The organism is Rhizobium sp. L9, from assembly GCF_002531885.1.
GTDB lineage: Bacteria > Pseudomonadota > Alphaproteobacteria > Rhizobiales > Rhizobiaceae > Rhizobium.
Genome location: NZ_NWSZ01000018.1, coordinates 110,610 through 191,978, shown reverse-complemented (window position 1 = coordinate 191,978; position 81,369 = coordinate 110,610). Strand labels below are relative to the sequence as shown.

Sequence of the window (81,369 nt, the reverse complement as noted above, 5' to 3'; positions counted from 1 at the left end):
GCGGTCAGCGACACGCTGAGCGTCAGCTCGCTCGACGGCACCGCCAGCCACAACATCGTCGTCGCCATCACCGGCGCGGATGATGGAGCCAGGCAGGCACCCACCGACATTAAGCTGACGCCTGTCGTTCCGGCGGACAGTGTCAACTTCAATAATTTTGAGTTCAGTGGTTTGCTGTCGGCGACTGATCCCGACGTGGGTGGATTCAGCTTCAACATTGCTTCGCAGTCGAATCCGGGCTTGTTCTCCATAACCGGCAATACGCTTCATTCGACTGCGCTATCGACGAACGGTACATTTTCAGTGACGGTAACGGCAATGCAGACCGGTGATCCTATAGGGCCGACCTTCGAAAAGACGGAGACGTTCACTGTAATTACCGGTGGCAATGGCAATTCAGTGGACAATCCGACCGGTGGAACCGGCGACGATGTGCTCTACGGTGGCGGCGGTAACGATATGATGTTCGGGCTGGGAGGTGACGACACTCTTTTCGGTCAAGACGGCAACGACACGCTAAACGGTGGTGCTGGCAACAACATCCTTACCGGTGGCGTGGGAAATGACACCTTCTTTTTCCAAAAGTTTGCCACTACAACGAACCATATGACTGATTTCAATGCTGGGACGAATAGCACAACCGTGGACAGGTTCCAGTTGGACGTTGGAGGCGGCACATTCGAGTTCGCCGTCGGCAACAACAATACAACTGTGGACAATGTGAAGGTGGGGAACAACGCCACGATCAATGTTGCCGGAACGGAGCTTGCTGTCAAAACAGACGTGAGCGTCACTAACGCAACCGTCCAGAGCACTATCGATGGTTACGGCAACATAACCACAGGGGCATTGTTCGTGTTCCACAATACGGATCTCGGCCATGCGGCGGTCTACTACGATCAGAACCCAGGTTCAGCCGGCGGCGCGGTGCTGGTGGCTGAATTCGACAACATCACGACCCTCGGCGGGCTTGCGAATTTTAACTCGGGCGACTTCTTGTTTGGCTGAGGCGGTTTGTGATTGCGCAACGAGGTAGTTTTCCGACAGCAGCCGGACTGAACCTCATTCCCGCGCACAGGCCTGCGGGGGGTCTGAAATTCTGTGCGCCCAGCGTACTCGGCGCACAGAATTCGTCGGGTGGCAGATAGCGTCATTTCACGCGTCGCGGGAGCCTGCCGGCCTCAATTGGTCCCATCGTTTGGTCTTGCCTTTGCGCTGTCATTGGTGGTGTCCGACGCGGTTTTTCCGTCCGGTTGCTGGCCGAAATAGGTGCCGCCGAGATGGCCGCCGGCGCTGGTGTTTCTGACCTGCTGTTCGGCGCGTTTCTGAAGTTCTCGAACGTTGGTCTTGCTCATGTTCGGCTCCTTTCTCGAGGTTCTCGACCTTTCACCAACCGATGGGGACCGGGACTGTTCCAAATTTTCTGCCGGAACCCTTCCTCGCTTTCGCGGTTTTTCCTATTCAACCAAGGAGAAACGACGATGGGCATGACCACCCCCAAGGACGGCGCCCCCGGCACCACCGATCAATCGCCTCGGTGGGAAGGACCGAAGGGAAACACCCCGCGCGGTTATCTCAAACCCAAGGACGATCCGGACAGGAATCGCGACGCCAATGGTGAGAACAACCGCGATCCTGAAATGAACGACATTTCCGACGCTATGAAGCAGAAAGGCGAATGACATGGGCAATCCGAAAAAGGACGCCGCCGGTCAGTTTGCCAAATCCCGGGCCGACCGGAAGGCCAGCGGCGTTGCCAGCGCCAAGCCGACCGTGATCACCGGCTCGGAGGACGCCACGGTGAACAAGAACCCGCCGGGCAAGAAGAAGCCCGAGAAGGACTGGGACATCAATTACGATCCCGCCGATATGAACGAGGGACGGATGCGCTGAGCCGGTAGCGCACCCGCCTCATCCGACGCGGCCCCTTGCGGGGCAACTCAGGATGAGGCTCGTGAGCGATGGCCCGACATTCAGGCTTGCGCTGCCCCGGTAAAATAGGCCGGGTGGTCGATATCGGCGAGCAAGCCAGGTTCCATGGGCTGCCAGCCGAGGAGAATGCGGGTGTGTGCACTCGAGGTGGGCACGTCGAAGCCGGCGAACATTCCAAACCAGCCAAAATGCTCAGCCGCCTCTTGCCGCGACAGCGAGACGGCAGGCACGCCGAGGCGGCGGCCGATGAGCTCCGCAATCTCCCGGAAGGGCACACCCTCTTCGGCGACCGCGAGGAAGGGGCCACCGCTGGCGCCATGCTCCAGCGCCAGGCGGTAGACCCGGGCGGCATCGCGCCTGTGCACGGCTGGCCAGCGATTCTCCCCGTCGCCGATATAGGCGGAAATACCTTTCCGCCGGGCGATATCGATGAGGATTGGGATGAAGCCGTGATCGCCATGGCCGTGCACTGATGGCGGGAGCCGGACGGTGGAGGCGCGCACGCCGCGGGCGACAAGTGATACCGCAGTGATTTCGGAGGCGCGGGGATAGGTTTCGGTCGTTGGCATCGGCGGGTCCTTCTCCGTGCCGATGCGGCCAGGCGCATGGCCAAGGCCCGCTGTGACCAGTAGCGGACGGTTGGAGCCCCGGAGGGCTTCGCCGAGCGCCTCGATGGCGCGCCGGTCGGCGGCGCAATTCTCCGCGAATTTCGAGAAGTCATGGTTGAAGGCCGTGTGGATGACGCCGTCGGCCTCGGCCGCGCCGCGCTTCAAACCCTCCAGGTCGTCAAGCGTGCCGCGCTGGACCTCGGCTCCTGATGCCGCCAGTTCGGCCGCTCCCTTGTCCGAGCGGGCCAGGCCGAGAACCTGATGGCCGGCGCCGATCAACTCCTTGACGACGGCCGAGCCCACCCACCCTGTGGCTCCGGTAACGAATACGCGCATGTCGATATCTCCTGATTGGACGCAGACAGATATCGAGCAGGCTGATATCATGGTAAAGTAGTGATCTTATCATGGTATAAAGGCTAACAGGATGAGCGAATTCGTCGCCTCCGATAATCGGCTGGGCAGCTACCTCAAGGACCGCCGCGGCAAGCTCGATCCCGCCGCCCTTGGCTTTGCCGGCGAGCGGCGCCGTACGCCGGGGCTTCGCCGCGAGGAGGTGGCGAGCCGCGCCAATATCAGCCCCACCTGGTACACATGGCTGGAGCAGGGCCGCGGCGGTGCGCCTTCGGCCGACGTGCTCGACCGAATCGCCCGTGCCCTGATGCTGACGGATATCGAGCGCGAGCACCTCTTTCTGATTGGGCTCGGCCGCCCGCCCGAAGTGCGCTACCGCAGCGACCAGGGCATCACGCCGCGGTTGCAGGGCGTGCTCGACGCGCTTGATCCGTGCCCGGCGCTGATCCGCACCGCGATTTGGGACGTGGTCGGCTGGAACCGGGCGGCGACCGTGCTACTGACCGACTACGGCGCGCTGCCGCCGGAAGAGCGCAACGTGCTGCGCTTCATCTTCCTCGACCCGCGCGTGCGCGCTGCTCAATATGACTGGGAAAGTGTCGCCCGCTTCGTCGTGGCCGCCTTCCGGGTGGATGCGGCACGCGCCGGTGCTGCCGCCGAGGTGGAGCCGCTGGTCGACGAACTCTGCCGCAAGAGCCCGGAATTCCTGGCCATGTGGCGCGACAACGATGTGCGCACCCATGGCGAGGGCGCCAAACACATCAAACACCCGGTCCTCGGCCTGCTCTCCTTCGAATATTCCGCCTTCCAGGTGGACGGTCGGCCGGACCTCAGCATGGTGGTGTATAATCCGGCGACGGACGAGGATGCGGCGAAGATCAGAGAATTAGTCAGGTGAGACAGTGACGCTGCTGCCGTGATTGATAGGGACTGCTACTGGAAGTCTTCAGAGCTCGAAAGGAGAGCCGTGGTCAGTGATAATGCGGCGAATAGAAACAGGTACTTCAATTTTCTATCTTGAGTTCCGCGGTGTCTCTCTTGAGCATTGGCGCGGTATCTTCCGACCACGCTCATGATGAGGCGCATAGCCTTATGGGCCATGCCTCGAAGCATGAGCGCCGCATACTTTCCTGCGTTTTGAGTGCGATGCTCATCCGGCCGATCTCTGACAAACCGGCCGGTTGACTGCCGCCGCTTACTGCAGCGTGCGCGTCTGAATCGGCTCAGCGGGCGCGTGAGAAGGGGACGCGGAGAGAGAGCTGCCTTCCAGGCCGGTCGCCACCACCGAGACGCGGAATTTGCCGTCGAGGCTGCGGTCGAAAATCGCGCCGACGACGATGTCGGCGTCGTCCTGCACTTCGTCACGAATGCGGCTTGCCGCCTCGTCCACTTCGAACAAGGTCATATCCGAGCCGCCGGAGATCGAGATCAGCACACCCTTGGCGCCCTTCATCGAAATATCATCCAGAAGCGGGTTGGCGATTGCCGCTTCCGCCGCCTTCATCGCCCGGCTTTCGCCGGCGGCTTCGCCGGTGCCCATCATCGCGCGGCCCATGCCCTGCATGACCGACTTCACGTCGGCGAAATCGAGGTTAATCAGACCTTCCTTGACGATGAGGTCGGTGATGCAGCCGACACCGGCAAAGAGCACGCGGTCGGCCGTCATAAAGGCATCGGCGAAGGTGGTTTTCGCATCGGCGATGCGGAAAAGGTTTTGATTGGGAATGACAATAACGGTATCGGCCGCCTGACGAAGGGCCTCGATGCCAGCTTCCGCCGTCCGCATGCGGCGATTACCCTCGAAGGTAAACGGCTTGGTGACGACGCCAACGGTCAGGATGCCGGCCGCGCGTGCGGCGCGCGCGATGACCGGGGCTGCGCCCGTGCCCGTTCCTCCGCCCATGCCGGCGGTGACGAAACACATGTGCGATCCTGCCAGGTGATCCATGATCTCGTCGAGCGATTCTTCTGCCGCCGCATGTCCGATTTCCGGCAGGGAACCGGCGCCGAGGCCCTCCGTCACATTCGCGCCGAGCTGGATGCGGCGCGATGCCTTTGAGGTGGCAAGAACCTGGGCATCGGTGTTTGCGGCGACGAATTCGACGCCTGCCAGCTTCTCCGCGATCATATTGTTGATCGCATTGCCGCCGCCGCCGCCGACGCCAACCACGGTGATTTGCGGCCGCAGCCCGGTAATGCCGCTCTTGGCGTCCGTCATCGTCTTCTCCTTCGATATCTCGTTTCCGCACGCCCTCATCGCGGACAGCGAATCGGCGTTGAGCATAGTCGCCCAACAAGGCAGAGGCGAGGCGAAAGAAGCGGTGCGCCTTGAGCGACGCGAAGTTCTCGTCAGCTCTGCGTCGGCAATCCGAAGCGGCGGGCAAGTGCGTGTCCTCTCGCAGTGGGACGCAGGCGAGACATCCTAGCTGTGCTGCTGATTTCGATCACAAGCGCCGGCGGGGCGTGAACTAAAGCCGCGCCGCGGTGTTTACAGGCATGCCTCTTCTCTGAAAGGAACATCCCCATGCAAAGACTCTTGCTCTCCGGTCTTGCCCTTGCAGCATCGGCCGCCACCGCCTTCGCCCAACAGCCGCCCGCTCCACCACCCGCCGGCGAGCCACCCGCAGCGAATGAGCCCGCATCGCCACCCCCGCCTGCGCCTGATGATGAGAGGGTGATGCGTCACGGGGCGGATGAGCAGTCCCGAGATCGCCCCGACTACCGCTGGCATGGTTCGAGAGGCGACATGGGCTTCCGTGATTATCGCGGTCATCGCCTGCCGCCGCCCTCCAAGGCGGCCCGTTTCCAGATCGAGGATGGAAATACCCGGATCGACCTGAAATGCGCTGAGGACGAACCGACGAAGGTTTGCGCCGATCTGTTGCTCCAGGTGATGGATCGCCTGCAGGGCCAGGATTGACTTCAACGGACGTCACATTCGATGTCGATCGGCGGCAAGGGGCGCCGACGCTGTCGTTTTGACCAGCCGGGCGAGCGCGAGAACAGGCGCCTCTATTCTTGCGCTCGGCAATATACTTGTGAGATTGTACGGCTATACGTGCGATACTGCGTGATCAGGGCGGCGCGGAGGCTTCGATGATGCCGGTGAGGGTCAATGAGCGGCTATCGGTGGCGGGGCAGCCCGATCCAGCCGCTTTTGCCGATTTCGCCAAGGAGGGCTTCGCCGCCGTCATCAACGCCAGGCCCGACGGCGAGGAGCCGGGCCAGCCAGGCAATGCGGCAGAAAAGATTTCCGCTGCCGCCGCCGGGCTTTCCTACAGTTTCGTGCCGGTGAAAGGCAACGAGATTACCGAGGCCGATATACGCGCCTTTCAGGCGGCGATGGTTGAGGCGAAGGGACCGGTCGTCGCCCATTGCAAGAGCGGCACGCGAGCATTGACGCTCTACGCGTTGGGCGAGGTGCTCGACGGGCGGATGAAGCCGGCGGATGTCCAGACCTTCGGCGAAGGCCTTGGCTTCGATCTTGCCGCCGCACGCCGCTGGCTCGAAAAGGCGGCAAGCCCACGGCCCCAGGTGAAGGCCTTCTTCGAACCCCGGACCTGCAGCGTGCAATATGTCGTCTCCGATCCGGCCACAAAACGCTGTGCCATCATCGATCCGGTGCTCGACTTCGACGAGATGTCGGGCGCGACGGGAACGGTGAACGCCGATGCCATCCTTGCTTACATCGAGAGCGAACGGATGACGGTCGAGTGGATCCTCGACACGCATCCGCATGCCGATCACTTCTCCGCGGCCCATTATCTCAACGAAAAGACTGGCGCGCCGACAGCGATCGGCGTCCATGTCACCGATGTGCAGAGGCTTTGGAAGGAGATCTATAACTGGCCGGCGCTCGCGACCGACGGCTCGCAATGGGACCGGCTCTTTGCCGATGGCGACACGTTTGAAATCGGCGGTCTTACGGCCCGAGTGATGTTTTCGCCCGGCCATACGCTGGCATCGGTGACCTATGTGGTCGGCGACGCCGCCTTCGTGCACGACACGATGTTCACGCCGGATTCGGGTACGGCGCGCACCGATTTTCCCGGCGGCAGCGCGACCGCCCTCTGGCACTCGATCCAGGCGATCCTATCGCTGCCCGAGGAGACCCGCCTCTTTTCCGGCCACGATTATCAGCCCGGGGGTCGTCACCCGCGCTGGGAAAGCACGGTCGCAGCCCAAAAGCGCGCCAATCCGCATATTGCAGGCATGGACGAGGCCGGCTTCGTGGCGCTGCGTGAGGCGCGCGACCGTACGCTGCCCAAACCGAAGCTGATGCTGCATGCGCTGCAGGTCAACATCCGCGGCGGTCGGCTGCCGGAACCAGAGGAGAACGGCCGCCGGTATCTGAAGATCCCGCTGGATGCTTTATGACGGCGACGGCGAGGCGGCGACGGCCGCCATGAGCTCGCTGGCCTTTTTCCCGGATTGCCCTATGATTTCCTACCGCCCCGTGCTTTGCGCATCTGATAGGACGCGCGGCGCCGGAGGGCGTGTGCGCCCGCTCGAACGGAGTTTCGAAATGCTCGAACGAAATCAGCTTCCTTTGCGCCCGGCAGCTCCCGGTTTCGCGGTCGCCTGGGTCACGGTCATTGCCGGCGCCAGCGTCGCTCTCAGCCTGCTTTTTGCCTGCGTCACGCCTTTCGTTGCGCTGGCGGCAGTCTCGGCGGTCGTTCTTCCCCGGAAGATGGCGATAATGGCGGTGCTGTTCGCCTGGCTTGCCAACCAGACGGTCGGATATCTCATGCTCGGCTATCCCCAGACCTTCGACAGCTTTGCCTGGGGGCTGACGATCGGTGTCGCCGCATTTGCATCGCTCGTGGCATCGCTCAGCGTGCTTCGCCTCAAGGCCGGCCTTGCCGCCACCATGGCCGCCGCCTTTATCGCCGGGTTCGTCGCGTATGAGGCAGTGCTCTTTGCAGCGACGGTAGCGCTTCCGTCCGGCGATGGCGCGTTTTCGGCAGCGGTCGTCGCCGAGGTTCTTTTGATCAATTCTCTGGCCGTAATCGGGCTGATCTGCCTGCATATCGGCGCAGCCGGGCGCGCGCTCGTTGCAGCACAGCCGGGACCGGCGCTGCCTTAGGCCATTGCCTCCACACATATCGGTCAAAGCTGCCCTGTCGCCTTCGACACTATGCAGAATGCGCGAAGCCGGGTTGAGATAGCGGCCGGCAACGGCTATCTCGTTCAGACCCGCAAGCGGATCCTCCGCCAAACCACAAGGCGCATAACTTCGATGAGCCCCGATTTCCTCGTTACCCATTCCGGTGGTTTCCATGCCGACGAGCTGCTGTCGAGCGTCATCCTGACGCGGCTTTTCCCGCAGGCGCGTCTGATCCGCAGCCGGGCGCCGGAATGGATCACGCCAGCCCCGGACCGGATCATCTATGATGTCGGCGGAGCCTATGATCCTGCCGCCGGCATATTCGATCATCATCAGCGCGGCGCGCCGTTGCGGGAAGATGGCCAGCCCTACAGTTCGTTCGGCCTGATCTGGAAGCACTACGGCCGCGAATATCTCGTAGCCTCCGGTCTTCCCGATCATCATGTCGAAGCCCTGCACTCCAATTTCGACATCGGTTTCGTGCTGCCGATCGACCTGACCGACAATGGCGCGCTCAGCCCTTCGGGCCCTTTGGCCAGCCTGACGCTGCCGGCGCTGCTCGAGACCCTGAAACCGGTGTTCGATGAGGAGGAACCCGAGGCTGACGATCGTGCCTTCCACGCGGCGCTGGCCATTGCCCGCAGTTTCATCGATGCCGGGATCGCCCAGAGGGCCGCAAAACTGCGAGCCGAGGCGATCGTGTATCGGGCGATCGAGGTTGCTGGGCAGGGGCGTATTCTGGAATTGCCGAGAGGGATGCCCTTCCGTCCCGCCATCGTCAAGGCCGGCGCCGATCACCTGCTGTTCGTCGTCCACCCGCGCGAAAAGGATTGGTGCGTGACCGGCATTCGCCGTGGCGACGACGGGTTCGAGCTCCGGGCCGATCTGCCGGCAACCTGGGCCGGCCTTACCAATGGCGAGCTGGAGGCGGCCTGCGGCATCGAGGGCGCTAGCTTCTGCCATAACGGCCGCTTTATCGCTGCCGCCAGAACCCGGGAGGCGGCGCTTGCCATGGCCGAATTGGCCGTGCAAGAGGCGCTTTCGATCGGAGTATAAGTCGGGTGGCGTGGCGCCATTCTCCAGCAGATCACCGCGTGCTGACCGGGTTTCCGACCGGTATTTGCGTCGGGCCACAAGGTATCGGATTGCGCCCAAGTGCCAGCAATCGTGGAAGCGATTGACTTGCATCCGCGAAGGACTAACTTTAACCCCTAGCAACCACCACCCCCGCGCGAATGATGGCCGAGGGTGAGAGTGGCTGGCGACCTTGAGGAGGATGAGGTTTGCCGTGGATTACCGTGCTGTTCTGCTGATTACTGCATCCGTCATTGCCCTTTTCCCTCTCAACGCTGGAGCGCAGGAGGGGGATGCGACGGCTGGCGCCACCGTTTTCAAGAAATGTGCCACCTGTCATGTCGTCGAGTCCGATACGAACAAGGTGGGTCCGTCACTGAACAAGCTGTTCGGCCGAAAGGCCGGGACGCATCCTGATTTTACTTATTCTGCGGCGATGAAGGCGGCCGGCGAGGGTGGTCTCGTTTGGGACGAGGCGACGTTGCGTGACTATCTGCATAATCCGAAAGCCAAAGTGAAGGGCACCAAGATGGCCTTCGCAGGAGTGAAGGATGACCAGGAAATCACCAATCTCATTGCCTATCTCAAACAATATTCTCAATGACGGGCAATACTCCAAATGACGATTTGCCGGCGGCGGCGCATGCCTAAATCGCCGTAATTGCCGACATTTTCTATTTGTGCGATAATAAACTCGACGTTTTTGTGGAGTGCGGTTTCACGGTCGGTCGGCCCAGGAGGGGCGGAAATGGCTGTTGTGCTGATTCTCGTCTTGGTTGTCGTTGGCTCCGTGCTGTTCCACGTGCTGAGCCCGTGGTGGTGGACGCCGATCGCGTCCAACTGGAGCTATATCGACAACACGCTCGTCATCACCTTCTGGATCACCGGCATCGTCTTCGTGGCGGTGGTTTCGTTCATGGCCTATTGCGTCTTCCGCTTCCGCCACAGACCGGGCAATCGGGCGCATTATGAGCCTGAAAATCGCAGACTGGAATTGCTTCTGGCCTCGGGAACGGCAGTTGGCGTCGCGGCAATGCTCGCGCCTGGCCTGATCGTCTGGAACCAGTTCATCACAGTGCCCGCCGATGCCGCATCGGTCGAAGTCGTCAGCCAGCAGTGGCTGTGGAGCTTCCGCCTGCCGGGCGCGGACGGAAAGCTCGGCCGCGCCGAGACGCGTGACGTCACTTCCGACAATCCGCTGGGCCTCGACAAGAACGATGCAAACGGCCTCGACGACATCATCGTCGAAGGCGGCGAGCTTCATCTGCCGATCGGAAAGCCCGTGCACATATTGCTGCGCTCCGTCGATGTGCTCCATGATTTCTACGTGCCGGAATTCCGCGCCAAGATGGACATGATCCCCGGCATGGTCACCTATTTCTGGCTGACACCGACACGCACGGGCACGTTCGAGATCCTCTGTGCCGAACTTTGCGGCGTCGGTCATCCGCAGATGCGCGGCACCGTCATTGTCGACAGCGACGCGGACTATCAGACCTGGCTCGGGCAGCAGCAGACATTCACCCAGCTGACGGCGTCATCGGGAGAGCCGCCGCCGGCAAACTGAACTGGCGGGAAGACGGCCGGAGGCCGCAGGCCGCTCTAACCAACCGGCTGACATAGGAGGAGATATCATGGTCGAGATTCCGTCCGGCAGCGCAGGTGACATCCCGACCGCCGAAGTCGAGGATGTCGAGCTTTATCATCCGCACAGCTGGTGGACGAAATATGTGTTCAGCCAGGATGCCAAGATCATTGCCGTCCAATATTCGCTGACCGCCATCTCGATCGGCCTGGTGGCGCTGGTGCTCTCCTGGCTGATGCGCATTCAGCTCGCCTTTCCCGGCACTTTCGCCTTCATCGATGCCGATCACTATTACCAGTTCATCACCATGCACGGTATGATCATGGTGATCTATCTGCTCACTGCGCTCTTCCTCGGCGGCTTCGGCAACTACCTCATCCCGCTGATGGTCGGTGCGCGCGACATGGTGTTCCCTTATGCGAACATGCTGAGCTACTGGATCTATCTGCTGGCGGTGCTGATCCTGGCGGCGGGGTTTTTCGCCCCCGGCGGCCCGACGGGGGCAGGCTGGACGCTCTATCCGCCGCAATCCGTTTTGTCGGGCACACCCGGCGGCAAGGACTGGGGCATCCTGCTCATGCTCATCTCGCTGATCGTCTTCATCATCGGCTTCACCATGGGCGGCCTGAATTATGTGGTGACGGTGCTGCAGGGACGCGCGCGCGGCATGACGCTGATGCGGATGCCGCTCACCGTCTGGGGCATCTTCACAGCGACCGTTATGGCGCTCTTGGCCTTTCCGGCCCTGTTCGTCGCCTGCGTCATGATGATGTTCGACCGCCTGCTCGGCACCAGCTTCTTCATGCCCGCCATCGTCGAGATGGGCGAGCAGCTCAAGCATGGCGGCGGCAGCCCGATCCTGTTCCAGCACCTGTTCTGGTTCTTCGGGCATCCGGAGGTCTATATCGTCGCGCTGCCGGCTTTCGGCATTGTTTCGGATCTCATCAGTACGCATGCGCGCAAGAACATCTTCGGCTACCGGATGATGGTCTGGGCGATCGTCATCATCGGGGGCTTGAGCTTCGTCGTCTGGGCGCACCACATGTATGTCAGCGGCATGCACCCGGCCTTCGGCTTCTTCTTCGCCACCACGACGCTGATCATCGCCATCCCGACGGCGATCAAGGTCTACAACTGGGTGCTGACGCTCTGGCGCGGCGATATCCATCTGACGCTGCCGATGCTCTTTGCGCTCGCCTTCATCGTCACTTTCGTCAATGGTGGTCTGACCGGCCTCTTCCTCGGTAATGTCGTCGTCGACGTGCCGCTATCTGATACGATGTTCGTCGTTGCGCATTTTCATATGGTCATGGGGGTCGCGCCGATCCTCGTCATCTTCGGGGCGATCTATCACTGGTATCCTAAGGTGACGGGACGCATGCTGGATGAGACGCTCGGCCGTATCCACTTCTGGGTCACCTTCCTCGGCACCTATGCGATCTTCTTTCCAATGCATTATCTCGGCCTGCTTGGTGTGCCGCGCCGTTATTTCGAGATGGGAGAGACGGCCTTCGTGCCACCGTCTGCTCATACGCTGAACATCTTCATCACCGTCATGGCGCTCGTTGTCGGGGCCGGGCAGATCGTCTTTCTGTTCAACCTGGTCTGGAGCCTTTTCCGGGGCAGGGAGGCTGGCGGCAATCCTTGGCGGGCGACGACGCTCGAATGGCAGACGCCTGAGACGCCGCCCGCGCACGGCAACTGGGGCAGCGATCTGCCCGTCGTCTACCGCTGGGCCTATGATTACAGCGTGCCGGGGGCGGCCGAAGATTTCATTCCGCAGAATGTGCCGGCAAGCGGCGGCTCAACGCGGGAGGTCCCGGCATGAACGTCGTGCTGATCTTCCTCGCTGCCATAGCCGCCATCATGATCTGGTGGCTGGCCGGACAGCGGCTGACCTCGAAGCCATGGCTCGAAACCGGCTCGCTGCAGCAGCCGGATCATCATGGTGCAGACCGGCCGCCTGTGCCTGCGGTGAAAATAGGCCTCTTCGTGTTTCTAGCAGTCGTCGGCGCGGTCTTCAGCCTTGCCGTCAGCGCCTATTTCATGCGCGCGGCCTCAGCGGACTGGTGGGGGATGCCGGTTCCGCGGCTGCTCTGGGTGAACACCGCGGCCCTTGCCTTGAGCAGCGCGGCACTGCAATGGGCCAAACATCAAGCACAGCATGGTCGCATGGAAAGTCTACGGCCGGCGCTTGCGACAGGATTTGCGCTTGCCGTCTTCTTTCTCGCCGGGCAGATCCAGGCATGGCGGGAACTGACGGCGGCCGGATACATACTGGCCGACAATCCCGCCAACAGCTTCTTCTATATGCTCACCGGCCTGCACGGGCTGCATATTCTGGGCGGGCTTGCCGTCCTCGCGCATACGACGGTCAAGGCGTTCGCAGCCGATGTCGCGCCGGAGAGACTGCGGCTCAGCGTCGACCTATCGGCCATCTATTCGCATTTCATGCTCGCCGTCTGGCTTTTGCTCTTCGCGCTCTTTGCCGGCTGGGCGAATGATTTCGTCGATCTCTGCCGCACGTTGATAAGCTAGGGGATTTGCAGATGGCACATTCCGTCCAGACACACGGTGAGGCAGACCTCAGGCCCGCGGGCCTTCGCGGAGTCGCGGCCGATTTCAGCTCGGATCAGCGCGCCTTCAAGACCGCCTCCTGGGGCAAGGCGATGATGTGGATTTTTCTGCTCAGCGACACCTTCGTCTTCGGCTGTTTTCTGATCGCCTATATGACCGCCCGCATGTCGACGCCCGTCGCCTGGCCCAATCCAAGCGAGGTCTTCGCGCTCCACATCGGCGGCCAGGACGTGCCGCTGATCCTGATCGCGATCATGACCTTCGTGCTGATCTCCAGCAGTGGCACCATGGCGATGGCGGTCAATTTCGGCTATCGCCGCGACCGCCGCGTGACTGCGATACTCATGCTGCTGACGGCAGTTCTTGGCGCAACCTTCGTCAGCATGCAGGCTTTCGAATGGACGAAACTGATCACCGAAGGCGTGCGCCCCTGGGAGAACCCCTGGGGGGCAGCCCAGTTCGGATCGTCCTTCTTCATGATCACCGGCTTCCACGGCACCCATGTGACGATCGGCGTCATCTTCCTCCTCATCATCGCCCGCAAGGTCTGGCGGGGCGATTTCGACGTGGAACGGCGCGGCTTCTTCACCAGCCGGAAAGGTCGCTACGAGGCCGTCGAGATCATGGGCCTCTACTGGCACTTCGTCGACCTGGTCTGGGTCTTCATCTTCGCGTTTTTTTATCTATGGTGAGGTCGTCATGAGCGAGACAACGGCGCATGCCCAAACAAAAACGGCGCATGCACAAGCACAGACGGGACAGCAACATCCGATCCGGCTCTATCTCTTCGTCTGGGGCCTACTCTTCGTGCTCAGCGCCTTTTCCTACCTGGTCGATTATTTCGGCATTCAGGGCTATCTCAGATGGACGCTGATCCTTCTGTTCATGATGCTGAAGGCCGGGCTGATCGTCGCGGTCTTCATGCATATGGCCTGGGAGCGCCTGGCGCTCGTCTACGCCATCCTGTTGCCGCCGGTGCTGGTGCTGGTCTTCGTGGCACTGATGGTATCGGAATCGCAATACACGATCTTTACGCGGCTCGCCTTTTTCGGCGCGGCCCCTTAAATATTGTCGTCGGGGGCTGAGTGCGACGTCCGAGATGACTGCCGCAGGCCCGGTCTGAACTCCTCTGAACTTTCTTATCGAACGGGCCAACACCTCGACGGGAGACGCCTTATGGCTGAGATCTTGCTGTTCCACCACGCACAAGGGTTGACCCCTGGAGTGCATACCTTCGCAGACGAGATCAGGGCGGCGGGCCACATCGTCCACACGCCTGATCTATTCGATGGACGCACGTTCCATAGCATCGAGGAGGGGCTCGCCTATATCGGCGAGATCGGATTCGACACCATCAGAGAACACGGCGTCCGGCTCGCCGACGAACTGCCTCCCGAACTAGTCTATGTCGGCTTCTCGTTTGGCGTGCTCCCAGCGCAGAAGCTGGCGCAAACACGGCCTGGAGCCCGCGGGGCACTGCTTTTTTATTCCTGCCTGCCGATCAGCGGCGAGTGGGCCTTCGGACCCTGGCCGGAGAGCGTTCCGGTCCAGATCCACGGCATGGACAACGATCCGATCTTCGTCGGCGAGGGTGACATCGATGCCGCCCGCGAAATCGTGGCGAAGGTCACGGACGCGGAGCTTTTCCTCTATCCCGGCGACCAGCACTACTTCGCCGACAGCTCGCTTCCGACATATGACGCGGATGCTACCGCGCTGCTCACTGCACGTGTGCTTGCGTTTCTGGGGCGCGTCTGATCCGACGTTGATGGCCCGCTCGAACCCCGCGACCGCAAATCTAAAATTCCCATATAAAATATGTCCTAAAACATGATGGAGGTCGCGCCGGGCGCCGGACTCGGCAATGATGGCGCCGTTCGTCATTCCGATCTTGGAGTCCCATGATCTTCATTCCGCTTCCCTTCGTCGTTGCTCTCCTGCTGCTCATCCTCTTCGTCGCTGTTCTCAGGCGCGATGAGGAGGTGGCGCCGAACCTGCCTTTTCTGGCGCTGATCCTGGTCTCGGCGCTGCAATCCGCGCTTTCCGGCCTGCGTTGGGGCTATGGTGTGCAGGGCGTGGGGCTGGTTGTGCCCGTGATTGCAGCAGTGGTGCCGCCGCTTGCCTATGGCGGGGTTTCCAGGCTGGTGAGGACGAGCCGGCGGTCGCTTGCTGGGCGGATCGGGCTGCATGCCGTGCCCGCTATCTTCATCCTGCTGCTGGTGACCTTCTGGCGGGATGCGATCGACGTGGCGCTAGTGCTCATCTTCGTCGGTTACGCCGTGGCGATCCTGCTTTTGATGCGCCCGGGGGCGGACGCGCTGCGGCTCGCGCCCTTCGAAGGCGCCGTGCCGGCCTATCGGGCGATCATCTTCGCGGCAGCCGCGCTTTGTCTCTCGGCCGCTGTCGATATTCTTGTCTTCCTCGATTTCATCTCAGCGCATAGCGAGCGGGCGCTGGCACTGATCAGCGTGGGAAATCTCGCCGCCCTCGTTATCCTCGGCATTGCTGCGGCAGCTGCCAGCCGCAGCCGGGTGCCGCCGGAAATAACAGAGGTAGCGCCGAGGTCTGATACCAGTGAGGACAAGGGGACGATCGCGGCGGTCGATGCGCTGATGGAGGCAAAGAAGCTTTATCGCGACGCCAATCTCAACCTCGACCGGCTGGCCCGCAAGGCCGGAATCCCCGCCCGTCAGATCTCGGCAGCGATCAATCGGGCGATGGACAAAAACGTCTCGCAGTATGTCAACGACTACAGAATCGGCGAGGCCTGCCGCCTGCTCTCCGCCACCGAAAAAACGGTGACCGAGGTGATGTTCGAGGTCGGCTTCCAGACCAAGTCGAATTTCAATCGGGAGTTCCGGCGTGTGACCGATATGACGCCGGTGGCTTGGCGGCAGAGGAATAGGTGAGCGGCAATCACCCGCCCTCGTCCTTCGAGGCTCCGGCCTCTGGCCTACGCACCGCAACAACACGGTTGCTGAGGTGCCCCGCAGGGGCCTCGAAGGAAGAGGACGGCCACTGCGCCAATCTTTCCTATCCAAGTACACAATCGCGATCGAGGACCGCCTGAAACATGTTCGAGGTCGCGCCTTTATCGCCGGTGGCCATTCTGTCGGCATGAACACGACATCGGAACATGAACGGCACCTTGCCGCCAGGCTCAGATCGCTTTCGATCGAGCCCGCGGCCTTGGAGACAAAGCCGCCGGAGCGCCGAGCCCGGCGGCTGAGAGCGCCGACGATGCTGGCCCTTGCGGGGGCGGTGTCGCTGGCGGCGGTTTACCGGCCAGATGCGCTCGAGCGGATCGAGGTGGCGCTTGCAAGGCTTGTGGGCGATGACGCAGCGCTACCGGCTGGTGGAGCGGCGTTGCCAATCATGGATTTGCCTGAGCATGCGACGGTTGAAAAAGCCACGCCAAATCAGGACAGCGTCGCACTGAGCAGGGGTACGACCGCGGCAAGCCGCGAGATCACAGGCTCCGGTTATGTCGTGGCGCCCGACATCGCCACCGTCTTTTCCAAATATGCGGGGCGGATCGTCGCCGTCGAGGTCCAGGCGGGCGATCCGGTCGTGGCCGGCCAGGTGCTCGTTCAGCTTGATGATGCCGGCGCACGCTTCGCGCTCCGGGGCGCTTATATAGCAGGGCGGGCGGCGGAACTGGCACTGGAGGCTGGGAATATTACGCTCGTCCAGGCGCGGTCTTCGCTGGATCGTGCAGAGCGGTTGGCTGGGCGCGACGCCATGTCGGGCGAGGCGCTGGAGGCGGCGCGCACCGCGTTCGATACGGCCGGGAATGCCGCGGCACAGGCAAGGCAGGATCTCGAAAAGGCGAAGCTCGATATCGACAGGGCGTGCGAGCAGATGGAGGCGCTGACCGTGCGGGCGCCGATTTCCGGCACCGTGACGCGGCTTGATGCGCATGTCGGCGACACTGTGCTGTCGCGCGAGGATAGCGTGCGGGAGAACGAAAGCCTGCTCACCATCACCGATACCGCAAGCCTGGTCATTGATGCCGATGTGGCCGAGGTCAATATGGCGCTGCTGCACCCGGGGCTCAAAGGCGAGGCCGTGCTTGACGGCTTTCCCGATAAGCCCTTCGCGGTCGAAGTGGCGAAAGTTGCGCCGGTCATTTCCAAGGAGAAGGGCACCGTGACGTTGCGCCTGTCGGCCTCTTCGCCGCCACCGGGCATGCGGCCTGCAATGGCGGCGCGCATTCGGCTGGTGGTGGGCGAGGAGGCGGGTGTTCCTGTTTTTAGAGGCGATCCTGCGGATCGCGCGTCAAGATGAGAATGGCGGATGCCGCGGTTGTCCCCTCCGGGAGGCCTTCTGGCCGGAGAGAGAGGACGCGCCCGCGCAAAGTCTGCGCTTGCTCCCCCTTCTCCCCAGCGGGAAGAAGGTGGCCCGAAGGGTCGGATGAGGGGGCGCACGGCACGCCGTTCATTGCCCTTCGCTTGCGGTCAGCGCACTCGCTCCTCTCGTCGCTCACGCCCTCATCTACCTGCCGGCATCTTCTCCCCGCTGGGGAGAAGGGCATTCACGGCAGCCTCTCCGTCCCTCAAAGCTCGGATTCGTCAAGCAACACCAAGGAGCAGAACCATGACAGGCACCAGAGAACCCTATATCGCCCTTGTCGGCGTCAGCAAGTCCTTCAGAATCGGAGCGGAGACGATTCCGATCTTTTCCGGGCTCGATCTCTTCATTCCGCGCGGCGATTTCGTTGCTGTCATGGGACCCTCTGGTTCCGGGAAATCGACATTGCTCAACATGCTCGGTGGTATCGACAGCCCGGATGCCGGCGAAATCAGGGTCGGCCGCAGCCATCTCGAGCAGATGGGCGAAGGGGCAAGGGCGGTCTGGCGGGCACATGCCATGGGCATCGTCTTCCAGTTTTATAATCTGCTGCCGATGCTGAATGCGGCGGAGAACATCGAGCTGCCGCTGCTGTTGAAGCCGCTCGGCTGCAGGGAGCGACGGGCGCGCGTCGATACGGTCATGGATCTCGTCGGACTTGCGGGCCGGCAGCGGCAGTTTCCGTCGAGCATGTCGGGCGGGCAACAGCAGCGCGTCGGCATTGCCCGTGCCATCGTCACCGATCCCGATCTCATTCTCTGCGACGAGCCGACCGGCGATCTCGATCGCAGATCGGCCGATGACATCCTGGAGATGCTGAGTTTTCTCAATCGCGAGCTTCAGAAGACCATCATCATGGTCACACATGATCCCGAGGCCGCTTCCTTTGCCCGGCGCACGCTGCGTCTCAACAAGGGCGAATTCGTCAGCGAGGAAAGGACGGGCCGATGACCATCTTTCAGCTCATGCGTCGCAATGTCTGGCGCAAGCGGCTGCGCGCCATTTTGCTAATGTTTTCAGTCAGCGTCGCCTTCCTGATCTACGGGCTTACGGCGAGCTTCGTCAGCGGCAGCCAAGGAGCGGCCGGCGCCAGCGACAATCTGCTCGGCGTCTTCAACAAAGCGAGCCGCAGGCTGCCGTTGCCGCTTGCTTATCTCAACCGGATCGCGGCCGACCGGGATGTCGCCGCAGTCGCCTATACCGCACGCATGCGTGGCTACGTCGAGGTCGAAAAGAATGTGGTTGCCGTCAGCGCCGTCGATCCACAGGCGATCGCCGCCGCCAACGGCGACGAGCTCAAACTGACGCCGGAGTTGATCGCGGCATTGGAAGAGGCCGGTGATCGGGTGCTTGTCGGCAGGGCACTGGCGGAAGCCGAGGGCTGGTCGATCGGCCAGCGCATCGGCTTTACCGGTCAGCTTGCCAGGGCTGACGGCAGCCGCAATTGGAGCTTCACGATCGCGGGTTTTTTTGAGGGCGCCGATGCCAGCACCGATACCTATTTCATGCTCGCCCGCTACGACGCCCTCAATGCCGCTCGTGCGCGCGACAAGGATACTGTCGACGCCTTTGTGGTACGTCCGCGCCCAGGCGTGTCACCAAGTGTACTGGCAGCGCGGATCGATGCTCTATTCGCCAATTCGGCGGCGCAGACGAGGACGCAGTCGGAAAAGCAGTTCCTTGAAGCGTTTCTCCGGCAATTCGCTGATATCGGCCTGATCGTGAGCCTCGTCGTGGGGGCGGCCTTTGTCACCATCCTGATGATCGCGGTCAACACTATGCTCTTCGCGGTGAGAGAGCGGCGTTTCGAGATCGGCGTCTTGAAGGTGCTCGGCTTTTCCAGTCCGCGGATTCTCGCGCTCATTCTTGGCGAGACATTGTTTATCTTTCTTGTCGGCGGCGCGGGCGGACTTGTTCTCGCCAAGCTTGCGACGCTTTCCATCGGACCGGAGTTCGGCCTCGTCTTCGGCACGAGCGTGCTTGCGAAATCTCTCGCCATCATGGCAGGGCTCGGCCTGCTGACCGGGCTGTTGCCTGCGGTGATCGCCGTGCGCCTGCCCATCGTCAACGCCTTCAGAACGAGATAATCCAATGTCATCAACGCTCAAGCAGACCTTTCTTATGATCAGAGTCAACCTTGGCAGCTTGCCGCGCCGGCTGTGGATCTCGTTGTCGATGGTGCTGTCGGTCGCTCTCGTCGTGGCGGTGCTCTCAGGTTTCCTGGCGATGGCGCGCGGTTTCGAGGCCGCGCTCGCTGGCGCCGGGTCGGCTGATATCGCCGTCATTCTCGGCGGCGGCACCAACCAGGAGACTGGTTCGGAGGTGCCGGCCGAGGCAATCCGCAGCCTTGCGGCCATGAGCGGCGAGACCGGGATCGCGCGCGACGGCGCGAGCAATCCGGCATTGTCGCGCGAGACCGTCGTTCCCGTCGATGTCAGGCAAGGCGAAGGCGTCGAGCAGACGCTGTCGCTCAGAGGCATGGATCCGGCGGGCCCCGGCTTGCGTGAACGCGCGCGGCTTTCGCGGGGGCGGCTGTTTTCGCAAGGCGCGCGTGAGATCGTCGTCGGTGCCCGCATCGCCGATACTTTTCCGGGTTTCGCAGTTGGCGACACGATCCGCCTTGGCGCGCTCGACTGGAGGATCGTCGGGCATTTCACTTCAGACGGCAGCGCCTTCGAATCCGAGATCTGGGCGGATCTGGAGGCGGTGCAATCGGCTTTCGACCGGCAGGGGCAGGTGCAGAGCCTGCGTGCGCGGCTCAACGGCGAAGGCGATCCCGCAAGAGCACTGGCGGCATTGCGCGATCGGTTGTCGGCCTTGCCTGGCACGCCGCTCGTGGCCGTTTCCGAGATTGAGCTCTACGCCGGCCAGGCCGAGCGCACCGAGAGCCTGATCCGCCTGTTCGGCTGGCCGATCGCGCTGCTGATGGCGATCGGTGCGGCGGCGGGTGCCTTGAATACGATGATGAGTTCGATTTCCGACCGCAGCGTTGAGATCGCTACGCTGCGCCTCCTCGGCTTTGCCCGCCTGCCGGCTTTGGTCGCTACCTGGGTGGAGGCGGTGCTCCTGTCGGTGGCCGGCACCGGCCTCGGTGTCTTGGGCTCCAAGCTCGCTTTCGATGGTTGGCAGGCAAGCACGATGGGCGGCAACACGACCAGGATGGCCTTTCAGCTCGACGTCACTCCCGACGTGGTGTTCACTGCCGGCCTGCTCGGCCTTGCCATCGGCATCCTCGGCGGCGCCCTGCCGGCGATTGCCGCCGCTCGCCTGCCGTTGACTTCGGCGCTGCAGGCGAGGGGAGAAATAGCGCTGAGATGATCACCCGCCCCGTCATTCGAGAGGCCCTCTGGCCTGCTCACGATCGGGGCTGCTTGCTGGCGCTGTGGCTTCATGCGAATCGCAAGCAGAATCACTGCGGTACCGCCTGGAAGGAAGATATCTCGCTGCCCGACGTTCCTCGATTTATTCGCCTCTGAGTCGCTATTTTCCCTGTTTTGGTTGCGGCTTTTCAGCGCCTTATCAGACCGGGGGCCGTTGCCTGTGGAACAAAACCCGTAAACCGGTCGCTGCCGCATTGACAACATCTTCTCGCCTTCTTGCCGTGGACGGTTGCCCCGGCCGCAGGACGATCGGCCGATCCCGGTCGGTCTCAGTGGCGACATAGCGATCCGACGAACAGGGCAACATTGGTGATATGACAATCTACTATGTGAACTCAGCGACTGGCTCCGACCGCAACGGTGGGACGAACCAGAACTCGGCTTTTGCGACTTTGTCCAAAGTGGAATCCTTGGCACTGAAACCAGGCGACAGCGTGCTGCTCGCCAAGGGGAGCGTGTTCAACGAACAATTCGATATCAAATATTCCGGTAGCGCGAGCGCGCCCATCAAGATCGGCAGTTACGGGACGGGGGCGGCACCCGTCATCCATAGCGGCGGCGACGGCATCCACAGCCTCTATGCCTCCAACATCGTTATCGAGAATCTCAAGATATCGAATACCGGCGGTGCTGGTATTTATGGCGGCAGCGTCAAGAACTGGACGGTGCGCGACGTCGAGATCACCAAAACCGGATTGTCGGAAAGCGCAGGTGCGGTCACCTTCCGGAGCAGCAAGAATGTCACGGTCGAAAACAGCAAGATATCGGACGTCAAGAGCGACGGCTTCTGGATCGAGAAAGCCGAAGGTGTCAAACTTCTGAACAACGCCGTTACCAGCGCAAACGGCTCGACGGCAGATGCCGTGCAGATCAACGACAGCAGCAGTATTCTGGTGAAGGGCAATCATCTCGATCAGACCCATGCCAGCAGCCCCAAGGGCGTTATCGCACTGATTGGGGCTACGGATGCCGTGGTCGAGGACAATGTGCTTACCGGCGGCGGCTTTGGTATCAGCGCGCAAACCGGCAAGAACGTCGCGATCCACGACAACGACATCTCGGGATATCATGGTTACGACTGGTCCTTTGCCATTGGCCTCGGCGATCAGGGCGACGCGCGAGACTACGATATCGCCGGCAATCACATCCATGATGGCGCATGGGGCGTGGTCATCACCGCCCCCATCGGCAGCCCCAGCTATGCCCGCACGAATATCGAGGTCCACGACAATGTCTTCGATGACCTGTCTCGGGCGGCGCTGAAGCTCGACAGGCCCGCGTCGGGCTCCTTTTACAACAATATCGTCGAGAGTGGCGTCACGGCCACCAGCATTGCGCGTTCCGTTGCCGACGCGCACACCTTTTCCGTCAGCAACAACCAGACCATCGCCAATGTCGAGACGGTGCTGGCGATCTCGGCTACCAAGGCTGCCGCTACGACGGAAGCGGCCATGGATGCCGCGGTCGTCGCTGCCCATGACAATTTGAAGATCATCACCGACACGGGTGCGGCCCATCACGGCAATCTTCTCGAAAACGACAGCTCAGACAACGGAACCCTGGCGCTCCGCCGCTTCGGCCACGAAACCGTCGGCAAGCACGGACTGACGCTGACGGGCGACTATGGCGTCATCCATGTGGACCGCGATGGCAACTATTCCTACACGCTCGATGAAACGAAGCTCCCCGACCATGATGGACATGTGAGCGAATCCTTCAGTTACGAAATCAATGATGGCAACTCGCATCATAGTGACGCGGATGCGCTGACCGTTTACATCCATATGGATGGCTTGCTGAGCTGAGTCCGAGTGCGAGGAGCGGGTTGATCCCGCCCTCGTGTTCCGAGGCTCCGGCCTTTGGCCGGACGCCTTGGCCGGCGCCTCGTCCTGACCGTCAAGCGGCAGCACGGCGCTTACCGTTCATTCACCTTTTAGTCGTTATTTCCTAGATTATCTTCTCGTAAGTTGTATTATCCAGGGGAGCAGCCTCCGCCAGGCGCTCCTCGGGAATAAGGCAGGCCATGGTCTGCTGGCTGCCGTAACGTAACGGCAATGGAACGCCATGTTGTTGAGCATGGCTTCAGCTCCCGATCGCATCCGATCCACTCGTTGCATCCGAACCAGACGGCTGCGCGACAATGCGAGAACACGGCGATATGACAATTTATTATGTGAATTCAGCGACTGGCTCCAACACCAATGCCGGAACCAGTGCGGACGCGCCCATCGCGTCGTTCTGGGCGGTAGAAAACCTGAAGCTGCAGCCGGGCGACAGCGTACTGCTCGCGGCCGGCACGGTATACAACGACCAGCTCGACTTGAAGTATTCCGGCACCGTCGCTGCCCCGATCACCATCGGCAGCTACGGCGTTGGCGATGCGCCCGTCATCACGAGCCCCAATGACGGCATTCACAGCCTATATGCCTCGAACATCGTCATTGAGAATATCAAGATCTCAGACACTGGTGGCGCGGCCATCTATGGTGGCTATGTCTCAAATTGGACCATTCGGAATGTCGAGGTCGATCACACCGGATTGTCCAAATCCGGCTCTATCACCTTCCGGACCGGCTCAAACCTCACGATTGAAAACAGCACGATCAACGACGTCAATGGCGACGGCATCTGGGTCGAGAAGTTCAACGGTGTCACGCTCCTTAACAGCACCGTCACCAATGCCCACGGTACCACAGCGGATGCCGTCCAGATCAACGACAGCAGCAACATCGTCATAAGCGGCAATTACCTCGACCAGACTGGTGCCATCACTCCTAAAGGCGTGTTGGCGCTCATCCGACCTGCGGATGCTGTTGTTGAAGGCAACACGCTCATCGGCGGCGGATTCGGGATCACTGCGCAAGCCGGCACAAATGTCGCCATCCATGACAACGATATCTCCGGCTATGGCGGCTACAGCTGGTCCTATGCGATCGGCCTCGGCGACCAGGGCGATACGCGAAATTACGAGATCGCTGGAAATTACATCCATGACGGCGCCTGGGGCGTGGCTGTCAGCGCCGCGGGCACGACCACTTATGTCCGCGAGGGTATCGAGATCTACGGCAATCTCTTCGACGACCTGACCCAGGCGGCATTGAAGGTCGACCGGCCGGCATCCGGATCCTTCCATGACAATTTTATCGCGAGCGATGTCACGCCATACAGCATTTCCCCCTCGATCATCGCTGCAGGCACCTTTCCCGTCAGCGATAACACGATCGTCGAAGAAGGTCCTACCACGTTTGCAAGCGCCGACAGCCTCGCCGCCGCGGATGCGAGCGTCAGCCTCGGTGCTCATCATGACAATCCAATCTGGGAAAACGGCATATCGGATGAAACCCTGCTGCTTCGTCACTTCGGCAAGGCTGCTGTCGAAAAGCACGGGTCGACATTTGGCAACGGCGATCACGGCGTCACCATCGAAGCCGACGATCTTGCTGGTCCGGAAAACGGTAGCGAAATTTCACACCATGAGATCACGCCTCAGCCGTTGCATCATTCAGAAGCGGATCCGCTGATCGTCTCTATCCTTCAACACGGCATGCTGCACTGAGGATAGCGGGGAGCATCGCCGCTACGGGGAGAAGCCGTGGCGGCATCAGAGGTCGCCGAGCAGCGTTCGGTGAAAAGGCTCTCTTGTCGCTCGCCGCCATCGGCTCAGGAAGAGAGGCCGATCGTAATCGTGGCGGAAAGCACGCCGCTATCGAGCTTCTCAAAATCGAAGATGTGATCGTTAGCGTCCTGCGGAATGAGGCCGTCATTGTCGTTGCGCGTATCGCGGCGGGGGCGTTCACGATAGTCGGGATGCTCACCATAGATGATGTCACTCAGGGCGTCGTCGAAATAGAGCTGGCTGACGAGAAGCTCCTTGCCGTCTGCGAGGATGCGGCAATGAACATGCGGCGTGCGGCCACTATACCATCCCGGATAGGCGGTCAAAAAACTTGCCTGCCCGGCCTCGTCGGTCAGTTGGCGACCGCGAAATGCGAGCCCGCTGATTGCCTCGGCGTCACCAAGCGTACACATCTTCGCAGCCTCTCGGCCGGAATAGATGCCACGGTGATCGGTATGCCAGATTTCGATATCGGCGTTTTCGACCGGCCGGCAGTCGGCGGCATGGACGATACGGAGGGCCAGCCGCAACGGCAGTCCGGCTTCTCCTTCAGAGATGTCTTGGCGGGCCGGGACGTCGTTGACATGGCAGGGGCCACGGGTCTGGGCCAGGGTCACGACGCAATTCGGGCGAGTGCGGAAGAGCGGCGCGGGCAGCTTTTCCAAGGCGACAGACTTGGTGCCGCCGCTCAGAAAATCAGTGCCCTTCCAGTCGAATGTCCTGGCTGCCGCCGCGGCATGCCGCCGCGGCCAGATTGCCGTCGCAACAACCGAGGATGCGGCAATCGCGGCGCCGCCAAGTACAAGAGTGCGCCTCTTCATATGTCCTCCTTTGTCTCAAGACCTGGCGTGTAAGGGGGATAGGCCGGCACTTCTAGTTAAATCCCGGCAATGATCAAGGTGACGAGGCTGTCGGCGCGCAGCAGGGCGATGCCATCAGACCTTAGATGGCAACCTGTTCGCCAAGCTCGACAACGCGGTTTGACGGCAGGTTGAAATAGTCGGAGGGATCGATGGCAAAGCCTTCCAGCGCCATGAATATGCGTTCCTGCCAGCCGGGCAGGCCGGTGTTCGGCGTCCTGACGAGGTTGCGGCGGCCGAGATAGAAGGACGTTTTCATGATCTCGAACTTGAAACCTCCTTCTCTACAGAGCGCCAGCGCCCTGGTGACATCAGGATCGTCCATGAAGCCGAAAGTGATATCGAGACGCACGAAACGCGGCGAGAGTTGGCTTATCTTGATGCGCCTGTTGTCGGGAACATAGGGTTCGTCCTCGGTCCAGACAGTCAGGATGACGTTCTGTTCGTGCAGCACATGATTGTGCTTGAGATTGTGGAGCAGAACGTTCGGCGTCCGGTCTGGCACGCTGGTAAGAAAAACCGCCGTTCCCGGAACGGTAACCGGTGAATGATCCGACTTCCGCTCGATCGACCGGATGAAGGAATCGAGCGGAATTTCGTTGTTGGCCCGCAGTCTCTTGAGGTAGGCTTGCCCCCGGGTCCAAGTCCACATCAAAATCATGATTGCCAGCGCCAGGGCGACCGGAACCCAGCCGCCATCGTGGATCTTCAGCAGATTGGCTGCCAGGAACAAGACTTCGATAATGAAGAGCGGCAGCAGCAGCATGGCGGCGAGCATGAGCGAGTAGCCCCAGACAGCCCGCAGGAATTGGAAGGACAGCATGGTCGAGATGACCATGGTTCCAGTCACCGAGATACCGTAGGCAGTCGCCAGCGACTCCGAGTCGCCAAAGGAAAAGATCAGCATCAGCACGCCGACCAGCAGGAGGAGATTGACGCTCGGTACGTAGATTTGGCCCGTGTTGGTCTCGGACGTGAATTTGATCCGCAGCCTCGGCAGGAAGCCGAGATGAACCGCCGAGCGGGCGAGAGAAAAAGCGCCGGTGATGACGGCCTGGCTGGCGATGATCGTCGCCATCGTCGCCAGTATGACAACTGGCAACAGGATCCAATCCGGATACATCAGAAAGAATGGGTTGGTGGCCGTTTCGGGATGGGCGAGAACGAGCGCGCCCTGGCCGATATAGTTCAGAAGCAATGCAGGAAAGACGAGTACGAACCACGCCGTCTGGATGGGGCGGCGGCCGAAATGCCCGAGATCGGCATAGAGCGCTTCGGCACCCGTCACCGTCAGAAAAACGGCGCCGAGCACGATGAGGCCGACCGTGCCTGCATGAGCGAGGAACGAAAGCGCATTGATCGGATTGAGGGCGGCCAGAATCCGCCAGTCGTCGCCGATATGGATCAAGCCGCCGGCAGCCATGGCCAGAAACCATAAGACCGTTATCGGCCCGAAAAACATGGAGACAGCTGCAGTCCCCCTCGACTGCGCGGCAAAGAGAACGATCATGATCGCAGCCGAGGCGAGCGGGACATAATCGGCAAAGGTCGGCGTGACCAGCTTCAGACCTTCGAGCGCTGACATGACCGAGAGGGCAGGCGTGATCATTGCATCGCCGATGAAGAGGGCTGCCCCGATCAGCCCGGCGAAGAACAGGACCGGCACGTTTCGTCCCATCTTCTTCATCAGGAGGGCAAGAAGCGAGAGGGTACCACCTTCGCCGTCATTGTCCGCCCTGAGAAGGAACAGCACATATTTGAAAGTCACGATAACGGTTAGCGTCCAGACCATCAGAGAGATCAGGCCGATCACTTCCGGCTCGTGTATGCCATCGGCAGCAAAAGGCCTGAGCGCCTCGCGAAAGGCGTAGAGCGGGCTGGTGCCGATATCGCCATATACGACGCCGACTGCACCGACGACCAATCCGACAAAGCCGCTCCGACTGCCGAGGTCACTGCTCTTGTCCGCATGTGTTGAAGTCATGTTTCCCCGCTCACGCCTCTTGCTTACAGACAGAAACATATGCCGCATTGGAGAAGGGCAAGTAAATTCGTGTCGGTGCAATCTTTTCGTGGCGAAGCGAAGCATGACTGTCGGCCCCGACATGCCTGCCGCGAGGAGTTCGGAATGAAGCGATTTCGGCCCGGAAAATAATATAGTAGGCATTCGAAATCAGTTTTTAGGCAGGGGGCGAGTGAGATGGAACCCACTCAATTGTTCGAGCTGGTCATTGCGATGTTTCTCGCGATCATCGCGCTGCATTACGCTGCTCACAGGCTGGGTTTGCCACCGTCCGTTGCGCTGCTGGCCGGCGGCGCTCTGCTGGCCTTCGTGCCGGGGCTACCGGCGATCACCGTAGATCCCGGGCTGGTGCTTGTCATCTTCCTGCCACCGCTCTTGATGGACGGCGCCTGGGCCATTGCTCTCGTGCGGCTGCGGCGCCATATGATCGGCATTGCCTCGCTCGCCGTCGGAGCAGTGTTCTTCACCTGTGCCGTCGTGGCCGTCGTGACCCATCTTCTCTTTCCGTCACTTCCCTGGGCCGCCTGTGCAGCACTTGGCGCGATCGTTGCACCGCCGGATGCGGTGTCGGCCCGCGCCCTGCTGGAGCGCGTCAGGCTGCCGCGGCGGCTGCAGATTCTGCTGGAAGGCGAGAGCTTGCTGAACGATGCGAGCGGTCTGGTTCTATTTCGAGTTTCAGCGCGATGGAGGCGGCTGCCAGCTTCCTTGTGCTGGCGCTCGGCGGCATGGTCGTCGGCGTCGTTGTCGGAACGGTGTGGGTGAAATTCGTCCGGTGCCTGGGCGACGAATATCTCATCATCGCCGCCACTGTGCTGCTCGCCTGGATTTCCTATCTGCTCGGCGAATTGCTGCACGTTTCCGGCGTCATTGCCACGGTTACCACGGGTCTGATCGCTTCCTGGCACCAGCACACCGTATTCTCGGCCGCAACGCGCATGCGAGGCACGTCGTTCTGGACTGTGATGATCTTCCTGATGGAAGCTTCTGTTTTCACATTGATCGGGCTGTCGCTGCGCGATGTCGTCGAGCGCGGCGGCGGTTTCGCCACAGTGATTGCCACCATGGGACTGCCGATGCTGGCGATCCTCGTCACGCTCGTGATCGCCCGCTTTGCATGGGTCTTCGCCTCAGATATCGTCATCCGGCTTTGTGCTCCGCTGGGGTTCAAATGCGCCAAGCCGCTGGGCGCCGGCGGCGCCACCGTCCTCAGCTGGGCCGGCGTGCGGGGCGTGGTGACGCTTGCCCTGGCGCTCAGCCTGCCAGAAGAATTCCCCGGCCGCGACTTCATCCTCGCAACATCATTTGCCGTCATTGTTGGAACCGTGCTCGTCCAGGGAACGAGTTTGGGGCGGATTATTGCCTGGGCGCGGCTGGTGGAGCCGGAGACGGAAAGGGCGCGTCTCACAATGAGTCAGGCCGAAGCCGCCATGGCGCAGGCGCAGCTTGGAACCGTCCAAAACCTGGCATACGACCCTGAGGGAAATCTCATCCACCCGCAATTGCTGGAGCGATACCAACGCCGAGCCACCGCTATCGTCGATTACGCCGCGAGAACGGAACATTATATCCCGATGCTCCACGCCCATTTTGATGTTGTTCTCGAGGCGGTTGCGACCGGCCGTCGGGAACTCATTCGGCTCCACCGCGCCGGTGATATCGACGACGAGACGCTGGAGGAGCTGGAACGGGATCTCGATCTGGAGGAGTTGAGCGCGATTTCAGCTAAAGCCTGAGTTTGCGATCGAGTCAGATCGAAGACGGCCGGTAAAAATACGCACTGCATTCGAAGTATTCGATGCGATCCTGGAAATATAAATCCCATCGTAACTAATGCCGTTCCACCGGATCGTTGCGAGATTCCGGCGGATTGTTCCGCTTCGGCTCCCATATGGCATCGGGTTTTCGTCACCCCCAACATCGAATTCTCCATTTGTCGACTTCGCCAGCTGAGTGTTTGGAGATTGCCAATATTCGTCCGTTTTGCGGGTACCGTCGCCGGTCGCCTAAGTTTTATTTCTTTAATACAGGAAAAAATACGCGGTCAAATTGCTTCTAATTGCGGCCATGATTCAAATATACGTTCCAGCCGCGATTTTTTCTTCGCCACATTTCGGATGTTTGAAATTATCCAAACAATGGTGAGAAACAATGAAAATTATTCTCGTCCTAGCCCTCACGGTTTTTGCCGTGCCATGTGAGGCCGACATGCTCGTCACGGCTTCGAAATATAATCGCATGCACGAACGTTCTATTTCATTTCTCAGCATCAATCCCCGCAGAACGTCGTGGTGCGGAGCATTCCTCGCCTTTGTCGCCAAACGATCGTCACGCCAGCCGCCGCCCAATCCCAATATGGCAGTTTCCTGGAAAAGCTTCGGCAAACCTGTCTTCTTTCGTTCGGCAAGGCGGGGAGATGTCGTTGTGATCCGAAGCGGCAGGCGGTTCCATGTCAGCCTGTTCGATCACTTCGATCAGCGGCGCCAGTACGTCTATCTCTTCGGCGGCAACCAATCCAACCGCGTCCAGCTGTCACGCTACCGCGCCAGTTCGGTCGTTGCCGTTCGACGATGAAGCCGTTGGCACCTGGCCCAACGGTCGGCCCTGGTGCTGAGGTTTGGAGGCTGCGCCTCGAAGGAGGGGCGGCTTATCGTTGGAATCGGCGCACCGATCGTCAATCAATCCCGTCCAACGCACATAGCACGCCATCGATGGGGATGGAGGCCAGCCTTTCGCGCGTGATGTCGAATCGCCAGGCTTTGACCAGATTCTCGGATCGATAAGAGCCATCTGGCTGTTCCGCCATCCTGCCGAGTGCAAAGATGGCGGCATCAGGAAACCGCCCCGATGAGCAAAAGGCCGGCTGCAGAAGTTCGTGGTGGGGGCTCGGCTTTGAGATCGTTACCTGGTCAATCACGGTCCAGACGGGGAGACTTCCATTCATGCCGGTCTGGCGTCGAAGCACCAGCAAAAGCTTTGCGCCGCATTTTAGCTCGGCTGCCGCATAGGCTGGGCCTCCGACCATTCCTGGTAGTACCGTTCCGCCGATCTCCACGCAGCCCTTCGCAGGAGGAGGCGTCGATTTTCCACGCGCCTCACTGGCATCGCCGGTGGCTGGAATCAGCGTGAGAAGAGCGGCAATCGCGGGGAGATATCGAGACATGGGAACCGTTGAGGACACGTGGCGAGGGAGGGGCTGGTTGAATTCTCAGTGCTGAAGTGAGGACCGTATTACTGCTCGGGAAGGCGTCAATGGCTGAGGTTGCAAGTGGAACAAGGTCAGTCGCGGCTGACACTGCGGAAGGCAGCGATGATGCTGTCGGCGGCCAGCCGGGCTTCGTCTGCGTTCGTCTGGAAATTAGTGACGGAGAGCCGCATAACGTCGCGGCCGCGCCATTTGGCGCCGCCGGCGAAGAGGGTGGCGTCTTCACAGATCTTTGCGATGGTCTTGCGGGTGATCGCGTCGCTTTGATCGTCCGGGCTGTCGGCGGCGAAGCGGAGGATCAGCTGGTTCAGCGTGATCTCGTTCAGGATGGTGATGCCGGGTTCACGCTGGAGGTACTCGGCCAGCAGGCGGGCCGACGCGCAACATTGGTCGATGAGGGCGGCGATGCCGTCGCGGCCGAGATGTTTCAACATCGCCCAGGTGGCGAAGCCGCGGGCGCGCCGGGAAAGCTCCGGCACGTAATGGGAGGGGTCGCGCTCGCCCTCTGCTGCGAATGGCAGATAGCTGGCGGCGATCGTCATGGCGCGGCGGTGGGCAAGCTCGCTGCGCACGATCGCATAGCCGCAGTCATAGGGCGTTTGCAGCCATTTGTGGCCGTCCGTCGCCCAGCTATCGGCCGCCTCGATGCCGCGGCTGAGGTGGCTGAATTTCTCCGAAGCCTGCGCCCAGAGGCCGAAGGCGCCGTCAACATGCACCCAGGCGCCTTTTTCCTTCAGCGCCGGGGTCAGGCGGATGAAGTCGTCGAAAGCGCCAGTATTAATCTGCCCGGCCTGGAGAATGGCGATGCAGGGGCTGCTGACCGGGGCAAGCGCGTCGCTGAGTACAGCCGGATCGATCCGGCCCATTGGATCGGTCGGCAGGCGCAGCACGCGGTCATGGCCGAGGCCGAGGAATTGAAGCGCCGAGAAGACCGTCGTGTGGGCGTCGTCGCCGATCAGCACGGTGATCTCGGGCGCGCCGAACAGGCCTTTTGCGTCCGCATCCCAGCCAGCCTTGCGCAGCACCTCGCCGCGGGCAGCGGCAAGGCAGGTGAAATTGGCGACCGTGGCTCCCGTGACGAAGCCGACAGAGCTTTCGGCCGGCAGCTTCAGGATGTCGAGAAGCCATCTCGCCGAGACCGTTTCGACTGCGGCCGCCGCCGGGGCGGCGACGTGGTTTCCGGCATTCTGGCCCCAGGCGCTGGTCAGGAAGTCGGCCGCCACGCCGACCGGATGAGAGCCGCCGATGACCCAGCCAAAGAAGCGTGGGCCCGTGGTGAAATGCAGGCCGGGCTCCGCGTTCGCGGCGAGCTGCCTGATGACATCGGCCATATCGGCGCCGGCCGCCGGCAGCGGCTCGTCGAAGGTGGCGAGCGAAGCGGCATAGTTGTGCCGGGGCACATGACGGGCCGGCGCGCGCTCACGAAACCCGGCTGCAAGCCGCGCGGCTTCCTGAAACAGAGATGCGATTGCCGACATGCGATCCCCCTCCGCCGGACGCCCGCCCGTCACTGGGGACCGCCTCCAGGCAAGCTGCCGGCGCCGGCAAGTCTATCCGATATCGCCGTCGCTGTCTTGGTTCGCGAAGAATTGATCCAGGCCGGGTTTGGCTTCGGCTGAAGCGTTGCGCCGCGGGGCCAAAGGCTTACAGCATATCCCCAAGGCTCCAGTGGTTGCTCCAGCGGGCATCGATTTCGTCGTCGACGTTCTGGTAGCGGATGTCGGTGGAGAGGCGCAGCCGCCGGGTGCGGTCTTCGTTGTTCGTGGCGGCGTGGATTATGTAGGGGGAGTGCAGCACGACGTCGCCAGCCTCGTAATCGGCGGCGAGCCAGCGGGCGTTGAAGCGCTCGGCTATATCAGGCAGGTCCTTGGAGATCCAGCCGCCTTCGGCCATGTGACTGTTATAGGCGCTGATCCGCTCTTCCGGCGAGAGAGTGCCGCTGTTCGCCTGGAATTCCGCCTCCATCCTGCGGCCGAGCGCATGCGAGCCTTCGAGATAGACGAGGCCGCCCATTTCGGCGGGGATGTCGCCGATCGGGATCCAGGCGGTGACGAGCCGGCTGGTGCCGCCGCGGAGGTAAACGAGATCGTAGTGGGCGGGGGTCGCCACCGCCGTGCCGGGTTGGACATAACGCATCAGCTTGCGTTTATGGAGATAGGAGATGCCCTGGAGGAAGGCGTCCATGAAGCGAACGAGCCGCGGCTGGGCGCAGAAGCCTTCATAGGCGGCGGAGCGGACGATCGACATTAGGCGGCGGTTGGCGAGGTTCCAGTCGAAGCCTTCGGCGGCCGCGATGCCAAGTGCGAAATCATGGCCGGGCGCCAGCAGGCCGGTTTCGGCGAGGTGGGCGAAGACCCAGCGGCGGAAATCGATCACTTCGGCGCGCGGCAGAAGGCCCTTCAGCCAGACATAACCATCCTCCTCATAGCGGTGGCGGATGGCCTCGACGCCTATGGCAGGATCGGTCTGCGTCAGCAGGCCGAGCCTTTCTGCAGGGATTGTCTTGCCACGGGCGGCGAGGGGCGATTGCATCACTTCCATCCCGGCAGCATTCGCGACAATTGACATTTCATTCATCCTTGCTTTGACTTACCTGCCTCCAGCTTGTCGGTTGCGCGGGCCGATCGCCATGGAGGAAAGCTGCAGCTGGATTTTTCGCTCATGAGAGAAGCAGAGGCCATCTATCGATCTCCCCTTGCCGCGGCCGGCGGGCTTGCTGTGACGGGCAGCGGCAGGCAGCATGCGCGCCATGCCGTGAAGGACAGGAGGCTGCCGAACTTTGCGGCCGTGCTGGTGGAGCGCGGGCGGGGGTTTCTCGAAACCGCTGCGGGCGGGCGCCAACCCGTGGAGGGGCCGGCGCTCTTCTGGTTGTTTCCGAACCGCCCGCATTCCTATGGGCCTGACGAAGCTGGATGGGACGAGCGCTGGGCCCTGTTTGAAGGTTCGTTCACGCGGGATTTCGTGCGGATGCGGCTGATTGGCGAGCGTCATCCCCTCGTGACGCTGCGCCATCTCGAGGAGGTGGTGCGGCTCTTCGCGCGGCTGCATGCCGATCTCGTCGACGACAGCCATCTAGGACAGGCCTCGGCGGCATTGGCGCTCCATCGCATCGTCATCACCGCCGCGCGGCAGGCGAGCGCTGCCGCAGGTCGCGAAGGCGAGGGTGCGTCCGCCGATCTCGTCGAGACGCTGCGGGGCAGGGCGCTGCAGCCGCTCGACCTTGCCTCGTTTGCCTCCGAGCACGGCATGTCGCCGGCCACGCTGCGGCGTAAATTCATAGCCGAAACGGGCATGCCGCCAAAGGACTTCCAGCTTCGAGCGCGTATGGACCAGGCCAAGCAACTGCTCGCCATGTCAGACGAGAAGATCGAAACCATCGCAGCCATGGTCGGTATCGAAGACCCGTTCTATTTCTCTCGCGTCTTTCGTGAGCGCGAGGGCTGCAGCCCCCGTGAATTCCGGATGCGATATAAGCGAGGTTGAGCTGTTGCAGTATGGATCGCGGTCTTTGCTGCGATCTTGAACAAATCAAGCATTACGTGAACAAAAAGACGATTTTCTCCAATAAATGTTGATTTTATGCCGGCTGTTTTCAAAATTTTCTAAGGATCTGCTGAAATCTATTGCCTTCTTTCGAAGTATCCATCAATGATGTACGAAATATCATTCGCGCTGCTGTCAAGGCCGCTCTGTCGATCAGCGAGGGATATGCACTGAAATATTTCATTCTCTATGCGCTCGTGTGCTCGGTAGTCGGGATAATTCTTCTCGTCGTCTTCCATCAGATTGCACCGGTTCAGATGGAGAGACCTGGCGATCAAACGGCCTTCGAACCGGATGATCTGGTCGTGCGGTCGACCCGCGAACCAACGACAGACCAGCCCGCCATGCGGCCTCCCAACCAATGGGATCTGCGGCTTGGCAATCAGCCGGAGGCGCAGCCCGATCAATCAGGCGTGCGCAAAGGCGGCCGGGTGGGAACGCCGGCGCAGTAGCTAGAGTTGGCGCTGCCATTCGGGCGCGGCCTTCTCCAAGGCTCCTCATGCTAAGGTGTGCAGCCCGCGAGGGCGGAGCCTCGAAGCACGCGGCTCAACGCTGCTTCTTGCATTCATCAACCGCCGATACACCCGCCGTCAGGATGATCCTTCGAGGCCCCTGCGGGCACCTCAGAGTCTGTGAACCTTTTGGATTCGTCGTTTTCGAAAGAGCTGAGCCATTGATTTAACTCGCATCGAAAAATTGTAAAATCGATAGATTCACAGGCTCTCAGGATGAGGCTCTCTTGTGTGGTGGCGGGCCGCGATGGAGCCAGGCGCCAATCGAACTCGCGCTTCCGGGTTGCATCCACTGCAGCCGGCTGCGATGACATATCTCCGATACTCCGGGAGGTGGCGATGGATGCAGGCGGCGTGACGATCAGGGTCATAGGTGCAGACGAGGTGGAGGCTTTCCGGCATATCCGCCTGGAAGCGCTCCGCGCCGAGCCGTCCTCCTTTGCCAGCCGCTACGAAGACTGGGAAATTCTGTCTCTGCAGGAGTGGCGCGATCGGCTGAGCGAGCCGGTTTTCATAGCCTTTCGCGAAGGCGAGCCCGTCGGCATCATGGGCTTGTTTCGGCAGCGGTCGAGCAAGATGGCCCACCGCGCCACGATCGTCATGGTCTATGTCCGCGCCAAGCTGCGCGGAACGGGCCTTGCCGTCAAACTACTGGAGGCGATTTCCGATCACGCGCGCAATATCGGCATCCGTCAATTGGAACTCTTCGTCAGCGCCGAAAATACGGCGGCGATACGGTTCTACCAGCGGCAAGGTTTTGCCGAAATCGGCCGTATCCCCGGCGGCGTGCTGGAGGATGGCCGGGAGATCGACGATGTGATGATGGCGCGGCGGCTGATGGGTTAGGCCGTCGCGGCGCGGCGGACCATCGGCCTCTTGACCTCAAGTGGGATTGGGGTTGCAGGATGCAGCCTGAATCGGAGGTCGCCGTGATGAAAATCCTGATGGACAAGGACATTGACGATAGCGGGTTGATGGCGGTCGCGATCGACGCGCTGGAGACCGCCTTCCATGCCAGGGCCGCCAACCGGTTGATCTCGCCACCGAGGCATCATGTGTCGTTTCCTGATCGAGGCGATCTCGTTTTTGCCGTTGGCGGTATCATGGGCGAGAAGCCGCTCGCGGGTTTTCGCGTCTACGACACATTCGATGGGGCTGAGCATGCGCAGATCGTCGCCGTATGGTCGGCCGACGACGCCAGGCTCAAAGGGATCGTTCTCGGATCGCTCCTGGGAAGCCTCAGGACTGGCGCGATCGGAGGTTTGGCGATCCGGCATCTCGGCGCGCCTGACGCCAAAATCGTCGGCATAATCGGCAGCGGAGCGCAGGCGCGAACCCAGCTTGCAGCGGCTGCCGCCGTTCGCAACCTCGATCACGCCCGCGTTTATAGCCGCGATGAGAAAAATCGTGCTGCCTTTGCAAGCGAGATGCAGCTCGCCCTGGGTCTTAAGGTGGAGCCTGTCGACAGCGTCTCGAAAGCCGTTGATGAGGCCGATATCGTCATCTGCGCGACGACAAGCCAAACGCCCGTCCTCCATGCGGGCGATTTAAAGGCCGGCGCGCACGTCAACACTGTCGGCCCGAAAACGCTTCACGGATACGAACTCGGCTTGGATCTCGCAGACGCGGCGGCCGTGATCGCGACGGATTCTCCCGAACAAGCGCGCGCATACCCATCGCCCTTTTTCCTGACAGGCTCCGGCAGCGACAGCCGCCTGGTCGATCTCGCCGACATCATTGCCGGGAAAGCGTCAGGGCGGAGATCGCCCGAAGAGATAACGCTGTTCTGCTCCGTAGGCCTTGCCGGAACTGAAGTCGTCGTCGCCGCGGCGGTGCTCGATAGGGTGGGGTGTCGGTGTAGACATTGAGTCAAAGACGCCCTTCAAGCCTCTGTTCATTCTATCTATTCGCGCCTTCTGCCGTCAGGCCCAGCACATCCCGCATGCCATATTCGCCGGGTGCGCGCCCTGCAATCCAGCGGGCGGCGGCAAGCGCGCCGCGGGCGAACATGCCGCGATCGAGAGCCGAATGCGACAGCGTCACGACTTCCTCGGCGGCGGCGAAAAGGACGCTGTGTTCTCCGACGATCCCGCCGGCGCGCAGGACGGCGAAGCCGATCTCGCCGGGCAGTCGCTCGCCGGTGACGCCGTCGCGCCCACGCCGCTCGACGGATGCGAGGGAAACGCCGCGGCCCTCGGCGGCCGCTTCACCGAGCATCAGCGCCGTACCGGACGGCGCATCGATCTTCCTGTTGTGGTGGGCTTCGAGGATTTCGATATCCCAGTCATGCTCGGGAAGAGCGCGCGCCGCCTGGGCGACGAGGCCGACCAGCATGTTGACGCCGATGGAGAAGTTGCCGGAGCGCAGGATCGAAATCGTTTGGGCGGCGGCTGCGATCCTTTGGATATCATCAGGCTCGAAACCTGTCGCTCCAATCACCAGGGCCGGCCCGCCTGCCGAGGCACAGAGGCCGGCGAGTTCGGCGGCGGCATTTCCCGTCGTGAAATCCAGGATCACGTCGGCGGCTGCAATTGCGGCCGCACGGTCGATCAACCCTTCACCGGCAGAGCCGGGGCGGCCGATGCCGCCGATGACGACAAAAGCCGGATCGGCCGCGAGCAGCGGCAGTATGGTGCGACCCATGCGGCCGTTCGCGCCGGCGACGGCTATTTTGACAGGGGAGGTCACGTGTTTTCCTTGGCTGGAATATTTACGATGGAGCGGCCGCTTGCATCCGGGGTTCGCGCCGGAACGGCATTCTGGACCTACCGCAATTGCGCTGCCGACGTAAAGCAGGGGATTTGTTGCCACCGTCCCTGTGAACGACTGGCCTTACCAGTTGCCGGGATCGGCGGTGTGATCGATGCTGGCGAATTCATCAGCCTTGTTCCGGTCGAGATTTACCTCCGTGGTCACCTTCGTCTCGTCGGTGACCGAGTAGCGGTCAGGGACAGGTCCCTTCGAAAGTTCCTGGTACAGGAGCAAGGCTGCCTCCTCGGCGGTATCGGCCTCGATCTCGCGGGTGAGGGTAACGGTGAACTTGTGCATGGCTTCGGCCCTTTCAACCGCGCGCAGACGATGCTTGCCATTCTGACACCCTTTTGCGGCGAGGACGCAAGGCCGTTACCGAAATAACATGCATAGGCTGGAGAAAGGCGATCTCTCTCTTATTTCAGTAGAATTGCAAACCAAGAGGGAAGGACCGCCGCAATGGCAAAAAACACGATCTGCCTATGGTACAACAAAGACGCTGAAGACGCGGCCCGCTTTTATGCCGCGACGTTTCCCGACAGCGCGGTGGGTGCTGTCACTCGGGCGCCGGGAGATTATCCTGACGGTAAGCAGGGAGATGTTCTGGTTGTTGAATTCACCGTCGCGGGTATCCCTTGCATCGGTCTGAACGGCGGCCCTGCATTCAAACACAGTGAAGCCTTCTCGTTTCAGATCGCTACGGAGGATCAGGAAGAAACCGATCGTTTGTGGAACGCCATCGTCGGTAATGGCGGCCAGGAAAGCGAGTGTGGCTGGTGCAAGGACAAATGGGGTTTGTCCTGGCAGATTACACCGCGTGTCCTCTCAGAAGCGCTTTCGGCGGGTGGTGATCAGGCAAAGCGTGCATTTGACGCGATGATGACGATGAGAAAGATCGATGTCGCGGCGATCGAGGCGGCTCGGCGCGGTTGAGGCGCCATCGCCCGCCCGAGGCCGACAGATGTCGGGCTGTCAGAACCAGAGATCGCGTACGCAGCGCCCGTCGGAGGGAAGATCTTTGAATGTGTCGAGCCCGTCGAAATGATCGATGGGGAGATCGGCGACGAGTTCCGGCGGTGCAAGCCGCATGTTGACCGCCATGCGGCGGCGGCCATTCTTTTGCAGGCGCAGACCGCGCCAGCTCAAGACGCAGGCACAGGATGGGCAGAACAAGATCTCAAGCGACGACGCTGCCCTGCCGGACCGGGTATAAGAGGCGGTCTGGCCGAAAAGGGTGATCCGCTCTCCTTCGTAATCATAGGCCCAGAGCGTGCCGTAGCGTCGGCAGAGGGTGCAGTTGCAGGCGGTGATCGATCCCGGATCCCCTTCGAGGGTCCAGCCCGTCTTGCCGCAATGACATGAGCCCGTCAGCATGAGCGCTCGGATCCACTTCCCCGTTCAACGGCTGCATCCTGCCTCAATCGTGCAACGACCGCAATTGGCGCTTCGATCGCTCGGCCGCTGCCTTTCACGGGCCTGTGGCCGTTCCGAGGGGTGGTCATCGCCATGGCGCTGACGTCGATGGCGGTGAAGCAATCAATCTGACAGTCATCTGGGGCATTCGGCGACCATCGACGGCGTAACGACTGGAGGCTTCATTCCCGAAGACATCGAGTAAACATCGCCGGTTCGCCTGAAGGCTGACCGATGACCTACGGCGGCAACAAGGCCTCTCCTCGAAAGGCCTCTGCCCTATAGGTCGAAGTGCCCGCGGGCGGAAATCCGGTCCTGCGAACGCGTCTGCGATCAGCCGGTGGATGGAATATGGCCGAGCACACGACGGGGTCATGGTCGATATCGACTTCGGTCAAATGCAAGGGCCGGCTGACGGCGCTGTGGGTCTCGATAAGGCCGAATTCGTCGTGCCTATTCCACAAGCCCGAAGATCGGGCCATAGCCGCCATGCCAGGACCAATCGTTGCGGTCTAATGCTGGATAGTAAAGCCCAACACCTCGTCCGCCATCGAGAAACAACGCGTCAGGGCATTGCAGTCGGTCGCGGAAGAGCCGTGCGAAATCGTGGAAATTGACCTCGTCTTCGCTGATTGCGAAGCGAACCGCGCCATCCGCGCAGACGCCGACCCCGCTTCGGCGGGTCCGGTCTGTCGAGCCGGGGATGAAGATCGGGTTCAGTTTGCCGGCGATGACGAGCATTGGGCCGGACTGCGTGGCGAACCGCACCTTGGGGGCACGCCTCAGAAATTCATCGGTCGGGAGTATGTCGGCGCCCGCTTCACCAAGAAAGAACACGCCGTTCGGTTTCTTGTAGAAATTCGGCACCTGACCGGGGGGGCCTCCGGCCCCTGCGGTATTGGCGGATTTCAATTCCCTGGCGTTTTCGACATATAGTCCCATCGGCGAAAAATCGGCCCGGTACATTCCGGCATTGATGGCCAAGGCCAACGTTTTCCCCTCGGCGCGAACGGCTTCGGCCAAGCGTGAAAAAGCGCGGTATGGTTGGCCATCGGCGCCCTTCCAGAACAGGCGCAGGTCGGCTTTTCCTGCTTCCAGCGTGCAAACGACGTACGCCGCCTGGTCGAAAGTTTCCAGTTCGCATGGCTCTGCATGCGCCTGAGGCAGGAATGTCATCATTGTCGCCAGCATCATGGCCGCGGCGAGCATGGCTTGTTTGAGATAGGGCATCGGTATCAGAATAGTCATGACGAGATATGATTTCCTATCGTGCGGCCGCAGCGCCGGGTTTTTCATCGCCATCGGCGACGGCCAGAATAGGAATTTTCACCGGTACAGCAACGATTGTCAGCCGGGATGAGTATCCAAGATTTCTCGTGAAACGCGTCCTGCCTCCTTCTTCTGCTGGAACGAAACGATCGCGTCATGGTCTTCTTCGCTCGCTGGCAGAAGAAGTGGATCAGACCGATGAGGGGGGAAGGAGTCTCAGCGGCAAAACGCCTCCATCATCAGAACCCAGGCACCCGGCAAAGGTGGGAACATTCAATCCTACCAGGCGGTACGGGCGGTGCCGAGTGCTGTTGTATGAGAGGATGAGACGTGGGCGACGTGCGCCTTGAGCGATACGACGCAGTTTCCCGGAAAGCTAAGTTTGTGCGCCGTCAAGTGCTTCAGCAGCGCTTCTGCGTCGCGCTTCTCGGTCAACGGAAATGTCACAGTCATGCGGGTTCCTCAACGAACATACTGAGCATCTGCGGAAATTAATGGTTAAATTCTCTTGCGCCGCAACAAGAAAATTTGAATGATAAAATTAAAATCGATTAGCTTCTGGTGGGGTTTTTAAAATCGTTTGAATTAGCTTCCTCGGTTTCCCATGGGTGGGGCAGTAGTTCGGCCGCGCGAGCGAGATCCGCATAGTGCGCTCCAACAAGCATTCGAAGCCTTAGGAGCAATGCCTTCGATGAAGGCATTGGTGGATGCTGAGAGATGGCGCTGCCGAGTTAAGATCAGCCGCTCACCGTGTATGGCGGGCAGCCCAATTCCTGAGCCGCAGTCCATTGAGCTTGATGAAGCCTTCGGCATCATGATGATCATAAGCGATGGAACTTTCCTCGAAGGTGACGAGGTCGGCGGAATATAGTGAGCAGGGCGAGCTGCGGGAAATAACCGAGGCGCTTCCCTTGTAGAGCCTGACCGTCACCTCGCCGTTGACGAGGCCTGGCTTCGGTCGATCAGCGCCTGCAGCATGTGCCGCTCGGGCGCGAACCAGAAGCCGTTATAGATCAGCTCGGCGTAGCGGGGCATGATCTCATCCTTCAGATGTGCGGCGGCACGATCGAGCGTGATCGACTCGATCCCGCGATGCGCCGCAAGAAGGATCGTTCCTCCCGGCGTCTCGTACACGCCCCTCGACTTCATGCCGACGAAGCGGTTTTCCACGAGATCGAGCCGCCCGACGCCATGCCGGCCGCCGAGGCCATTGAGTTCGGTGAGCAGTGTTGCCGGCGTCATCGGCTGGCCGTTCAGGGAAACCGGGTCGCCGCTCTCGAAACCGATGGTGATGGTCTCGGGGGTATCAGGGGCGTCGAGCGGATCGACGGTGCGCTGGTAAACATAAGCGGGGGCGATCGCCGCCGGATCTTCGAGAATCTTGCCTTCGGTCGAGGTGTGCAGCAGGTTGGCGTCGATCGAGAACGGCGCATCGCCCCGCTTGTCGCTCGGCACAGGGATCCGATGCTTCTCGGCATATTCCAGTAGCTGGGTGCGGGAGCGGATGTTCCATCGACGCCATGGAGCAATGACCCCGATCGACGGATCGAGCGCATCGACGGCCAGTTCGAAGCGGACCTGGTCGTTGCCCTTGCCTGTCGCGCCGTGGGCAACGGCGTCCGCGCCGACCTCCCGGGCTATGGCGACCAGATGCTTGGCAATCAGGGGCCGGGCGATGGAGCTGCCGAGGAGATACTGACCCTCGTAGAGGGTGTTGGCCCGCAGCATCGGAAAGACAAAGTCGCGGACGAATTCCTCACGCAGGTCGACGATGCGGACATCCTTGACCCCGAACATTGCCGCCTTCGACCGCGCCGGCTCGAGTTCTTCGCCCTGACCCAGATCGGCGGTGAAGGTCACGACCTCGCATCCGTAAGTCTCCTGCAACCATTTGAGGATGATCGAGGTATCCAGCCCGCCCGAATAAGCGAGCACGATTTTCTCTATTTTTTTCGCCACCAGTCCCTCTCCGATTTGACCAATGGAACAATAGGCCAGCTCATACGCAATGAGCTTGCGAAGCTTCCTGAGAATTGCGAAGATTTGGCATGTTATGCCGTTCCAAGATAAACTGGGGCCATGAAATGCCAATCACTTTGGACTCGATCGATCGGCATATCCTGCGGGTGCTTCAGCGTGACGGGCGTATTTCGAATGTCGAGCTGGCAAAAGAGGTGGGGCTGTCGCCTTCGCCCTGCCTGCGCCGCGTGCGCCTTTTGGAAGAGGCTGGGATCATCGATCGCTACGTCGCCGTACTGGATCCGGCCAAGGTCGGAGCAGGGCTGACGGTTTTCGCCCGCGTGTGGTTCAAGACCCAGGATGCCGAGGTCACGCTGCGGTTCGCCGAAGCCGTCAGGCGCTTTCCCGAGGTGATGGAATGTTACCTGACGGCAGGGGAGTGTGATGTCGTGCTTCGGATCGTCACTGCCGATCTGCACAGCTACTGGCGTTTTCAGGCCGACCACCTGACACGCATTCCGAGCGTCCTCAACGTCAAGACCGATGTGCCGATGGAAACACTGAAGCGGAGCTTCGAACTGCCGTTGCGGTAGCGTTCTAAGGCATTGCGCTTCGGAGCCATATAGCGCGGGGCGACCAGCCCCGTCCTTCGAGGCTGCTACGGGGCGCCTCGGGGTGAGGCTGGAGCGGCGCGGACGGCGGCGATCCGCCGCCTGCGCTTCATTCGGCAACTATGCTTTCAGCGCGGCGGCATAGTCGGCCACGTAGGACTTCAGTGAGCGCGGGCCTTGCCGGTGAGCGTCTCGACGTCGCCGGTCAAGACGGCCGTCCAGTTCTGGCGGACGGGATAGAAGATTGAAGCGAGAAAGCTTGCATAGCCGGCCGGCACGCCAGCCCTCGTCAGCATTTCGATGAAGGCCTCGTCGGAGACGGCGTTATAGGTGACGGGCTTGCCGATCGCTTCGGAGAGGATGGCGGCGGCTTCGGCATAGGAGAGCGCTTCCGGGTCGGTCAGGTTGAAGGCCTTGCCCTCGAAGGACGAGGAGGTGAGCGCTGCCACGCCGCTTGCCGCGATGTCTCGGGCGTCGATGAAACTCGACTTGCCTTCGGCGGCGGGAAGCGCGATCTGGAGTGGTCGATGCCTGGTTTCCAGAAGGTGTGGAAGTTGTCGGAAAACCAGTTCGGGTGCAGGATGACATAGGGCGTGGGGATACGGTTTCGGCACTCGCTCACTGGGCGGAGCAGAAATGGACGCAATCTTTGCGGCGCAGCATGCGTATGATGAAAGGGATGCCGGTTGATGGTGCCGGCGCTTCGACGTAAGCAAGATCTGTTCCGCGACTACGCAGTCCTCATCCTGCGCAGGCGTGCTGCGCACCACCGCCATGCGGGCGCAACGACGTAGCCGACGGCCGGGATTGTCGCAAGCCCGAGGAGGATGCCGACGAGACCTGAGCCGGCAGCTTGGACCAGCCAGGAAACCACGCCGCTAACGGCAGGCATTGCGTGCGCGGCGCCTTCCCCGGCATCGTGGAGCAGATGGCTCAGCCAGGCAAAGCCAAAGCTTTCGGCGCCATGCACAATGATGCCGCCGCCGACCCAGATCATCGCCGCCGTCCCGATCAGACCCAGCACCTTGAGAAGATAGGGCATGCCCTGCACAAGGCCGCGCCCGAGCATGCGCGGGAACGCGCCTGTCCGGGAGCGGGAAGAGCGCTGGACAAGCCAGAGGCCGAAGTCGTCCGCCTTTACGATCAAGGCGACGACCCCGTAAACGGCCGCCGTGATCAGAGTACCGACCAGGGCGAGAATCAGCGCCTGCGTCGCCAGACCCGAATCGGACAGGGAGCCGAGGGTGATCGCCATGATCTCGGCCGAGAGGATGAAATCGGTTCTGATGGCGCTCGCGACCTTTTCGTCCTCGAAGGTCTTAGGGTCGATGCTGACCGTCTCGAGAGCGTGCTCATGGGCATGGGCCGCGTGCGGCACGACGAGTTCGTAGACCTTTTCGGCGCCTTCGTAGCAGAGGTAGAGCCCACCGAGCATGAGCAGCGGCATCACGGCCTGCGGCACGAGCAGGCTAAGGACGAGTGCGGCCGGCAGGAGGAAGACCAGCTTGTTCTTGAGGGAACCGATGGCGATCCTCGCGATGATCGGCAATTCGCGCGCAGCCGAGAGGCCGGTTACATAACGCGGCGTGACGGCTGCGTCGTCGATCACGACGCCGGCGGCCTTGGCGCCGGCTCTGCCCGCCTGGGCAACCACGTCGTCCAGAGAAGCGGCGGCCACCTTTGCAAGCGCTGCGACATCATCAAGGAGGGCAATTAGGCCGACACTCACAAGTAAACCTCTCATTCAGGGACAATGACGGCGAGAATATCCAATCGGGCGGCAGCCGGAAAGGGGCGCCTCTACGGATGCTTGGCCGTGCCTGACCGAAAGGTCAGGTGATCACCCGGCCGGGACGGGTCCGTGGCGTAGGTGGGATTTCCTGCCGTGTGCAAGCGGGCTGCTCATTCAATCTGGACATGAATGTGGTCATCATGACGCGCGGCCCGGCAGCCCTGGAAGCGGACATGGGTGTCGGTGATGCCAAGCGTATTCTTCAGATGCGGCTCGATGAAGATCTTCTGCAAGCCAAAGCGCGCGACGCCTTCCGTCGTCAGCCAGGCGATCGCTTCCGCGGTGCGCTGCTCCTCGATCTGGTAGGCCGGGAAGAGTGGCTGCAGGGCGTCGAAATCCCAACGCGTGGTGAGCCAGTCGTGGCGACCCGCGCAGGGCAGTTCGTCGCCCGGGGCGGGCTCCTCGAAGGCAAAATAGCCGATCGGGGAGCGTGTGGCGCCGTTCAGGAAGGCGCCGTCGGCATCTTTGTAATAATAGGCGAAATCGAGTTTTTTGCCGTCGGCATGAGAGAGATGCGGCAGCAGCGGAAAACCGTCGACGAAGGGAAAGTTCGCATCCAGCGCGACGGTAACGGTACCGGGAAACTGCTTATCCATGTGGGCGGCGAGTGCCCCTGCCAGATCGCGCAGTTCAGGCGTCACGTAGTTGCGGTTGAGCGCGCAGGAGATCGGCGAGCGGATGACCAGCGGATCGGCGGTGCCGACGAAGCAGGAAAGCGGAACCCGGCCAAACGCGGGCGCGGTGAGGTGCGCGACGAAGGTGCCGCCGGCGTAGAGAAGCAGAAAGAGCGCGAGGTTGGCGGCAAGCCGGCGCAGGCGCAAGGTGGGTCCGACGGCAAGCGTTATCAAATAGGTGAGGCCGCCGATTTGGGTGAGCAGCGTCAGAATGATGACGATCAGAGCGTGGAGGATAAAGCGGAGCACGGGGCAGCCTTGTGAAGGGGGGTGCGTTGCCATAGGTGAGGGAGTGGGAATGCGCAAGGCGGTCGGCGCACCCGCCTGACACTTCGAGTTTTGGCAGCCAGCGGCCTCGGGATGGCAAAACGGCTTATGTCGGCTGCCGAGACGATCGCCCGCGAGTTGTCCATCCGGCTCCTGCGTTTGGATACCAACAGCGCGCTCTCCGAGGCCCAGCAGCTCTATCACGGCACCGGCTTGACCGAGATAGAGCGGTTCAATGACGATCCATAGCCGGATTTTTTCTTCGAAAAGCGTCTTTGAGCGTGACCGGCTTTGTCCGGAAGTGGCTGCGATGGTGCTGTGCGATGCTTGTGCGCGGCCTCACCGTTGATGCCATTGCGGACATCCAAGGGTGAGGGCGCGGAGCCGGTTGCGAATATCCTCAGACGCGCATCGACAACTCGATGTCCTCTTCGAACGGGACCGACAGATAGCCAGCGGCGGCGGAGCGAACGCGGGCGAGATATTCGGGGCTGAGGTCGGCATTGTCAGCGACGATGAGGGCGCCCGGTCGAAGTCGGTCTTCCACCAGCTCCAGGATGTCACGATAGAGGCCCTTGGCGCCGTCGAGAAACAGGAGGTCGATGGTATTAGGAAGATCGGTGCCGAGGGTGTAGAGGGCATCTCCCTCACGGATTTCGACAAGGTCGACGAGGCCGCCAGCCGTCAAGTTTTCGCGCGCTCGCCTCAACTTCGACGGTTCGAACTCGCTGGTGATCAGCCGGCCGCCGCCATTGTCGCGCAGTGCTGCAGCAAGGTGGAGGGTCGAGATGCCGAAGGATGTGCCGAACTCGATGATCGTTTGAGCACGGCAGCTGCGCGCCAGCACATAGAGCAGCGTGCCGGCTTCGCGCGAGACAGGAAGCCAGAGATCCTTCAGTCGCCCGTAAAGGTCGAGATATTCCGTCTTGCTGCTGATCAGGCGCATCCGCTCTTCGCCGGTAAGCTCGGATACGGCGGGGCTCGTCGCCGCGGCGGCTTCTTCGAACAGGCGGTTGAGGAGAGGCGCGAGCGGCGCGGTGGTGAGTGTCGTCATTGAAGGGCTCCTTGGAATGATGAGGTTCTTGCGCTGGGTGAAAAAATACGAATATTCCCTCGCATTTTCTAATCGCATTGCGGAGCGCCGCCATGAGCGACCGGCCAAGTACCCGGATTTCTTCACGAAAGCAGCCTAAGCAGACCCGCTCGACGGAGCTCGTGGCGGCGATCCTCGATGCTGCTGCTCAGGTTTTGGCGCGTGAGGGAGCCCATCGCTTCACCACGGCGAGGGTAGCGGAGAGGGCGGGCGTCAGTATCGGTTCGCTCTACCAATATTTCCCCAACAAGGCGGCAATCCTCTTCCGGCTGCAGAGCGACGAATGGCGGCAGACGAACGGCATGCTCGCCGATATTCTTGCCGATGTACGACGACCGCCGTTCGAACGGCTTCGCAGCCTTGTTCATGCCTTTCTTCGCTCCGAGTGTGAGGAGGCGGCGATGCGAGTGGCACTTCACGACGCAGCGCCGCTTTATCGCGATGCGCCGGAGGCGCAGGCGGTGAGGGCGTCGGGAGACCGCATCATCGGGCTGTTCATGCAGGAGGTACTGCCATCGGTCCCGGAGGCAAGCCGGGGACTGGCCGGTGACCTGATCGTCACGACGCTCGCCACGGTGGGCAAGCAGTTCTCGGAGGCTCCCCGAAGCTTGAGCGAGATCGAAACCTACGCCGAAGCCATGGCCGACATGTTCGCAGCCTATCTTGAAAAGCTCGAATCCGGCCGGGACACGGTGAATTCCTAACAAAGGACCGCAACACGGCAAATGAGAGGCTTTCTGCGAGCCGGCCACGGATTATCGCAGCCCCTGTCACGGCGCAGGGGCAGCCCTGATGGACCGATTTCGGATTCCTATTGGTGACCCAACTGCTTCGACAGTTCGGCAAAAAGCCGGTCGCGGGCCGTGTTCATCTGCACGAGATCGACGGCAACGGTGATGGCGCGGCGTCCTTCGAGGCTATTGATGTCGAGCTTTTTCTCGCAGCACCATTGCCGAACGGCATCGGTGACGATGGTTATTTGGCTGTCGTCGAGTGAAATAAGCGACAAGAGCATCTTCCGTACCCTCAATGAAGCGGCAAGAGCACGACGGTCTCTCAAGCGGTCGTGCCGATGATCCGATGGGCCGATGACGCGTACTCTACGCTCAGTCTGCAGCAATGCCACAGCTATTTGGACACGCTTAGTTGAGGACCGGTCGAGAACAGGACTGCTGAGCGTTATGTCCGGTAAGGCAATCCGGATGTAGCAGATAGTGAATGCCGGGATAGGCGATCGAGCGGGAAAAGCTTCTGAAAACCCTGGCGTCGCCTTTCCTGGCTAATCCGTAAGACTTCTGCTCGGCCAGGCTCCGTTTGATCCGCACGGACGAGCGTCTGTTATAATCGCGACGATCCCCGGTCGCATGGCCTGGCCGAACTTTGCGAGGCGTCAGATGACTGACCTTCAGGAACGGCTCCTTGAGAGCAAGATGACTGAGATCCAGCAGGCCCGGTCCTGGAGCCCGCGGGGCCTCGCCAAATTCGAAAACCTGATCCGCAGCGGTGACGATCTGTCCCTCTACCGGATCAACCCGCTGGCTTTCGCGCACGACGTCGCCATTTCGGAGGCGGAAAGCATCGATCTCTTTCTCTATGCGACGCGCAGCGGTTTGTTCGAGATGAGCTGGGACGTTGTATGTCCGCAATCCGGAATGGTGCTCGATAGTTTCGGCGCCTTGAGAACGCTGAAGACTCACTATGTCTGCGGCCTGTGCGACGTCTCCGGCGAAACCGACCTCGACGATTTCATCGAAGTCACCTTCACAGTGTCGCCGCAGCTGCGCCGGCTGTCGTTTCACGATCCCGGCTCGCTCTCGGTTGAGGATTTTCACTGGAAGGCACGGTTTCTCAGCGATGCGCGGCTGCCCGGTCAGCAGGTCCGCTTCCTCGACGTCCTGAAAGGGCTGGTGCGCGGCCTTTCCTTCCTGACGCCGGGTTCAGTTACGACGATCAGGGCTGAACTCGGCCCAGGTGCGCTCGCTGGCATCAATGTGGAGACCCAGGCGAGCTTTGCGCTGCCGGTGACAGGCCAGCCCGTTACGGCGCCGGCACTCCTCAGGATCAGGTACGACGGTCGGCATTTTTGCCCTTTGTCCTCAGCGGTTCGGCCCGGCCCGGTCATCGTCGAAGTCGAGAACTCGGCTGCCGCGCGCGGCTCACTACTCCTCATCAACTGGCCGCCCGAGATCCTGGCGCAGACCACCAAGCCTGTTCTCGATTTCGATCCTTACATGTCGGGCGGGATGCTGCTTGCGCGCCAGACTTTTAGGAGGCTGTTTCGCTCCGAATGCGTTGATGAAAGGGAGGGCCTCGGCATTCGCCAGGTGACGCTTCTCTTCACCGATCTCAAGGGTTCGACCGCGATGTACGAGCGGCTCGGCGATCTCAATGCCTATGCGCTGGTGCGCGAGCATTTCGCCCTGCTCGGCGCCACGGTGCAGGAGCATTCGGGCGCGATCGTCAAGACGATCGGCGACGCGGTGATGGCGGCCTTCTCCCGCCCGAGCGACGCCATCTCGGCTGCTCTGCATATGCTTGAAGAAATTGAGCGCTTCAACGGCGAGCATGGCGATCCCAGCATCATCCTGAAGATCGGCGCCCATTGCGGTCCGTCGATCGCCGTGACCTTGAACGACAACCTCGATTATTTCGGGCAGACCGTCAATGTCGCGGCACGGGTGCAATCATTGGCCGAGGCCGGCGAGATCTGTCTATCCGAAGCCCTGTTTTCGGCGCCTAACGTCAGCCGGCTGCTCTCCGGACACAGGGTGGTCGCCTTCGAGGCTCCGCTTCGGGGCGTCGAAGGGATGGCATGCGTCTACCGGGTGATGCCGGCCTAATCCCAAGTCCGTTGATTTATAAAAGTCGTCATGAAGATGGACGACCGCGAGATGCATGTGGAGAAGCCGATAAAAAAGCACGGGCAAATGTGACGGGATCGACGCGAGGCGAGACGGCGATGGCAGACGCCTGGTTCTGACGCCGGAAGAAATATTCTTCCGGCGATGCTCACGCTGGAGATCGCCGGACTGAACCAGCGGCTCGGTTATTTCGCCAGTACGACATGCGTGGCTTTTTCGCTGGCGGCATGCTCGACGACGCGGAAGCCCAGAGCAGGAAGGTCGATCCCTGCAAACATCGCTTCGCCCTTGCCGAGCACGACGGGCGAGACGGCGAAATGCAGCTCGTCGATTAGACCCGCCTGCAGATATTGGCGGACGGTCGCCACCCCGCCGCCGATCTTCACATCCTTATCGCCGGCCGACGCCTTCGCCTGGTCGAGTGCCTCATGAATGCCGCCGGTGACGAAATGGAAGGTGGTGCCTCCCTCCATGACAAGCGGTTCGCGTGGATAATGGGTGAGGATATAGGTCGGCGCGTGGTAAGGCGGGTTCGGACCCCACCAGCCTTTCCATGCATCGTCGGGCCATTCGCCGCGGATCGGGCCGAACATGTTGCGCCCGAGAATGAAGGCGCCAAAATTGGCCATGGCGCGGGATGCGTAATCCTCGTCGATGCCGGATGAACCGTCGTCCTTACCCATCATCGCGCGGAAGGTGCGCGTGTGGAAGAACCACTGGAACATTTCCGACCCGCGCTTTCCGAGCGGATCATTCAGGCTTTGCTCCGGCCCGGCGCCGAAACCATCCACGGAAACGGAAAACCCCGCGACGCGCACCTTAGACATGCTTTCCTCCATCTGATTGCGATTTGAAACTAGTTGTTATCTCGCACGAGTGATCCTATAATGCAACTGGTTTCTGCAGGAGATGCTTCGTGGATATAGAATCGCGGTCCGGCTGTCCGATCAACCTGGCGATGGAGGTGCTCGGCGACCGATGGAGTCTGATTATTATCCGCGACATCATGTTCGGCAACCGCCGGCATTTCCGCGATCTGCTCAATCATTCGGAGGAGGGGATCGCCTCCAATATCCTGGCTGCCCGGCTGAAGCGGCTGCTCTCGCTCGGCTTCATCAGCAAGCGGGACGATCCGAGCCACAGCCAGAAAGCAATCTACAGCCTGACGGAACCGGCAATCCAGCTCGTTCCCCTGTTCGCCATGATCGGCGCTTGGGGCAGGCGTCACCTGCCGGTGAGCGAGGACCTCAGCATTCGCGCCGAGTTGCTGGAAAAGGGCGGACAGCCGCTCTGGGACGAATTCATGGAGGATCTTCGGCGGATCCACATCGTCGATCCGATCGGCGGGGCAAACGGGACGGTGACTTCGCCGGTGCTGGCGAAGCTGACGGCGGCATTTCTGGAGGTGCGGGAGAAGATGGCGGCTGAGGTGGCGTGATTTAGGCGAAGGGTGGTGGTGGAAGGTGTGCGTTGCGACTAACTAATCTTGTCGCTTTGATCATTGACTCGTGGGGCTGGGGTTAGGATCGTTTTCAACCTTCCAATAGGATTTTCCTGTTGTTGCTTACGTTTTCGTAAGTCCATTTCAATCCCCATCGGCATTCCTGCCTGTTATAGTCGCTTCCAATCCGCTCACTTGCAACGCCTGGCCGTCGATTTCACCGGTGATCGAACCTGTCCTTCCTTATCGCTTGATACAAGTTCGAATTCTCCGGCTCGGCCGTCTGGACAGTCGATCCCCCTCGATAAATTCGCTCACCGGTCTCCAGCTTCCATCGATTTGTTTCCCCGCGCGTTTCCGAGGTGGGCGATGCTTACGGCCTTGCTGGGAAATTCAACAGTGCGGTGTCTCCTGATGTCATAGGTCACCTTGCAAATGCGGCCGCTCGGAAGGTTCGATCCCGGCTAAACATCACGACGGAGAGCCGCTGGGAAGCATTTACGTACCAACAAAAAGCCCCGCACGTAGATGCGGGGCCTTTGCAGTACTGACGACTGAATTTACCGGCACTGACGGCGCGGGCCGTAGTTCGGCTGATAGGTGTTGTCGTAGGCTCGGTAGGACCGGTAGCGGGCGTAGCAATATTCAGCATGCGAGCTGTAGCCACGTGAACTGTAGGCGCCCGGCTGCGACGCGATGATGCCGCCGATGAGGGCGCCAGCCGCCAAGCCGCCAATGATAGCGCCGGTGTTGTCGTGGTGGTGGTGCCAGCGGTGGTCATAACGGCGATCCCAGCCGTAGCGGTCGTCTCGGTAATAGTCGCGATCGCGGTGGTAATGGCGTCGCGGATACCACCTGCGCCCATTGCTGAACTGGCCAGGGCAGTTCGTGAAGTTATTGCAGCCGACCGCGATGATCCGAGCATCGCCGCCCCCGGTCTCCGGCAGCACCGCCTGTTGTACCGAGCTCGGCACAAAGACTGGGCCTGCAGATGCGGGCATTCCTGAGAATGCCGTCGCAATCGACAGGGCAATGATGGCGAATCTTTGCATGTTACTCACCTTAGGCAAACCGATGTATCAGGGATAACGTTGCGGGAGGGATTTGGTTTCATTTTGGGATGGATTCACCTTCCGTGGCTGAATATTCAGGGAAAAGTTCAAATTGAAAGAAGATGTCCAATTAGATCTTTACGGGGAAGCTCGATGTCTCGACGTAGCGGCGTTGCGGCGCCGGGGTAGGAAGGATCATTATGCAGCTCTCCAGAATTTTTGGCGTTCTCTGTCTCTCCACCAATTTGGCGCTCGCGCCCCTCAACACCATCTTTCCAGATCTCTCGCCAGCTTTCGCCAAGGGCGGCAACGGCGGCGGTGGCGGTGGTGGTAACGGCGGCGGCGGTGGCGGTGGTGGAAGCGGCGGCGGCGGCAGCCATGGCGGCGGCAGTGGAAGCAGCGGCAGCCATGGCGGCGCCGGCAGCAAGAGCAGCGGCGGAAAGGATAGCGCCAGCTCCAGCGGCAAGACGACCGGCAGCCGCAGCGCGAAGAGCTCGGGCAAGTCGGTCGATGCCGGGAAGACGAAATCGACCAAGCAGACCGTCAGCACGAAAGGCGCGGCCAAGAAGACGACTATCGCCGCAGCGCCTGCGACTAGGCCCGCGAAGAAGCCCGCGGCGGAACTCGCGGGACTGAATTCGCTGAAGCGCAATTACCACGCGCTGATGAATACCGCGGACCCAAAGATGGCAGCGATCGCGGCGTACGCTACCGCTTACGCTCAGTATGAGCTGGCCAACGGGGTTGCCCCGCCGGCGGACGATCCTGTTCTCGGCGACGCCGCTCTGACGACAGCACTGGCTTCGGCGACCAAGACGGGCACGCTCAGCCCCGAAGCTTTGGCCTGGGCTAAGGACACGCTCGGCATCGACACGGCTATCGGCACGATCGACCAGATGAGAGACGCGTTGGCGGCTGCGGCGCCGGTCGCGGAAGAACCAATGGAGGAGACCCCGACGACGGAGACTCCGGCAACCGAGACTCCGACTGGCGAAACCGCCGAGGGCAGCGAGACGACAGATCCTAGCGCAACCGCGGAAACGCCGGAAGCCGAGATGGGCAGCACGGAAGAAGTATCGGGAACGACCGAATCGGCGCCGGCTGCAGATTCAACCGAAACCTCGGCCACAGCAACGAGTACCGAGGCGACTGGCCTCTAAATCACCGCCAATGGCTAGCGTATCGGTTCGAAATCGGAATAGTTTCCGGGCCGATACATGGACCAAATTGTTAGCGCGCTTTTGTGCGTCTGAAACGAGGATCACGGGCAGGGTGTCGTGAGGAAACTGACGCGTGCCGTCAGACTCGCTTCCCGCCGGCAAGCAGTCGAAGCTGGTCTTCATCATGCACACCTTGCCGATAAAGCTCGATAATCAGGGCTCCGAGACGATCGGCTTCTCCGCCTGCTCTGTCGATATCGAGCCCGCTACACAGGGCTTCATGCACGCGCCTGCAAATATCGAGATCTGCGGAGGCGAGTGGTTCGTCACGCGTGCTGAAAAGCTTGTCTGACATCGCAATCAGCCCTTTTGGGATGCCGTGAATCGGTATTGTGCAAAAAGATAATTTCGCAGCCCTTGCTTCGCAAGATGGGCGAACGTCCGAAATCAGAACAATATGGGTGCCGCGGCAAGACGCGGCGCCAGGGTGGAGCTGAAATCAATCGGCGCCTCGGCCGGACGAAATAGGCGGGGCAGAAGATCTCTATTTGGCCGCGGGATCCTTACCGCCCTGCTGCGACAGGCGCAGCTCTTTCAGGCGTTTGGTCTTTTCCCGGCGAGCCCGCTGCTCCGCCTCGATGGTTTCCTTTGCGGCACGCTCGGTATTTTCGAAACGGTCCTGCCGGTAAGCCTTTGATGAGGGTTCACGTTCTCTTTTCATGGCCGCTAAACGCAAATCGACGAAAACGGTTTCATGATAAAACCGTTTTGCCAAAAAGCTGCGCGGCCGGCGGGCGCATCATCAGCGCCCGGCGACACGTCGGATCAGCCTTTGATAAAGGCGAGGATGTCGGGATTTATGATATCGGCATGGGTCGTGCACATGCCGTGCGGAAATTTCTCATAGACCTTGAGCGTCGCATTCTGCAAGAGCTTGGATGAAAGCAGCGCGGAGTCGGCGATTGGCACGATCTGGTCGTCGTCGCCATGCATGACGAGGCTCGGCACGGTGATGATCTTCAGGTCTTCGGTAAAGTCGGTTTCCGAGAAGGCCTTGATACCGTCGTAATGCGCCTTGGCGCCGCCGATCATGCCCTGGCGCCACCAATTGTTGATGACCGGTTCCGACACTTTCGCACCCGGTCGGTTGAAGCTGTAGAACGGGCCGGCGGGAAGGTCATGATAGAATTGAGCGCGGTTGGCAGCGAGCTGCCTGCGCAGGTCGTCGAAGACTTCGATCGGCAAACCGCCGGGATTGGCTTCGGTTTTCACCATGATCGGCGGTACGGCGCCGATAATGACGAGCTTGGCGACCCGGCCCTGCGGCTGACCGTGGCGGGCGACATAGTGGGTCGCTTCGCCGCCGCCGGTGGAATGGCCGACATGGACGGTATTCCTGAGATCGAGATGCTCGACGACGGCTGCGGCATCGGCAGCGTAATGGTCCATGTCGTGGCCGTCGGCCACCTGGGTGGAGCGGCCGTGGCCACGCCGATCATGGGCGACGACGCGGTAACCCTTGTCGAGGAAGAACAGCATCTGGGCGTCCCAGTCGTCGGAGCACAGCGGCCAGCCGTGATGGAACATGATCGGCTGGGCGCTCTTCGGCCCCCAATCCTTATAGAAAATCTCAACGCCGTCCTTGGTTGTGACTGTATTCATCTCATGGCTCCTTATAAATCTAAAAAGGCTGCTGCAGGTGGGATTGGCAGCGCCACGAGCGCCGTGACGCCAATGACGGGACAAGAAAGTCGCGCCGGGGATGGAAGTTCTTATTGAATGCCTCGTTCTACTTTATTGATATGACAGAAGTTTGCATGATCAGTTGTCAGGACGCTCAGTGCCCTGTTAACCGGCGACGGCGACGCAATAGGGCGGTCCTTGCCCGACTGCTTCGCGCTGCGACTTCCTTGATCACGGTAGCTTGGCAGCGCAGTGAAGGCGGCCGAGCTAACGGGCAATGTCCGCAATGAGCCACTTTATTCCGGTTCTTGCAATCTGTACGTTCGGGTAGGTGTGTTTCGCCTTCGGTTATGTTGTTCCGGATGCAGCGCGCCGGCGCTCACTTGAACGGGGATCGACGCCCAACCATCTAATTCTCACAACAACGCCATAGCGACGATCGCAACTGCGATTGCTTTGCCGGCGGCGGGACGGCCGTCTGCCGCCTGAGGATCAGAATATGGGTTACATGGATAAGGATATAGTGCCCCAGAATGACGGGGCGCTGATCGATGCCTATTCGCAATCGATCGCAGCAGCAGTCGACACCGTCGGCCCGGCGGTCAGCCGGATCGAGCGGGCGGGTGGCCGGCAGGGGCACGGGTCGGGCTTTGCCGTCTCGCCCGACGGCCTGATCATTACCAACAGCCATGTCGTCGACGAGGCCAAGGTGGTTCGCATCACGACGCCTGACGGATTCGTCACCGAAGGCCGGGTGCTCGGCCGCGATATCGATACCGATATCGCTCTCATTCGCGCCAATGCCAGCACCGGGGCCTGGGCGAGGCTCGGCGATTCCCAGCGCCTGCGCAGGGGGCATATCGCGATCGCGATCGGCAATCCGCTGGGCTTCGAATGGACCGTCACTGCCGGAATCGTCTCGGCGCTCGGCCGATCGATGCGGGCGGCCAGCGGCCGGCTGATGGAGGATGTCATCCAGACCGATGCCGCGCTCAATCCCGGCAATTCCGGCGGGCCGCTGGTGTCTTCCGGTGGCGAGGTTATCGGCGTTAATACCGCCGTCATCCAGGGCGCACAGAGCATCGCCTTTGCCGTGGCATCGAACACCGCCAACTTTGTGGTGTCGGAGCTTCTCCGCTATGGCCAAGTCAGGCGCGCCTTCATAGGCATAGCAGGCGACACGATCGTGTTGCCGCGCCGGGTTGCGCTCGCGGCGGGTACGGTTCAAACGACATCCGTCCGCGTCCGCAGGGTCGAACCGGAGGGGCCGGCTGCAAAAGGCGGGCTGCAGGAGGGCGATTACATTCTCGCCATCGACGGTAACCCGGTCGGCGGCGTCGACGATATCGTCAGACTGATGGATGGCAGCAGGATCGGCAAGGAGACGGAAATCCTGGTGTTTTCCGTGTCCGGCCGGATCGAGAAGAAGATATTGCTGCCGATGGCGCGGTCATAACCATTGGCTGGCTTCATAGCACGGTGAGCGCACGGATCGGCATTGCAGCTATCTCCACGCCCGCAGACCAGCCTGTCGGTGCTGCCTATGGAGATGGCGCTGATGCGAGCGTCTAGGGGTCGCGCAACCACCCAAGCAGGCCGCTGCGACAAAGGTATAACGCTACGTCAGGCGCTGACCGCCTCCGGCTCCGTCCCGGAAAAATCCACTGCCGCGAAGGCCGCCGCCAGTACCTCCGGCCCGGCACCGTTTTTTGCCGCGTCGGTGGAGAGGATCTGACGGTAGCGCCGCGCCCCGGGAAGGCCGGTGAACAGGCCGACCATGTGGCGGGCCACGTGCTGCAGCCGGCCGCCGGCGGCGATATGGCGCTCGGCATAGGCCATCATCCGGTCGCACAGCGCCTGCCAGTCAGGCTCGACCGCCGGCGCGCCGAAGAAGCGCCGGTCGACGTCAGCGAGGATCGCCGCGTTCTGGTAGGCGGCCCGGCCGAGCATGACGCCGTCGACATGGGCGAGGTGCTGGGCGGCCTCGTCGATTGTGCGGATGCCGCCGTTGATGCCGATGAACACATCGGGCCAGCGCTGTTTCATCCGGTAGACGATTTCGTAGTCGAGCGGCGGGATCTCGCGATTCTCCTTCGGGCTCAAGCCTTTCAGCCAGGCCTTGCGGGCATGGATCCAGATCGCGTCGGCGCCTGCATCGAGAACGCGGGTGATGAGTTCAGGCAGCGCCTGTTCCGGCTCCTGCTCGTCGACGCCGATCCGGCATTTCACCGTCACGGGCGCGGTCGCGACCGCCTTCATCGCCGCGACGCATTCGGCCACCGTCTCCGGCGTCAGCATCAGGCAGGCGCCGAAGGTGCCCGATTGCACGCGGTCGGAGGGGCAGCCGACATTGAGGTTGATCTCGTCATAGCCATAGGGTTCGGCGATTTTCACCGCCTCCGCGAGTTTGGCCGGATCCGATCCGCCAAGCTGCAGCGCCAGCGGATGTTCCGCGGCGTCGTGGCCGAGCAACCGCTCGCGCGGGCCATGGATGATGGCGTCGGCCACAACCATCTCGGTATAGAGCAGCGCCTCCCGGCTGATCTGGCGGTGGAAATAACGGCAATGCCGATCCGTCCAGTCGATCATCGGGGCGACCGCAAATATCGGCCTCTTCTCAGTCATCGACGGTCCATTGTTCCTTGTAGCCGCGGCGCCTCAATGTTGGCGCCCTGCATCGCCGCTCCGGCGAGATCATCATTAAAGGCGCATATAACATCTGGCCTTGCGATCGACAAATCCAAGCGTGGCAAACAAAAACGGCGCCCCTTTCAGAGCGCCGTTCCTGCCGCCGAAGCGATAATCTAGCTTACGAAGCCGAGATGTTGACAGCCTTCGGGCCCTTGCCCATGCGGTCCGGCTCGGTGTCGAAGGTAACCTGCTGGCCTTCGCGCAGCGACTGGATGCCAGAAGCCTGCAGCGCGGAGATGTGGACGAAAACGTCCTTTGCGCCGCCGTCCGGCGTGATGAAACCAAAACCCTTGTCCTGGTTGAAGAATTTTACGGTGCCTTTGGTGGCCATTGGGATAGTCCTTTTCCCTTAGTCTGTGTTTATCCGCGCCCCCGAGAGGAAGCGGACGGCTTTAGCTTTCGTCCCGATTGGGGTTGGGGGACGAAGGGTCAGTCGGAGAAGTCACGTACGGGGAAAGAACGTCTACGCAGGCGGGTATTCCCGCGCCCCTTCCGTAACGGAAGAGATACCACATCAGTCCAGTCACCGGCATGCAAATGCCCGAGTAGGTGGATTGGTGCCATCATTTCGGTCAAAATGCAAGCGCCAATATTGTGGCATGACCTTGATAATGACAGGAAATGCCGAAGATTCAGGTACTTGACAAAGAGTTAGCGGATCCTTGCGCCGACGTGCCATATCGGGATTCCGTGCCGAAACGGGATCAGGTGCGCTTCGGTGGCCGCGCATGGATTTTGCGGGGCGGCGGTCGAAGCGGCAGGCCACATTGATCAGCCCTCATCGTGAAGAGTATCGCAGAGCCTGCCTCTGGTGTTCCTGGTCCCGTCTTTGCTCCACAGTCTCCCTAAGGTGCGGAGCCCGCGGGGCGAAGTCTCGAAGGACGGGGGCGGCCACCGGCCCCATTGTCTTGATTCTGCATAGGGGCTTTGTGGAATGCAGGTAAGGAGTTGCGCGCCCGCCCTCGTGGTTCGAGACGGGCCCTTGGGCCTCCTCACCAGGAGGGCTCTCTTTTGGCTCCTGCGGTTTTACTGCGCATCCCCCAGCAGTGCACTCAGGCTCCAGGGATTATCGCCCTGCTGATCGGCGATGTCGTCGACCTTCCAGCCGCCGTGCTCGCGGACCAGGGTGTAGAAGAGTGTCACCTCTTTGCCGTTTTCGAACTCCACCTCCACTTCGGCCCTGTCATCCAGCAGGATCGGCTGGCCGATCCTCACGTTGCTCGCCTCGCCGTCCTGGCCCGCAATGACGGGGTCGAAATCGACCGCGCCGACATCACCCTCCGGCGTATTGTCGAGATCGGCCTGGAGAAGCTTGTTCAGATGGTCGGAAAAGAAGATCGAATAGGGCGAGGGCGCTTCGGCGTCGCTCCTGTCGGTGTCGTAGCTGTAAAGCGCCTTGAGCAGCGCCTTCGGCGTCTTGTAGGTCTCCGCCGCGGCGGGCACGGCCGCGAACGCCGAGACGGCGAGGGCGAGAATGAAAGCGGGCAGACGCATGCGGACGTTCCTCGTATGAGCAGAGAATCATAGCCGAAACGCGCGTCGAGGTGGAGCGGCTTTTTGGAGGGTGCCCCGACGTGGCCGCCGGCGCCTCGTCATGTCCGCCGATGCCCTATCGGCAATCGGCTAAAAAGCGCTTGGTGGGGCTTGCAAGACTGCAAGTCCCACCGGTGCTGAAAGCCGATCACGGCGTTTGGCAATTCTATCGCGATCAGATCAAAGTGTCGTGCAACAGGCCCGACGGCTCGAAGATGTCCTTCACGGAGATCGTGAAATCGTGGCTCGTGGTGTTGCCAGCCGCATCATAGGCTTCGGCCGTGAAGGTCAGGCTATGGGTGCTTTCGTAGTCGATCGCAGCCTTCGTCTGGATCTTGTTCCCGACCAGCTTGAAAATGCCGTCGGCATCGTCCGTCAGCCGCCATTTCACCGTGCCGCCTTCCGGATCGACGGCCGAGAAAAGGCCGACCGAGGTGCCGACCGTGACATTCTCGGAGATTGAGCTGCGCGAGAACGAGAGCTTGATAGGCGCCTGGTTGACCGGTGCCTCGTTGACGTCGAGCACGTTGATGGTGATGTCCTTTTCGACCGTGACCTTGCCGTCGGAGACGGCGACCTTGATCGTGTGGGACTTGGCCGTCTCGTAGTCCAGCGCCTTCGAGGTGACGATGCGGTTGCCCTTCAGCCGGAAGTGATCACCGGCACCGTCGAGCAGCGTGTAGGTGAGGGCGTCGCCGTCTGCGTCCTTGGCGCTGAGCAGACCGACCGTGGTCCAGATCGGCGTGTCCTCGGAGAGGGCGGTTTTCGACAGCTGGATATTGGTTGGTGCGTTATTGGTACTCGTGAAAGTTTGCGTGGCGAAGTCATAGACCCCATCGGCAAAGCGGGCGAATTCGACGTTAGTCAGCCGATCCTCATCCTGCCCGCTCGTGTTGCTCACGATGTGGATTTCATTGTCGTAGATGACGCCGAGTCCATAGTCAGTGAAATTACCAGAGAAGACTGCGGTGTCGGTGCCGGCGCCGCCATTGATGACGTCGTAGCCGCCATTGCCTTCGAAAATGTCGTTGCCGTCGGTGCCTACAAACTCGTCGTCGCCGTTGCCTGCCTTGACGTCAATGCTGGAGCCGTAGCCGGTAATGAAGGCTCCCAGATACCCTAACTCGTCGGACAGATCGAGATGGGCGCCGTCGGTCACTGCCAATGAGGGGCGAGAATAGCTTTCGAACGGATTGGTGGACCCGACGATTCGATCAAAGCTTTCGAATTGCGTGCTCGAACCGGCAACCTGAAATCTTGCCGTCTCAAGCAATTCTATGTTCTCGATCGTCAGGCCTCGCAGGTCGGGGGCTTGCAGGCTATCGACGTCGTCACCGCCGTTGATTGTTCCGGAAACCAGTGGAACGAATGGCTGCACGACAACGACATCGTTGCCGGCGCCGGCGTCGATGTCCAGGACTTCCGGCACGAGCCCGAGATCTGGAGAGAAGTTGCCAACATCACCGTCGGTGATCGTATCGTTGCCGGCGCCGCCTCTGATAACATCATTCCCGCCGTCGCCGAAGATCTGGTCATTGCCGTCGCCGCCATTCAGGGTGTCGTTGCCAACTCCGCCATGGAGGTGATCGTTTCCGGTGCCGCCGTTTAGCGTATCTGCGCCGTCGCCGCCCGAGATCGTATCGTTGCCGGCGCCCGTCGTAATCGTATCGTCGCCGCTCGAACCCGCCACATTGGCGGAGCCTGAGCCCAGTTCGTCGGATAGGTCTACAGTCCCGGAATCCGAGATTACCAGGGTGGCTGCGAGCAGAGGATTCGTTTCGGAGTGGCGGATGACGTCGTAAGTTTCGAACTCCGCGCCGGTCTTGGTGATCGTGGCGCCGTTCGTCTCCAGGATATTCAAAGGAATACCCGGCTCGGTACTGTCGGCGGTGAACGTTCCGGTGGCGAAATCGTAGACACCATCGGCAAATCGCGCGAATTCGACGTCTCTCAGCGTGTCCGTGCCTTCCAGGGCGCTCGTCACGACGTTATGGAAATTTTCCTGGGTAAGGGAATAGTCGGCAAAATTGCCGGCGAATACGGCGGTGTCCGTGCCGTCGCCGCCATCGATCTCGTCGTCGCCGGCGCCGCCGATCAATTTGTCGTTGCCGGCATTGCCGGCGAGGTAGTCGTTGCCGCCGCTGCCGTCGAAAATGTCGTTGACGTCGCTGCCCTGAAATTCGTCGTCGCCGTCGCCGGTTTTGACGTCAACGCCGGAGGGATTGTTCCAGTCCCAGATAAAAGCTCGGCGGTCCGCCAGTTCGTCGGAGAGATCGAGGTGGGCGCTGTCCGTCACCTCCAAAGAGGCGAAGGAGTTGAGGAGCGGGTCTGTCGACCCGATGATGTTGTCAAAACTCTCGAATTGCGCGCTCGAACCGCTCACAGTGTATGGCCAGGTTTGAAGGACCTCGATGTTCTTGATCGTCAGACCGTCGAGCGAAGAGGTTTGCAGCGTATCGATTCCGGCGCCGCCATCGATTGTTCCTGAAATCAGTGGATTGTATCTCTCCACGGTTATGGAATCGTCGCCATCACCGGCGTCGACGTCGGTGAGTTGCTGCTGGTCGCCCGTTCCCGGCCAAGGGATGCCACCGTCAAAAATTGTATCGTTACCGGCGCCGCCGATCAATTTGTCGTCGCCGCTACCACCACTGATTACATCGTCGCCGGCGCCGCCGTTCAGCGTGTCATTGCCGTCGTTGCCTGAGATGGTGTCGTTGCCTGCGCCCGTCGTGATCGCATTGCCGTAGTAAGAGCCAGTCACATATGCAGAGACGGAGCCCAGTTCGTCGGCCAGATCCACCACCGACGAATCGGAAACAGTGAGGGAGACAGGCGCGGCGGGATTGGCTTCGGAGTTGCGGATAATATCATACGCTTCGAACTCAGCGCCGGTCTTGGTAACTGCGGCGCCGTTGGTGTCCAGAATATACAGGGCCATATCAAACTTTCCAAAAGATGCGTTGCATTCTGTAAAACGAGAAATCTTCAGAAGAACTGTTCTCCGGTTCAACGGACGACAACCCTTCGGGGATCTATGCCAATGCGCAACCAAGTTTTCAATGGGAAATTGTGTTTTTTATTGCGGTTTTAACGAAAAAGTAAGCGTGAACACTTTGTTGTAATTAGGGAACCTGTTTCTTTATTTTAGTCTTTTAAATTATATTAATTCGCGTGATTGTTGTGAAAAGTCGGCTTCAGGCGGGTCATCTTCATCTCGGTTCAGCGCCATTCCAGCCGATCCTGCTTTACGCCAGCTCGATGAGACCTGCTTCTGTGGGCCTGAAGCCGCAGGCTCGGTAAAAGCCGGCCAAGCGCGGTTCGAAATCGACGTGCAGCCATGCGGCGCCGCGCTCGCGGGCCAGGCTTGTGGCTTGCCTGACCATGCGCGTCGCGATGCCCTGCCGCCGCATATCGGGATGGACCGAGGTATCGAGGAGGAAGGCATGAATGCCGCCATCCCAGGCGACATTGACGAAGCCTACGAGCCTGTTGGCGTGATAGGCGCCAATGTGTGCGAGGCTGCGAGGCAGGACGCGAGAGAAGTCAGGTGCTTCCGGCGTATTCCACGCTGCGGACCAGAGGCTGGTGAGTTCGGCGGGCGAGGGGAAAGGGTCGATGCGCAGTTCTGGCATGGCTGCCCCCGTTCGCTCATAGCTTCAGTTGCCGGGAGTGTTTTTCGACAATTTCGCCCGCTTCGCAACCGATCTGCCACATCGGTCCCGGACAGGAAGCCTATCCCAGCAGCGTACAATTGACGCTTTGTTGACCGGATCCTGTTCCGGAACATAAAAAGAACATCGAATCACTCGGCTGCGGAGAATGCTCATGTGCGGACGCATATTCGTCAAGACCTCGCTTGAAGAACTGATCAGCAATTTCCCATTTGCTGTCAGGGGCGGGGATATTGACGGGCTCGGAAATCGCTTTCCCCGATGGAATGGCGCGCCGTCGCTGGATTACCCATCATCGTCAGGGACGTCGTGCGCGAGCCTCGTAACAGGCCCCTCTTCGTATTGGCACGCTGGGGTCTGCTGCCCTCCTGGGCCAATCAGGCGGCCGGCCGCCGCCGGTCAATGTCCGCTGCGAGAGCATCGCTTCCAATGGCCTGTTTCGCGCGGCATATGGTTCGCGCCGGTGCCCGGTGCCGATCAACGGCTTCTTCGAGTGGAAGGACATTCATGGCACGGGCAAGAACAAGCAGCCTATGGGATCGCCATGAAGGACGGCTCCGCCTTCGCGCTCGCCGGTATCTGGGAAAGCTGGAAAGATGAGAATGGCATTTCGATCCGCAACTTCGCCATCGTCACCTGCGAGCCGAACGAGATGATGGCGGAGATCCATGACCGCATGCCCGTTATCCTGCATCGCGAGGATTATGAGAGATGGCTGTCGCCGGAGCCCGATCCGAACGATCAGATGAGGCCTCTCCCGGCCGAGTTGATGACGATGTGGAAGATCGGCCGGGGCGTCGGCTCGCCCACGAATGACGGGCCCGAGATCATCGAGGAAGTCGAGGACGATCCGGAGCCGACGCTGATCTAGGGCAAGTCAGGCAAAGGCGGTGGCGGTCCTGCCTCCGGAATTGCTCTGACACCGGATCGGGCGGGAGCCATTCACGAAACCATGCGGCAAACACATCCTCCGAGGAGAGGGACAACGCATGCCAGACGATGCCGGAACGCTGTTACGGTCGTTCCTCAACAATGCCTGATGTCATCGATGCGATCGCAGACGAGGTGGCGGAATTCCTCTGCACCTATCTCGACATCAAGGCGCACGGCCGATCGGCAAAGGGGGAAGCCTTAATTCTCGGCGTTAGGCAAATCGCGAAAGCGACTATTGGCAAGCGCGCGATGAGAACCTAAACGCGTACCCATATCTTCCGAAGCGGCATGCCAACACACCCGGCCATCTTCCGATCCTGCTCCTCAGTCGTATCGGTAATATTCGGATTTCGCGCATCAAGCGCAAAGCGGCCGAACGCGGCGGGCCAGATGTAACGCAGGTCGTTGAGTGAGACGGTGCCGCCGCAGCAGGGGGCTTCGGTGTTCAGGTCTTTGAAGCCATCGGCAGAAGCGGTATCCATGGCATCTCCCCACCATTCCTCGGCGTCCGCGCCGCAGGCGCTGCATTCCACGCCGGACCAGTTCTCGCCGGGATCGTAGAAGACCTCATCTTCGAAGCTTGCAGTCACTTCGTCCGCTTTGGTGGCGATGGCTTTTAGCAGGGAGACCGCACTGTCTGCGACGTCGGGGGAGGGCTGCCAATAAGGATCTGCGGGGACATAGCGCAGGAAGGTTTCGGACATCGGCGCTCCTTTGTGCTTAAAACATCGCTAGGTGTTACTGCACCAAAAGAGCGGAATGCGCTAGCGTCCCGGCCGTCCGGTCTTGCCCTTCGTCCGTCCCTTGCGCTTCTGCTCGCCCGGCTCCTCATAACTGCCGGCTCCAACCCGGCCGCGCACGACCGGCCTGACACCATCGTCGCGTTCCGGCTGCCCTTCCAGCAGTGGTGAGAAGCGCTTCGTGCCCTTGGCGGCGTCGGGCTTATCAGGAACATGGCCGGTCACCGGTTTTTCCGTGCGGCCGACGGTCATTTCGTCGAGGGTGTTGCGGCGGAAGAGGCTCTTGTTGTCGGCGGGGGTGGCGACGTGGCGGCCCATTTCGTCGAGTTCCGGTTTGGCGAAGTAGGAGGGTGTGGCACCCCCCTCTGTCCTGCCGGACATCTCCCCCACAAGGGGGGAGATCGATTTGCCTCGGCCTTTTGTTTCCATTGACTTGGCTTCCTCCCGCGCCATCGGGTCGTCCATGGCGGCCAGTTCCACGGCTTTGAGGCGTTTGATTTCGTCGCGGAGGCGGGCGGCTTTTTCGAAGTCGAGGTCGGCGGCGGCGTCGCGCATGCTCTTTTCGAGGGCGTTAAGGTGGGCCTGCAGGTTGTTGCCGACGAGGTTGCCACCGTCGGCGAAGCCTTTGCCCGAGACGCCGGAGATGTCGGCGCGGACGTGGTCGCGTTCGTAGACAGAGTCGAGGATGTCGGAGATCTTGGCCTTGACGGATTCGGGCGTGATGCCGTTTTCCAGGTTATAGGCCATCTGCTTTTCGCGGCGGCGGGCGGTCTCGTCCATGGCGCGCTGCATTGAGCCGGTGACATTGTCGGCATAGAGGATGACCTTGCCGTCGACGTTACGCGCTGCACGACCAATGGTCTGGATCAGCGAGGTTTCGGAGCGCAGGAAGCCTTCCTTGTCGGCGTCGAGGATGGCGACGAAGCCGCATTCAGGGATGTCGAGCCCCTCACGCAGCAGGTTGATGCCGACGAGCACGTCGAAAGCGCCGAGGCGTAGATCGCGGATGATCTCGATGCGTTCCAGCGTGTCGATATCGGAGTGCATGTAGCGCACGCGCACGCCCTGCTCATGCAGATATTCGGTCAGGTCCTCGGCCATGCGCTTGGTCAGCACGGTGCAGAGCGTACGATAGCCCTTGGCGGCGGTCTCGCGGATCTCGCCGAGCACGTCGTCGACCTGGGTGCGGGCCGAGCGGACTTCGACCGGCGGGTCGATCAGGCCGGTCGGGCGGATCACCTGTTCGGCGAAGACGCCGCCTGATTGTTCCAGCTCCCAGCTGCCCGGCGTCGCCGAGACGGCGATCGTGTCGGGCCGCATGGCGTCCCATTCCTCGAAGCGCAGCGGCCGGTTGTCCATGCAGGAGGGCAGGCGGAAGCCGTATTCGGCCAGCGTTGCCTTGCGGCGGAAGTCGCCGCGATACATGCCGCCGATCTGCGGCACAGTGACATGGCTCTCGTCGATGAACACGATGGCATTGTCGGGAATGTATTCGAACAGGGTCGGCGGCGGATCGCCGGGGTCGCGGCCGGTGAGATAGCGCGAATAGTTCTCGATGCCCTGGCAGGAGCCGGTGGCTTCCAGCATCTCGATATCGTAGCGGGTGCGCTGCTCCAGGCGCTGGGCCTCCAGCAGGCGGCCGGCCTTTTCCAGCTCGGCAAGGCGTAGCCTGAGCTCTTCCTTGATCGCCTTGATGGCGCCGTTCAGGGTCGGGCGCGGCGTGACATAATGCGAGTTGGCGTAGATCTTCACCGATTTCAGGTCGCCGGTCTTCTGTCCGGTCAGCGGATCGAATTCGGTGATGGCGTCGATCTCGTCGCCGAACATACTTATGCGCCAGGCCGCATCTTCCAAGTGGGCGGGGAAGATCTCAATGGTGTCACCGCGCACGCGAAAACTGCCGCGGGTGAAATCCATGTCGCGGCGCTTATATTGCTGGGCGACGAGATCGGCCAGCAGTTGGCGCTGGTCTAGCCGGTCGCCGACATTCATCTGGAAGGTCATGGCCGTATAGGTCTCGACCGAGCCGATACCGTAGATGCAGGAGACCGAGGCGACGATGATGCAATCGTCGCGTTCGAGCAGCGAGCGCGTCGCCGAGTGGCGCATGCGGTCGATCTGCTCGTTGATCGAGCTTTCCTTCTCGATATAGGTGTCGGAGCGCGGCACATAGGCTTCCGGCTGGTAATAATCGTAGTAGGAAACGAAATATTCCACCGCATTGTCGGGGAAGAAGTTCTTGAATTCGGAATAGAGCTGGGCGGCCAGCGTCTTGTTCGGCGCCAGGATGACGGCTGGGCGCTGCGTTTCCTCGATCACCTTGGCCATGGTGAAGGTCTTGCCGGAGCCGGTGACGCCGAGCAGCACCTGACTGCGCTCGCCGCTCTGCAGGCCCTCGACGAGATCGCGGATCGCCGTCGGCTGGTCGCCGGCCGGCTTGTATTCGGAAGCCATGCGGATGGTGATGCCGCCTTCGGATTTGTCCGGGCGGGCAGGGCGGTGCGGCGTCCAGATCTTGCCGTTCTTGTGCAGCGGGTTGCCGCTCTCGATCAGCTTCGACAGCGCCTCGACGGTGGCGGTGACACCGCCGGGCGAGATGCTGCCGGCATCCTCTAGCGAAATGTCGAGACCCGCCACTGGGTTCAGGCCGGCGGCGGCGCGCGTCTTCGGGTCGGAGGAGCCACCGATCGAGACGCCGCGTGCGGTCTTGCTTGCCGTCGCCTTCTTGTTGACGCTGACGGCTTCGGTATGCTTGCGCGCCTCGTTCTCAACCTTCTTGCGGTGCTTGCCAGCCTTGGAGGCAATCTCGCGCTGGCTCTCGACGCCGGAGGCTTCGGCATCGGCCTCCAACTGCTTCACCCAATCGGCGACGGAGCCGGAGAGGGGGGCGCCCTCAAAGGACGATTGCGGGGCTTCCTCGAAACCATTCGAGGTCGGAGATTTTTTCGGAGCTTTGGCCATGGCGCGAATATGGAGAGAGTCAGCGCGAAAGGGAAGAGGGAAAGAGTACAAAAGGGAAACGAACTGTGTATTCGAAAGATGGACTAGTTGATGGCTCAAAGCTTGGGTAGATCACTGCACCTTTGCACCAATAGCGGACCTTGCACCTTCAAGGCTTGGTTTCCGTCGTGCAATTCGTGTTCGCATTGAAGAAATTGAGATGAATACCGAGTTTTTCGTCAGTACTGCTGAGCTGTACCGTGACGCTTTCCCCCGAAGGTGAAGCGAAACTGGCGTCGATATTCGATATCCATGTCGGCCCGACCGGGAATGTCACAATGGTCGTTTCCGGCTTGCCGTATTCTATTTGAAAGTGTTGCACGATCAATGCGAAGTCATGAAGTCCGCCATTGCGATGCTGTTGGATGGAGCCGACTTTGTCGTTGCATATGAATAGACCGAGATTCGACCCTTCCACGACCCAATTGCCAGGAAGGTTGGGGGAAAGCTCTTTCAATCTCCAACCTTTTTCGCTCGCGTTCCGCTGGGCATCGGCAAACGAGCTACCCAATTTGAAATCGTGCAAACCGTCCGGCGTTTGTGCGCAAGTTGCGCCGCTTGTCAGTGCCATCAGGGCAAAAGCAAAGCCGCAAATCAAAGGCGGTCCGTTGGGCATGAAGGCCGTCCACTATAAAAAGTTGAGCGCGGCGTGGGCAGCGACGCCGCGTCGGGTGATTATTTCGCGTCGAGTTTGCTCAGTTCGCCACGTGCTCCATCATATTCGATGAATGTGGTCGGGCAGGACGCCAAGGCGATCTCGAACCTGCGACGTGCCTCCTGCGTGGCTCCAGCAAAGAGATACCATTCGCCAACGTAGAAGGTGGCCTCGCAAATCTGGTTGCTGTCGGCCGCCTTCGCTGTCAACTCTTCCGGCTTCAGATCGTGGAGGAAAAGACGATAGATGGGATAGGGCCATGCCGCTTGGTCGATCTCGCCGGCTGCAGCCCTGAGATCGGCGGGCGCATTTAGATCGCCGCCCCGGGTCCGAGCCATGAAACGCCAAAGACGATAATAGGGGGCGGTGCGTGGATCCTGGCTTGCCAAGACGGCAAATCCCGTCGCGGCCTGCTCATACCTTCCCCCGAAATAGTTGGTCATCGGGTCGTTGACATAGAATTGGCGCATATTGGTGATGGGCCAAAGCGACCCGGTCGCGATGAGGACAAATGCAGCGCTGAAGGCGATCGCAGCCGCGCCGAAACGCGGCGTCGGGCGTTCCCGCGGCCAAAGGGTCAACAGCAGGAGCGAGAGCGCCGCGCCGGTCACCGCGCCGCCGAAATGGCCGGCATAGTCGATGGTCTGCCCCTCCTTCGCCGCAGAGAGGAACGGCAGCAGCGAGGGAACCAGAATCTGGATGGCGCCCACCTGCAGGGAAGATGCGACCGGCGTCGACCGGAAACGAATGCTGCCGGCGATCACGGCGGCGAAAAGTCCGACGATGCCGCCGGAAGCGCCGACGCCAACCGTATGGACGTCATTGATCCAGACCGACGCAATGGAGCCGCCAAGAGCGCTGGCGAAGAAGATTGCCGCAAACCATCGCCAGCCGATCAACCGTTCGAACAGCATTCCCGCCATCCACAAGCAGAAGCAATTGGAGGCGAGATGGACGATGCCTCCATGCATGAAGGGTGCGGTAAACAGCCGCCACCACTCGCCGCCCTCGACGATGCTCGGGCGAAACGTGCCGCCGAGCACCAGCAATGTGCGAATACTGGGAGAGCCGGCCTTAGACACTTCGACGCCGAAGGCGAGTTCGCCGGCATAGACGGCGACGAGAACGGCAAGAAGAACATAGGTGAAGACGGGATAACGGGCGCCATCGAAACCCGGTTCGGGCACTTCGTCTTCCTCTTCCTCGGCGATCGAACCGGCTTCCTGCAACGCTTGCCATTTGGCTTCGAACGCTTCGATCGCCATTTCCGCAAATTCGTTGAATATGGAGTTCGAACGGCCCCGCAACATATGCAGGGGGATGCCGACCTTGAGGCGCGAACCAACGAACCATTCCGGCAGCTTGGCGGCAAGCCCCCGCCTGATCAAGGCTTCGGCGGCGGCGGGATCAAGGTGAAGGACTATGAAATCCGAACCTTTGCTCTGCAGCCTTTGGAAACTCCGGACGGCTGACCACCGCACGATCTGGTCGGGAAAAATCGGCAGCCGGACGCCCTCCGTGGAAATCACCATTCCCGGTTCCCTGGAGAAAAGCCTGGGTACGAGCAGCAATGGGAGCAGGCCGAAGAACCATGCAGCCAGCAAAGAGAAGAACCAGATTACATAGGGGTTCTTGTCCTTTGGCGGATGGAAGCCTAGGAAAACGGCTCCTGCTGCAATGGAAAACATGATCAGGATAACGACTAGCAATTTGCCTTTGTTGTAAGCGTATTCCGATCTGCTCAATTCTTCCGGCTTCATTCAAAATTCTCACTGAAAAAGACATTCATCGCACCGCGCTGATCCGAGATCGCAAGCGAGTGGTTTCGGTATCAAAAAGATTTATCCGAGAGAGACTATCTACTTGCAATAGAATTTTGCAAGCTGGACTTCGAAGAACTCGAACTCGAACTCGAACTCGAACTCGAACTCGAACTCGAACTCGAACTCGAACGGATGCGGATGACGGCCGGCCCGTGGGCGCGTCATCATCCTATGCACGCTGGAAGCTTGCGTGAGGATGAACAACACCCACGTGGCGCAATCCGTTGCAGACTCCCAGCGGCCGCCTTTCAGCGCAGTTCGACACGAATATGTCGACGCTCTGCGGGCACCCACCTCTCCTTCCTCATTCCTGTGCCTGTCACAGGAATCCAGCCACGGCGCGTCTGCGCCGTGAATGACTTCTATCAAGCAAAGGAGTCTCCCGCGCCCAAGGAAATGGGCGCGCTGGATCCCTGTGACGGGCACAGGGATGAGGGAATTAGGGTTGCTTCCTCCCAGAATTCTCTGTCAACCACAGGGATGGCGCTTCTCCTCCCCCTCTCGTTAGGCGCGGCATCCTCCAATACCCCTCATGCTGAGGCGCGCAGCCCGGAGGGCGAAACCTCGAAGCACGCGCCGCAACGCTGCTGCTAGCATACGTCAACCGGTGCGCCCGCCACCGTGGGATCGGGGAACAGCGGCCAAGCGCCGGCCCGGCGCTGGAACGAGATCGGCTTTCCGCAGTTAGTTCCCTGTCATTTCAGCTTCAGGTGCGACTGCCATTAGCGATCATTCCGCCTTCTGGAAAAAACCGATCTCGATCGAACTTGATACCGGCGAACGGCTGGTTCTCCGCTCACCGCAGGATGCGCTTTATGCACTCGTCTCCGACTGGCCCGTCAATGGCGGCGTCCATCAGCAGAGGGCGATCGATTTCTGCCGTGCCTGGCTTGCCGGGCGCATGCCGTCTGAAACGGTGCGGCAGGCCTTTATCCTCGCGGCGCTGGAGGCTGGCGTGGCGATCAATGATGATGATGATGGGAATGGGACCACAAGTTCGGTTTCAAACCCCGGGCATAAATAGAGCTATTCAGCCAGACCCGCGTCTAATGCGCGGCGTCGAACAATTTTTATGTATTGCAAATATTATTCGCGCTGTATTTGTGGAAATGCGCAGCGTTTATCACGCTCCGATTCTTTGGAGAAACAACCGAATGAGAATAAAAATCCTCGCTTGCGCTGCCCTGCTGATGCTGGTCGGCTGCAATGCCCCAGTGTCGCAATCCGTTGCGGATTCCCAACGTGCGCCCTCCAGTGACGTCCGACAGAACTTCATCAACATCGTATTCAAGAGAAGTTACAGACACGAAGCGGGAGAAGTTGTTTGGGCGCGGATTTCCAGCGTGGTACTGCTTGAGCCTGAGAAAAAGATCTATGCTTACTGTGTGCGTGTGGTGCCCAAGCACAGCTGGGGCGACTGGGCCTATCTCGGCGTCTCCTTCACGGATGGCCAAATCCTCGGCGCAACGGCGAATGACTATCGTTGCCAGGACAAGCGGCTGCGCTACTACCCGTTTCCTGAGCTGACCGGCATGAAGACCTGACGCGGCTGCGAGGGCTCCGCCCGCGTCGGTTTTGCTGCTTGTAGCCATCGACCGCCGGCGCGCCCGCCTCGCCGTTCGAGGCACCTCGGTGAGGCCCTCGTGGGCCTTGCCGACATAGCCGCGGCGCGCCGGTAGGGCTGCCGCATCTTCCAACCTCCCGCTGCTGGAAGCGGACTGCGCATCCCGCAGTCCGCGCAGCGGATAGGCCGTGCCAGCGAAGGCAACAGCTAACTCGCGAGGACCATCCTTACACCTTGCTCAAGCAAAGACGGCTTCCCTGGAATCATCCATTGTCGACGCCCTGCAGTACCATACAAGCAGGACGACCGATCCAATGGGAACTAACAGCCCGAGAAGCTGCCACCATCCGCTTCGGTTGATGTCATGAAGGCGTCGGGCGGCCATGGAGATCCATGGAAGAAACGTGGCCAGCGACCAGATCAGTCTCAAGGTTTCGCTCCGATCCACGAAGTACAAAACGATGGAGACAAGAAAGGAGAAGAGAAACGAATACCAGAATTCCGATCGGCTCGCTCTGCCGCTAAAGTTCACATAGTTCTTGAAAAAGCTTCCGATGGCTTGGCCGAAACCATGGCCGGCGGCGGGCCGCCGAAGCGGTTCGGCCCAACCAGCGGTTTTCGGAAGACGAAGATCAATGGCACGCCGATCAGGATCAAGACGATCAACCAATGAAACAGTGAAAAACTGCCCATGAGATACCCCAGCTGTTAGAACAGCTCAGAGATAAGCGATGTTTGTTTCTAGAGGATTAACTTGCTTGTGATCCGATGTGTTCGCAATCACAGCTTGAGAAATTGCAGCTGCCATGTTGACGGCGCGATAATGCTTTGAGAAGGCTGTATCGCCGTCGCTCAGCGTTTGAGCAGCACGCTTGCTCGCACCGGCTGCTCGATGCCCTTCAGCGCCAGCATGCGCGTTTCGGCGCCTGCCACGAGTTCGGGAGCCTTCGCGGCCGTTTCGGCCGAGATCAGGATTTCGCCGGCGGCGGCCTGGGATTCGAGCCTTGCGGCCTGGTTGACGACGCCGCCGATCGCGGTGAAATCGCTGCGGAAGCTCGAGAATTCGCCGATCTGCACCTCGCCGGAGTGGATGCCGACGCCGACGCCCAAGGTGCGACCGGACAGGGCGTCGAGCGCCAGCCCGCTCAGCGCCGCGGCGCAGTTGCGCTGGATCTCTTGGGCGGCGCTGATCGCCGCGCCGGCGTGATCCTTGCGGATGATCGGGAAATTGAAGATCGCCATCAGGCCATCGCCCATCTGCTTGTTGACGATGCCGTCATGCGCCCAAATCGCCTGGGCGCAGCGATCCTGGAACAGGCTGACGATTTCGCTCAAGTGCACTGCCTCAATACGCTCGGAAAGATCGGTAAAGCCCCTGATGTCGGCGAACAGAATGGTGGCATCGACAGTGATCTGGCGCTGCTTCTTCACATATTGGAACGAGCGCTCGCAGATCGTGCAGATATCGGGATTCATCTTGCTGCGGGTAATGCCGAAGGCGCGGAAGGGAAGCGCAAGCGGGCCGCCGATCGGGATCGGCATATGCATCTGATCCCAGCAGCCGCGGCAGATGCTGGCGCTGCCGTGCCTTGCCTGCTCCGTGAAGGTAGATTCTGTTGCCATGTCGTACGATCCAATGGCCGTGGTGAAGCTTCCGTCAACATGTGGGTTTTGGCAACTGTTGTGTTGGTTGAGCAGGTTTCGTCAGCCGCGGGCGGAACAGTTGCTTTGGCCAACGGACCAACTGCGTCGGCTTACGGGCCAACGGGGTTGGCTTACGGACCAACTGCGTTGGCCTGCGGACCAACTGCGTTGGCCTGCGGACCAACTGCGTTGGCCGCGGGATAACAGACATACTTGTTACTCCCACTGTTCGGTGCCCGATGCGAAACTATGTCCGACCAATCGCGATGCACCGGCCTTCGGACAAGGAGGCGCGGGAACTCGCCCCATAGAGGAGATTGAAGCGATGACTGCAACAGAGAATGGAAAGGGCGGACAGGCCATGCAGCGGCCGCCTGTCGTGCCGCAGCAGGCCTGGGAGGCGGCTCACAGGCAGCTTCTGGTGAAGGAAAAGGCGCATACGCGTGCTCGTGACGCGCTTGCCGCCGAGCGGCGGCGCATGCCGTGGATGGCCGTCGCAAAGCAATATGCTTTCGAAGCGCCGCAGGGCAGGATCAGCCTGCTCGACCTGTTCGAAGGCCGGCACCAGCTCATCGTCTACCGCGCCTTTTACGAGCCCGGCGTCTTCGGCTGGCCCGAGCATGCCTGCCGCGGCTGCTCGATGGTTGCCGATCAGGTCGCCCATGTCGCCCATCTCAACGCCCGCGAGACGACGCTGGTCTTCGCCTCGCGCGCGCCGCAGACCGACATAGCGCGGCTGAAGCAACGGATGGGATGGACGATGCCGTGGGTGACGATCACCGACGACTTCGACAAGGATTTCGGCGTCGACGAGTGGCACGGCACCAATGTCTTCTACCGCGACGGCGAGCGCATCTTCCGCACCTATTTCGTCAACAACCGCGGCGACGAGCAGATGGGCGGCACCTGGAATTATCTCGACATCACGCCGCTCGGGCGCCAGGAAGTCTGGGAGGACTCCCCTGCTGGCTATCCGCAGACCCCGACCTACAAATGGTGGAACTGGCACGACAGTTACGTTGCCGACGCCGAGCCCGACAAGAAATGGGTCGAAGTCTCCGATGCGGGCGAGGCGGCGTTCCGGGAGGAAGCAGCAAAGGCGAAATCGTAGGCCGGAGCCTCGAAGGGCGAGGGCGGATGGATGACACCTGTGGACATCGTCCCAGGCCAATCGGAAAACCGCTGTTGCCTTGCCGGGCACCGACCATGCATAGTGGGAGGTGACTTGGAGGGGCCGATGGCCAGATTGCCTGCGCTTGTTCTGATGATGCTTCTCCTGCCCGCCGCGGCGCATGCCGAACGCCGCTGCGGCTGGCTGGACAATCCCTCGATGGCCAAATGGTTGCTCATGGATGCCGGCGGCGGCTGGACCATCATGGACAATGGCAGCGGCTACAAGGCGGCCGAGGGAATGGACAAGATCCCGGACCTGACGACCGGCGAATTTGTCTACACCTATGCCGCGCATGGTTATGCCTGCGCCTGCATGGACGTCGACACGGACGGTGAGGAGGGAATCACCCGTATTTACTCCGTACGGCAATTGCCGCTCTCGCGGTGTCGGAACGACGCCGCCATCCGCTGGTTCCTCGATAAGGACTAGCGATCGGGCCGGGCAATCCTTCGGCATTGAGCGTCGCATCTCAGAACAGAAATCAGGACGCGTGTCCGTTATCGCACCGGGACCGGCGCGGCCGGAACTTTGTCGTGTGCGCTGGGTTTGAGGTCGGCTCACAGGAGAAGACGATGCCGTCCTTCACGCAACCGCGCCCGGCGCCCGGCGATTTCCAATTCCCCGGCGAACAGCGGCAGGGGGACCCGATGATGGGCACGATCAATGCCGAGCTTGCCGACAAGGGTTTTCTCGTCACCAGCACCGACGAACTCATCACCTGGGCGCGCACGGGCTCGCTGATGTGGATGACCTTCGGTCTGGCCTGCTGCGCCATCGAAATGATGCAGATGTCCATGCCGCGCTACGATGTCGAGCGCTTCGGCGTCGCCCCGCGCGGAAGCCCAAGGCAGTCGGACCTGATGATCGTCGCGGGCACACTGTGCAACAAGATGGCGCCTGCGCTGCGCAAGGTTTATGACCAGATGCCGGAACCGCGCTACGTAATCTCCATGGGCTCCTGCGCCAATGGCGGTGGCTACTACCATTATTCCTATTCCGTCGTGCGCGGCTGCGACCGCGTGGTGCCGGTCGACATCTATGTTCCCGGCTGTCCGCCGACGGCCGAAGCGCTGCTCTATGGCATCCTGCTCCTGCAAAGGAAGATCCGGCGCAATGGCAGCATCGAACGGTAGCGCCGATGACACGAGGAAATCAGTTACCATTTCGACACGCATGCCTTTTACCTCGGAAACTTTCGAGGGCAAGTTGCGTTGTAGCGGTTGCCGTCGGTGTGCCCGGCGGCCCGCTTGCCCATGGGAGGAGGAAGATCCATGAAAGTCCTGATCGTTGAAGACGAGAACATTATTGCCATGGAACTCGAGCGTATCGCGCAGGATGCTGGCCACCAGACTGTCGGGCCGGTTTCGACAATCGAGCAGGCGCTCGCCTATGCTCAGAGAAGCGATGTCGCACTGGTCGATCTCAGCCTTGCCGACGGCTTGAGCGGCGCGCGGCTCGCACGCCGGCTGATCGATCGCCACGGGGTCGACGTGATCTTCGTCACCGGCAGTCCGGAAAGCGTTGGGAATGGCATCGAAGGCGCCCTCGATGTGATCGCCAAGCCCTTTACCGACGAAAGGATCGCCAGCGCGCTTTCCCGGGCGCAGTCCCTGCGCAGAGATTACGAAGGCAAGAACGCTGTCTTCTGACTGCGTAAAGTCGTATTCTTCCGCTGCCATTGTCACCGGGAGGAGATGCCAGGATGAAGCACGCGCTCATTGCCGTTTTCTTCGCCCTCACGGCCTGCGCCAGTACTTCAGGCGAACCGCAGCCGCTACAGGGCAGTCTCACCTATGGCGGTAAGGTCATTCATTCGCCCTATCGCCCGGGAACGGTGGTCAACCACACCTTTCTCGGCGCGTTCGGCTACCGTGTCTTCGAGACCTATGTTGTTCAACCGGACGGGACGCTCAAATTGACGTCGCAAAGCACGGGGCCAGATTTCCTTTGGCGGTGAAAGGGGCGCCTAGCGACGGCTGGGCCTTCCTCTTTATCCCGCTCGGCCCGCAGGCTCATCGAGGTGTGATCGCCGGTGCCTCGATTGCGCCTTTTCCGACGTTCAGGTGATCGATCGCCAGTTGGATGAATGCCTTGACCAGCGGCGACACGTGCTGGTTGCTGGGATAGACGACATGCAGACCGCCGGGCGGGGTCGTGTAGCCGTCGAGGACGCGCCGCAGCCGGCCGTCCGCGATGCAAGCCGCAGCCATTCTTTGCGGCAACTGTGCGATGCCGAAGCCGGCGATCGCGGCAGTCATGACCGCCTGAATTTCGTTGGCGGCGAAACGTCCGGACACCGTGACCGTTTCCTTGATGCCGGCGCTCTCCAGCACCCAGTGCGCACCAGCCGCCGACGGACCCGCGATGACGCAGGCGTGATGGGCGAGGTCCGCCGGACGATCCGGCACGCCGCAGCGGGCGAGATAGTCGGGGCTGGCGCAGAGAATCCTGTAGGTCGAGCCGAGCTTGCGGGCGATCAGCGTCGAATCCTCCAGAATGCCGGTGCGGAAGGCGAGGTCTATGCCGTTCTCGATGAGATTGAGCCTGTCGTCGGTCAGGCGCAATTCCACCTTCGTCTTGGGGTAGATTGCCAGGAAATCGGAGATGGCGGCGGAAAGGAAATGACCGCCGAAGCCGACCGGTGCGGAGATGCGGATCGTGCCGGCGGGCTCCGCCCGCGCCTCGGCCAGGCGCAGATTTGCCTGCTCGAAGGCGCCGAGCGCCGCGCTGCACTCCTCGTAATAAAGGCGCCCCGCATCCGTCAGCCTGAGGCTGCGGGTGGTGCGCTGCAGCAGCCGCACACCCACCTCGCGCTCAAGCGCAGCGATACGGCGGCTGACCGTCGTCTTCGGCATGGCAAGCAGGCGGGCGGCGGCGGTGAAGCTGCCGGCCTCGACGACGCGGGCGAAGATAAGGATGTCGTTGAGATCCAGCATTGTATTCACCAGTGGCACGATGTTTCCCTGATGTAGCCTATTATGGTTCAATTCGACAGGTCTTATCTTCTGGCTCATCGCCAACCACAAGGAGCAGAGAGATGAGCAATGGAAGAAGCGTTCTGGTAGCCGGCGCCACCGGCCAGCAGGGCGGCGCGGTCGCGCGCGCACTGATGGCGCGGGGGCATCGCGTCAAGGCGATCAGCCGCAGGCCGGACAGCGACGCCGCAAATCGGCTGGCCGCGGCCGGAGTGGAGATCGTCGGGGGTGATCTCGATGATGCGGCGTCGGTGACGAAGGCCGCAAGCGGCGTCGACACGATGTTCCTGATGGGCAACAGCTATGAGGCCGGAACGGAAGCGGAAACCCGCCAGGGCATAACCGCCGCCAATGGGGCGAAGGCCGCCGGCATCGGCCACCTGATCTATTCCTCCGTCGGCGATGCCGACAAGAAGACCGGCATTCCGCATTTCGACAGCAAATATCTGGTCGAGCAACATATTGCCGGTCTCGGCATTCCCTACACGGTCAGTGCACCCGTCGCCTTCATGGAAAACACCGCGGCGCCGTGGGCTATCGACGGGCTGCGCCAGGGTGTCTATGCCGCGGCGCTGCCGCCCGCGCGCGTGCTGCAGCAAATCTGCCTCGCCGATATCGGCGCCTTCGTCGCGGCCTTGGCCGAACGGCGCGAAAAGGTGTTCGGGCAGCGTTTCGACATTGCGGGTGACGAATTGTCGGGCGAGGAGCAGGTGAGGATCCTCTCCGAAACGCTAGGGCGCCCGATCGCCTACCAGGAGTTACCGATTGCCGCAATGCGGCAGCAGAGCGAGGATGCGGCGCTGATGTTCGGATGGTTCGACCGCACCGGCTACGACGCCGACATCGCCGCCCTGCGCCGGGATTTCCCTGAGGTCGGCTGGCACCGCTACCGCGATTGGGCGCGCGCGTTTGACTGGAGCGTTCTCGACAGGGCGACCGGGTGAGGCGATCCCGCGGCCATCAAGAATGGCAGATCCTCGGCGCGGGCCGGGGATCACGGAGAAACCCCTCCAGTTTCAGAACCACTATCCCTTTGCAGCGGGCGGCGGCCAGTTCATAATGAGCCGTCGTCCTTGGAGGGGAGGCTTCCATGCCGTCGAGTTTCCATGTCGAAAGTGCAGATGGCTATGAGAGGCTTATGGGCCGGTGGAGCCGGACGTTGGCGCCTATGCTGATTGACTTCGCGGGGCTGGCGGATGGGGATCGCGTGCTCGATGTCGGCTGCGGCACCGGCAGCCTGACGTTCACGCTTGAGCAGAGGCGGGGGCTGCGGGAAATCGCCGCTATCGACTATTCGCCTGTGTTTGTCGAGGCGGCAGAGCGGGCCAATAGCGATCCGCGGATCACGATCCAGCAGGCGGATGCCTGTGCGCTGCCCTTCGAGAATGACCGTTTCGACAGAGCGATGTCGTTGCTCGTCCTGCATTTCGTGCCGGAAGCGGGCAAGGCGGTGGCCGAGATGGCCCGCGTCGTGCGGCCCGGCGGCACGGTCGCCGCCGCGGTCTGGGACCATTACGGCGGCATGTCGGGCATGCGGATGATGTGGGATACGGTCGTCATGCTCGACGAGAACGCGCTGCCGGTACGCCGCAAATATTGCTTCCAGCCAATGATGCGGCCGGGGGAGATGAAGCAGAGCTTCATGGCGGAGGGCCTCGCTGATGTCGAGGAGACGTCGCTTCTGATCCGGATGAATTACCGTTCCTTCGACGATTACTGGCAGCCGATCGCGGCCGGCGAGGGACCGCTTGGGAGATATGTCTCCGGGCTCGAGCCGGAGAAGCGCAAAGCGGTGGATGCCGCCCTCAGGGCAGCCTACGAAGCGGGCGAGCCGGACGGGCCGCGGTCGTTCGCGTCTGTGGCTTGGGCGTGCCGGGGCAGGGTGGTTTAAGCAGGTGCGCCACGGCTCGAGGATCTCATCCTGATGTGCCCCTCAGGGCCTCGAAGGGCGAGGGCCGCAGCAGCACAGTAGCGGATTGCCAGCTATCTCGGCTGGACGATGTGTTTCATTTTTCATCATCGTCTTCGTTCTCAAAAATATCGGCGAGGAATTCCGTACAGACGTTCCGGCCTTCTCTGTGCTGCATGAAACCTGAGCCTTATCAGCAGATTACAAATCGTCCATGTCGTGATATCGCCGCATTTCATACAGATTCCCGTCGCAATCGGCTGTCAGCCTGTCAACATCAAGTGATCAGGAGGTGATCGGGCATGAGCCTCTCTTTCCCGACGATGGCGGCGATCCGCTTCGGTTATGGTTTCCGGCCGGGCGAGGCGGCGCCGCAAAGCAAGGATGAGCTGATCGGGCAGTTGTCCAAAGGCGCGGCGGCAACGCCGGATTTTCCGCTCGGCGGCCCCGACATGCGTCATCGGGCGATCCTCAGCCTGCAGGACCAGCTGAAGCAGATCAGGGAAGATGCCAAGACAGTCACCGACGATCCCACGCGGCGCGAGATGCGCAAGGCTGTGCAGCGCCAGGCGCAGCAGCAGTTCCAGCACGATGCGAACCTGCGGCTGATGCAGGCGGTGCTGTCGCCCTACGGCTTTTACGAGCGGCTTTCGACCTTCTGGACCAATCATTTCTCCACCAGCGCCAACAAGAGCCTGCCGATGCGCCTTATCGTGCCGCTCTACGAGGCCGAGGCAATCCGGCCGTTCATTTCGGGCAGGTTCGGCGATCTTCTGCGTAGCGCCACCGCTCATCCCGCCATGCTGATCTACCTCGATCAGGCGGATTCGCTCGGGCCGGATTCGGCCGGCGGCGTCAAGCGCAACAAGGGGCTGAACGAAAATCTCGGACGCGAGCTCCTGGAACTCCACACGCTCGGCGCCGGCAGCGGCTATACCCAGGCGGATGTTACTGCCGCGGCCATGGTGCTGACGGGGCTCACTATCGACCGCAAGGAGATGGATATTGCCTTTCGGCCGAACATTTCGGAGCCCGGCACGCATGAGGTGCTCGGCATCAGTTATGGCGGGCGGCGGCGCTCGCGCGAGGATTATCTCGACATGCTCGATGACCTCTCGGTCCATCCGAAGACGGCGGCCCATATCAGCCGTAAGCTCGCGGTGCATTTCGTCTCCGACCAACCAGACGAGGGGATGGTCTCCGATATGGCGGCCGCCTGGAAGAAGACGGATGGCGACCTCATCGCCGTCTATACCGCCATGCTCGGTCATCCCGCCGCCTGGCAAAACGAGGGCGCCAAAGCACGTCAGCCGTTCGATTTTGTTGTTGCTGGTCTGAGGGCGCTGAATGCAGGGCCGGTCAACGGCGTCGTCGGCAGCTTCCTGGCGGCCAATCAGCAAGGAACGGATGAGGGCGATATGGCGGCCAATACGCCTGGCATGGCGGGAGCGCCAGTGACGACGGATCCCGCCGGAGAGGCGCGGGACAAACGGCTCAAGGCCTTTCGGGCGGCGCGCGCACTGGGGCAGGGGGCGCTGAAGCGCATGGGGCAGCCGACCTGGCAGCCGCCGAGCCCGGCCGGTTTCGAGGAAGGCTTTTCCGCCTGGATCACCGGCAGCCAGCTTGCCGAGCGCCTGGCCTGGGCAAGGCGGGCTGCGGCGCAGTTCGGTCGCGACGAGGATCCGCGCGAGTTCCTGAGATCGACGCTTGCCGATGCCGCGCGCGATGAAACGATCCGAGTGGTGTCGCAGGCGCCGAACAAGATCAGCGGTTTGACGCTGGTGCTGGCATCGCCGGAATTCAACCGCCGATAGGAGGCTCCCAATGAACCGGATTTTGCTTTCCCGCCGCGGCTTTCTGACCTCTGCCTGCTGTCTTGCCGCCGCCCCCGTCTTCACGCCGGTCACCTTTGCGGCGATGCCGGGCGATAATCGTTTTGTCACCATCGTCCTGCGCGGCGCGATGGACGGGCTTGACCTGGTGCAGCCTTACGGCGACGCCGGTTTTGCCGCGCTCAGGCCAACCTTGGCGCTGACGCCGGACAGCGGACTTCTCGATCTCGATGGGCATTTCGGCCTCAATCCCGCCGCCGCCAACCTGATGCCGCTTTGGAAGAGCCGAGAACTCGCCTTCATCCATGCGGTGTCGACGCCCTATCGCGACCAGCGCAGCCATTTCGACGGGCAGGACATGCTTGAGTCCGGCGGCGAACATGTCGCCGAGGAAAAGACCGGCTGGCTGAACCGGGTGCTCGCGGTCATTCCCCGCTCGGATGCGCGCAAGGCGATCGACGTCAATACGTCGA

The 81,369-nt window shown here is 61.1% G+C and carries 81 protein-coding genes and 5 pseudogenes (1 of these 86 cut by a window edge); 49 read left to right on the top strand and 37 right to left on the bottom strand.

Translation table 11 applies throughout. The annotated features are described in order from the left end of the window. Positions 1 to 1,008: VCBS domain-containing protein (locus CO660_RS19405; RefSeq protein WP_210421950.1), on the top strand; the 1,008-nt coding region annotated here is incomplete at its 5' end. Between the two features lie 173 nt (positions 1,009 to 1,181). Here CO660_RS19405 and CO660_RS33375 read toward each other — a convergent pair. Next, entirely contained in the window at positions 1,182 to 1,355 is a 174-nt protein-coding gene (locus tag CO660_RS33375) for a hypothetical protein (protein ID WP_097600084.1), read from the bottom strand. 126 nt (positions 1,356 to 1,481) lie between these two features. Here CO660_RS33375 and CO660_RS19395 point away from each other — a divergent pair, with 126 nt between their 5' ends. Continuing rightward, positions 1,482 to 1,682: a hypothetical protein gene (locus CO660_RS19395; RefSeq protein WP_085778592.1), complete on the top strand. Its 201-nt coding sequence runs from the start codon at positions 1,482 to 1,484 to the stop codon at positions 1,680 to 1,682. Position 1,683: 1 nt separating this feature from the next. After that, positions 1,684 to 1,893 (top strand): hypothetical protein, encoded by a 210-nt coding sequence (locus tag CO660_RS19390; protein WP_085778591.1) that lies wholly within the window; start codon positions 1,684 to 1,686, stop codon positions 1,891 to 1,893. Between the two features lie 80 nt (positions 1,894 to 1,973). On the opposite strand, the gene CO660_RS19385 is transcribed toward CO660_RS19390, so the two are convergent. Then, positions 1,974 to 2,876, bottom strand: coding sequence for an SDR family oxidoreductase (locus CO660_RS19385; RefSeq protein ID WP_097600083.1), 903 nt, complete (start codon positions 2,874 to 2,876; stop codon positions 1,974 to 1,976). Positions 2,877 to 2,967: 91 nt separating this feature from the next. Between CO660_RS19385 and CO660_RS19380 the strand changes: the two genes are divergently transcribed. Beyond that, the gene (locus CO660_RS19380; RefSeq protein WP_097600082.1) at positions 2,968 to 3,792 is read left to right on the top strand and encodes a helix-turn-helix transcriptional regulator; all 825 of its coding nucleotides are present in this window, start codon (positions 2,968 to 2,970) and stop codon (positions 3,790 to 3,792) included. Positions 3,793 to 4,089: 297 nt separating this feature from the next. Here CO660_RS19380 and ftsZ read toward each other — a convergent pair whose 3' ends face one another. Further along, a complete protein-coding gene (gene ftsZ, locus CO660_RS19370) occupies positions 4,090 to 5,112 on the bottom strand; it encodes a cell division protein FtsZ (protein WP_085780110.1) in 1,023 nt (340 codons plus the stop codon). 306 nt (positions 5,113 to 5,418) lie between these two features. On the opposite strand from ftsZ, the gene CO660_RS19365 reads away from it, so the two are divergent. From CO660_RS19365 to CO660_RS19275, 18 genes are all read left to right on the top strand, one after another. Further along, positions 5,419 to 5,814 (top strand): hypothetical protein, encoded by a 396-nt coding sequence (locus CO660_RS19365; protein ID WP_097600080.1) that lies wholly within the window; start codon positions 5,419 to 5,421, stop codon positions 5,812 to 5,814. A gap of 176 nt (positions 5,815 to 5,990) precedes the next feature. After that, on the top strand, positions 5,991 to 7,271 hold the full coding sequence (blh, locus tag CO660_RS19360; RefSeq protein WP_097600079.1) for a bifunctional sulfur transferase/dioxygenase Blh: 1,281 nt from the start codon (positions 5,991 to 5,993) through the stop codon (positions 7,269 to 7,271). Positions 7,272 to 7,419: 148 nt separating this feature from the next. Beyond that, positions 7,420 to 7,980, top strand: a complete 561-nt coding sequence (locus CO660_RS19355) for a hypothetical protein (RefSeq protein WP_097600103.1) — start codon at positions 7,420 to 7,422, stop codon at positions 7,978 to 7,980. Positions 7,981 to 8,133: 153 nt separating this feature from the next. Further along, positions 8,134 to 9,057 (top strand): MYG1 family protein, encoded by a 924-nt coding sequence (locus CO660_RS19350; protein WP_097600102.1) that lies wholly within the window; start codon positions 8,134 to 8,136, stop codon positions 9,055 to 9,057. Between the two features lie 232 nt (positions 9,058 to 9,289). After that, positions 9,290 to 9,679, top strand: a complete 390-nt coding sequence (locus CO660_RS19345; protein ID WP_176536324.1) for a cytochrome c family protein — start codon at positions 9,290 to 9,292, stop codon at positions 9,677 to 9,679. A 144-nt stretch (positions 9,680 to 9,823) separates the two neighbouring features. Beyond that, positions 9,824 to 10,642, top strand: coding sequence for a cytochrome c oxidase subunit II (locus CO660_RS19340; protein ID WP_097600077.1), 819 nt, complete (start codon positions 9,824 to 9,826; stop codon positions 10,640 to 10,642). 67 nt (positions 10,643 to 10,709) lie between these two features. Beyond that, complete coding sequence (ctaD, locus tag CO660_RS19335) at positions 10,710 to 12,488, top strand: cytochrome c oxidase subunit I (RefSeq protein ID WP_097600076.1); 1,779 nt, start codon at positions 10,710 to 10,712, stop codon at positions 12,486 to 12,488. Next, positions 12,485 to 13,198, top strand: coding sequence for a cytochrome c oxidase subunit 3 (locus CO660_RS19330; RefSeq protein ID WP_097600075.1), 714 nt, complete (start codon positions 12,485 to 12,487; stop codon positions 13,196 to 13,198). The genes ctaD and CO660_RS19330 overlap by 4 nt, the downstream gene beginning before the upstream one ends. An 11-nt stretch (positions 13,199 to 13,209) precedes the next feature. Further along, a complete protein-coding gene (locus CO660_RS19325) occupies positions 13,210 to 13,929 on the top strand; it encodes a heme-copper oxidase subunit III family protein (protein ID WP_097600074.1) in 720 nt (239 codons plus the stop codon). Between the two features lie 7 nt (positions 13,930 to 13,936). Further along, positions 13,937 to 14,302, top strand: coding sequence for a cytochrome C oxidase subunit IV family protein (locus CO660_RS19320; protein ID WP_097600073.1), 366 nt, complete (start codon positions 13,937 to 13,939; stop codon positions 14,300 to 14,302). Between the two features lie 111 nt (positions 14,303 to 14,413). After that, entirely contained in the window at positions 14,414 to 14,995 is a 582-nt protein-coding gene (locus CO660_RS19315) for a dienelactone hydrolase family protein (RefSeq protein WP_097600072.1), read from the top strand. A gap of 143 nt (positions 14,996 to 15,138) precedes the next feature. Beyond that, complete coding sequence (locus CO660_RS19310) at positions 15,139 to 16,146, top strand: AraC family transcriptional regulator (protein ID WP_097600071.1); 1,008 nt, start codon at positions 15,139 to 15,141, stop codon at positions 16,144 to 16,146. A 208-nt stretch (positions 16,147 to 16,354) separates the two neighbouring features. Beyond that, entirely contained in the window at positions 16,355 to 17,524 is a 1,170-nt protein-coding gene (locus tag CO660_RS19305) for an efflux RND transporter periplasmic adaptor subunit (RefSeq protein ID WP_245421345.1), read from the top strand. A gap of 309 nt (positions 17,525 to 17,833) precedes the next feature. Continuing rightward, positions 17,834 to 18,538 (top strand): ABC transporter ATP-binding protein, encoded by a 705-nt coding sequence (locus CO660_RS19295; protein WP_097600068.1) that lies wholly within the window; start codon positions 17,834 to 17,836, stop codon positions 18,536 to 18,538. Then, positions 18,535 to 19,674 carry an FtsX-like permease family protein gene (locus tag CO660_RS19290; protein WP_097600067.1) on the top strand — a complete coding sequence of 380 codons (1,140 nt, stop codon included), beginning with the start codon at positions 18,535 to 18,537 and terminating at the stop codon, positions 19,672 to 19,674. The genes CO660_RS19295 and CO660_RS19290 overlap by 4 nt, the downstream gene beginning before the upstream one ends. A 4-nt stretch (positions 19,675 to 19,678) precedes the next feature. Continuing rightward, complete coding sequence (locus CO660_RS19285) at positions 19,679 to 20,905, top strand: ABC transporter permease (protein WP_097600066.1); 1,227 nt, start codon at positions 19,679 to 19,681, stop codon at positions 20,903 to 20,905. Positions 20,906 to 21,281: 376 nt separating this feature from the next. Further along, on the top strand, positions 21,282 to 22,772 hold the full coding sequence (locus CO660_RS19280) for a right-handed parallel beta-helix repeat-containing protein (protein WP_097600065.1): 1,491 nt from the start codon (positions 21,282 to 21,284) through the stop codon (positions 22,770 to 22,772). Positions 22,773 to 23,125: 353 nt separating this feature from the next. Further along, positions 23,126 to 24,523: a right-handed parallel beta-helix repeat-containing protein gene (locus CO660_RS19275; protein WP_176536323.1), complete on the top strand. Its 1,398-nt coding sequence runs from the start codon at positions 23,126 to 23,128 to the stop codon at positions 24,521 to 24,523. A gap of 104 nt (positions 24,524 to 24,627) precedes the next feature. Here the strand turns inward: CO660_RS19275 and CO660_RS19270 are convergent, their stop codons facing one another. Then, the gene (locus tag CO660_RS19270) at positions 24,628 to 25,404 is read right to left on the bottom strand and encodes a protocatechuate 3,4-dioxygenase (protein WP_097600063.1); all 777 of its coding nucleotides are present in this window, start codon (positions 25,402 to 25,404) and stop codon (positions 24,628 to 24,630) included. 121 nt (positions 25,405 to 25,525) lie between these two features. Continuing rightward, on the bottom strand, positions 25,526 to 27,427 hold the full coding sequence (locus CO660_RS19265; RefSeq protein WP_097600062.1) for a potassium transporter Kup: 1,902 nt from the start codon (positions 27,425 to 27,427) through the stop codon (positions 25,526 to 25,528). 216 nt (positions 27,428 to 27,643) lie between these two features. On the opposite strand from CO660_RS19265, the pseudogene CO660_RS19260 reads away from it, so the two are divergent. Next, positions 27,644 to 29,199 (top strand): annotated as a pseudogene (locus CO660_RS19260) (sodium:proton antiporter). Positions 29,200 to 29,614: 415 nt separating this feature from the next. Next, the gene (locus CO660_RS19255) at positions 29,615 to 30,037 is read left to right on the top strand and encodes a TIGR02594 family protein (RefSeq protein WP_097600061.1); all 423 of its coding nucleotides are present in this window, start codon (positions 29,615 to 29,617) and stop codon (positions 30,035 to 30,037) included. Positions 30,038 to 30,137: 100 nt separating this feature from the next. Here the strand turns inward: CO660_RS19255 and CO660_RS19250 are convergent, their stop codons facing one another. The 3 genes from CO660_RS19250 to CO660_RS19240 form a co-directional block, all read right to left on the bottom strand. Further along, positions 30,138 to 30,626: a hypothetical protein gene (locus tag CO660_RS19250; protein WP_097600060.1), complete on the bottom strand. Its 489-nt coding sequence runs from the start codon at positions 30,624 to 30,626 to the stop codon at positions 30,138 to 30,140. A gap of 116 nt (positions 30,627 to 30,742) precedes the next feature. After that, complete coding sequence (locus tag CO660_RS19245; RefSeq protein WP_097600059.1) at positions 30,743 to 32,146, bottom strand: aspartate aminotransferase family protein; 1,404 nt, start codon at positions 32,144 to 32,146, stop codon at positions 30,743 to 30,745. A 166-nt stretch (positions 32,147 to 32,312) separates the two neighbouring features. Beyond that, positions 32,313 to 33,236 carry a phytanoyl-CoA dioxygenase family protein gene (locus CO660_RS19240; RefSeq protein ID WP_097600101.1) on the bottom strand — a complete coding sequence of 308 codons (924 nt, stop codon included), beginning with the start codon at positions 33,234 to 33,236 and terminating at the stop codon, positions 32,313 to 32,315. A 93-nt stretch (positions 33,237 to 33,329) separates the two neighbouring features. Here CO660_RS19240 and CO660_RS19235 point away from each other — a divergent pair, with 93 nt between their 5' ends. The 4 genes from CO660_RS19235 (at position 33,330) to CO660_RS19220 (ending at position 36,591) form a co-directional block, all read left to right on the top strand. Further along, entirely contained in the window at positions 33,330 to 34,151 is an 822-nt protein-coding gene (locus CO660_RS19235; RefSeq protein WP_097600058.1) for an AraC family transcriptional regulator, read from the top strand. A gap of 140 nt (positions 34,152 to 34,291) precedes the next feature. Continuing rightward, positions 34,292 to 34,663, top strand: coding sequence for a hypothetical protein (locus CO660_RS19230; RefSeq protein WP_176536322.1), 372 nt, complete (start codon positions 34,292 to 34,294; stop codon positions 34,661 to 34,663). 399 nt (positions 34,664 to 35,062) lie between these two features. Next, entirely contained in the window at positions 35,063 to 35,569 is a 507-nt protein-coding gene (locus CO660_RS19225; protein ID WP_097600057.1) for a GNAT family N-acetyltransferase, read from the top strand. A gap of 83 nt (positions 35,570 to 35,652) precedes the next feature. Further along, positions 35,653 to 36,591 carry an ornithine cyclodeaminase family protein gene (locus CO660_RS19220; protein ID WP_097600099.1) on the top strand — a complete coding sequence of 313 codons (939 nt, stop codon included), beginning with the start codon at positions 35,653 to 35,655 and terminating at the stop codon, positions 36,589 to 36,591. Between the two features lie 31 nt (positions 36,592 to 36,622). On the opposite strand, the gene dapB is transcribed toward CO660_RS19220, so the two are convergent. Beyond that, positions 36,623 to 37,411, bottom strand: coding sequence for a 4-hydroxy-tetrahydrodipicolinate reductase (gene dapB, locus CO660_RS19215; RefSeq protein ID WP_097600056.1), 789 nt, complete (start codon positions 37,409 to 37,411; stop codon positions 36,623 to 36,625). A 144-nt stretch (positions 37,412 to 37,555) separates the two neighbouring features. Beyond that, on the bottom strand, positions 37,556 to 37,771 hold the full coding sequence (locus CO660_RS19210; protein ID WP_085778556.1) for a hypothetical protein: 216 nt from the start codon (positions 37,769 to 37,771) through the stop codon (positions 37,556 to 37,558). Positions 37,772 to 37,933: 162 nt separating this feature from the next. On the opposite strand from CO660_RS19210, the gene CO660_RS19205 reads away from it, so the two are divergent. Further along, positions 37,934 to 38,407 carry a VOC family protein gene (locus tag CO660_RS19205; protein ID WP_085778555.1) on the top strand — a complete coding sequence of 158 codons (474 nt, stop codon included), beginning with the start codon at positions 37,934 to 37,936 and terminating at the stop codon, positions 38,405 to 38,407. Positions 38,408 to 38,446: 39 nt separating this feature from the next. Here the strand turns inward: CO660_RS19205 and CO660_RS19200 are convergent, their stop codons facing one another. The 4 genes and pseudogenes from CO660_RS19200 to CO660_RS19190 form a co-directional block, all read right to left on the bottom strand. Next, on the bottom strand, positions 38,447 to 38,848 hold the full coding sequence (locus CO660_RS19200) for a GFA family protein (RefSeq protein ID WP_097600055.1): 402 nt from the start codon (positions 38,846 to 38,848) through the stop codon (positions 38,447 to 38,449). Between the two features lie 492 nt (positions 38,849 to 39,340). Next, positions 39,341 to 40,117 (bottom strand): phosphodiester glycosidase family protein, encoded by a 777-nt coding sequence (locus CO660_RS19195; RefSeq protein ID WP_097600098.1) that lies wholly within the window; start codon positions 40,115 to 40,117, stop codon positions 39,341 to 39,343. A gap of 318 nt (positions 40,118 to 40,435) precedes the next feature. Next, entirely contained in the window at positions 40,436 to 40,609 is a 174-nt protein-coding gene (locus CO660_RS33370) for a hypothetical protein (RefSeq protein WP_176536321.1), read from the bottom strand. A 292-nt stretch (positions 40,610 to 40,901) separates the two neighbouring features. Then, a pseudogene (locus CO660_RS19190) lies at positions 40,902 to 42,115 on the bottom strand (argininosuccinate synthase). Positions 42,116 to 42,240: 125 nt separating this feature from the next. Between CO660_RS19190 and CO660_RS19185 the strand changes: the two are divergent. Further along, the gene (locus tag CO660_RS19185) at positions 42,241 to 42,708 is read left to right on the top strand and encodes an Lrp/AsnC family transcriptional regulator (RefSeq protein WP_097600097.1); all 468 of its coding nucleotides are present in this window, start codon (positions 42,241 to 42,243) and stop codon (positions 42,706 to 42,708) included. Positions 42,709 to 42,846: 138 nt separating this feature from the next. On the opposite strand, the pseudogene CO660_RS19180 reads toward CO660_RS19185, so the two are convergent. From CO660_RS19180 to CO660_RS19170, 3 genes and pseudogenes are all read right to left on the bottom strand, one after another. Then, positions 42,847 to 43,321 (bottom strand): annotated as a pseudogene (locus CO660_RS19180) (SDR family NAD(P)-dependent oxidoreductase); the annotation flags it as partial. Between the two features lie 135 nt (positions 43,322 to 43,456). Continuing rightward, positions 43,457 to 44,455, bottom strand: a complete 999-nt coding sequence (locus CO660_RS19175; RefSeq protein WP_097600054.1) for a DUF808 domain-containing protein — start codon at positions 44,453 to 44,455, stop codon at positions 43,457 to 43,459. Positions 44,456 to 44,628: 173 nt separating this feature from the next. Then, complete coding sequence (locus CO660_RS19170) at positions 44,629 to 45,474, bottom strand: hypothetical protein (RefSeq protein ID WP_097600053.1); 846 nt, start codon at positions 45,472 to 45,474, stop codon at positions 44,629 to 44,631. A 60-nt stretch (positions 45,475 to 45,534) separates the two neighbouring features. Here CO660_RS19170 and CO660_RS19165 point away from each other — a divergent pair. Continuing rightward, positions 45,535 to 45,708, top strand: a pseudogene (locus CO660_RS19165) (PadR family transcriptional regulator); the annotation flags it as partial. Between the two features lie 151 nt (positions 45,709 to 45,859). Here the strand turns inward: CO660_RS19165 and CO660_RS19160 are convergent. Next, positions 45,860 to 46,513 carry a class I SAM-dependent methyltransferase gene (locus CO660_RS19160; protein WP_097600052.1) on the bottom strand — a complete coding sequence of 218 codons (654 nt, stop codon included), beginning with the start codon at positions 46,511 to 46,513 and terminating at the stop codon, positions 45,860 to 45,862. A gap of 92 nt (positions 46,514 to 46,605) precedes the next feature. On the opposite strand from CO660_RS19160, the gene CO660_RS19155 reads away from it, so the two are divergent. Beyond that, positions 46,606 to 47,256: a TetR family transcriptional regulator gene (locus tag CO660_RS19155; protein WP_097600051.1), complete on the top strand. Its 651-nt coding sequence runs from the start codon at positions 46,606 to 46,608 to the stop codon at positions 47,254 to 47,256. 107 nt (positions 47,257 to 47,363) lie between these two features. Here CO660_RS19155 and CO660_RS19150 read toward each other — a convergent pair whose 3' ends face one another. Next, positions 47,364 to 47,567 carry a hypothetical protein gene (locus CO660_RS19150; RefSeq protein WP_085778553.1) on the bottom strand — a complete coding sequence of 68 codons (204 nt, stop codon included), beginning with the start codon at positions 47,565 to 47,567 and terminating at the stop codon, positions 47,364 to 47,366. A gap of 379 nt (positions 47,568 to 47,946) precedes the next feature. On the opposite strand from CO660_RS19150, the gene CO660_RS19145 reads away from it, so the two are divergent. Beyond that, complete coding sequence (locus CO660_RS19145) at positions 47,947 to 49,392, top strand: adenylate/guanylate cyclase domain-containing protein (protein WP_097600096.1); 1,446 nt, start codon at positions 47,947 to 47,949, stop codon at positions 49,390 to 49,392. A 206-nt stretch (positions 49,393 to 49,598) separates the two neighbouring features. On the opposite strand, the gene CO660_RS19140 is transcribed toward CO660_RS19145, so the two are convergent. Further along, a complete protein-coding gene (locus CO660_RS19140) occupies positions 49,599 to 50,240 on the bottom strand; it encodes a dihydrofolate reductase family protein (protein WP_097600050.1) in 642 nt (213 codons plus the stop codon). 89 nt (positions 50,241 to 50,329) lie between these two features. On the opposite strand from CO660_RS19140, the gene CO660_RS19135 reads away from it, so the two are divergent. Beyond that, positions 50,330 to 50,851 (top strand): helix-turn-helix domain-containing protein, encoded by a 522-nt coding sequence (locus CO660_RS19135; RefSeq protein ID WP_097600049.1) that lies wholly within the window; start codon positions 50,330 to 50,332, stop codon positions 50,849 to 50,851. 563 nt (positions 50,852 to 51,414) lie between these two features. Here CO660_RS19135 and CO660_RS19130 read toward each other — a convergent pair. Then, positions 51,415 to 51,906 carry a BA14K family protein gene (locus CO660_RS19130; protein ID WP_097600048.1) on the bottom strand — a complete coding sequence of 164 codons (492 nt, stop codon included), beginning with the start codon at positions 51,904 to 51,906 and terminating at the stop codon, positions 51,415 to 51,417. Positions 51,907 to 52,106: 200 nt separating this feature from the next. Between CO660_RS19130 and CO660_RS33365 the strand changes: the two genes are divergently transcribed. Continuing rightward, the gene (locus tag CO660_RS33365) at positions 52,107 to 53,066 is read left to right on the top strand and encodes a hypothetical protein (protein WP_176536320.1); all 960 of its coding nucleotides are present in this window, start codon (positions 52,107 to 52,109) and stop codon (positions 53,064 to 53,066) included. A gap of 139 nt (positions 53,067 to 53,205) precedes the next feature. Here CO660_RS33365 and CO660_RS33880 read toward each other — a convergent pair whose 3' ends face one another. The 3 genes from CO660_RS33880 to CO660_RS19110 all read right to left on the bottom strand — a co-directional run bounded on the left by CO660_RS33880 (position 53,206) and on the right by CO660_RS19110 (position 54,728). Further along, positions 53,206 to 53,421: a hypothetical protein gene (locus CO660_RS33880; protein ID WP_085778548.1), complete on the bottom strand. Its 216-nt coding sequence runs from the start codon at positions 53,419 to 53,421 to the stop codon at positions 53,206 to 53,208. 189 nt (positions 53,422 to 53,610) lie between these two features. Next, positions 53,611 to 53,841 carry a hypothetical protein gene (locus tag CO660_RS32850; protein ID WP_082240303.1) on the bottom strand — a complete coding sequence of 77 codons (231 nt, stop codon included), beginning with the start codon at positions 53,839 to 53,841 and terminating at the stop codon, positions 53,611 to 53,613. A gap of 50 nt (positions 53,842 to 53,891) precedes the next feature. Beyond that, on the bottom strand, positions 53,892 to 54,728 hold the full coding sequence (locus tag CO660_RS19110) for an alpha/beta hydrolase (RefSeq protein ID WP_097600046.1): 837 nt from the start codon (positions 54,726 to 54,728) through the stop codon (positions 53,892 to 53,894). Between the two features lie 520 nt (positions 54,729 to 55,248). Between CO660_RS19110 and CO660_RS19105 the strand changes: the two genes are divergently transcribed. Further along, positions 55,249 to 56,205, top strand: coding sequence for a trypsin-like peptidase domain-containing protein (locus tag CO660_RS19105; RefSeq protein ID WP_097600045.1), 957 nt, complete (start codon positions 55,249 to 55,251; stop codon positions 56,203 to 56,205). A 167-nt stretch (positions 56,206 to 56,372) separates the two neighbouring features. On the opposite strand, the gene dusA is transcribed toward CO660_RS19105, so the two are convergent. The 5 genes from dusA to CO660_RS19080 form a co-directional block, all read right to left on the bottom strand. After that, the gene (gene dusA / locus CO660_RS19100; protein ID WP_097600044.1) at positions 56,373 to 57,374 is read right to left on the bottom strand and encodes a tRNA dihydrouridine(20/20a) synthase DusA; all 1,002 of its coding nucleotides are present in this window, start codon (positions 57,372 to 57,374) and stop codon (positions 56,373 to 56,375) included. A 184-nt stretch (positions 57,375 to 57,558) separates the two neighbouring features. Beyond that, on the bottom strand, positions 57,559 to 57,771 hold the full coding sequence (locus CO660_RS19095; protein WP_003540801.1) for a cold-shock protein: 213 nt from the start codon (positions 57,769 to 57,771) through the stop codon (positions 57,559 to 57,561). Between the two features lie 695 nt (positions 57,772 to 58,466). Beyond that, a complete protein-coding gene (locus CO660_RS19090) occupies positions 58,467 to 58,934 on the bottom strand; it encodes a DUF3828 domain-containing protein (protein ID WP_085778543.1) in 468 nt (155 codons plus the stop codon). Between the two features lie 214 nt (positions 58,935 to 59,148). Further along, entirely contained in the window at positions 59,149 to 61,914 is a 2,766-nt protein-coding gene (locus tag CO660_RS19085) for a metal-binding protein (protein ID WP_097600043.1), read from the bottom strand. Between the two features lie 307 nt (positions 61,915 to 62,221). Then, positions 62,222 to 62,608, bottom strand: a complete 387-nt coding sequence (locus CO660_RS19080) for a GNAT family N-acetyltransferase (protein ID WP_097600042.1) — start codon at positions 62,606 to 62,608, stop codon at positions 62,222 to 62,224. Between the two features lie 380 nt (positions 62,609 to 62,988). Here CO660_RS19080 and CO660_RS34490 point away from each other — a divergent pair, with 380 nt between their 5' ends. Both CO660_RS34490 and CO660_RS34330 read left to right on the top strand, forming a co-directional pair. Next, positions 62,989 to 63,195, top strand: a complete 207-nt coding sequence (locus tag CO660_RS34490; protein ID WP_348627648.1) for an SOS response-associated peptidase family protein — start codon at positions 62,989 to 62,991, stop codon at positions 63,193 to 63,195. Next, positions 63,111 to 63,518 carry an SOS response-associated peptidase family protein gene (locus CO660_RS34330; RefSeq protein ID WP_280952992.1) on the top strand — a complete coding sequence of 136 codons (408 nt, stop codon included), beginning with the start codon at positions 63,111 to 63,113 and terminating at the stop codon, positions 63,516 to 63,518. The genes CO660_RS34490 and CO660_RS34330 overlap by 85 nt, the downstream gene beginning before the upstream one ends. A 319-nt stretch (positions 63,519 to 63,837) precedes the next feature. Here CO660_RS34330 and CO660_RS19070 read toward each other — a convergent pair whose 3' ends face one another. The 5 genes from CO660_RS19070 to CO660_RS34325 form a co-directional block, all read right to left on the bottom strand. Continuing rightward, the gene (locus tag CO660_RS19070) at positions 63,838 to 64,284 is read right to left on the bottom strand and encodes a hypothetical protein (RefSeq protein WP_176536318.1); all 447 of its coding nucleotides are present in this window, start codon (positions 64,282 to 64,284) and stop codon (positions 63,838 to 63,840) included. 60 nt (positions 64,285 to 64,344) lie between these two features. Next, the gene (uvrB, locus tag CO660_RS19065; RefSeq protein WP_097600041.1) at positions 64,345 to 67,281 is read right to left on the bottom strand and encodes an excinuclease ABC subunit UvrB; all 2,937 of its coding nucleotides are present in this window, start codon (positions 67,279 to 67,281) and stop codon (positions 64,345 to 64,347) included. A 148-nt stretch (positions 67,282 to 67,429) separates the two neighbouring features. Beyond that, the gene (locus CO660_RS19060) at positions 67,430 to 67,936 is read right to left on the bottom strand and encodes a hypothetical protein (protein WP_097600040.1); all 507 of its coding nucleotides are present in this window, start codon (positions 67,934 to 67,936) and stop codon (positions 67,430 to 67,432) included. A gap of 59 nt (positions 67,937 to 67,995) precedes the next feature. Beyond that, positions 67,996 to 69,735 carry a rhomboid family intramembrane serine protease gene (locus tag CO660_RS19055; RefSeq protein ID WP_097600039.1) on the bottom strand — a complete coding sequence of 580 codons (1,740 nt, stop codon included), beginning with the start codon at positions 69,733 to 69,735 and terminating at the stop codon, positions 67,996 to 67,998. A gap of 99 nt (positions 69,736 to 69,834) precedes the next feature. Beyond that, positions 69,835 to 69,963 (bottom strand): hypothetical protein, encoded by a 129-nt coding sequence (locus CO660_RS34325; protein ID WP_280952991.1) that lies wholly within the window; start codon positions 69,961 to 69,963, stop codon positions 69,835 to 69,837. Positions 69,964 to 70,495: 532 nt separating this feature from the next. Between CO660_RS34325 and CO660_RS19045 the strand changes: the two genes are divergently transcribed. Both CO660_RS19045 and CO660_RS19040 read left to right on the top strand, forming a co-directional pair. After that, the gene (locus CO660_RS19045; RefSeq protein ID WP_348627647.1) at positions 70,496 to 70,822 is read left to right on the top strand and encodes a DUF982 domain-containing protein; all 327 of its coding nucleotides are present in this window, start codon (positions 70,496 to 70,498) and stop codon (positions 70,820 to 70,822) included. Positions 70,823 to 70,952: 130 nt separating this feature from the next. Further along, on the top strand, positions 70,953 to 71,342 hold the full coding sequence (locus CO660_RS19040; RefSeq protein WP_064803329.1) for a hypothetical protein: 390 nt from the start codon (positions 70,953 to 70,955) through the stop codon (positions 71,340 to 71,342). A 258-nt stretch (positions 71,343 to 71,600) separates the two neighbouring features. Here the strand turns inward: CO660_RS19040 and CO660_RS19035 are convergent. Together CO660_RS19035 and CO660_RS19030 are read right to left on the bottom strand one after the other, a co-directional pair. Continuing rightward, positions 71,601 to 72,055 (bottom strand): annotated as a pseudogene (locus CO660_RS19035) (DUF805 domain-containing protein). 159 nt (positions 72,056 to 72,214) lie between these two features. After that, entirely contained in the window at positions 72,215 to 72,985 is a 771-nt protein-coding gene (locus CO660_RS19030) for an adenylate/guanylate cyclase domain-containing protein (protein ID WP_097600036.1), read from the bottom strand. Between the two features lie 346 nt (positions 72,986 to 73,331). Between CO660_RS19030 and CO660_RS19025 the strand changes: the two genes are divergently transcribed. From CO660_RS19025 to CO660_RS19005, 5 genes are all read left to right on the top strand, one after another. Further along, positions 73,332 to 74,117: a DUF899 family protein gene (locus CO660_RS19025; protein ID WP_097600035.1), complete on the top strand. Its 786-nt coding sequence runs from the start codon at positions 73,332 to 73,334 to the stop codon at positions 74,115 to 74,117. Positions 74,118 to 74,243: 126 nt separating this feature from the next. Next, positions 74,244 to 74,609: a DUF4087 domain-containing protein gene (locus CO660_RS19020; protein WP_085778534.1), complete on the top strand. Its 366-nt coding sequence runs from the start codon at positions 74,244 to 74,246 to the stop codon at positions 74,607 to 74,609. 143 nt (positions 74,610 to 74,752) lie between these two features. Then, positions 74,753 to 75,313: an NADH-quinone oxidoreductase subunit B gene (locus CO660_RS19015; RefSeq protein ID WP_097600034.1), complete on the top strand. Its 561-nt coding sequence runs from the start codon at positions 74,753 to 74,755 to the stop codon at positions 75,311 to 75,313. Between the two features lie 138 nt (positions 75,314 to 75,451). After that, positions 75,452 to 75,829, top strand: a complete 378-nt coding sequence (locus CO660_RS19010) for a response regulator (protein WP_097600033.1) — start codon at positions 75,452 to 75,454, stop codon at positions 75,827 to 75,829. Positions 75,830 to 75,882: 53 nt separating this feature from the next. Beyond that, positions 75,883 to 76,137, top strand: a complete 255-nt coding sequence (locus CO660_RS19005; protein ID WP_085778531.1) for a hypothetical protein — start codon at positions 75,883 to 75,885, stop codon at positions 76,135 to 76,137. Positions 76,138 to 76,192: 55 nt separating this feature from the next. Here the strand turns inward: CO660_RS19005 and CO660_RS19000 are convergent, their stop codons facing one another. Next, complete coding sequence (locus CO660_RS19000; protein ID WP_097600032.1) at positions 76,193 to 77,116, bottom strand: LysR family transcriptional regulator; 924 nt, start codon at positions 77,114 to 77,116, stop codon at positions 76,193 to 76,195. 101 nt (positions 77,117 to 77,217) lie between these two features. On the opposite strand from CO660_RS19000, the gene CO660_RS18995 reads away from it, so the two are divergent. From CO660_RS18995 to CO660_RS18980, 4 genes are all read left to right on the top strand, one after another. Further along, the gene (locus CO660_RS18995) at positions 77,218 to 78,099 is read left to right on the top strand and encodes an NmrA/HSCARG family protein (RefSeq protein ID WP_097600031.1); all 882 of its coding nucleotides are present in this window, start codon (positions 77,218 to 77,220) and stop codon (positions 78,097 to 78,099) included. A 146-nt stretch (positions 78,100 to 78,245) separates the two neighbouring features. Then, a complete protein-coding gene (locus CO660_RS18990; RefSeq protein ID WP_097600030.1) occupies positions 78,246 to 79,046 on the top strand; it encodes a class I SAM-dependent methyltransferase in 801 nt (266 codons plus the stop codon). Between the two features lie 320 nt (positions 79,047 to 79,366). Continuing rightward, positions 79,367 to 80,878: a DUF1800 domain-containing protein gene (locus tag CO660_RS18985; RefSeq protein ID WP_097600029.1), complete on the top strand. Its 1,512-nt coding sequence runs from the start codon at positions 79,367 to 79,369 to the stop codon at positions 80,876 to 80,878. A gap of 10 nt (positions 80,879 to 80,888) precedes the next feature. Further along, a protein-coding gene (locus CO660_RS18980) for a DUF1501 domain-containing protein (protein WP_097600028.1) crosses the window boundary here: on the top strand, positions 80,889 to 81,369 show its 5' end (the start). The gene runs 692 nt beyond the window's last position; the window shows 481 of its 1,173 coding nt (coding positions 1–481); its start codon is at positions 80,889 to 80,891; its stop codon lies off the right edge, out of view.

Excerpts from the sequence above, each read along its gene's own strand:
- CO660_RS19250 (WP_097600060.1), bottom strand. The coding sequence starts at position 30,626 with ATGTCTCGATATCTCCCCGCGATTGCCGCTCTTCTCACGCTGATTCCA.
- CO660_RS19145 (WP_097600096.1), top strand. The coding sequence starts at position 47,947 with ATGACTGACCTTCAGGAACGGCTCCTTGAGAGCAAGATGACTGAGATC.
- ctaD (WP_097600076.1), top strand. The coding sequence starts at position 10,710 with ATGGTCGAGATTCCGTCCGGCAGCGCAGGTGACATCCCGACCGCCGAA.
- CO660_RS19095 (WP_003540801.1), bottom strand. The coding sequence starts at position 57,771 with ATGGCCACCAAAGGCACCGTAAAATTCTTCAACCAGGACAAGGGTTTT.
- CO660_RS18985 (WP_097600029.1), top strand. The coding sequence starts at position 79,367 with ATGAGCCTCTCTTTCCCGACGATGGCGGCGATCCGCTTCGGTTATGGT.
- CO660_RS19170 (WP_097600053.1), bottom strand. The coding sequence starts at position 45,474 with ATGGCAACGCACCCCCCTTCACAAGGCTGCCCCGTGCTCCGCTTTATC.
- CO660_RS18990 (WP_097600030.1), top strand. The coding sequence starts at position 78,246 with ATGCCGTCGAGTTTCCATGTCGAAAGTGCAGATGGCTATGAGAGGCTT.
- CO660_RS19390 (WP_085778591.1), top strand. The coding sequence starts at position 1,684 with ATGGGCAATCCGAAAAAGGACGCCGCCGGTCAGTTTGCCAAATCCCGG.
- CO660_RS19350 (WP_097600102.1), top strand. The coding sequence starts at position 8,134 with ATGAGCCCCGATTTCCTCGTTACCCATTCCGGTGGTTTCCATGCCGAC.
- CO660_RS19005 (WP_085778531.1), top strand. The coding sequence starts at position 75,883 with ATGAAGCACGCGCTCATTGCCGTTTTCTTCGCCCTCACGGCCTGCGCC.
- CO660_RS33880 (WP_085778548.1), bottom strand. The coding sequence starts at position 53,421 with ATGTCAGACAAGCTTTTCAGCACGCGTGACGAACCACTCGCCTCCGCA.
- CO660_RS19105 (WP_097600045.1), top strand. The coding sequence starts at position 55,249 with ATGGGTTACATGGATAAGGATATAGTGCCCCAGAATGACGGGGCGCTG.
- dusA (WP_097600044.1), bottom strand. The coding sequence starts at position 57,374 with ATGACTGAGAAGAGGCCGATATTTGCGGTCGCCCCGATGATCGACTGG.
- CO660_RS19265 (WP_097600062.1), bottom strand. The coding sequence starts at position 27,427 with ATGACTTCAACACATGCGGACAAGAGCAGTGACCTCGGCAGTCGGAGC.
- CO660_RS19020 (WP_085778534.1), top strand. The coding sequence starts at position 74,244 with ATGGCCAGATTGCCTGCGCTTGTTCTGATGATGCTTCTCCTGCCCGCC.
- CO660_RS19290 (WP_097600067.1), top strand. The coding sequence starts at position 18,535 with ATGACCATCTTTCAGCTCATGCGTCGCAATGTCTGGCGCAAGCGGCTG.
- CO660_RS19070 (WP_176536318.1), bottom strand. The coding sequence starts at position 64,284 with ATGTCCGAAACCTTCCTGCGCTATGTCCCCGCAGATCCTTATTGGCAG.
- CO660_RS19200 (WP_097600055.1), bottom strand. The coding sequence starts at position 38,848 with ATGCTGACGGGCTCATGTCATTGCGGCAAGACGGGCTGGACCCTCGAA.
- CO660_RS19110 (WP_097600046.1), bottom strand. The coding sequence starts at position 54,728 with ATGAATACAGTCACAACCAAGGACGGCGTTGAGATTTTCTATAAGGAT.
- CO660_RS33375 (WP_097600084.1), bottom strand. The coding sequence starts at position 1,355 with ATGAGCAAGACCAACGTTCGAGAACTTCAGAAACGCGCCGAACAGCAG.
- CO660_RS19270 (WP_097600063.1), bottom strand. The coding sequence starts at position 25,404 with ATGAAGAGGCGCACTCTTGTACTTGGCGGCGCCGCGATTGCCGCATCC.
- CO660_RS19150 (WP_085778553.1), bottom strand. The coding sequence starts at position 47,567 with ATGCTCTTGTCGCTTATTTCACTCGACGACAGCCAAATAACCATCGTC.
- CO660_RS19320 (WP_097600073.1), top strand. The coding sequence starts at position 13,937 with ATGAGCGAGACAACGGCGCATGCCCAAACAAAAACGGCGCATGCACAA.
- CO660_RS19340 (WP_097600077.1), top strand. The coding sequence starts at position 9,824 with ATGGCTGTTGTGCTGATTCTCGTCTTGGTTGTCGTTGGCTCCGTGCTG.
- CO660_RS19380 (WP_097600082.1), top strand. The coding sequence starts at position 2,968 with ATGAGCGAATTCGTCGCCTCCGATAATCGGCTGGGCAGCTACCTCAAG.
- CO660_RS19275 (WP_176536323.1), top strand. The coding sequence starts at position 23,126 with ATGACAATTTATTATGTGAATTCAGCGACTGGCTCCAACACCAATGCC.
- CO660_RS19015 (WP_097600034.1), top strand. The coding sequence starts at position 74,753 with ATGCCGTCCTTCACGCAACCGCGCCCGGCGCCCGGCGATTTCCAATTC.
- CO660_RS33370 (WP_176536321.1), bottom strand. The coding sequence starts at position 40,609 with ATGACTGTGACATTTCCGTTGACCGAGAAGCGCGACGCAGAAGCGCTG.
- CO660_RS19185 (WP_097600097.1), top strand. The coding sequence starts at position 42,241 with ATGCCAATCACTTTGGACTCGATCGATCGGCATATCCTGCGGGTGCTT.
- CO660_RS19225 (WP_097600057.1), top strand. The coding sequence starts at position 35,063 with ATGGATGCAGGCGGCGTGACGATCAGGGTCATAGGTGCAGACGAGGTG.
- CO660_RS19240 (WP_097600101.1), bottom strand. The coding sequence starts at position 33,236 with ATGTCAATTGTCGCGAATGCTGCCGGGATGGAAGTGATGCAATCGCCC.
- CO660_RS19305 (WP_245421345.1), top strand. The coding sequence starts at position 16,355 with ATGAACACGACATCGGAACATGAACGGCACCTTGCCGCCAGGCTCAGA.
- CO660_RS19000 (WP_097600032.1), bottom strand. The coding sequence starts at position 77,116 with ATGCTGGATCTCAACGACATCCTTATCTTCGCCCGCGTCGTCGAGGCC.
- CO660_RS19090 (WP_085778543.1), bottom strand. The coding sequence starts at position 58,934 with ATGCGTCTGCCCGCTTTCATTCTCGCCCTCGCCGTCTCGGCGTTCGCG.
- CO660_RS19395 (WP_085778592.1), top strand. The coding sequence starts at position 1,482 with ATGGGCATGACCACCCCCAAGGACGGCGCCCCCGGCACCACCGATCAA.
- CO660_RS19155 (WP_097600051.1), top strand. The coding sequence starts at position 46,606 with ATGAGCGACCGGCCAAGTACCCGGATTTCTTCACGAAAGCAGCCTAAG.
- CO660_RS19080 (WP_097600042.1), bottom strand. The coding sequence starts at position 62,608 with ATGCCAGAACTGCGCATCGACCCTTTCCCCTCGCCCGCCGAACTCACC.
- CO660_RS19385 (WP_097600083.1), bottom strand. The coding sequence starts at position 2,876 with ATGCGCGTATTCGTTACCGGAGCCACAGGGTGGGTGGGCTCGGCCGTC.
- CO660_RS19365 (WP_097600080.1), top strand. The coding sequence starts at position 5,419 with ATGCAAAGACTCTTGCTCTCCGGTCTTGCCCTTGCAGCATCGGCCGCC.
- CO660_RS19235 (WP_097600058.1), top strand. The coding sequence starts at position 33,330 with ATGAGAGAAGCAGAGGCCATCTATCGATCTCCCCTTGCCGCGGCCGGC.
- uvrB (WP_097600041.1), bottom strand. The coding sequence starts at position 67,281 with ATGGCCAAAGCTCCGAAAAAATCTCCGACCTCGAATGGTTTCGAGGAA.
- CO660_RS18995 (WP_097600031.1), top strand. The coding sequence starts at position 77,218 with ATGAGCAATGGAAGAAGCGTTCTGGTAGCCGGCGCCACCGGCCAGCAG.
- CO660_RS19245 (WP_097600059.1), bottom strand. The coding sequence starts at position 32,146 with ATGTCGGCAATCGCATCTCTGTTTCAGGAAGCCGCGCGGCTTGCAGCC.
- CO660_RS19205 (WP_085778555.1), top strand. The coding sequence starts at position 37,934 with ATGGCAAAAAACACGATCTGCCTATGGTACAACAAAGACGCTGAAGAC.
- CO660_RS19280 (WP_097600065.1), top strand. The coding sequence starts at position 21,282 with ATGACAATCTACTATGTGAACTCAGCGACTGGCTCCGACCGCAACGGT.
- CO660_RS19040 (WP_064803329.1), top strand. The coding sequence starts at position 70,953 with ATGAGAATAAAAATCCTCGCTTGCGCTGCCCTGCTGATGCTGGTCGGC.
- CO660_RS19255 (WP_097600061.1), top strand. The coding sequence starts at position 29,615 with ATGAAAATTATTCTCGTCCTAGCCCTCACGGTTTTTGCCGTGCCATGT.
- CO660_RS19030 (WP_097600036.1), bottom strand. The coding sequence starts at position 72,985 with ATGGCAACAGAATCTACCTTCACGGAGCAGGCAAGGCACGGCAGCGCC.
- CO660_RS19055 (WP_097600039.1), bottom strand. The coding sequence starts at position 69,735 with ATGAAGCCGGAAGAATTGAGCAGATCGGAATACGCTTACAACAAAGGC.
- CO660_RS19210 (WP_085778556.1), bottom strand. The coding sequence starts at position 37,771 with ATGCACAAGTTCACCGTTACCCTCACCCGCGAGATCGAGGCCGATACC.
- CO660_RS19160 (WP_097600052.1), bottom strand. The coding sequence starts at position 46,513 with ATGACGACACTCACCACCGCGCCGCTCGCGCCTCTCCTCAACCGCCTG.
- CO660_RS19310 (WP_097600071.1), top strand. The coding sequence starts at position 15,139 with ATGATCTTCATTCCGCTTCCCTTCGTCGTTGCTCTCCTGCTGCTCATC.
- CO660_RS19025 (WP_097600035.1), top strand. The coding sequence starts at position 73,332 with ATGACTGCAACAGAGAATGGAAAGGGCGGACAGGCCATGCAGCGGCCG.
- CO660_RS19010 (WP_097600033.1), top strand. The coding sequence starts at position 75,452 with ATGAAAGTCCTGATCGTTGAAGACGAGAACATTATTGCCATGGAACTC.
- CO660_RS19195 (WP_097600098.1), bottom strand. The coding sequence starts at position 40,117 with ATGCCCTATCTCAAACAAGCCATGCTCGCCGCGGCCATGATGCTGGCG.
- CO660_RS19085 (WP_097600043.1), bottom strand. The coding sequence starts at position 61,914 with ATGGCCCTGTATATTCTGGACACCAACGGCGCCGCAGTTACCAAGACC.
- CO660_RS19295 (WP_097600068.1), top strand. The coding sequence starts at position 17,834 with ATGACAGGCACCAGAGAACCCTATATCGCCCTTGTCGGCGTCAGCAAG.
- CO660_RS34325 (WP_280952991.1), bottom strand. The coding sequence starts at position 69,963 with ATGACGCGCCCACGGGCCGGCCGTCATCCGCATCCGTTCGAGTTCGAG.
- ftsZ (WP_085780110.1), bottom strand. The coding sequence starts at position 5,112 with ATGACGGACGCCAAGAGCGGCATTACCGGGCTGCGGCCGCAAATCACC.
- CO660_RS33365 (WP_176536320.1), top strand. The coding sequence starts at position 52,107 with ATGCAGCTCTCCAGAATTTTTGGCGTTCTCTGTCTCTCCACCAATTTG.
- CO660_RS19355 (WP_097600103.1), top strand. The coding sequence starts at position 7,420 with ATGCTCGAACGAAATCAGCTTCCTTTGCGCCCGGCAGCTCCCGGTTTC.
- blh (WP_097600079.1), top strand. The coding sequence starts at position 5,991 with ATGATGCCGGTGAGGGTCAATGAGCGGCTATCGGTGGCGGGGCAGCCC.
- CO660_RS19315 (WP_097600072.1), top strand. The coding sequence starts at position 14,414 with ATGGCTGAGATCTTGCTGTTCCACCACGCACAAGGGTTGACCCCTGGA.
- CO660_RS19285 (WP_097600066.1), top strand. The coding sequence starts at position 19,679 with ATGTCATCAACGCTCAAGCAGACCTTTCTTATGATCAGAGTCAACCTT.
- CO660_RS19330 (WP_097600075.1), top strand. The coding sequence starts at position 12,485 with ATGAACGTCGTGCTGATCTTCCTCGCTGCCATAGCCGCCATCATGATC.
- CO660_RS19140 (WP_097600050.1), bottom strand. The coding sequence starts at position 50,240 with ATGTCTAAGGTGCGCGTCGCGGGGTTTTCCGTTTCCGTGGATGGTTTC.
- CO660_RS19325 (WP_097600074.1), top strand. The coding sequence starts at position 13,210 with ATGGCACATTCCGTCCAGACACACGGTGAGGCAGACCTCAGGCCCGCG.
- CO660_RS19130 (WP_097600048.1), bottom strand. The coding sequence starts at position 51,906 with ATGCAAAGATTCGCCATCATTGCCCTGTCGATTGCGACGGCATTCTCA.
- CO660_RS19060 (WP_097600040.1), bottom strand. The coding sequence starts at position 67,936 with ATGCCCAACGGACCGCCTTTGATTTGCGGCTTTGCTTTTGCCCTGATG.